At 65.7% G+C, this 115,343-nt stretch carries 102 protein-coding genes, 1 tRNA gene and 2 pseudogenes (1 of these 105 running past the window's edge); 46 read left to right on the top strand and 59 right to left on the bottom strand.

Annotated elements, in window-relative coordinates; genetic code table 11:
- From ACSU1L_RS14830 to ACSU1L_RS14800, 7 genes are all read right to left on the bottom strand, one after another.
- Nucleotides 1-348, bottom strand: the 5' portion of a protein-coding gene (locus ACSU1L_RS14830; RefSeq protein ID WP_439256311.1) for an arsenate reductase ArsC. 54 nt of this gene lie to the left of the window's left edge; 348 of the gene's 402 nt are visible here — the first part of the coding sequence; its start codon is at nt 346-348; its stop codon lies beyond the left edge, outside the window.
- The gene (locus tag ACSU1L_RS14825; protein ID WP_439256310.1) at nt 345-1,346 is read right to left on the bottom strand and encodes a metalloregulator ArsR/SmtB family transcription factor; all 1,002 of its coding nucleotides are present in this window, start codon (nt 1,344-1,346) and stop codon (nt 345-347) included. Before ACSU1L_RS14825 ends, ACSU1L_RS14830 begins: the two co-directional genes overlap by 4 nt.
- Nucleotides 1,343-2,452: an ACR3 family arsenite efflux transporter gene (arsB, locus tag ACSU1L_RS14820; protein WP_439256309.1), complete on the bottom strand. Its 1,110-nt coding sequence runs from the start codon at nt 2,450-2,452 to the stop codon at nt 1,343-1,345. Before arsB ends, ACSU1L_RS14825 begins: the two co-directional genes overlap by 4 nt.
- 115 nt (nt 2,453-2,567) lie before the next feature.
- Nucleotides 2,568-3,863, bottom strand: coding sequence for a Na+/H+ antiporter NhaA (gene nhaA / locus ACSU1L_RS14815; RefSeq protein ID WP_439256308.1), 1,296 nt, complete (start codon nt 3,861-3,863; stop codon nt 2,568-2,570).
- Between the two features lie 97 nt (nt 3,864-3,960).
- Nucleotides 3,961-4,656 (bottom strand): potassium channel family protein, encoded by a 696-nt coding sequence (locus ACSU1L_RS14810; protein WP_438255723.1) that lies wholly within the window; start codon nt 4,654-4,656, stop codon nt 3,961-3,963.
- Between the two features lie 37 nt (nt 4,657-4,693).
- A complete protein-coding gene (locus ACSU1L_RS14805) occupies nt 4,694-6,061 on the bottom strand; it encodes a TrkH family potassium uptake protein (RefSeq protein ID WP_439256307.1) in 1,368 nt (455 codons plus the stop codon).
- Nucleotides 6,062-6,143: 82 nt separating this feature from the next.
- Nucleotides 6,144-7,448, bottom strand: coding sequence for an FAD-dependent oxidoreductase (locus ACSU1L_RS14800; protein ID WP_439256306.1), 1,305 nt, complete (start codon nt 7,446-7,448; stop codon nt 6,144-6,146).
- A gap of 85 nt (nt 7,449-7,533) precedes the next feature.
- On the opposite strand from ACSU1L_RS14800, the gene ACSU1L_RS14795 reads away from it, so the two are divergent.
- The 3 genes from ACSU1L_RS14795 (at nt 7,534) to ACSU1L_RS14785 (ending at nt 9,750) form a co-directional block, all read left to right on the top strand.
- Complete coding sequence (locus ACSU1L_RS14795; RefSeq protein WP_439256305.1) at nt 7,534-7,875, top strand: ArsR/SmtB family transcription factor; 342 nt, start codon at nt 7,534-7,536, stop codon at nt 7,873-7,875.
- A complete protein-coding gene (locus ACSU1L_RS14790; protein ID WP_439256304.1) occupies nt 7,872-9,044 on the top strand; it encodes an MFS transporter in 1,173 nt (390 codons plus the stop codon). The genes ACSU1L_RS14795 and ACSU1L_RS14790 overlap by 4 nt, the downstream gene beginning before the upstream one ends.
- A 151-nt stretch (nt 9,045-9,195) precedes the next feature.
- Nucleotides 9,196-9,750 carry an NADPH-dependent FMN reductase gene (locus ACSU1L_RS14785; RefSeq protein ID WP_439256303.1) on the top strand — a complete coding sequence of 185 codons (555 nt, stop codon included), beginning with the start codon at nt 9,196-9,198 and terminating at the stop codon, nt 9,748-9,750.
- 60 nt (nt 9,751-9,810) lie between these two features.
- Here ACSU1L_RS14785 and ACSU1L_RS14780 read toward each other — a convergent pair.
- Nucleotides 9,811-9,883: transfer RNA gene (locus tag ACSU1L_RS14780), tRNA-Met, on the bottom strand.
- Nucleotides 9,884-10,022: 139 nt separating this feature from the next.
- Here ACSU1L_RS14780 and ACSU1L_RS14775 point away from each other — a divergent pair.
- Nucleotides 10,023-10,346 carry a DUF4229 domain-containing protein gene (locus ACSU1L_RS14775; protein WP_439256302.1) on the top strand — a complete coding sequence of 108 codons (324 nt, stop codon included), beginning with the start codon at nt 10,023-10,025 and terminating at the stop codon, nt 10,344-10,346.
- A gap of 4 nt (nt 10,347-10,350) precedes the next feature.
- On the opposite strand, the gene ACSU1L_RS14770 is transcribed toward ACSU1L_RS14775, so the two are convergent.
- On the bottom strand, nt 10,351-11,319 hold the full coding sequence (locus ACSU1L_RS14770; RefSeq protein WP_439256301.1) for a 1,4-dihydroxy-2-naphthoate polyprenyltransferase: 969 nt from the start codon (nt 11,317-11,319) through the stop codon (nt 10,351-10,353).
- 39 nt (nt 11,320-11,358) lie between these two features.
- Nucleotides 11,359-11,649 carry a DUF4287 domain-containing protein gene (locus tag ACSU1L_RS14765; protein WP_439256300.1) on the bottom strand — a complete coding sequence of 97 codons (291 nt, stop codon included), beginning with the start codon at nt 11,647-11,649 and terminating at the stop codon, nt 11,359-11,361.
- 83 nt (nt 11,650-11,732) lie between these two features.
- Between ACSU1L_RS14765 and ACSU1L_RS14760 the strand changes: the two genes are divergently transcribed.
- Nucleotides 11,733-12,722 (top strand): DUF5937 family protein, encoded by a 990-nt coding sequence (locus ACSU1L_RS14760; RefSeq protein WP_439256299.1) that lies wholly within the window; start codon nt 11,733-11,735, stop codon nt 12,720-12,722.
- On the opposite strand, the gene ACSU1L_RS14755 is transcribed toward ACSU1L_RS14760, so the two are convergent.
- On the bottom strand, nt 12,723-13,919 hold the full coding sequence (locus ACSU1L_RS14755; RefSeq protein WP_438255732.1) for an MFS transporter: 1,197 nt from the start codon (nt 13,917-13,919) through the stop codon (nt 12,723-12,725).
- Nucleotides 13,920-13,963: 44 nt separating this feature from the next.
- A complete protein-coding gene (locus tag ACSU1L_RS14750; protein ID WP_438255733.1) occupies nt 13,964-14,413 on the bottom strand; it encodes an Lrp/AsnC family transcriptional regulator in 450 nt (149 codons plus the stop codon).
- A gap of 72 nt (nt 14,414-14,485) precedes the next feature.
- Between ACSU1L_RS14750 and ACSU1L_RS14745 the strand changes: the two genes are divergently transcribed.
- Nucleotides 14,486-15,928: a DUF6421 family protein gene (locus ACSU1L_RS14745; RefSeq protein ID WP_439256298.1), complete on the top strand. Its 1,443-nt coding sequence runs from the start codon at nt 14,486-14,488 to the stop codon at nt 15,926-15,928.
- 85 nt (nt 15,929-16,013) lie between these two features.
- Nucleotides 16,014-16,661 carry an SDR family oxidoreductase gene (locus tag ACSU1L_RS14740; RefSeq protein WP_439256379.1) on the top strand — a complete coding sequence of 216 codons (648 nt, stop codon included), beginning with the start codon at nt 16,014-16,016 and terminating at the stop codon, nt 16,659-16,661.
- An 80-nt stretch (nt 16,662-16,741) separates the two neighbouring features.
- Here the strand turns inward: ACSU1L_RS14740 and ACSU1L_RS14735 are convergent, their stop codons facing one another.
- The gene (locus tag ACSU1L_RS14735) at nt 16,742-18,166 is read right to left on the bottom strand and encodes an MFS transporter (protein ID WP_439256297.1); all 1,425 of its coding nucleotides are present in this window, start codon (nt 18,164-18,166) and stop codon (nt 16,742-16,744) included.
- A gap of 47 nt (nt 18,167-18,213) precedes the next feature.
- Here ACSU1L_RS14735 and ACSU1L_RS14730 point away from each other — a divergent pair, with 47 nt between their 5' ends.
- Nucleotides 18,214-19,281 carry a threonine aldolase family protein gene (locus tag ACSU1L_RS14730; RefSeq protein WP_438255737.1) on the top strand — a complete coding sequence of 356 codons (1,068 nt, stop codon included), beginning with the start codon at nt 18,214-18,216 and terminating at the stop codon, nt 19,279-19,281.
- 37 nt (nt 19,282-19,318) lie between these two features.
- Here the strand turns inward: ACSU1L_RS14730 and ACSU1L_RS14725 are convergent, their stop codons facing one another.
- The 3 genes from ACSU1L_RS14725 to ACSU1L_RS14715 form a co-directional block, all read right to left on the bottom strand.
- Complete coding sequence (locus tag ACSU1L_RS14725) at nt 19,319-19,729, bottom strand: type II toxin-antitoxin system VapC family toxin (RefSeq protein WP_439256296.1); 411 nt, start codon at nt 19,727-19,729, stop codon at nt 19,319-19,321.
- Nucleotides 19,726-19,956 carry a type II toxin-antitoxin system VapB family antitoxin gene (vapB, locus tag ACSU1L_RS14720; RefSeq protein ID WP_438255739.1) on the bottom strand — a complete coding sequence of 77 codons (231 nt, stop codon included), beginning with the start codon at nt 19,954-19,956 and terminating at the stop codon, nt 19,726-19,728. Before vapB ends, ACSU1L_RS14725 begins: the two co-directional genes overlap by 4 nt.
- Before the next feature lie 70 nt (nt 19,957-20,026).
- Nucleotides 20,027-20,632 (bottom strand): DUF4916 domain-containing protein, encoded by a 606-nt coding sequence (locus tag ACSU1L_RS14715; protein WP_439256295.1) that lies wholly within the window; start codon nt 20,630-20,632, stop codon nt 20,027-20,029.
- A 45-nt stretch (nt 20,633-20,677) separates the two neighbouring features.
- Here ACSU1L_RS14715 and ACSU1L_RS14710 point away from each other — a divergent pair, with 45 nt between their 5' ends.
- Nucleotides 20,678-21,331, top strand: a complete 654-nt coding sequence (locus tag ACSU1L_RS14710; protein ID WP_439256294.1) for an alpha/beta hydrolase — start codon at nt 20,678-20,680, stop codon at nt 21,329-21,331.
- Here ACSU1L_RS14710 and ACSU1L_RS14705 read toward each other — a convergent pair.
- Nucleotides 21,320-21,646 (bottom strand): hypothetical protein, encoded by a 327-nt coding sequence (locus ACSU1L_RS14705; protein ID WP_439256293.1) that lies wholly within the window; start codon nt 21,644-21,646, stop codon nt 21,320-21,322. The genes ACSU1L_RS14710 and ACSU1L_RS14705 overlap by 12 nt on opposite strands.
- A gap of 278 nt (nt 21,647-21,924) precedes the next feature.
- Between ACSU1L_RS14705 and ACSU1L_RS14700 the strand changes: the two genes are divergently transcribed.
- Both ACSU1L_RS14700 and ACSU1L_RS14695 read left to right on the top strand, forming a co-directional pair.
- Entirely contained in the window at nt 21,925-23,619 is a 1,695-nt protein-coding gene (locus tag ACSU1L_RS14700; protein ID WP_439256292.1) for an ABC-F family ATP-binding cassette domain-containing protein, read from the top strand.
- Nucleotides 23,620-23,807: 188 nt separating this feature from the next.
- Entirely contained in the window at nt 23,808-25,919 is a 2,112-nt protein-coding gene (locus tag ACSU1L_RS14695) for a hypothetical protein (RefSeq protein WP_439256291.1), read from the top strand.
- A 74-nt stretch (nt 25,920-25,993) separates the two neighbouring features.
- On the opposite strand, the gene ACSU1L_RS14690 is transcribed toward ACSU1L_RS14695, so the two are convergent.
- Nucleotides 25,994-26,392 carry an SHOCT domain-containing protein gene (locus ACSU1L_RS14690; protein ID WP_438254260.1) on the bottom strand — a complete coding sequence of 133 codons (399 nt, stop codon included), beginning with the start codon at nt 26,390-26,392 and terminating at the stop codon, nt 25,994-25,996.
- A gap of 295 nt (nt 26,393-26,687) precedes the next feature.
- Between ACSU1L_RS14690 and ACSU1L_RS14685 the strand changes: the two genes are divergently transcribed.
- Nucleotides 26,688-29,270 (top strand): LuxR C-terminal-related transcriptional regulator, encoded by a 2,583-nt coding sequence (locus tag ACSU1L_RS14685; protein WP_439256290.1) that lies wholly within the window; start codon nt 26,688-26,690, stop codon nt 29,268-29,270.
- Between the two features lie 10 nt (nt 29,271-29,280).
- Here the strand turns inward: ACSU1L_RS14685 and ACSU1L_RS14680 are convergent, their stop codons facing one another.
- Nucleotides 29,281-30,372: an ATP-binding protein gene (locus ACSU1L_RS14680; RefSeq protein WP_438254257.1), complete on the bottom strand. Its 1,092-nt coding sequence runs from the start codon at nt 30,370-30,372 to the stop codon at nt 29,281-29,283.
- 148 nt (nt 30,373-30,520) lie between these two features.
- On the opposite strand from ACSU1L_RS14680, the gene ACSU1L_RS14675 reads away from it, so the two are divergent.
- Genes ACSU1L_RS14675 through ACSU1L_RS14660 form a run of 4 tightly spaced genes read left to right on the top strand, consistent with a single transcriptional unit; the run spans nt 30,521 to nt 32,921 of the window.
- Nucleotides 30,521-31,468, top strand: coding sequence for a DUF1214 domain-containing protein (locus ACSU1L_RS14675; RefSeq protein ID WP_439256289.1), 948 nt, complete (start codon nt 30,521-30,523; stop codon nt 31,466-31,468).
- On the top strand, nt 31,465-31,926 hold the full coding sequence (locus ACSU1L_RS14670) for a DUF6325 family protein (RefSeq protein WP_438254254.1): 462 nt from the start codon (nt 31,465-31,467) through the stop codon (nt 31,924-31,926). Before ACSU1L_RS14675 ends, ACSU1L_RS14670 begins: the two co-directional genes overlap by 4 nt.
- Before the next feature lies 1 nt (nt 31,927).
- Nucleotides 31,928-32,254, top strand: coding sequence for an SHOCT domain-containing protein (locus tag ACSU1L_RS14665; protein WP_438254253.1), 327 nt, complete (start codon nt 31,928-31,930; stop codon nt 32,252-32,254).
- Nucleotides 32,247-32,921, top strand: coding sequence for a GAP family protein (locus ACSU1L_RS14660; RefSeq protein ID WP_438254251.1), 675 nt, complete (start codon nt 32,247-32,249; stop codon nt 32,919-32,921). Before ACSU1L_RS14665 ends, ACSU1L_RS14660 begins: the two co-directional genes overlap by 8 nt.
- A 14-nt stretch (nt 32,922-32,935) precedes the next feature.
- Here ACSU1L_RS14660 and ACSU1L_RS14655 read toward each other — a convergent pair whose 3' ends face one another.
- Complete coding sequence (locus ACSU1L_RS14655) at nt 32,936-33,397, bottom strand: hypothetical protein (protein ID WP_438254249.1); 462 nt, start codon at nt 33,395-33,397, stop codon at nt 32,936-32,938.
- A gap of 215 nt (nt 33,398-33,612) precedes the next feature.
- Entirely contained in the window at nt 33,613-34,023 is a 411-nt protein-coding gene (locus ACSU1L_RS14650; protein ID WP_439256288.1) for a DUF6157 family protein, read from the bottom strand.
- A gap of 115 nt (nt 34,024-34,138) precedes the next feature.
- On the opposite strand from ACSU1L_RS14650, the gene ACSU1L_RS14645 reads away from it, so the two are divergent.
- From ACSU1L_RS14645 to ACSU1L_RS14630, 4 genes are all read left to right on the top strand, one after another.
- Nucleotides 34,139-38,839 carry an Lhr family ATP-dependent helicase gene (locus ACSU1L_RS14645; RefSeq protein WP_439256287.1) on the top strand — a complete coding sequence of 1,567 codons (4,701 nt, stop codon included), beginning with the start codon at nt 34,139-34,141 and terminating at the stop codon, nt 38,837-38,839.
- 54 nt (nt 38,840-38,893) lie between these two features.
- Nucleotides 38,894-39,736 carry an EI24 domain-containing protein gene (locus tag ACSU1L_RS14640; protein ID WP_439256286.1) on the top strand — a complete coding sequence of 281 codons (843 nt, stop codon included), beginning with the start codon at nt 38,894-38,896 and terminating at the stop codon, nt 39,734-39,736.
- Nucleotides 39,729-40,502: a DNA-formamidopyrimidine glycosylase family protein gene (locus ACSU1L_RS14635; protein ID WP_439256285.1), complete on the top strand. Its 774-nt coding sequence runs from the start codon at nt 39,729-39,731 to the stop codon at nt 40,500-40,502. Before ACSU1L_RS14640 ends, ACSU1L_RS14635 begins: the two co-directional genes overlap by 8 nt.
- An 80-nt stretch (nt 40,503-40,582) precedes the next feature.
- Nucleotides 40,583-40,990, top strand: coding sequence for a transferase (locus ACSU1L_RS14630; RefSeq protein WP_438254240.1), 408 nt, complete (start codon nt 40,583-40,585; stop codon nt 40,988-40,990).
- Nucleotides 40,991-41,072: 82 nt separating this feature from the next.
- Here the strand turns inward: ACSU1L_RS14630 and ACSU1L_RS14625 are convergent, their stop codons facing one another.
- The 3 genes from ACSU1L_RS14625 to phnD are packed head-to-tail and all read right to left on the bottom strand — an operon-like array spanning nt 41,073 to nt 44,791.
- On the bottom strand, nt 41,073-42,908 hold the full coding sequence (locus ACSU1L_RS14625; protein WP_438254238.1) for a PhnE/PtxC family ABC transporter permease: 1,836 nt from the start codon (nt 42,906-42,908) through the stop codon (nt 41,073-41,075).
- Nucleotides 42,905-43,801 (bottom strand): phosphonate ABC transporter ATP-binding protein, encoded by an 897-nt coding sequence (gene phnC, locus ACSU1L_RS14620; protein WP_438254236.1) that lies wholly within the window; start codon nt 43,799-43,801, stop codon nt 42,905-42,907. Before phnC ends, ACSU1L_RS14625 begins: the two co-directional genes overlap by 4 nt.
- A 39-nt stretch (nt 43,802-43,840) precedes the next feature.
- Nucleotides 43,841-44,791, bottom strand: coding sequence for a phosphate/phosphite/phosphonate ABC transporter substrate-binding protein (gene phnD / locus ACSU1L_RS14615; RefSeq protein ID WP_438254234.1), 951 nt, complete (start codon nt 44,789-44,791; stop codon nt 43,841-43,843).
- 162 nt (nt 44,792-44,953) lie between these two features.
- Between phnD and ACSU1L_RS14610 the strand changes: the two genes are divergently transcribed.
- Genes ACSU1L_RS14610 through ACSU1L_RS14600 form a run of 3 tightly spaced genes read left to right on the top strand, consistent with a single transcriptional unit; the run spans nt 44,954 to nt 48,152 of the window.
- Nucleotides 44,954-45,676: a LysR substrate-binding domain-containing protein gene (locus tag ACSU1L_RS14610; protein WP_438254232.1), complete on the top strand. Its 723-nt coding sequence runs from the start codon at nt 44,954-44,956 to the stop codon at nt 45,674-45,676.
- Between the two features lie 20 nt (nt 45,677-45,696).
- On the top strand, nt 45,697-47,436 hold the full coding sequence (locus tag ACSU1L_RS14605) for an alkaline phosphatase family protein (RefSeq protein WP_438254230.1): 1,740 nt from the start codon (nt 45,697-45,699) through the stop codon (nt 47,434-47,436).
- Nucleotides 47,436-48,152, top strand: a complete 717-nt coding sequence (locus ACSU1L_RS14600; protein WP_439256284.1) for a glutamine amidotransferase-related protein — start codon at nt 47,436-47,438, stop codon at nt 48,150-48,152. Before ACSU1L_RS14605 ends, ACSU1L_RS14600 begins: the two co-directional genes overlap by 1 nt.
- A 13-nt stretch (nt 48,153-48,165) precedes the next feature.
- Here the strand turns inward: ACSU1L_RS14600 and ACSU1L_RS14595 are convergent, their stop codons facing one another.
- The 3 genes from ACSU1L_RS14595 to ACSU1L_RS14585 all read right to left on the bottom strand — a co-directional run bounded on the left by ACSU1L_RS14595 (nt 48,166) and on the right by ACSU1L_RS14585 (nt 52,444).
- Entirely contained in the window at nt 48,166-50,706 is a 2,541-nt protein-coding gene (locus tag ACSU1L_RS14595) for an ATP-dependent Clp protease ATP-binding subunit (RefSeq protein ID WP_439256283.1), read from the bottom strand.
- A 74-nt stretch (nt 50,707-50,780) separates the two neighbouring features.
- Entirely contained in the window at nt 50,781-51,239 is a 459-nt protein-coding gene (locus ACSU1L_RS14590; protein WP_439256282.1) for a glutaminase, read from the bottom strand.
- Nucleotides 51,236-52,444 carry a cation:proton antiporter gene (locus ACSU1L_RS14585; protein ID WP_439256281.1) on the bottom strand — a complete coding sequence of 403 codons (1,209 nt, stop codon included), beginning with the start codon at nt 52,442-52,444 and terminating at the stop codon, nt 51,236-51,238. Before ACSU1L_RS14585 ends, ACSU1L_RS14590 begins: the two co-directional genes overlap by 4 nt.
- Nucleotides 52,445-52,539: 95 nt before the next feature.
- Here ACSU1L_RS14585 and purU point away from each other — a divergent pair, with 95 nt between their 5' ends.
- Nucleotides 52,540-53,403, top strand: a complete 864-nt coding sequence (gene purU / locus ACSU1L_RS14580) for a formyltetrahydrofolate deformylase (protein ID WP_439256280.1) — start codon at nt 52,540-52,542, stop codon at nt 53,401-53,403.
- Nucleotides 53,404-53,621: 218 nt separating this feature from the next.
- Here purU and ACSU1L_RS14575 read toward each other — a convergent pair whose 3' ends face one another.
- Genes ACSU1L_RS14575 through ACSU1L_RS14565 form a run of 3 tightly spaced genes read right to left on the bottom strand, consistent with a single transcriptional unit; the run spans nt 53,622 to nt 55,349 of the window.
- The gene (locus ACSU1L_RS14575; RefSeq protein WP_438254222.1) at nt 53,622-54,008 is read right to left on the bottom strand and encodes a type II toxin-antitoxin system VapC family toxin; all 387 of its coding nucleotides are present in this window, start codon (nt 54,006-54,008) and stop codon (nt 53,622-53,624) included.
- Nucleotides 54,005-54,262 (bottom strand): type II toxin-antitoxin system Phd/YefM family antitoxin, encoded by a 258-nt coding sequence (locus ACSU1L_RS14570; protein WP_438254221.1) that lies wholly within the window; start codon nt 54,260-54,262, stop codon nt 54,005-54,007. The genes ACSU1L_RS14575 and ACSU1L_RS14570 overlap by 4 nt, the downstream gene beginning before the upstream one ends.
- A gap of 43 nt (nt 54,263-54,305) precedes the next feature.
- Entirely contained in the window at nt 54,306-55,349 is a 1,044-nt protein-coding gene (locus ACSU1L_RS14565) for an NAD(P)H-dependent flavin oxidoreductase (protein WP_439256279.1), read from the bottom strand.
- A gap of 44 nt (nt 55,350-55,393) precedes the next feature.
- Between ACSU1L_RS14565 and ACSU1L_RS14560 the strand changes: the two genes are divergently transcribed.
- Together ACSU1L_RS14560 and ACSU1L_RS14555 are read left to right on the top strand one after the other, a co-directional pair.
- Nucleotides 55,394-55,681: a DUF6412 domain-containing protein gene (locus ACSU1L_RS14560; RefSeq protein ID WP_439256278.1), complete on the top strand. Its 288-nt coding sequence runs from the start codon at nt 55,394-55,396 to the stop codon at nt 55,679-55,681.
- 65 nt (nt 55,682-55,746) lie between these two features.
- Nucleotides 55,747-56,493: a YidC/Oxa1 family membrane protein insertase gene (locus ACSU1L_RS14555; RefSeq protein WP_439256277.1), complete on the top strand. Its 747-nt coding sequence runs from the start codon at nt 55,747-55,749 to the stop codon at nt 56,491-56,493.
- 13 nt (nt 56,494-56,506) lie between these two features.
- Here the strand turns inward: ACSU1L_RS14555 and ACSU1L_RS14550 are convergent, their stop codons facing one another.
- The 5 genes from ACSU1L_RS14550 to ACSU1L_RS14530 form a co-directional block, all read right to left on the bottom strand.
- Complete coding sequence (locus ACSU1L_RS14550; RefSeq protein ID WP_439256276.1) at nt 56,507-57,520, bottom strand: EamA family transporter; 1,014 nt, start codon at nt 57,518-57,520, stop codon at nt 56,507-56,509.
- 19 nt (nt 57,521-57,539) lie between these two features.
- A complete protein-coding gene (locus tag ACSU1L_RS14545) occupies nt 57,540-58,628 on the bottom strand; it encodes an alcohol dehydrogenase catalytic domain-containing protein (protein ID WP_438254214.1) in 1,089 nt (362 codons plus the stop codon).
- 1 nt (nt 58,629) lies between these two features.
- Nucleotides 58,630-59,364: a phosphonatase-like hydrolase gene (locus ACSU1L_RS14540; RefSeq protein WP_438254212.1), complete on the bottom strand. Its 735-nt coding sequence runs from the start codon at nt 59,362-59,364 to the stop codon at nt 58,630-58,632.
- Entirely contained in the window at nt 59,361-60,494 is a 1,134-nt protein-coding gene (locus ACSU1L_RS14535) for a TIGR03364 family FAD-dependent oxidoreductase (protein ID WP_438254211.1), read from the bottom strand. Before ACSU1L_RS14535 ends, ACSU1L_RS14540 begins: the two co-directional genes overlap by 4 nt.
- 366 nt (nt 60,495-60,860) lie before the next feature.
- The gene (locus ACSU1L_RS14530) at nt 60,861-62,000 is read right to left on the bottom strand and encodes a sensor histidine kinase (RefSeq protein ID WP_438254209.1); all 1,140 of its coding nucleotides are present in this window, start codon (nt 61,998-62,000) and stop codon (nt 60,861-60,863) included.
- Nucleotides 62,001-62,228: 228 nt separating this feature from the next.
- On the opposite strand from ACSU1L_RS14530, the gene ACSU1L_RS14525 reads away from it, so the two are divergent.
- The 7 genes from ACSU1L_RS14525 (at nt 62,229) to ACSU1L_RS14495 (ending at nt 71,890) form a co-directional block, all read left to right on the top strand.
- Nucleotides 62,229-62,885: a response regulator gene (locus ACSU1L_RS14525; RefSeq protein ID WP_438254208.1), complete on the top strand. Its 657-nt coding sequence runs from the start codon at nt 62,229-62,231 to the stop codon at nt 62,883-62,885.
- Nucleotides 62,886-62,916: 31 nt separating this feature from the next.
- Entirely contained in the window at nt 62,917-64,206 is a 1,290-nt protein-coding gene (locus tag ACSU1L_RS14520; protein WP_439256275.1) for a M18 family aminopeptidase, read from the top strand.
- Between the two features lie 331 nt (nt 64,207-64,537).
- A complete protein-coding gene (locus ACSU1L_RS14515; RefSeq protein WP_438254205.1) occupies nt 64,538-65,983 on the top strand; it encodes a purine-cytosine permease family protein in 1,446 nt (481 codons plus the stop codon).
- Entirely contained in the window at nt 65,980-66,606 is a 627-nt protein-coding gene (locus ACSU1L_RS14510) for a cysteine hydrolase family protein (RefSeq protein WP_439256274.1), read from the top strand. The genes ACSU1L_RS14515 and ACSU1L_RS14510 overlap by 4 nt, the downstream gene beginning before the upstream one ends.
- 85 nt (nt 66,607-66,691) lie before the next feature.
- On the top strand, nt 66,692-68,842 hold the full coding sequence (gene betT / locus ACSU1L_RS14505; protein ID WP_439256273.1) for a choline BCCT transporter BetT: 2,151 nt from the start codon (nt 66,692-66,694) through the stop codon (nt 68,840-68,842).
- Complete coding sequence (locus ACSU1L_RS14500) at nt 68,839-70,311, top strand: aldehyde dehydrogenase family protein (RefSeq protein WP_438254202.1); 1,473 nt, start codon at nt 68,839-68,841, stop codon at nt 70,309-70,311. The genes betT and ACSU1L_RS14500 overlap by 4 nt, the downstream gene beginning before the upstream one ends.
- Before the next feature lie 16 nt (nt 70,312-70,327).
- Nucleotides 70,328-71,890, top strand: a complete 1,563-nt coding sequence (locus ACSU1L_RS14495; RefSeq protein WP_439256272.1) for a GMC family oxidoreductase — start codon at nt 70,328-70,330, stop codon at nt 71,888-71,890.
- 103 nt (nt 71,891-71,993) lie between these two features.
- Here ACSU1L_RS14495 and ACSU1L_RS14490 read toward each other — a convergent pair whose 3' ends face one another.
- Nucleotides 71,994-72,701: an MBL fold metallo-hydrolase gene (locus ACSU1L_RS14490; RefSeq protein WP_439256271.1), complete on the bottom strand. Its 708-nt coding sequence runs from the start codon at nt 72,699-72,701 to the stop codon at nt 71,994-71,996.
- A gap of 91 nt (nt 72,702-72,792) precedes the next feature.
- Here ACSU1L_RS14490 and ACSU1L_RS14485 point away from each other — a divergent pair, with 91 nt between their 5' ends.
- The 6 genes from ACSU1L_RS14485 (at nt 72,793) to ACSU1L_RS14460 (ending at nt 78,698) form a co-directional block, all read left to right on the top strand.
- Complete coding sequence (locus ACSU1L_RS14485; RefSeq protein ID WP_439256270.1) at nt 72,793-73,332, top strand: TetR/AcrR family transcriptional regulator; 540 nt, start codon at nt 72,793-72,795, stop codon at nt 73,330-73,332.
- Nucleotides 73,333-73,487: 155 nt separating this feature from the next.
- On the top strand, nt 73,488-74,549 hold the full coding sequence (locus ACSU1L_RS14480) for an alpha/beta hydrolase (protein ID WP_439256269.1): 1,062 nt from the start codon (nt 73,488-73,490) through the stop codon (nt 74,547-74,549).
- A 118-nt stretch (nt 74,550-74,667) separates the two neighbouring features.
- Complete coding sequence (locus ACSU1L_RS14475) at nt 74,668-75,519, top strand: tryptophan 2,3-dioxygenase (protein WP_439256268.1); 852 nt, start codon at nt 74,668-74,670, stop codon at nt 75,517-75,519.
- Nucleotides 75,516-76,469, top strand: a complete 954-nt coding sequence (locus ACSU1L_RS14470) for a hydrolase (RefSeq protein ID WP_439256267.1) — start codon at nt 75,516-75,518, stop codon at nt 76,467-76,469. The genes ACSU1L_RS14475 and ACSU1L_RS14470 overlap by 4 nt, the downstream gene beginning before the upstream one ends.
- A 1-nt stretch (nt 76,470) precedes the next feature.
- Nucleotides 76,471-77,682 carry a kynureninase gene (locus ACSU1L_RS14465; RefSeq protein WP_439256266.1) on the top strand — a complete coding sequence of 404 codons (1,212 nt, stop codon included), beginning with the start codon at nt 76,471-76,473 and terminating at the stop codon, nt 77,680-77,682.
- A gap of 35 nt (nt 77,683-77,717) precedes the next feature.
- Nucleotides 77,718-78,698, top strand: a complete 981-nt coding sequence (locus ACSU1L_RS14460) for a formylglycine-generating enzyme family protein (RefSeq protein ID WP_439256265.1) — start codon at nt 77,718-77,720, stop codon at nt 78,696-78,698.
- A gap of 16 nt (nt 78,699-78,714) precedes the next feature.
- Here the strand turns inward: ACSU1L_RS14460 and ACSU1L_RS14455 are convergent, their stop codons facing one another.
- Genes ACSU1L_RS14455 through ACSU1L_RS14435 form a run of 5 tightly spaced genes read right to left on the bottom strand, consistent with a single transcriptional unit; the run spans nt 78,715 to nt 84,600 of the window.
- Nucleotides 78,715-80,967 (bottom strand): arylsulfatase, encoded by a 2,253-nt coding sequence (locus tag ACSU1L_RS14455; protein WP_439256264.1) that lies wholly within the window; start codon nt 80,965-80,967, stop codon nt 78,715-78,717.
- Between the two features lie 42 nt (nt 80,968-81,009).
- On the bottom strand, nt 81,010-82,071 hold the full coding sequence (locus ACSU1L_RS14450) for an ABC transporter substrate-binding protein (RefSeq protein WP_439256263.1): 1,062 nt from the start codon (nt 82,069-82,071) through the stop codon (nt 81,010-81,012).
- A gap of 50 nt (nt 82,072-82,121) precedes the next feature.
- Nucleotides 82,122-82,910, bottom strand: coding sequence for an ABC transporter ATP-binding protein (locus ACSU1L_RS14445; protein WP_438254188.1), 789 nt, complete (start codon nt 82,908-82,910; stop codon nt 82,122-82,124).
- Between the two features lie 28 nt (nt 82,911-82,938).
- The gene (locus tag ACSU1L_RS14440) at nt 82,939-83,772 is read right to left on the bottom strand and encodes an ABC transporter permease (protein WP_439256261.1); all 834 of its coding nucleotides are present in this window, start codon (nt 83,770-83,772) and stop codon (nt 82,939-82,941) included.
- Nucleotides 83,773-83,781: 9 nt separating this feature from the next.
- Nucleotides 83,782-84,600 (bottom strand): ABC transporter permease, encoded by an 819-nt coding sequence (locus tag ACSU1L_RS14435; protein WP_438254184.1) that lies wholly within the window; start codon nt 84,598-84,600, stop codon nt 83,782-83,784.
- 125 nt (nt 84,601-84,725) lie between these two features.
- Between ACSU1L_RS14435 and ACSU1L_RS14430 the strand changes: the two genes are divergently transcribed.
- Nucleotides 84,726-85,889 (top strand): ROK family transcriptional regulator, encoded by a 1,164-nt coding sequence (locus ACSU1L_RS14430; protein ID WP_438254182.1) that lies wholly within the window; start codon nt 84,726-84,728, stop codon nt 85,887-85,889.
- A gap of 10 nt (nt 85,890-85,899) precedes the next feature.
- On the opposite strand, the gene ACSU1L_RS14425 is transcribed toward ACSU1L_RS14430, so the two are convergent.
- The gene (locus ACSU1L_RS14425; RefSeq protein ID WP_439256260.1) at nt 85,900-86,385 is read right to left on the bottom strand and encodes an FBP domain-containing protein; all 486 of its coding nucleotides are present in this window, start codon (nt 86,383-86,385) and stop codon (nt 85,900-85,902) included.
- Nucleotides 86,386-86,608: 223 nt separating this feature from the next.
- Nucleotides 86,609-90,076 (bottom strand): bifunctional proline dehydrogenase/L-glutamate gamma-semialdehyde dehydrogenase, encoded by a 3,468-nt coding sequence (locus tag ACSU1L_RS14420; protein ID WP_439256259.1) that lies wholly within the window; start codon nt 90,074-90,076, stop codon nt 86,609-86,611.
- Between the two features lie 131 nt (nt 90,077-90,207).
- Here ACSU1L_RS14420 and ACSU1L_RS14415 point away from each other — a divergent pair, with 131 nt between their 5' ends.
- Both ACSU1L_RS14415 and ACSU1L_RS14410 read left to right on the top strand, forming a co-directional pair.
- Complete coding sequence (locus ACSU1L_RS14415) at nt 90,208-91,098, top strand: LysR family transcriptional regulator (RefSeq protein ID WP_439256258.1); 891 nt, start codon at nt 90,208-90,210, stop codon at nt 91,096-91,098.
- 26 nt (nt 91,099-91,124) lie between these two features.
- Nucleotides 91,125-92,498, top strand: a complete 1,374-nt coding sequence (locus ACSU1L_RS14410) for an MFS transporter (protein ID WP_439256257.1) — start codon at nt 91,125-91,127, stop codon at nt 92,496-92,498.
- Here the strand turns inward: ACSU1L_RS14410 and phnN are convergent.
- The 13 genes from phnN to ACSU1L_RS14345 form a co-directional block, all read right to left on the bottom strand.
- Nucleotides 92,449-93,036, bottom strand: a complete 588-nt coding sequence (gene phnN, locus ACSU1L_RS14405) for a phosphonate metabolism protein/1,5-bisphosphokinase (PRPP-forming) PhnN (protein ID WP_439256256.1) — start codon at nt 93,034-93,036, stop codon at nt 92,449-92,451. The two genes, ACSU1L_RS14410 and phnN, sit on opposite strands and share 50 nt — an antisense overlap.
- Nucleotides 93,033-94,232, bottom strand: a complete 1,200-nt coding sequence (locus tag ACSU1L_RS14400) for an alpha-D-ribose 1-methylphosphonate 5-triphosphate diphosphatase (protein WP_439256255.1) — start codon at nt 94,230-94,232, stop codon at nt 93,033-93,035. Before ACSU1L_RS14400 ends, phnN begins: the two co-directional genes overlap by 4 nt.
- Nucleotides 94,229-94,885 carry a DUF1045 domain-containing protein gene (locus tag ACSU1L_RS14395; protein WP_439256254.1) on the bottom strand — a complete coding sequence of 219 codons (657 nt, stop codon included), beginning with the start codon at nt 94,883-94,885 and terminating at the stop codon, nt 94,229-94,231. Before ACSU1L_RS14395 ends, ACSU1L_RS14400 begins: the two co-directional genes overlap by 4 nt.
- Nucleotides 94,882-95,610, bottom strand: a complete 729-nt coding sequence (phnL, locus tag ACSU1L_RS14390; protein ID WP_439256253.1) for a phosphonate C-P lyase system protein PhnL — start codon at nt 95,608-95,610, stop codon at nt 94,882-94,884. The genes ACSU1L_RS14395 and phnL overlap by 4 nt, the downstream gene beginning before the upstream one ends.
- A gap of 2 nt (nt 95,611-95,612) precedes the next feature.
- Nucleotides 95,613-96,425, bottom strand: a complete 813-nt coding sequence (gene phnK / locus ACSU1L_RS14385) for a phosphonate C-P lyase system protein PhnK (RefSeq protein WP_439256252.1) — start codon at nt 96,423-96,425, stop codon at nt 95,613-95,615.
- Complete coding sequence (locus tag ACSU1L_RS14380) at nt 96,422-97,312, bottom strand: alpha-D-ribose 1-methylphosphonate 5-phosphate C-P-lyase PhnJ (RefSeq protein ID WP_439256251.1); 891 nt, start codon at nt 97,310-97,312, stop codon at nt 96,422-96,424. The genes phnK and ACSU1L_RS14380 overlap by 4 nt, the downstream gene beginning before the upstream one ends.
- Nucleotides 97,309-98,397: a carbon-phosphorus lyase complex subunit PhnI gene (locus tag ACSU1L_RS14375; protein WP_439256250.1), complete on the bottom strand. Its 1,089-nt coding sequence runs from the start codon at nt 98,395-98,397 to the stop codon at nt 97,309-97,311. The genes ACSU1L_RS14380 and ACSU1L_RS14375 overlap by 4 nt, the downstream gene beginning before the upstream one ends.
- Nucleotides 98,397-99,020 (bottom strand): phosphonate C-P lyase system protein PhnH, encoded by a 624-nt coding sequence (gene phnH / locus ACSU1L_RS14370; protein ID WP_439256249.1) that lies wholly within the window; start codon nt 99,018-99,020, stop codon nt 98,397-98,399. Before phnH ends, ACSU1L_RS14375 begins: the two co-directional genes overlap by 1 nt.
- Complete coding sequence (phnG, locus tag ACSU1L_RS14365) at nt 99,017-99,514, bottom strand: phosphonate C-P lyase system protein PhnG (protein WP_439256248.1); 498 nt, start codon at nt 99,512-99,514, stop codon at nt 99,017-99,019. Before phnG ends, phnH begins: the two co-directional genes overlap by 4 nt.
- A gap of 90 nt (nt 99,515-99,604) precedes the next feature.
- Entirely contained in the window at nt 99,605-100,300 is a 696-nt protein-coding gene (locus ACSU1L_RS14360) for a GntR family transcriptional regulator (RefSeq protein ID WP_439256247.1), read from the bottom strand.
- A 67-nt stretch (nt 100,301-100,367) separates the two neighbouring features.
- Complete coding sequence (locus ACSU1L_RS14355; protein WP_439256246.1) at nt 100,368-101,324, bottom strand: hypothetical protein; 957 nt, start codon at nt 101,322-101,324, stop codon at nt 100,368-100,370.
- Nucleotides 101,325-101,481: 157 nt separating this feature from the next.
- A complete protein-coding gene (locus tag ACSU1L_RS14350; RefSeq protein ID WP_439256245.1) occupies nt 101,482-101,682 on the bottom strand; it encodes a hypothetical protein in 201 nt (66 codons plus the stop codon).
- A 160-nt stretch (nt 101,683-101,842) separates the two neighbouring features.
- Nucleotides 101,843-102,493 (bottom strand): response regulator, encoded by a 651-nt coding sequence (locus ACSU1L_RS14345; RefSeq protein WP_439256244.1) that lies wholly within the window; start codon nt 102,491-102,493, stop codon nt 101,843-101,845.
- A 243-nt stretch (nt 102,494-102,736) separates the two neighbouring features.
- Between ACSU1L_RS14345 and ACSU1L_RS14340 the strand changes: the two genes are divergently transcribed.
- Nucleotides 102,737-103,969 carry a sensor histidine kinase gene (locus ACSU1L_RS14340; RefSeq protein WP_439256243.1) on the top strand — a complete coding sequence of 411 codons (1,233 nt, stop codon included), beginning with the start codon at nt 102,737-102,739 and terminating at the stop codon, nt 103,967-103,969.
- Between the two features lie 713 nt (nt 103,970-104,682).
- Nucleotides 104,683-105,162, top strand: a complete 480-nt coding sequence (locus tag ACSU1L_RS14335; protein ID WP_439256242.1) for a hypothetical protein — start codon at nt 104,683-104,685, stop codon at nt 105,160-105,162.
- Between the two features lie 4 nt (nt 105,163-105,166).
- Here ACSU1L_RS14335 and ACSU1L_RS14330 read toward each other — a convergent pair whose 3' ends face one another.
- The 3 genes from ACSU1L_RS14330 to ACSU1L_RS14320 all read right to left on the bottom strand — a co-directional run bounded on the left by ACSU1L_RS14330 (nt 105,167) and on the right by ACSU1L_RS14320 (nt 114,739).
- Complete coding sequence (locus ACSU1L_RS14330) at nt 105,167-105,520, bottom strand: LuxR C-terminal-related transcriptional regulator (RefSeq protein WP_439256241.1); 354 nt, start codon at nt 105,518-105,520, stop codon at nt 105,167-105,169.
- A gap of 511 nt (nt 105,521-106,031) precedes the next feature.
- Nucleotides 106,032-112,310 (bottom strand): DUF7507 domain-containing protein, encoded by a 6,279-nt coding sequence (locus tag ACSU1L_RS14325; protein ID WP_439256240.1) that lies wholly within the window; start codon nt 112,308-112,310, stop codon nt 106,032-106,034.
- Nucleotides 112,311-113,047: 737 nt separating this feature from the next.
- A complete protein-coding gene (locus tag ACSU1L_RS14320; RefSeq protein ID WP_439256239.1) occupies nt 113,048-114,739 on the bottom strand; it encodes a LuxR C-terminal-related transcriptional regulator in 1,692 nt (563 codons plus the stop codon).
- A gap of 135 nt (nt 114,740-114,874) precedes the next feature.
- Here ACSU1L_RS14320 and ACSU1L_RS14315 point away from each other — a divergent pair.
- Nucleotides 114,875-115,038, top strand: a pseudogene (locus ACSU1L_RS14315) (transposase); the annotation flags it as partial.
- Nucleotides 115,037-115,252, top strand: a pseudogene (locus ACSU1L_RS14310) (hypothetical protein); the annotation flags it as partial. The pseudogenes ACSU1L_RS14315 and ACSU1L_RS14310, both read left to right, overlap by 2 nt.
- Nucleotides 115,253-115,343 lie beyond the last annotated feature (91 nt).

Below are 115,343 nucleotides of genomic sequence, written 5' to 3'. Positions count from 1 at the left end.
CGGACGCACGGAATCGATGCCCTGGCCTGCCGGGTCCTCGAGTTCCCAGTCCTCGTAGCGCTTGCCAGGGAAGATCGGGCACGCGTCGCCGCAGCCCATCGTGATGACGACGTCGGATGCCTGCACCGCTTCGGCGGTGAGCACCTTCGGGGATTCGGCGGTGATGTCGATCCCAAGTTCGGCCATCGCGTCGACGGCGATCGGGTTGATCTGATCCGCGGGCATGGAGCCGGCCGAACGCACCTCGATGCGGTCGCCGGCGATGTCGCGGAGGAAACCCGCGGCCATCTGGGATCGACCCGCGTTGTGCACGCAGACGAACAGGACGGAAGGCTTGGTGTCGGTCATGGGGTCTCCTCGAGTAGTTCGTTGACAAGGGTGCGAACGCGGGCGGCGATGTCATCGCGGATGGCTTCGACACCTTCGCGGGAGGCGAGGGCGGGGTCGCCGACGGCCCAGTCGTCGTAGCGGATGCCCGGGATGATCGGGCAGACGTCGCCGCAGCCCATGGTGATGACAACATCGGCGGCGCGCACGGCGTCATCGGTCAGAGGCTTCGGGAATCGCTCAGCGGCGCCGTCGCCTTCGATCTCTGCGAGCAGCGAGCGCACGTGCGCGTGGATGCTGTCGGCGGGGCTCGAGCCTGCGGAGCGTGCCACGACCTTGCCGTCGGCGATCTGGTTCACGAGCGCGGCGGCGAGCTGGGAGCGGCCCGCATTGGCGACGCAGACGAACAGCACCTGCGGGACAGCGGAATCACGGTCGCGGGTGAGATCACTCAACCGCTGGCGGGCGAACCTCTCCGTCAGCGGGATCAGCGCCGATGTCACACGGGCCGTGCGGGCCAGCGCGGTGTACGACTCGCGAACGGTGGTCAGCACGACGGCCCGGTCGAGATCGGAGATCTCCGCAGCGAGCTCGTCCGCGAGATGGGTGACACGAGTATCGAGATCGGGATGCCGCGCATCCTCTGCCGAGCCATCTGACCAGGACGCGGCGACTGTGGCCGGCGCGAACGAATCCAACAGGGTCGTGACGGCGCGGCGACGGTTCGGATTGATTGAGTACCAGACCCAGGTACCGCGGCGTTGCGACGTCAGCACATCGACGTCTTTGAGCACCCTGAGGTGATGCGACACCGTCGGCTGTGAGACGTCCGCGAGTTCGGCGAGGTCGCACACGCACGACTCCCCGCGGGGGTCGGAGGCGATCGCGGAGAGCATCCGCAGACGCAGCGGATCGGCGAGCGCTTTGAGGGTGGCGGCCACCGAGGAGGCAGCATCCTGGCCGATCGCGTGCGTGGCCACCGGGCTGCAGGTATCTTCCGTGGTCACAGTGACATTCACGAGGGCATCCTTTCAGCGCTCTGTGTCTCGGAGGTGTACGGATCGGTGTGGAACCAGCGCCGGGCCGCCCAGAGCGAGACATAGACGAGTCCGACCAGCACCGGTACCTCAATGAGCGGCCCCACAACACCGGCGAGCGCCTGGCCGGATGCCGCGCCGAAGGTGCCGATGGCGACGGCGATCGCGAGCTCGAAGTTGTTTCCAGCTGCGGTAAAGGCCAGAGTCGTCGAGCGTGCGTAGCCGAGGCCGAGCGTCTTGCCGGTGAAGAGGCCGATGAACCACATCACCGCGAAGTACGCCAGCAGCGGCAGTGCGATCCGGGCCACATCGAGGGGCCGGGAGGTGACCTGCTCTCCCTGCAATGCGAACAGCAGCACGATCGTGAACAGCAGACCGTACAGCGCCCACGGGCCGATGCGCGGCAGGAACTGCTCCTCGTACCAGTCGCGCCCCTTACGGCGTTCCCCGATGAAGCGGGATGCGAACCCGGCCAGCAGCGGCACACCGAGGAAGATCAGCACGTTGAGCGCGATCGCGCCGACGGAGAAATCCACTCCCTGGGTGTCGAGTCCGAGCCATCCAGGGAGCACGGTGAGGTAGAACCAGCCGAGCAGCGAAAACGCCACGACCTGGAAGATCGAGTTGATCGCGATGATGACGGCTGCGGCTTCCCGGTCGCCGCAGGCGAGATCGTTCCAGATCACGACCATCGCGATGCACCGAGCAAGACCGACGATGATGAGCCCCGTGCGGTACTCGGGCAGATCCGGCAGGAACGCCCAGGCGAGGGCGAACATGAGTGCGGGGCCGATGAGCCAGTTCAGCACCAGCGACGAGATGAGCAGCTTCTTGTCGCCGGCGATGGCGGCGACTTTGTCGTAGCGGACCTTCGCGAGCACTGGATACATCATCACCAGAAGCCCGAGCGCGATCGGGACGGAGATGCCACCGATCTCGAGCTGGGCGAGCAGGGGCGAGACGCCGGGGACGAAGCGCCCGAGCAGGAGTCCCCCCACCATGGCGAGCCCGATCCACAATGGCAACCACCGGTCAAGCGTTGACAGGCGACGCGTCGCCGGAGGCGCCTGGAGGGTTGCGGCACTCATGCGCTGCACACGGACTGTATCGACATGCGTCTATATTGACATCCATCGATATTGCCCGCAACTCGAACGGACGAGAGTTCACCGACTCGTAACCCGCGAGCCAGCGCTATACGAACTAGCCGTCGTTCGCGTTCGCACGCTGTCGATAGCGACGGTTGCGGATGCCGAGCACGATCGACGCAAGCAGGGCGGCGACGACCGATGCGGTCAGGATCGCCACCTTCGCGTGGTCGTGATGTTCACTGCCGCTGGAGAAGCTGAGCTCGGCGACCAGGAGCGACACGGTGAACCCGATACCGGCGAGCAGCCCCACACCCGTGAGGTCGATCCAACGCAGCGACGGATCGAGCGTGACCCGACGGATGCGAGTCACCAGCCATGTCGCCAGAGTGATGCCGATGGGCTTGCCGAGGAGAAGTCCGAGCATGATCCCGATCACCACCGGGTCTTCGAAGGCAGAGATGAATCCGTCGACACCGCCGATGGCGACGCCCGCCGAGAAGAAGGCGAACACCGGCACGGCCACCCCGGCCGAGATCGGCCGGAATCGGTGCTCGAAGACCTCCGCGAGGCCCGGGCCAGCGTCCGCAGCACGGGCCGTCTTCTTGTGCAGAACGGGGATGGTGAACCCGAGGAGCACCCCGGCGATGGTCGCGTGGATGCCGGATGCGTGCAGCAACGCCCAGGCCGCGACTCCGATCGGCAGCAGCACCAGCCAGGCGGCCCCCGCGCGCAGATGGAAGAACCGGCGACCCAACTGGGCGATCACGCCGTAGACGGCGATGGCGACGAGGGCGAACGCCAGCGGGATCAGATCGATCGTCTCGGTGTAGAAGATCGCAATGATGCCGATGGCGATCAGATCATCGACGACCGCCAAGGTGAGCAGAAAGATCCGCAACGCGCTGGGCAGGTGTGAGCCGATGATAGCCAGCACCGCAACCGCGAACGCGATGTCCGTGGCGGTCGGAATCGCCCACCCCTGCACCATGCCTGGCGCGCCCGCGACGACGATGGCGTAGATGACCGCGGGAACCGCGACGCCGCCGATCGCGGCGACGATCGGCACGATCGCCGTACTGGGCTTTCGCAGATCACCGGCGACGAATTCCCGCTTCAATTCCAGTCCGACAAGGAAGAAGAAGATCGCCAGCAGCCCGTCGGCTGCCCAGGCGCCGAGCGAGAGCCGAAGATGCCACGGCTCGTAGCCGACCTCGAAGTCGCGCAGCGCGAAGTAGGAATCCGCCCATGGTGAGTTGGCCCAGACGATGGCGATGGCGGCGAGCGTGACCAGCAGGATGCCGCCGACGGTCTCTTTGCGAAGAATCTCCCCCACGCGCAGCGATTCCGCGCGTGAGGATGAGGGAAAGAGACTACGGACGCGAGCGATGCGGGAGGGCTTGGGCGACATGAGCGCCTTTCGGGTCGACGACAGAATTCGTCGACCAGGCTTCCCGACACTCCAGCATCCAGCTTATCCGAGGATGCCGTGGAGCGCCCCTCCCGCGTCAGCGCAACTGAGCGAATTTCTCGACGCTCGTCGTCGGCCCGACCACGAGCACAGAGTCACCTTCGTGAAGAACGGTATCGGCCTGCGCGTTCCGCCAGTCACCCAGCACCGGACGGTACGCGGCGATGGTGACTCCGTGAGCACTGCGCACTGCACCGTCCGCCAACGTGATCCCATGCAGATACCGCGGAGCAACAGACTTGACGATCGCGTAGCCCTTGTCGATCTCCAGATAGTCAGCCGCTGCGCCGCGCACCAGATGCGCGACGCGGCGCCCCATGTCCTTGTCGGGGTAGATGACCCGGTGCACTCCCAGCTGCTCCAGCACCGCGCCGTGTTGCTCGTCAACAGCCTTGGCCCAGATCACCGGAACATTAAGCTTCAGCAGCAACGAGGCAGTGAGGATGGAAGCCGTGATGTCGCTGCCGATGGCAACGACGACCCGATCGAACTCACCGACTGCCAATTGCTCCAGGACCTCGAGCCTGGTCGAATCGGCGCGGACGACCTGGGTCAGCTCACCGTTCAACGACTGCACACGGGCCTCATCATCGTCGATGCCGAGCACTTCGGTTCCGGAGGCCATCAGTTCCAGAGCGAGCGCCGTTCCGAATCGGCCCAGCCCGATGACGGCGACGGAGTCGGCCTCGGCGATCCGCTTCGCATCCTGGCCGAAAGAGAGGAACTTTCCCATCATGTGTCCTTTCACTGGTTGTCGTGCCCGCATACCATCAGCCGATGACTGGGCGTTCCTTGGGCAACTCGTAAGCCGTCGGTCGCTCTCGCAGGGCGAGGGCGGAGCCGAGGGTGAGCGGTCCGAGACGTCCGAGGAACATGAGCAAGACGAGAATGATCTGCGCTGCCGGCGGAAGACTCGCGGTGATCCCCGTCGACAGCCCGACGGTTCCGAAGGCCGAAACCACCTCGAAGAGCACACGGTCGAGGTCGAAATCGGTCATCGCGAGGATGGCGATGACCGCGGCCATGACGGCGCCGAGGGCGATGATCACGACGGTGATCGCCTGGCGGTGCACGGCGCGCGAAAGGCGCTTGCCGAAGATGTTCACGGCGGCGCCACCGCGCAGCTCCGTCCACATGATGAAGAACAACACCGCGAAAGTGGTGACCTTGATACCGCCGGCTGTACCTGCAGGTCCGCCACCGATGAACATCAGCACGTCGGTGCCCAACCAGGTTTCGTCATTCATGAGCGAAACATCGACCGAGTTGAAACCGGCCGTGCGCGATTGGACCGAGTGCACGAACCCGGCGAGGATGCGTGTCCCGATCGGGAGCTCACCGAACGTGCCGGGGTTGTCCCACTCCATGAACAGCACGAATACGGTTCCTGCAACCAGCAGCACGGCGGTCATCGCGAGCACGATTCGGGTGTTCATCGACCAGTGCAGCGGCCGCTGGAACTCCCGTCGCAATTGACGCAGCACCGGGAACCCCAGTCCGCCCAGAATGATCGCACCGCAAATCGGCAGGCAGATCCAGGGGTCCGAGACGAAGCCCATCAGGCTGTCGGTGTACAGCGCGAAGCCAGCGTTGTTGAAGGCCGACACCGCGTGAAACAGCGCATGCCACGCTGCCCGGCCGACGTCGTAGCCGTACGCCGTGGCGAACCGCGCAAACAGCAGGAGCGCGACCACCACCTCGATCACCAGCGTCGTGATCACGATGCCGGTCGCGACTCGCTTCAAGTCCCCGACGCCGGGAGTCTTCGTCTCGGCGCTGGCGAGCACACGGGACTTCACGCTGAGCTTGCGTGCGAGAACGAGTCCCACCAGAGCGGCGAACAGCATGATGCCCAGACCGCCGAGTTGGATGAGCGCCAGGATCACGATCTTGCCGAAAGGACTCCAGTACACCGCCGTGTCGACGACGACCAAGCCGGTGACGCACACCGCCGATGTCGCAGTGAACAACGCGTCGACGAAGCCCGTCCACCGGCCATCGGCGGACGAGAACGGCAGCATCAACAGTACGGTCCCGGCAAGGATCGCTGCAGTGAATCCGGACACGATGACCTGCGCAGGTGCCAGGCCCCGCCGCTTGGCGAAACCCCCACGTTTGGCTGTGCGGTAAGACGACACGAAGAAGAACACTACTCCTCAGCGTGGGCTTCTCGCACCCCCTGTGCGTGTGCCGTGTCAGCGCCTCGCGCGGAGCTACTTCTCAGCTCACCGCGACCGGGCGGGCTCCGATCTGCAGCACCGCTGGCGCGGCGCAGCAGCTTCCAGCGTCGTCTTCGCCGAAGTCACCGGAACCGCCGCACACCCCCGTGTCAGGCAGGACGAGTTCGTTGCGTGCCGCGGCCTCATGGTCACCGGCGAGGCGTGCGGTGACGCTGCGCACCTGCTCGTAGCCGGTCAACGCAAGGAAGGTCGGTGCACGTCCGTAGGATTTCGCCCCGACGATGAAGAGGTCCTGCTCCGGCTGAGTGAGCTGAGCGGCACCCGTCGCCGAGACGGAACCGCAGGAGTGGATGTTCGGATCGATCTCCGCGGCGATACCGGCGACGGCCTCCAGTGCGGGGTCAAGGTCAATGCGCAGCTCCCGCAGCATCTCGGTATCGGGCCGGAACCCGGTCACGGCGAATACGTGGTCGACGCCGTCGATCTGGCTGCCATTCTCGGCAAAGACGGTGAGCCGATCGCCGACCTCACGGAACTCCGCGATGCGGAACCCGGTCATTAGAGTCACCAGTCCCCGATCGATCGCCGCGCGAGCGCGCGCGCCGAGTGCCGCCCGCTCCGGAAGCTCATCTCCCGCTCCGCCGCCGAAGACATTCGCGGCGCTCCCCCGACGCAGCACCCAGGTCACACGAGTTCCGGGGGAATGGCGCGCCAATTCACTCAGTCGCAGCACGGCGTGGGTCGCGGAATGCCCGGCACCGACGACCACGATGTGCCCGCCGGCGAACCCGGCGACGTCGTCGGGGATTCGATAGGAGATCGATTCCGAAGCGGCGATTTCGCCGAGAGCGGGCAGACCGTCCGCTCCCGCCGGATTCGGTCGTCCCCAGGTGCCGCTGGCATCAATGACCGCACGAGCGTGCAGGCGGGACTCGTTGCCGTCCTGATCGCGCGTGTGCACAACGAACGGCTGGCTCTCCCGCCCACCGTCGACGCTCTTGTCGCGCCCCTGACGCGAGATGCCTGTCACCGTGGTGGCGTACTGCACCCGCTCACCCAGCGCTGCGGCGAGCGGTGCAAGGTACCCGCTCACCCACTCCGCTCCGGTCGGGTAGCCCGACGTCGGCGCGTTCCACTCTGTCGACGCGAGAAGACGACGCGAGGCCGCATCGGTCAGCTCCGGCCACGCCGAGAAGAGCCGCACGTGCCCCCAGTCCGATACCGCGGCGGCGGCACCATCACCGCGCTCGAGGACGACCACCTCGATACCTCGCTCAGCAAGGTGCGCCGCGGCGGCAAGACCCTGCGGCCCCGCTCCGACGACGATGACGGGAAGCTCGGTCATCACAGGTCTCCTCAAATCGACGTTCTTCGATATGAAAACTCTCACGCACCTATCGAAGAATGTCAATACGTGCCAGACTGTGGCTGTGAGCCTGCCGACGACCACCGATGCAACAGCCTGCTGCGTGCCACCCATCACGTCCTCACTCACCGCTGAGGACACCGAACGCATCGCGCGGGTTTTCAAAGCCCTCGGCGACCCCACCCGCGTCAAACTGCTGTCGCTCATCGCTGCCGGCACCGACGGGGAGGCATGCATCTGCGACCTCACCGAACCGGTCGGTCTCTCTCAGGGCACGGTCTCGCATCACATGAAGCTGCTCACCGATGCCGGGCTGGTCTCACGGGAGCAGCGAGGCAAGTGGGCGTACTTCGCACTCAACGACGGCGCGCTCGACGCGGCCGCCGACGCCCTCCGTTCGGTATGACCGCGACGTCCGCCCCGCCTCGCCAGGGCGGACGATTGGCCGCGCTCTCGACGGGGCAGGTCATCAGTTGGGGCATCCTGTTCTACGCCCTCATCGTCGCTTCCCCGGCGATAGCGGACGAGACAGGCTGGCCGATCGCTCTCATCACCCTGTCGTTCTCGTGCGGCCTCATCGCCTCTGCCGGCGCCGGAGTGCTCGTCGGGCACTGGCTCGATGCGCGCGGGCCCCGGCTCATCATGACCGTCGGCAGCGTCCTGGGTCCGGTCGGCCTCGTCATCGTTGCACTCGCTCCCGACCTGTCGGTATTCACGCTCGGATGGGTCATCGCCGGCATCGCGCAATCCGCCGTGCTCTATCAGGCGGCTTTCACGGTCATCGCCCGTCGGTACGGGGCGCGCCGCCGTGGCGCGATGACCATACTGACGCTGGCCGGCGGGCTCGCTTCGACGGTGTTCGCACCGGTCGTGGCGGGGCTGCTGACGGTCACCGACTGGCGCACGACTTTTCTCCTCCTCGCTGGCATTCTGCTGGTCACCACCGCGCCCCTGCACTGGTTCAGCCTCGAACGCGTTTGGACACCCGCGCCTCACGACCCCGATCTACCGGCGCACACGGTCAGCACGGTCGTGCGCACACGTCGATTCTGGATGCTGCTGCTGTCGATGCTCGCGCTGGCGGCAGCCCTGTTCAGCGTCACGCTGTCCGTCATCCCGCTGTTCACGGAGAAGGGGATGAGTTACGAGCTCGCCGCGTGGGCGCTCGGACTTCTCGGGGCAGGACAGGTCATCGGACGACTGCTCTACGTGGCGATCCCGCGCACCGCGGCGCCGTGGATCCCGCTGGCGGCCACAGCCGCGCTCAGCATCGTGTTCCTCGCCCTTCTCGCACTCGTCCCCGGGCCACCGTGGCTGCTGATCTGCATCGGCATCGCCGCGGGAGCTGTGCGAGGCGCACAGACCCTTGTGCAGGGGTCGGCCGTCGCAGATCGCTGGGGCATCCACAGCTACGGCGCCATCAACGGCGTCTTCGCTGCTCCAATAACTCTCGTCGGCGCGATCGGGCCTGCCCTCGGACCACTGCTGGCCACCGCGACCGGCTCCTATTCGGTCATGGCGCTGATCGCCGTCGTGCTGGCCGCGCTCTCACTCGCCCTGTCCCGATTCTCCTGACACCGGCCGATTCCTACTCCTGGCCGTTGTAATGAAATATATTCACGCGCATCGGGAATATCCGAGCCGCGGCAGCCGTTGATCACCGTCGACGCCGCAGTCCGCGAGGACGCGGCGTTTTCCTCGCATCCCAATTTCTCAGGAGTCATTCGTGCCCAATCTCATGGTCATCGTCGCCAGCACCCGCCAGGCCCGCATCGGCCACACCGTCGCTAACTGGGCGATCGACACGGCGAAGGAGCGCGCAGACCTGACCGTCGACGTCGCTGATCTGCAGGAGATCGCTCTGCCGTTCTTCGACGAGGCGCACGCGCCGATGATGGGCAAGTACGAACTGCCGCACACGCTGGCGTGGGCCGAGCGCGTCGCCGCCGCAGACGCCTTCCTCTTCGTCAGCCCCGAGTACAACGGCTCGTACCCCGGTGTGCTGAAGAACGCCGTGGACTACCTGCTCGCTGAGTGGCAGGGCAAGCGCGCCGGCGTTCTCGCCTACGGCGCGTACCCCGAGAGCCGGATGATCGGCCAGCTCGACTTCGTACTGCGCAACCTCGGCCTGGAGCGCACCTCCGCCGATCTGCAGGTGCAGAACCCGTGGACCCTGCTCGACGCCGACGGCAAGCTCACGGCCCCCGCCGAACTCACCGACTCGCTGCAGTCGATCCTCGACGAGCTGTCGCTGGTTCCCGCCGAGGCCGTCTCCGCATAAGGCGAAGAGAAAGCCCCGCCAGCCCTGATATTTCAGGGACTGGCGGGGCTTTTCACGTAGACGCGACGGCGGGATTCGAACCCGCTACACCCCCAGGTATGAGCTGGAGCCCGGGACCACCCGGACCGTCGCGGTGTCTTCGACGTTACCTGTCGGGGATGCTTCTGGCCAGGGTTCGGTCACGATATTGCCGAGTGCGTCCGCCGGTGACGGCAGATTTCACGCGGTGCCCACCTGCCGTTCACCCAGCGGGACGCACTTAGACTGGAACCATGAAGTTGCCGCCGATCCTCGTCTACTCCGTGCTGCGACTGCTCGCGTTCCTCGTACCGCTGGCGATCATGTGGTTCTTCTTCCCGATCATGCGCGAGCTGTGGTGGCTGACGGCGATCTTCGCCGCGCTGATCGGTATGAGCATCTCGATCCTGTTCCTGCGCGCGCCGCTCTCCGGTGCATCCTCGGTGATGTACGAGCGCCGCGAAGCGCGCGAAGCAACTGGCAAGCGCAACGCCGCCGCACAGGATGCTGACGCCGAGGATACCGCGATCGACGATGCGGGCAACGGCTCAGCAGACAGCACGCCGAACCCGAACTAGGTCCTCAGCCGACGAGCGCCCAGTACAGCGCGCCGGCGTAGATGATCGCTGTGAGCGAGGTCAGTCCGAGAGCGACGACCAGCTCGCGCGCCTGCCGGTGCATCCATACGATGACGATCGCCGGGATGCCAGCCAGCAGCGCCATCAGCGTGAGCCACGCGATCGGATACAGCAGCGCGATGAAACTCGACAGCAGGAACGGCACCACCAGGAACACGGTGTAAACGACCTGCGTCGCGCGACGCCCGATCAGCACGGTCAGCGTGCGCTTGCCCACCGCGCGATCCTGATCGATGTCGCGCAGGTTGTTGGCCAGCAGCACGCCGCAGGCGAAGAGTCCGACGGCCACGGCTCCCAGCCATGCCTCCTGCGGCAGCTGGAACGCCTGCACCCAGGTTGTCCCGAGCGTTGCGACCAGTCCGAAGAAGACGAAGACGAAGACTTCGCCGAGGCCGAAGTACCCGTAGGGGCGCTTTCCGCCGGTGTAGAACCACGCTGCGACAATGCAGGCGGCGCCGACTGCCAGCATCCACCACTGGCCGGTGCGGATGACGATCAAAAGGCCCACGAGAGCGGCGAGCGCGAAGAAGATCAGACCGATATTCAGCACCGTTCGCGGGTTGACGCGGCCCGAGGCAGTGAGGCGCGCAGGCCCCACCCGGTGCGCGTCAGTACCGCGGATGCCGTCGCTGTAATCGTTCGTGAAATTCACGCCGATCTGCAGCAGCACCGCGACGGCGAGGCAGGCGAGGGCAATGACCCAGTGCAGATTCTGGTCGACGAGTTGCGCGGCACCCGTGCCGATGATGACCGGCGCGATCGCGAGCGGCAGTGTGCGCAGGCGCGCGGCACCGATCCAGTCGCGCGCCGTGATCGGCGGCGCCTCCACGATCGGGCGCTTGGCCGGGTTTCCGCTGGTGCGCACCGGCTTCCGCTTCGGGGCCGACGACTTGCGTTTTGAGGATGCTGCCACGGAAGGCAAGCCTACTGGCAGCATCCATGAGCCGCTGAGTCACGGGGTCGGGTTACTGACCTTGCCGTCGAGCCAGAGCGTTTCGGTGGCATCCGCATGCGTGCCGCCGGAGCCGACGTGCTTCGTGCTGATCTGCGGACCCTTGGTGATCACGTGCACCATGGCCATGCCGTGGCCGCGCCCGAGGTCGTAGTCGGTCTTCAGCCATTCGAGGATGGGCCCGGCCTTGGTGGTCTCATCGAAGCCCTTCTCGCGGGCGAGGTCGACGAGCTGACGAGGTGTGAGTCCGGTCTTGGTCTCGACGGCGTCGAGGTACGCCTGGAATGACATGGGTGCTCCTTCGGGTGCGGCGGTCAATCGGTGGATATGCACCCACTCTCGACACTTCGCGGCGCGACTCCTAGAGTTTCGATGTGGATCGAAACTTCGTGGACTTCCATCTCAGCCCCGGCGACATCCAGGCCGTGCGCTTCGGCATCTCGCCGGGCCATGAGCTCGCGCATGCGGTGCGCATCCTGCTGCGCCCCGCGCAGCATCCACTGCAATGGGGATGGCTGCGGGATGCTCGCGACCGATTCCCCCGCGAGCCTTTCGCCCTGCTGGCCACCGCGATCGGCATCGACGGCTATCTGCCGGACTTCCTGACCACCGCACCGCGCTGGGATCTGACGCCCACGGCTGAGGCGGCGGCGCTGAGAGATACTCCCCTTGCCCCGATGCGCGTCGACCTCGACAAGATGATCGCGCGATCCTCGGGCGAGCGACAGCAGCGCCTGCGCGAAATGCGCGCGAACCCCGAAGCCGCTCGCACACAAATCGCCGATGCGTGGATGATCATGTGGGATGCCGCGCTCGCGCCGGTGTGGCCGCAGCTGGAGCGCATCCTGCGCGCCGACATCGCCGTGCGCTCGCGCACGATCAGCACCGACGGGCTCGCGAGCATGGCCGCGGGGCTGCACCCGAAGATCAGCTGGGGCGATGGCTCGGTACGGGTCGAGTTGCGCAAGCACCGCGAGCAGGTCGACTGCCGCGGCAGCGGACTCGTACTCGTCCCCTCGGTCATGTCGTCGTGGGGATGCCTGGTGCTCACCGAACCTCCCGCGCAGCCGACGCTGTTCTATCCGGCTCGCGGCGTCACCGCGGAGTGGGCCCGCGATGCCGCATCCACTGCCGCGGCATTACGAGCGTTGCTTGGCCCCGCACGCGCCGAGATCCTCCTCGCGGCCGACATAGCGCGCACGACCTCTCAGGTCGCCGTCGACACCGCGATCGCCGCCTCGACGGCATCGCATCATCTTGCCGTCCTGCGCGCTTCCGGGCTCATCGCCAGCGAACGCTCCGGCAATCGGATGCTGCACTCGCGCACACCGCTCGGCGAGGCGATGATCGGCCAGACGCTGTGACTACGCGACTCGCTCGACGTCGACCTCGGCGCGCAGGCGGCGGCCATAGCCGACGGCGGCCACGGCGGCCACCGCAACAAGAACGAGCGGAATGATCAGCGCGGCGCGCAGACCAAACTCGTCACCGACGAAGCCGAGCGCGGGCGGGCCGACGAGGAACGCGACATAGCCGAGGGTTGCAACCAGCGATACCCGGGCGGCGGAGTCCGAGCCGGAGTCTCCAGCAGCGGAGATCGCCACCGGGAACCCGAGCGATGCGCCCAGACCCCACAGCAGAACTGCCGCCGTCGCTGCCACCTGGCCGTCGACGAAGATGATGACCGCCAGCCCGATCGTGGCGAACACGCCACTCGCGCAGAGCACCGTGGCCCGCCCGAACCGGTTGATGAACCAGCCACCGATGAACCGTCCGGTCGTCATCGCCGCAGCGAAAACTGCGTAGATCGCCGACCCCGATGCCGCGTCGAACCCATGACCGTCAACCATCACCAGCGGCAGCCAGTCGTTCGCCGTCCCCTCGGCGAGCGCCATCGCCAGGATGATCACGCCGATCAGCAGTAGCGTCGGGTCACGCCAGAGATGGGCGTTCGATCGCCGCGGAGTGCCGGATGCTGCGCGCTCGACGCGCCCGGTTCCGGACGGGATCCGCGGCACCGAGAAGATCACCGCGGCAAGCGCGGCCACGCCGACGAAGGTGAGGTGCAGCGAGACGGGGAAAGCGGATGCTGTGGCGAAGATGCCCAGCACCGCGCCAATGACGGTGCCGAGGCTGAAGTATCCGTGCAACTGCGGCAGGAAGGATCGGCCCGTCACTCGTTCGACGTCGGCACCTTCGACGTTGAGGGCAACTTCTCCGCCGCCCATGCCCGCGCCGAACAGGAACAGTCCTGCGGCAGCCACGAAAGGCTCACCCAGACCGGCTCCAACTCCGATCGTCGGCATGCTGATGACAACGCCGATGGCTCCGGCGGCGATCACCGGCCGTGCCCCGAAGCGCGCAACGAGAGGTCCGGATACGAGGATGCCCAGCATCGAGCCGACCGAGAGACCGAACAGCACGAGACCCATCTCGAGTGTCGATGCGCCAAGCAGGTCGCGGATGTCCGGGGTGCGCGTGACCCACGAGGCAATTCCGATGCCGGGAACGAGAAAGAGTGCGGCAAGCGCGAGCTGGCGCAGACGGATGCTGTTAATCATGGTCCTCTCAGAGCATGTACGAGCGTACATGCTCTAAGAGGCCGCTACTCCTCGACGCTGATCGGCCGGTTCTCGTAGTACGTCTGCAGCACCACGGTCGTGCGCGTGCTCACGTTGGCGATCGATCGGATGTCGTTGACCAGCTGCTCCAACGCCCGCGGTGAGGCCACCCGCACGAACAGCATGTAGCTCGCGTTCCCGGCAATCGAATGGCACGCCTCGATCTCGGCGCGCTGCTCGAGAAGTTCCGGCGCATTGTCGGGTTGAGCAGGATCGAGCGGAGTGATCTCGATGAACGCCGACAGCGGTTTGCCGAGAGCTTCCGCGTCGAGGATCGGTCGGTACCCGGCGATGACGCCGCGCGATTCGAGTCGGCGCAGCCGCGACTGCACCGCCGAGCTCGACAGGCCGACAGCATCCGACAGCTGCGCGAGCGTCGCCCGGGCGTCACGAGAGATCTCGGCAATGATCTGACGGTCGACAGCATCTTCCATAGATGGAAGAATATCGGCATAAGTATCAATTCGCCGGATTATTTCCGTCACGTCTCCGGATCGGAGGACTTCATGTCCACCACTCCCCCGCAAACCGACGCCCGGTCCCTGCGCCTGTCGAAGGGCGAGGGCCTCGAGGATGCCTCGCAGGCCGAGTCGAGCGCCGCATGGCGGATGCTGAAGGATGCCGCCATCGCCATTCGTCGACTGCAGGTCAAGGACGGGTCGATCCCGGATGCTGCAGCAGGAGCCGAGGCTGAAGAGCACGTCGCCGCGATCGTGGCGAGCATCCGCGCCCTCACTCCCGCGTTCCCGCACGATGCCGAATACCTCGCAGCATCCATCCGCGACTTCGAACGGTGGGCGGCGGAGGGTTTCGGCATCCCGGACTTCCTGGATTCGCTGGTCGCCTTCCAACCGCAGCAACACCGCGTCGACGGCATCCGGCACCTGGTCGTGTTCCCGATGTACACGCAGAACGGCTCGCCCGATCGGCTCGTGGAAGCGCTCATCGTGGAGACGATCTGGCCAGAGTTCATCGCTGAACTCGAAGCCGGCGACTACGGCAACAAGCTGTTCGTCTCGCTGCGACTGATCGACTTCACCCCCGGCTACGACACGAACTCGGCCGTACTTTTTCCGGAGACCGTCGCGATGCGGGAGATCCCGACGTTCACGTGGGGCGCGATCTTCCAGGACCGCGAAGCTGCCCGCTACCGGCGAGTGGTGCGCGCAGCATCCGAGATCACCAAGCTCGACCTGCCCGAGGCCGCGGCGCGGATGCTGGATGACCAGGACCTCACCGAAACGACGTTCGTGATGTGGGACATCATCCACGACCGTACGCATATGCGCGGTGACCTGCCGTTTGACCCATTCATGATCAAACAGCGGATGCCGTACTTCCTGTACTCGCTCGAAGAGCTGCGCTGCGACCTCACCGCGTTCCGCGAGAGCGTGGCGATCGAGAACGCCCTCACCCTTCGACAGGCTCAGGGGTCGGATGTGCTCTCGGCGAGCGAGCAACAGATGCTCGAGCACGCTTCCCTCGTGCAGTACGCGGTGATCTTCGACCGGATCTTCCGCTTCGCGATCACCGGATCCCGGGTGCGCAACTACGACGGGCTCGGCGGGCAGCTGCTGTTCGCCTGGCTGCACCAGCGCGGCGTGCTGCACTGGACCGACACCCAGCTGACGTTCGACTGGGATGCGGTGCCGGATGCGGTGATCGCGCTCAGCGACGCGGTGAATGAGCTGTACTGGCGCTCTATCGATCGACCGAAGAAGGCGCACTGGCTGGCGGCGTACGAACTTGTTCGTTCCGTGCTGACGCCGAACCCGGCATCCGTCTGGGCTCGTGGGCTGCCGGACGAGGTGCTCGCCGGGACCCCGAAGGGATACACCGATGAGGTGCTCGATGATGAGTTCCCGCTGTCGATGTTCTTCGAGGCACTGGAGAAGAAGATGCGGCCTGTGATCGAGTCGACCGCGGGGATCCGGGCTGGCGATGAGTGAGGGCGCACAACTTTTGAGGCCAGATGCAACTTTGGCGGCCAGAACAGCGGATGCTGGCCGCCAAAGTTCACCGCGGCCGCAGAAGTTGAGGCCCGGTGCTGAGGGCAGGATCGTGGTGCTCGCCGGTGCGACAAGCGCGGCGGGGCTCACGGTTGCGCGTGCTCTGGTCGACGCTGGAGCACGGGTGATCGCGACCGGGCGCTCGGCCGAACGGCTCCAACCGCTCAGCGACGTCGGTGCCCAGGTCGCCGTGGCGGATGCCACTTCGTTCGAGGACATGTCCGCTCTGGCCGCGAAGCTCGGCCCGGTCGACGGTGTACTCTCGCTCGTCGGCGGCTGGCGCGGCGGCGGCGGCCTTGCAGGGCAGTCCGATGAGGACTTCGTTGCGCTCCTGCCTGCACTTCAGGCCGTGCGCGCGACGTCGCGTGCTTTCGCCTCCCTGCTGCAGGCCTCGGATGCCGGCCGCTTCGCGATCGTGTCATCCACGGCCGTCGCGCGCCCTCTTGCCGGCGGGGCGAACTACGCAGCGGTGAAGGCAGCGAGTGAGGCGTGGACCCATGCGATGGCTCAGGGATTTGCGAAGGCCGCGCGGGATGCCGGCGAGCCACTGCGCACGGCATCCGTCGTGTTCCGCACCAAAGCCCTCGACCCCGAGGCGCTCGCACCGGCGATTGTCGGACTCTGGGACGGCGATGCCCCCGCACTCAATGACCGGATGATCGAGCTGGGCTGAACGTCCCGACGTTCGCCCCATCGACCGCGCCCGGCCGCGCACACGTTGCGGATCTCGCAGCCCCAGCTCGTCCGCGGGGCTCACCCAAGCGGACCAGGAGTGGTCGGCGGAATGCCCCGCACGGGAGGTCCGGCATCGGCGACCCCGCTCTCGCGGTCACTCCCGACACCCTCCGCAGCATCATCGATGACCGGCGGCGCCTCCGCATACAGTTCGGTGAGCTTGCGATACGAACGGGTCAGGAACGCGAGCCCCGCCGCGGCCACCATGATCAGCCCCGCGAACAGGCAGATCAACGCGATCCCCCGCGCTTCACCCTCACCCAGCAGCCAACCCCACTGCCGCTGCCCGGCCGAAGAGTCCATGTACGGGATGATCGCGAACTCCGCGATCGGAGCAATGAGGAATGCCGTGACCGGAGCGGCCGCCGCTTCCATCGCCGCGGCAACACCGAACACCCGACCCTGCCGCGTGAACGGCACGACCTTCTGAATCACGGTCTGCTCGGCCGCTTCCACCGGCGGGATGAGCGCCATGTACACCCAGATCCCCAAGGCGTACAAGGGCCACCACTCCCGGATCATGAACACGGCACCGAGCAGCCCCATCACCATCACGACGAGAAGCATCGTGCGCATCGGCTTCTTACCGAGCCCGAACTTCGCCACCAGCGCACCACCGACGATGAACCCGGTCGAGGTGACCCCGAGCACGAGCCCCCACATCTGAACGGAGAACAGCGTCAACCCGTACGGGTCCATCAGCGCCATGTACACCCCGCCGATGAGGTTGTTGAAGGTGGAGAAGATGATGAGCGCGAACAGCCCCGGCGCGAGGCGGATGGCAGTCACACTGCCCCGGAAGTCCAGCGCACTCGAGGCGTTCGGATCGGGCTGCGGCGCCTCTTCCGGAATCCGCACGAACAGCAGGTGCACGAATGTCACGACCATGGCGCCGATCGCGATCACCAGCGTCCACCCCATCCCGAGGAAGCCGATCGACAGCCCGGAGAACACACTGGTCACCATGAACGCGATCCCCTGCACGGTGCCCACAAGGCCGTTCGCATTGGCGCGCTTGTCTTCTTCGACCAGCAGTGTGACCGTCGTCGACAGAGCGATGTTGCGCAGCTGCTCGATCACCCCACCGAACAGGATGATCACCGAGAACAGCCAGAACCACGGCCCGCCGAGATTCAGCAGTTGGGATTCGGGCTGCCAGAGATACAGCAGGCCCGCGATCAGAAATGCCGACGCCGAAAGCAGACTGGAGAGCACCATCACGGTGTGCTTTCGGTTGCGGTCGACGATCGTGCCGAACACCATCGCGAAGAACGCCACGAACAGCATGTAGGCGCCGCCGATGATCCCGGTCGCCAGCACCGACTGCGTCTCGATGTAGACCCAGAAGGTCAGCGCGAACCACAAGAAGCTCGTCGTCACGTTGGCGATGAGTGTGTTCACGAGGACGTTGGCGAAGGCCGTTCGCGCTGCGGTGCGCTGCATGGAAAAATCGTAAACGCTACCGCGGACATTGCACATAGGCTTATCCGGTGAGCACACTGCATGACCCCCAGATCCGGGGATTCGCGTCGGACAACTACTCCGGCATCCACCCCGATGTTCTCCAGGCGATCGCCGCGGCCAATGACGGCCACCAGATCGCCTACGGCGAAGACGAATACACCGAGCGGCTGCATGAGGTCTTCGGCAGCCACCTCGGCGACGACGTCCAGATCTTCCCCGTCTTCAATGGAACCGGAGCGAACGTCGTCGGCCTGCAGTCGATGCTCCCCCGCTGGGGCGCTGTGATCTCGGCATCCACCGCCCATATCAATGTTGATGAGGGCGGCGCACCCGAACGGATCGGCGGCATGAAGCTGCTCACCGTCCCGACCGACAACGGCAAACTGACCCCCGAACTCGTCGACCGCGAAGCGTGGGGCTGGGGTGACGAGCACCGCGCTCAACCGCTGGTTGTCTCGATCACGCAGTCCACCGAGCTCGGCACGCTGTACACCGTCGAGGAGATCCGCGCGCTCGCCGATCACGCGCACGAGCGTGGGATGCACCTGCACATGGACGGCGCCCGCGCCTCCAATGCCGCGGCCGCCCTCGACGTGCCGCTTCGTGCTTTCACCCGCGACGCCGGCGTCGACGTGCTCAGCTTCGGCGGCACGAAGAACGGTGCCATGCTCGGCGAGGCGATCGTGGTGCTGAACCCCGAGGCATCCACCGGTCTCATCTACGGTCGCAAATACAACATGCAGCTGGCATCCAAGATGCGCTTCATCTCGGCGCAGCTGATCGCCCTGCTGGAGGGTGACCTCTGGCTGCAGAACGCACGCCACGCGAACGCGATGGCCGCGCGGCTGCGGGCGGGCGTCGAGGCCGGAATCGCCGACGGCACCATCCGTGGCGTCGAGTTCACCCAGCCCACGCAGGTCAACGGCGTCTTCGCGACACTGCCGGAGGGCATCGCCGATCGTCTGCGCGAATCGTTCCGCTTCTATGACTGGGATGCTGCGCGCCGCGAAGTGCGCTGGATGTGCAGCTTCGACACGCAAGAGTCAGACGTGGACGCCTTCATAGCCGAGATCGCACGCCTGACAACCGCGTAGGGGTGGGCTGCGGGGCTTGGTAGTGCGCCGCCAGAGTTCAGGCGGGGATCGTCCAGTCTTCGACACGCAGACCGGAGACCCGGTCGAACTCATTCACGTTGTGCGTGACCATCGTCAGATCTCGCGACCGCGCGTGCCCGGCGAGAAGGATGTCATACCCACCGATCGGCTCTCCCCGCGCCGCGAGGTCAGCTCTGATATCACCGGAATGATGCCCGGCAGCAGCATCGAAGTCGAGGACGATCAACCGGCTCAGAATCTCTTCCACGGCGATGCGGTTGCGCATGGGGTCGCTCGATCGCGCCGCACCGTAGGAGAGCCCGGCGACTGAGATACTCGACACGTGCAGCGAGCCGGATGCCTCGTTCATCCGCTCTGCGATCACCGGCAGGCTTCGCCGAAGCGCGAACACGAGGATGCTCGTATCGAGCAGATATCCCGCACTCACCAGTCGCGCTCCTGCGCCTCAGGCTGATCCCGAGTGGTGAGGTAATCACCGGTGACGCTTATGCCGTTCGCCCACCAGTCGATCCAGTCCGCGCGCACCGGAATGATGACGCGTGCATCGCCGATAGCGGTGACGGTCACCTCTGTGACCGAATCGGGAAGCGCGACGTCCTTGGACAGACGCACGGCCTGCGTGCGGTTGCTGCGGAACAGCGTGGTCTGAGACATTTGACTCTCCCTGTATATACGCCGCGTATATACAGGGTACTGCGATCCGAACGGAACCGCACTAGGGCAGCTACCGCAGCAGCCCGAGACTGGCGAGGGCGTGGCGCACGAGAGTGCCGCGCCCTCCTTCCATTTCGGCGGCGACGGCGTCGGATGCAGCGGCCTCCGGAGAGAACCACGTCAGCTCCAGGGCATCCTGCCGCGGCTCGCACGTGCCGGTCACCGGCACCACGAATGCCAGCGACACCGCATGCTGACGCTCGTCGTGGTACGCGCTGATCCCCGGAAGCGGGAAGTATTCGGCCACCGTGAACGGCAACGGCTGCGGCGGCAGCAACGGGAATGCCATCGGGCCGAGATCATTCTCGATGTGTCGGAACAGCGCATCGCGCACCGTTTCGCCGTAGCGGACACGGCCCGAGACGATCGTGCGAGTCATCTCACCCAGCGGGGTGGAACGGAGCAGAATTCCGACCTCGGCGACCTGCCCGGAACCGTCCGTGCGCACCGGAATAGCCTCGACGTACAGCATCGGGATGCGTCGCCTCGCCTCAGCGAGCTCGACCTCACTCAGCCACGCAGGATTGTTCGCGTCGCTGGGCAGCTCACTGAACTGCGAGAGGTCATTCTCGGAGCCCTCGGAGTCAGGATCAGGATCAGGGGTGCGCACCGCCATGTCTCATTTCTACCAGTGTCGGAGCCCGCTGGCAGGATAGAGACTGTGAGCCAGAACCTGAAACTCGATGCCGATGCCACGCGCTGGACGACCCACGACCGAACCGGCCTGCCCTTGCTCGTGCTGTTGCACGGGTACGGCGCGGACGAGCATGACCTGTTCGGACTGGTCCCATACCTCCCCGAAGGCATTGCTGTCGCGTCGCTCGCGGCGCCATTGTCTCCACCGTGGCCCTCGCCGGGCCGCTCGTGGTATCCGATCGATGGTCTTGAGAGCAGGGATCCGGATGCCGTGACCCACGCCGCGAAAGCTGTGCTCGAGTGGCTCGACGCTCATGCGGCCGATGCCCCGAAGATTGCCCTGCTCGGGTTCTCGCAGGGTGCGGCTGTTTCCTTGCAGGCGCTGAGATTGGATGCTTCGCGCTTCGGCGCCGTCGTCGCCCTCAGCGGCTATGCCTCGCCGGGTGAGTTGCCCGATGACGAGGAACTGCGCGAATCCCGGCCGCTGGTGTTCTGGGGGCGCGGCACGAATGACGACGTGATCCCTGCCGTCCTGATCGATCACACCGCGCAGTGGTTGCCCGACCACTCCGAGCTGACCGGACGCGTCTACCCGGGGCTCACGCACAGCATCTCAGAAGATGAACTACACGACGTGCGGGTGTTCCTGGAGAAGTGGCGCGACGGCTCAGCGAGCTGAGTCCGGGCCGACCTCATCGTCCAGGTCGGGGTTCTCTGCGGGCTCCTCATCGGATTCTTCTGCGGATTCCCCGGCCAATTCCTCGGCGGATTCCGCTACGGAATCCGCGGCGGAGGGACCGCGCCTACGACGACGACCGATTGAGCCGATCGCAATAGCGAAGACGACCCCGACGGCGATGCCGATCGCGAGGCCGAGCCCCATGTTGTCTAGGGCCGAGCCCATCGCGACTCCGACACCCATGCCGATCGCGATGCCGGCGCCCCAGCTCAGTCGCTGGCGCATCTCGCTGCTGCTCATCTGATGGTCGGCCATAACTTCAACGGTACGGGTTCGCAGGAGCTTCAGCATCCGCCCTGTGGGGGATCTCGACGAGCAATTTCGGTTGCGCGCTGCGACACGCCCGGGTAACATCGATGATTCCTGTCCGCCGTGTTTGGAAGTTCTTTGATCTGAGTCGTCGCCTCCGCGCCCATCTTTCCGCGCGCTGACCCGACGACCCCTCGACAGGCTCAGGGACCGTATCCGCCATCTTCGGCGTCGATCCGGACACCCCCGGTGTCAGTGCTCTCGCACATTTTCCGGAGACACGTATGTCAACACCGACCCCGCACGCCGCGGTCACTCTCGACCGCCTCACCTTCACCTGGCCGGACGGCTCCACCGCACTCGAAACGGTTTCTGGCGCCTTCAGCGCCGGGAGCATCGGTCTCGTCGGCCGCAATGGATCCGGCAAGTCGACGCTGCTGCGCCTGATCGCCGGCGACCTCCAGCCCACATCGGGAGCGGTGCACGCCGCCGGTGAGGTCGCCTACTTACCGCAGCAACTGACGCTCGACGTCGAACGCCGCGTCGCCGAACTCCTCGGCGTCGCACCGGCGCTCGACGCCGTTCGCGCTATCGCGCTCGGCGATGTCGACCCGGCGCACTTCGATGCGGTCGGCGACGACTGGGATATCGAGGCTCGCGCCGAAGCATCCCTCGCCGAAGCAGGTCTGGATCCGTCATTCCTCGACCGCTCGGTCGGCGAGCTGTCCGGCGGAGAGTCCGTACTCGTCGCGATTGCCGGCATCCGTCTCCGGCGCGCGCCGATCACGCTCCTGGACGAGCCGACCAACAATCTCGACCGTGACGCGCGCGCGAAGCTCGCCGCGATGGTGCGGTCGTGGAAAGGCACACTCATCGTCGTCAGTCACGATGTCTCGCTTCTCGAGCTGATGGATGCCACCGCCGAGCTGTACGCGAACACGCTGAGCGTGTTCGGCGGTCCGTACTCCGAGTGGCGGGCATGGCTCGACGCCGAGCAGGAAGCCGCGAAGCAGGACGAACGCGATGCCAAACAGTCACTCAAGAAGGAGAAGCGCCAGCGGATCGAAGCGGAAACGAAACTGGCCGGGCGCGCACAGATGGGGCGCAAGGCATTCATCGAGAAACGCGTGCCGAAGATCGTCGCCAACGGCCGGAAGGCCGCCGCCCAGGTGTCGGCGGGACGGCTGCGCACCGAGGTGGCGGAGAAGGAGTCCGACGCAAGGAACGCGCTTGATGAGACGGGCCGACGCGTTCGGGGCGATGCTTCGATGAAGATCGAGCTGCCCGATCCGGAGGTGTCGGCGTCCCGCCGCATCGCGACGATCGCGGACGGGGAGCGGTCCTGGATCGTTCAGGGGCCGGAGCGCGTGGCGCTGATCGGTCGCAACGGCGTCGGCAAGACGACGCTGCTGCGGCGGTTGGTGGCGAGTGCCGCGCACAACTCCGGAGATTCGCGGCAGAACGGCCTCAATAGTGCTGAAAACGTTCCGAAACCCGAAATCTTCAGGAGTTATGCACCGGGCACGCTCACCGCGACCGCGCACACCGACCGGATCGGGTACCTGCCGCAACGGATCGACGGGCTGGATGACGCGGCATCGGTGGTCGAGAACATTACGGAGGTGGCACCGGCGATACCGGAGAAGGAGCTGCGCAACAGGTTGGCCCGGTTCCTCATCCGTGGCGGCGCTGCCGACAGAGCGGTGTCATCGCTGTCCGGCGGCGAACGCTTCCGCGTCGCGCTGGCGAAGCTGTTGCTCGCGGACCCCGCGCCGCAACTCGTGGTGCTGGATGAGCCGACGAACAACCTCGACCTCGACACGGTCGATCAGCTCGTCGACGCGTTGCGCGCATACCGCGGTGCCGTGCTCGTCGTCAGCCACGACGATGCGTTTCTGAAGAGATTGGAGCTGGACCTGCTGCTGGAGATCGCTGAGGAACGGATGCAGCAGCGCGAAACCAGGCCGGTCACGCAGTAGGGGCGCAGCTGCTCGAGTCGCTGCGTTTGAGTGCAACTAAACGCAACGGAAAGATTTGCTTCCATCCTTTACAAAATGCATAATTCAATGTCTCTCTCTGTGCGCACATCCCAGCGCACCTCGCAGTAGCTTGCCGTCCTCGAAACGATGTTCGCGCTGCGGACCTCTGACGATTAAGGAGAATCGGCGTGCTCAAAAACACACGCATCACCACCGGTCGAACTCGAAGACTGCGTGCAGCCCTGACAGCCATGGCAATTGTTGCCGGCTCGCTTGTCCTCGCTGTTACGAACCCGGCCCCGGCCCATGCAGCCGAGGCACCGGCCACTCCTGCTTCTGCATTCACAGCGGAGCTGTGCGCGGGCGATACGACGTTCGATCCAGCGACGAGCGGAACTGTTAGCGGCTACGAAAACCTCGCCACCGTCAACGGCGACCGTCTGGCGGCGTACAACGCCGGCCAGGTTGTGCCACTGTACGACACGAACGGCCGCGCCGAGGCCGACTCCACCCCCGCCGTGTGCGCCCTGTACTACGACGCCACCGTCGATGGTCCCGTCACCACCTGGATGTTCTGCACCGATGCCGATCTGCACACGTGCGGCGGCCTTGGTGCCGGCGGCGAGCTCGTGCAGATTCGGGATGACACCGGCACCGCCGTGACCATTCCGTTTCCCGAAGACATCGAGACCACCCGGCTGAGCCAGGACCAGATCGACGCGGTCAGCGCGCTCATCGAGTTCGGGTACACCGGCACTGATTTCATGGGTAACGACGTGGTCGGCGCCACCGACATGACGAGCTTCGAGCGGAGCGTCCTGCAGAACATGGTGTGGTGCATCACAAACCCCGACTCCGCCGGCGGCATGAACTGCTTCCTCACGGGGATTGGCGATGAAGAGCGAGCCGAGCTCGTCGCGGCCGGTGCTGCTCTGCGCCCGGCCATGGCAGTCACGCCGGTGTCTTCCCAGATCGAGATCGGCGAAACGTTGCAGTGGGGCGTCACGACCAACGTCGTGAACGCCCCCATCGTCATCGACGCAGACACCGTTGTCACAGTGTGCGCGGGAGACGCCACCATCACCGATGGAATGCTCACCGTGAATGGTGACGCCGGCTCGTCGGTCACAATCTCGCTCTGTGGCGGTCCTGCTTCGGAGGAGGGCGGCTACGAGCTGGCGCTGAGCCGCATCGGCAACGGAAACCGCTTCGTCCAGAGCGACACGGGTGACCTGCTCGACCGCGATTGCCAGGTCTTCGCGCTCTGGGAGACAGAGGGCTTCGACGCTGCGGCGATCATCGATGTCACCGCTGACGCTACGGACGCTGACGCAACCGACGCAACCGACGCCACCGACACTGACGCAACCGACGCAGCCGACGCCACCGACACTGACGCAACCGACGCCACCGACGCAGACGCCACCGACGCCACCGACGCCACCGACGCCACCGACACTGACGCAACCGACGCAGACGCAACCGACGCAACCGACGCAACCGACGCAGACGCCACCGACGCCACCGACGCAACCGACGCAACCGACGCAACCGACGCAACCGACGGAACCGACGCAACGGATGCCGACGCAACGGATGCCGACGCAACTGACGCAGACGCTGCTGACGCCACGGACACTGACGCAACCGACGCCACCGACGCAACCGACGCAACCGACGCTGACGCTACCGACGCAACGGATGCCGACGCAACGGATGCCGACGCAACGGATGCCGACGCAGCTGACGCAGACGCTGCTGACGCCACGGACACTGACGCAACCGACGCAGCCGACGCAGCCGACGCCACCGACACTGACGCAACCGACGCAACCGACGCAACCGACGCAACAGACGCAACCGACGCAACCGACGCTGACGCTACCGACGCAACGGATGCCGACGCAGCTGACGCAGACGCTACCGACGCAACGGATGCCGACGCAGCTGACGCAACCGACGCCACCGACGCCACCGACGCCACCGACGCAACCGACGCCACCGACGCCACCGACGCCACCGACGCCACCGACGCCACCGACGCTGACGCAACCGACGCTGCAGACGCCACCGACGCAACAGACGGCGTCTCTGGTTCTGGCAACCAGGGCATTGGAAACGCCGACAACGATGAGACCAGCACGGATGCCGCAGACGCAACCGAGGCTGGGAACGCAGACGGCACGGACCTTGCAACGACCGGTGCCGACGCACCGATCATTGCCCTGTCCGCGGCTGTAATTCTGCTGTTCCTGGGCGGCAGCTTGGTCCTGTTCCGCCGGCTGCGCACGCGCAGCTAACGGGCCTTTTCGCGACTGACGCCGCGGCTGATTTCCTTCGTGAAGTCAGCCGCGGCGTCTGTCATTTCGCGGGCTCAGACGGAGGAAGAAGCCAGCGCCCGCGCCTTCAACACTGCGAAGTCCTCGGCCGAGATCGCTCCGGAATCAAGCAGTGTCTTCGCCTTCAGAATCTCGTCCGCGGGGCTGATCGCCGCCACGTCGCGGATGTATCCCTCGTTGGCTTCGCGCTGACGACGTGCCTCGTCGTTGATGCGATCGGGCATACCGGCACCACGCGCGATGAGATAGATCAGCGAGGTCAACAGCGGAACGAAGACGAGGAACACAACCCATACGGCCTTCGCCCAGCCGTTGAGCTTCTTGTCACGGAACAGATCGATGACGACCAGAATGAATGCGAAGAGCGCGGCGATGAACACGAACGACCAGAAGAACAGCACGATGATGTCCCACAGGGACTCGAGGATTCCCATGACGGATCCAGCTTTCTTTTCGAATTGGACGAGAAATGGACGAGAATCGGCGCGCGATCGTTCGAGCGTCGATCTCCGGAGCGTATCGGTGCACATCGTCCCGATGGTGTCGTAGTGCACATTCGTCGCGGGAATCGCGATGAAAATCATGCACGATGGATGAGCGCGACTACGGTCGGTCACGCCAGCGGTTCGCGGCCGCAATCGCACCACCTGCGGCATGCAGTCGTGCCGCATGCGCATCGGCGGATCCACCCCTATATGAGACGTCGCCGGATCGCTATCATCTGGAGTTATGGACACTCAGTCGCAAGCGCTCTGGGCGCCTTCGCCGTGGTTCCTGACTTCTCCTCCGCAATCTCCCCGAGGCACGATCCCCCGCGAGCGGCTTCTCACGCGTCTGGACGCGTCCACCAGCGATCACGCGGTGACGCTGATCGCTGCCCCCTCCGGTTACGGTAAGACCGTACTGCTGGCGGAATGGGCGCGACGTCGTGAGGCGACGACTGCCTGGCTGACACTGACTCGCCACGATCACGGCGACGAGGCCCTCGTACTCGCGGGCATCCTCAGCGCACTGCGTCGCTTCACGGAACTGCCATCCGAAACTGCCGTGCGGGTGGCGTTGACCCCAGATGCGGACGCCCGCGCGTTGATCGGGCGCATCGCCGAGATCACTGGCTCGCTCGACGAGATCGTGGTCATCGTGATCGATGACGCGCACCACGCCGGCCCCTCCCTGGCGAGCGGTGTGATCGACGTGCTCACGGCACTCACCGCAGGCCGACTGCGCTTCGCGCTCGCTGGCACGCCGGAGCTGACGTCCTGGTTCTCCCGCGTGATAGCCGGAGAGCACACGGCCGTGCTCACCGCCGCCGATCTCGCTTTGACGGCCGAAGAGATAATGACGGACGGGGTCAGTACACCGACTGCAGACGATCGGGCGTCAGCCGCGGCGCTGCGTGAAGCGACCGACGGATGGCCGATCGCCGTGCACCTTCATCGACTGGCCGGGGGCAACGAACCCTCACTCACCGGCGCAGAAGGACTGCTCACCGATTACATAGCCGGCAACGTGCTGCCCCGGTTGAGTCCAGGGCTCGCGGATTTCGTCCTGGCGACCAGCGTCTGCAGTCGGCTGACGCCCGCGCTCGCCGGTGCGCTCAGCGGCGCGGACAACGCCGAGTCTCTCCTTGAGGACTGCGTTTCACAAGGACTTTTCCTGTATCGGCACGTCGACGAGAACGGCTCGAGGATCTACCGATGGCACGATGAGTTCGCGGCACGCTGTCGCGACATCCTCGGACGAGCCGACAGCTCACGCCGGCGCGCCCTGGATGTCACGGCCGCACGCTGGCTGACACCGCACTTCCCCGCAGAAGCCGTGATGCATGCCATGCGCGCGGATGATGCCGCTCTTGCGATCGGTATCATCCGTTCCTCGTGGATGCGGGTGATCATCGAGGCGGGAGCGAAGTCGCTCAATGTGCAGTGTCTCGCGCTTCCGGCGACGCTCGCTGCACATCCGGAGATCCTGCTGATCCGGGCATGCTGCCTCAACCTCATGGGAGACCGCACCGGAGCCGATCTACTCTCCTCCCAAGCGCACGCAGCCGCGAGCACGGACGCCGATTCCCAAATCACCCATGCCTTCGCATCTCTGTTCCTCGCTGATGCGCACTCAGAGCTCGCGTCGGCGGTCGACAGAGCGAAGACCATGTTGGAACTTGGTGGTACCGCGTCAGGAATGCATGCGCACTGCCTGTTCCTGCTCGGCTGGTCCGAACTGCGGCTGCGCCGCGACCCGCAGTCCGCCGTCCGGTTGCTCGAGTCTGCGTTGCACGAAGCGGAAGCCGCACGTCTCGTGGTGCTCGCTCGCCGCGCCTCGAACAATCTTCTGTTCGCCCTGGGCTACGCGGGAAACCTCACCCGGGCACGTACGCGCATCGACTCGGGGCTCGCGCAGAGCGAGGCCGTGGAGGACTGGCAGCATTACGACGGCGGCATCGAACTTTTCGCGCGCGGGTTCACCGACTACTGGCAGAACCGCATCCCCGAGGCAGAGCAGGTCTTCCTCGCACTCGTCGCGGCAGGTGGGCACGACGCGTCATATACGGCGCTCGCTCGGGTCTACGTGGCACTGTGCGCCGCGATCGACGGGCGGCCGATGGCACTACGCACTGCACGCGCGACGATCGCCGGGGTGAGCAGGCAGGAGGTCCACGGTCTGCCGTGGCACACCTACCAGGCATTCGCGAGCGCAGAACTGTTCGCTGCCGCTGGCGACTTCGATAAAGCGATTGCCGCCATCGAACCAATCCGTGCTCAGTCGAACGTACCGGTCGTGCGCGTCGGTGCTGCAGAGCTCATGCGACGTGCCGGTCGGCTCGGCGAAGCCGGGCACTTGCTCTCCGCACTGTCCAGGGCTGAGCTCTCGATCTCCTACGTCGCCGCCTCCGCTCACGTGACGGCCGCGCTGATCTCTCACGAACGCGGCGATGATCCCCGGGCGCACCGCATCCTCGAACGCGCGCTCGATGTCGCGGTGCCAGAAGGGGTAATCCGTCCGTTTGCCATAGCGGATGAGGGACTGCGCACTTTGCTCGCCGTCCACGCCGGCAGCGGTACGGCGCACGAAGAGTTCATCGCGTCGCGTCTCGCGTCGCACGGGTCGAGCGGTATGAGTGATCTCGACCATGGTGTCGTGCTGTCCGCTCGCGAACGCGAGATCTACGGATTCCTACACACGAGCATGACGGCGACGGAGATCGGTGAAGCGCTCTTCGTGTCTGTGAACACGATCCGTACACACCAGCGCGCAATCTATCGCAAACTGGGTGTCTCCAACCGGCGCGATGCGATCCGTCTGCGTCTGTAGAGGACTTCTGTCACTCAGTTCGGCGCAGCGGCACCTTCACGTCGCCGCCGCCTTCCTCGGTGATCCGCTCGCCCATCTGCACGAACGTCGGCTCAGAGACGAATCCACCGGCGAACAGCGCCTGGCCCTGGAGGAACTCCGCGGAATGCCGAATCGCCTCCTCTGAGGCGAAACCGAACACCTCAGCCAATTCGGCGAGATCCCGCGGCGCATTCACCCTCATCAGTGCAAGGTTGTCGCACTGTGAAAGCACGTTGGGGTGAATCTTCGTCGGACGCTGGGTGGAGAGCAGCAGCCAGAGTCCGAACTTCCGCCCTTCGGCAGCGATCTGCACGAGTTGTTCGGTGAGTGCCCTCTCGACCGCGGTCTGCGGTTGTGGTGAACAGAGGTTGTGCGCTTCATCGATGACGATCAGCACCGGGCGACGCTCCTCGCGCCGCGCCCAGAGCTGTTCGAGCACGGCGAGCGCTGCCACCTTCGGCTCTGCCGGGTGCGTGAAACCGCCGATGTCGAGAACGGTGACGCGCGGACGTTCATCGATGACATCGACGACAGATTCCGCACCGCGAGACCACAGGTCCCATTCCAGAACCTGCAGATTCTCCATGCGGTTCGCCAGTCTGGCTTCGCTGGCGTCTCCCGATGCCCGCAGCCGCATCAGCATCTCGCGTCCGTCAAAGCTCTGCGCATCTTCCTCGGCGTGAAGCAGCACGTTGTACTCTTCAGCATCCGCGATCGGGTCCAGGTGCAATACCGCCGCTTTGGATGCCGCCGACAACTCGGTGTAGCGAACATGCAGACGCTCGCCCGGCGCGCTGCCCGAACGGAACACCCGGATATCGGCGTCCGCGATCCGGGACGCACTCGCGCCATCCGCAGATGGGCGTGTCTCGCGCAGACGCGTGTAATCACCATTCGGGTCAAGGATGAGCATCGGCAGTTCCGTGTTGAGAAGCAACTGCTCCAAGACCACGCCGAGCGCATAGGTCTTGCCGCTGCCGCTCTGGCCGCACCAGAACGTGTGCCGGTTGAAGCGACGCGCGTCCAATTCGACTGCGGCTGCGGGGTCGCCGATGGCGGACCCGATCGTGAGGTTGGTCATCGGTGTGCCTTTCGCTCGTAGTGCCACATCGATTCCATCGTGTCCGCGGCGACTTCACCGCAGGCATCCGGAAAAATCATCCTCGCTTGATGATGTGGCCCCAACGGCGATACCGGAGGATGAGCGCAATCCCTGAGAAAGGCAGTCCATGGCCGACTCCCCTGTCCCTGTCACCTTCGCAGACTTCGCGCGAGTCGAAAGCGCCCGCATGTTCGCTGGTATCGCCGCGTCGGCTGGTGGATCCAACCGTTGGAACCACTACCGGGCGCCGACTCCTGTGGATCAACAGACCGTCATTCGGATGAATCGCGACACGCTGTACAGCGCCGCGATCATCGACGTCTCGCAGGGAGCGAGCATCACCATCCCCGAGGCCGGAGAGCGGTACGTCTCGGTGATGCTGGTGAATGAAGACCATTACATCAATCTCGTGCTGCATTCCGCCGGCACCTATGACCTCACCGCCGACCAGTTGGGAAGCGACTTCGTGCTCGCGGCGGCCCGCGTCCTGGTGGACCCCGAGGATGCGGCCGACGTCGCGGCTGTGAACACGCTGCAGGATCAGTTCGCTCTCTCTTCCGTCGCGGGCAGGCAGTTCGCCATGCAGCCCTACGACGAGGCGTCCTTCGAAACGACACGCGGCGCGATCCTGGAGCTCGCGAAAGGACTCGGCGGCCTGGAGAACTGCTTCGGCGCGAAGGAGGATGTCGACCCGATCCGCCATCTGCTCGGCACCGCGGCCGGCTGGGGCGGCCTGCCCGAGGCTGAGGCGTTCTACATCAACGTCAATCCGGAGCTCCCGGTCGGCGAGTACACGCTGACAGTCCGAGACGTTCCCGTCGACGGATTCTGGTCGATCTCTCTGTACAACTCGGAGGGCTATTTCGCGGAGAACCCCGCGGGCGCATACAGCGTCAACAACATCACCGGCCAGCGGAACGCCGACGGTTCGGTCACTGTCCGGTTCGGCGGGGATCCCAGCGCGCCCAATGCGCTGCCGATCATGGAGGGCTGGAACTACCTCGTTCGGTTGTATCGTCCGCGTCCTGAGGTGCTGGACGGCACTTGGACCTTCCCCACGATCGAGGCATCATGACGAACAACCAGGCTTCCGCCGGGTTCGAGTACGGGCCGATTGATGTCTACGTGGTCGAGTTCGAAGGAGAGGGCCTCGCGCCTACCGTCCTCGATGCGCTTCTCGAGCTGTCGGCGACCGGGACGGTTCGCGTGGTCGACCTTGTCGTGGTCACGCGAATGTCTGACGGCGAGGTGCGGGTCACCGAGCTGCGTGAGGATGCCGCGAACGCTCTGTCCGGAATCGGACTCGACTTGGAGATCGAGGGACTCATCGGCGAAGAAGACATCGCTGAATCCATCGCTGGCGTCGCGCCCGGCTTCGGGGTGGCCCTTGCTGCGATCGAGATGCGCTGGGCGACCGCTTTGGCTTCTCGTCTCGCCGCCGCGCAGGGACGAGTGGTGCGCACGGAACGCGTTCCTGCCCCACTGGTGAACGAACTGGTCGCGGCCTCACTGGCCGCGGATGAAGGAGCCTGACATGCCGATCATGAGAAGGGGCGGTCGCCCCGGTCTGCTGGGAATGGCCGCGCGGACCGCAGTCGTCGCCGGCACGGCGACTGCGGTGAGCGGTGCCGTCGCACAGCGCCAGCACAATCGCGCCGCCGAGCGGCAGGCTCTGCAGGAACAGCAGCAACAGGCGGCATTCGCGCCCGTGACGACTCCCGCGCCGGCGATGCCCGCGGCGCCAGCCACCGATGTTGTCACGCGCCTGCAGCAGCTCGGTGAGCTGCACCAGCAGGGTCTGCTGTCCTCGGAGGAATTCACGCTGGCCAAGCAGCAACTGCTCGGATCCATGAATGCTTGAGATCCTGGGCAGCATCCTTCCCAATGCTGTCGCGGTCGCAATCAGTCCGATCCCGATCATCGCGGTGATCCTCATGCTGATGTCGCCCCGGTCCAAACAGTTGGGGATCGGCTTCCTCATCGGATGGGTTCTCGGAATCCTGGTCGCAACGACCGTGTTCACGCTCCTGGCCGGGGTGATACCGGAGCCGAGTTCCTCCGGCGAATCTCAACCGGTCATCGGAGTGATTCAGCTGGTGATCGGTCTGCTGCTGATCCTGCTCGGCATTCGGCAATGGCGCTCGCGCCCGGCCGTCGGTGTTGAAGCGGAACTTCCGGCGTGGATGTCGAAGATCGATTCACTGCGTGCAATCGCCGCCCTGGGGCTCGGGTTCGCCCTCGCCGCGGTCAATCCGAAGAATCTCCTGGTCGCTGGCGCGGCCGGAACGGTGATCGGGCGGGCCGGCGTCGACCTCGGCAGTTCGATGATCACCATCGCCTGTTTCACCGTCGTTGCCGCCCTCTCCGTTGCCGCGCCCGTGTTGATCACGATCATCACGCCGGACAAGGCTGCACAGGTTCTGGCTCGTGTGCGCACCTGGCTCGCCGCGAACAATGCGACCATCATGACCGTTGTGTTCATTGTGTTGGGCTCCCAGGTGCTCGGAAAGGGCTTCGGTAGCTTCTGAACGCGTGGCGCTGATCACAGCTGCCGCAGCCACGAGTGGCCGGGAAGCGTCCGTTCAAGAGCCTGGCGCAACCAGTCACGACGTGCAACGTCCAGGTACGGCAGGGTGGCGGCGAAGTCGATATCGTCTTTGGGCCGCTGCCCCTTGGCCTTATAGAGGAGTTGGATCTCCGGTTGGAGATAGCGGATGCCATCGCGCATCCACAACGCTTCGGCCATCGGTAACCGGACGGTCTCGTCACGCTTGTAGACCCACTCCTGGATGCTGCCCGGGCTGAGGAGGATGTCGTACTCCCAGCGATGGGCGGTGTTCGGGCGAACCCAGAGTTGCCCGCAGCCGTCCGGAAGAAGATCTTCCGCTGGTGCGTTCGGACGGTCACCATCGATGAGGGGCTTCAATGCACCGGAAAAGGCAGCCCACACGTGCAGGCGTCCGATGAGGTGGTCTCGGAGCAGGGGGAGTTCTGCGCGCAGCACGGACGGATCAATATCCTCGTGGTGCCGGCGAACTCCGGTGAAAGCCTCCAGAGCCCAGCCTCCGGCGATCCACCAGGTACCCGAGTAGCCGTCGAACAGCTGGGCCGCGTCCGCCGGTGTTCAAGGCGCCCAGCTTCCGTAGAGGCTCTCGAACGCGGCGTCATCCATGGACCTCACGTTAGCGCGCGTTGTGCGGGGCCAGCGGCCCGGGGGTCTCAGCGCCGGCTGCTGCGCATCGCGCGCATGTGCGAAAGCTCCGAATCCGCGGCAGACGCCGTGTACTCAGCGGAGTCACGCGGAATCAGGCCGACGCGCCCCTCGGCGTCGTGCAGGATCCCCCAGCCGTAGCGCTTCCCCAACTGCGATGACCGCAAGCACGCCTGCCCTTTGGAGAAGAACTCTTCCCGCGCCGCGGCATCGTCGGCGTCGATACCCTTGCGCAGCGCATACGTCTCGAAGATCACATCGTCCGACGTCAGCTCGAACGGACGCTCCATGATCAGCCGATACTGCAGCGCAGCGATCGACATGTTCTCAGCAATCGGTGGCTCGGTGCCATGATCGATCGGGCAGTCCTCCGAAACCTCGATGAAAGTGCTCTGATAGTTCGTCGTGTGCGCAGCCATGGCTACAGCATGGCCCCGTCTATCGAAATCGTCCAGGGTCGAAACGGCGCAACCGACATCGTCGGCTGCACGTCTGTCAGAGACGAATGTCTGAGGCCTGGGCGATGATTGAAGGATGAGCAGCGTGCTCGACCGTTTCACCCCGGCAACCCAGGACTGGTTCCGGGGCGCCTTCAGCGCGCCGACTCCCGCGCAGACCGGCGCCTGGAAGGCAATCTCAGCGGGCAAGCACACGCTCGTGGTTGCCCCAACCGGGTCGGGTAAGACGCTCTCGGCATTCCTCTGGGCGATCGACAGCGTCTTCCGTGCCCATCAAGTTCACAAGCCAGCGGATGCCCCGGCATCCGGCCCCGCCGACGGCGAAGCCCGCACGCGTATCCTGTACATCTCCCCGTTGAAAGCGCTCGGCGTCGACGTCGAGCGCAACCTGCGCTCGCCCCTGGTCGGGATCGGCCAGTCCGCCCGACGGCTGGGACTCGAAGCTCCGGGAGTGAGCGTGGGCGTCCGTTCCGGCGACACCACCTCCAGCGATCGGCGAAAACTCGTCGCGAATCCGCCAGACATCCTGATCACCACACCCGAGTCGTTGTACCTGATGCTCACCAGCCGCGCTCGTGAAACGCTGCGCGACGTGCACACGGTGATCATCGACGAAGTGCACGCCGTCGCCGCCACCAAACGCGGTGCGCACCTTGCGGTCAGTCTCGAACGCCTCGACTCGCTGCGGCGCTCACATCGACCGGATGCCCCACCGGCACAGCGCATCGGACTTTCGGCGACTGTGCGTCCCATCGACGAGGTCGCCCGATTCCTCGGCGGATCTGAGCCCGTCGAGATCGTGGCGCCGAAGGCATCGAAGACGTTCGAACTCAGCGTCACGGTCCCGATGGACGACATGACGAACCCGCCGCCACCGCCCGGCGCGCCGGCCGCAGGCGATGATCCCGCCGAGTACACGGAGGTCACCGGATCGGTCTGGCCGCACGTCGAAGAGGCCATCGTCGATCGCATCCTCGAGAACAACTCGACAATCGTCTTCTCGAACTCGCGTCGTCTCGCGGAACGACTGACCGGACGACTGAACGAGATCTACGCGGAGCGCATCGGCGCGCCTCTTCCCGAGGCAACGGCACCGCCCGCCGCGATGATGGCACAGGGCGGGTCCACGGCGGGCGCCGATCCCGTGCTCGCCAAGGCACACCACGGCTCGGTATCCAAAGAGCAGCGCGCTCTCGTCGAAGAAGAACTGAAATCCGGCATCCTGCGCTGTGTCGTCGCAACCAGCAGCCTCGAACTCGGCATCGACATGGGCGCGGTCGACCTCGTCATCCAGGTCGAGGCACCACCATCCGCGGCATCCGGTCTGCAGCGCGTCGGACGCGCGGGGCACCAGGTCGGCGAGATCAGCCGCGCCGCGCTCTTCCCGAAGCATCGCGGCGACGTTTTGCACACCGCGATCGTCACCGAACGGATGCTGGCGGGCAAGATCGAGGCGATCGCCGTGCCGCGCAATCCGCTCGACATCCTCGCCCAGCAGACCGTCGCCGCCTGCGCGCTCGACCCGCTCAGCGTCGAGGAGTGGTTCGAGACGGTGCGCCGCAGCGCGCCGTTCCACACGCTGCCGCGCTCGGCGTACGAGGCGACGCTCGATCTGCTCGCCGGCCGGTTCCCCTCCGACGAGTTCGCCGAGCTGCGCCCCCGACTTGTCTGGGACCGAGATGCCGGCACCCTCACCGGCCGCCCTGGCGCACAGCGCATCGCTGTCACCAGCGGCGGCACAATCCCCGACCGCGGCCTGTTCGGTGTCTTCGTCGCAGGCGAAGGAGCCGGACGCCGAGTCGGTGAGCTCGACGAGGAGATGGTCTACGAGTCCCGCGTCGGCGACGTCTTCACCCTCGGCACCACGAGTTGGCGAATCGCCGAGATCACCCACGACCGCGTCAACGTCATCCCGGCCTACGGACAGCCAGGACGCGTGCCGTTCTGGCACGGCGACGGCATTGGCCGCCCCTTCGAACTCGGCGAGGCGCTCGGTGCGTTCTCCCGAGAAGTAGCATCCGCCCCGCCAGAGAAGGCGGCCCAGCGCCTGATCGATGCGGGCCTGGACGAGCAGGCGCGCCGCAACCTGCTCGCGCATCTCAGCGAGCAGCGCGAGGCAACCGGCACCCTCCCCACCGATCGAACTCTGACCGTCGAGCGCGGTCGCGACGAGGTCGGCGACTGGCGTGTCATCCTTCATTCCCCATACGGCATGAAGGTGCACGCGCCGTGGGCGCTGGCGATCAACGCCCGGGTGCGCGAGCGGCTCGGCGTCGATGGCTCTGCTGTTGCCAGCGACGATGGCATCATCGTGCGGATCCCGGATGCTGACGCCGAACCGCCGGGCGCCGAACTGTTCGTGTTCGAACCCGATGAGCTGGAGCACGTCGTCACCGAGGAGGTCGGCGGATCAGCCCTGTTCGCGTCCCGTTTTCGCGAGTGCGCGGCGCGTGCGCTGCTCATGCCGCGCATGAATCCGAATAAGCGCACCCCGCTGTGGCAGCAGCGACAGCGTTCCGCGCAGTTGCTCGAGGTGGCCCGCCGCCATCCGACCTTCCCCGTGATCCTCGAGACGCTGCGCGAAGTTCTGCAAGATGTCTACGACCTCCCCTCGCTGCGCCGACTCGCGACGTCGATTGCCGAGCGACGCGTCCGCCTCATCGAGACCGAGCCCGCCCAGCCCTCCCCGTACGCGCGCGATCTGCTGTTCGGCTACGTCGGCGCATTCATGTACGAGGGCGATTCGCCGCTGGCCGAACGACGGGCAGCGGCGTTGTCGGTCGACCCGGCACTGCTGGGAGAGCTGCTCGGCACGGTCGAACTGCGCGAACTGCTCGACCCGGACGTGCTCGCCCAGTTCGAACGCGAGGCTCAGCGGCTCGACCCGGAACGGCGCGTGCGCGGGCTCGAGGGCGTTGCCGATCTGCTCCGGTTGCTCGGACCTCTCGATGCCACTGAGGTCGCCGAACGACTGCAGCCCGCCGAGGCTGGTTCCGAATCCCAGACGGAGGTACCCGTCGACGGCGTGTCGGACGGGCGACACTCCGACCAGAGCCCCGACCGTCTGGCATCCGGCACACAGGAGGCATCTGCCCACCTCGACGCGTTGATCGCCGCGCGCCGCGCCATCTCCGTCACCATCGCCGGTATCCAGCGCGTCGCCGCGATCGAGGATGCCGGGCGCCTGCGCGACGCGCTCGGGGTGGCGCTGCCCACGGGCATCCCGATCGCCTTCCTCGAGCCGGTCGCCGATCCGCTCGGTGATCTGCTCGCACGCTTCGCCCGCACGCACGGTCCGTTCACAACGGATGCTGCCGCCGCTCGATTCGGTCTCGGTGGTGCCGTCGCACGCCACACTCTGCAACGGCTCGAGCAGGCGGGACGGCTCGCCAGCGGCTATTTTCTGCCGAACGCGGCGGGCACCGGGTCGGAGTCCGAATGGTGCGATGCCGAAGTGCTGCGCCGCCTGCGGATGCGCTCGCTTGCGGCGATCCGCGGCAGCGTCGAGCCGGTCTCCCCCGAGGCCTACGCACGCTTCCTTCCGGCATGGCAGCATCTGGATCGTCCGCTCGAAGGCATCGACGGCGTGCTGAACGTCATCGAGCAGTTCGCCGGGGTGCCGATTCCCGCCAGCGCCTGGGAATCGCTGGTGCTGCCCTCTCGAGTGCGCGACTACACGCCAGCGCTGCTGGATGAGCTGACCGCGAGCGGCGAAGTCGTCTGGTCTGGGCATGGCACGTTGCCAGGGCGTGACGGGTGGGTGTCGCTGCATCCCGCCGACCTTGCCCCATTCACACTGCCCGAGCCAGAGGGCGCGGCGTCGGAGTCGCTCGAAGCCGACCTGCTCGCGGCGCTCAGCGCCGGCGGCGCCTACTTCGCAGCTCAGTTGCGCGACATGACCTCAGCCCCAAACGAGCAGTCCGTGCTCGACGCCCTCTGGAATCTGACCTGGTCGAGCCGCATCACGAACGACACCTTCGCGCCCGTGCGCCAGCTGCTCGCCGGCGGTTCACAGGCGCACAAGGCGGTGCGCCGCGCGCCGCGCACACGCGCCTTCCGGGGTGTCTCTTTCTCCGGCCAGACGCCGCGTCCGACGATCACCGGCGGACGCTGGTCTGCACTGCCTGCAACCACAGGAGCGCAGACCAGTGCGGATGCCGCGCGCCGGGCAACCGTCACCGCGGGGCTGCTGCTCGACCGCTATGGGGTCGTCACCCGAGGCGCCGTGCAGTCCGAGGGCGTGCCCGGCGGCTTCGCCCAGGCGTACCGGATCCTCGCCGGGTTCGAAGAGGCCGGACACTGCCGCCGCGGGTACGTCATCGAGAAGCTGGGCGTCGCGCAGTTCGCAGCATCCGCCACCGTCGACCGCCTGCGTACCTTCGCAGCTCTCGCCGACCCGCCCCCGCTGAAAGCCATCACCCTCGCCGCGACCGACCCGGCCAACCCCTACGGCGCGGCGCTCGGCTGGCCGCGACGAGAGGGCGTCTCCCACCGGCCCGGGCGCAAAGCGGGCGGGCTGGTCGTCCTTGTCGACGGTTCGCTCGTGCTCTACCTCGAACGCGGTGGACGCACCGTGCTCGCATTCGATGATGATCCGGAGGTACTGCGGGCCGCTGCATCCGATCTCGTAGCGACCTCGCGCGCCCGCCGGCTGGAGACACTCACCGTGGAGAAGATCAACGGTGAGGCGATCTATGCGACGCCGTTCGCGCTGGCCCTGCAAGAGGCCGGATTCGTTCCCACCCCACGCGGGTTCACGCTGCGCAAGGCGCTGTGAAGTTACGATGGCCAGTGAGCGACCCATCACAAATCTGCAGGCGAGGTACCCCTATTGATCCGTGAATTCTTCGCCGGGGTTCGCATCCTCCTTCGCGGGTTCAGCATGTGGCGCACGCACCCGAAGTTGCTTGCGCTCGGGCTCATTCCGGCCTTCATCGCCTTCGTCGCGCTGGTGGCCGCGCTCATCCCCCTCGGGTTCACGCTCGGCTCGATCACCGACTGGATCACCCCGTTCGCGGACAGTTGGCTCTCGCCCTGGCGAGAACTGCTGCGGGTCGGCCTCGGCATCGTGATCTTCATTGCCGCGCTCGCCCTTGCCGGGACGGTGTTCACCGCTCTCACCCTGACCATCGGGGATCCGTTCTACCAGCGCATCTGGCGCGGCGTCGAGCGCGAGCTCGGCGGACCCGAGCCCAGCGGCGAGACCGGATTCTGGACCACCGTGGGTGAGGGCATCCGGCTGGTCGTCCTGGGCATCCTGGTCGCGCTGTTGACGCTGCTGCTCGGTTTCATGCCGCTCGTCGGTGGTGTGCTCGCCTCGGTCACTGGTGTCATCCTCTCCGGACGGTTGCTGGCACGAGAGCTCACCGCCCGTGCCTTCGATGCCCGCGGGATCACGACCTACACACGCTCCGAACTGCTCGGCAGCGGACGGGCACGGGTGATCGGTTTCGGCGTCGCCACCCAACTCTGTTTTCTGGTGCCGCTCGGGGCGATCGTCACGATGCCGGCGGCTGTCGCGGGTTCCACGATCCTCGCCCGCAGCCTGCAGGACAGCCGGGAGGTGTCGCAAGTGGCCGCCCCGACGGCTCCGGAGCGCCCCCTTGCGCCACCTCCGGCTGCCATGACGGCGCAGCAGAACGCGCCGAGAGACCCAGAGCACCCGAGTGCCTGAGGGAGACACTGTCTTTCGCGCCGCGCAGCGACTGAACACCGCGCTCGCCGGGCACACCGTCACACGATTCGACCTGCGCGTTCCTGCCTTCGCGACCGCCGATCTCACCGGTGAATCCGTGCACAGCGTAGTTCCCCGCGGCAAGCACCTGCTGATGCGCATCGGTCAGCACACGCTGCATTCTCATCTGCGCATGGATGGCGCCTGGCTCGTGTACAGCGCGGGCGAGAAGTGGCGGCATCCGGCGTTTCGGGTGCGCGCGATCGTCGGCACCGCACGGTGCGAAGCTGTCGGCGTCGACCTCGCCGAGATCGAGCTGGTCTCAACCCGCGACGAGGGACAGCTCGTCGACTATCTGGGCCCTGATCCCCTCGCCGAGGATTGGGATGCTGCAGCGGCGGCGCGGCGCGTGGGCGCGGATGCCCGCAGCATCCATGTCGCCCTGCTCGATCAGCGAAACGTCGCCGGTTTCGGCAACGAGTACGCAGCAGAACTCCTCTTCCTGCGCGGAATCCTGCCCACCACTGCGGCGTCTGATGTCGACGCCCGAGCGCTGATCGATCTGGGCGCGCGCACGATCCAGGCGAACCGGAACCGGCTCGATCGCACCTTCACGGGGGTGAACAGGCGGGGTCAGACGACCTGGGTGTACGGTCGCGCGAACCGTCCCTGCCGCCGCTGCGGCACACTCATCCTGCGCGGCGAACAGGGCGCGGACGCGACCCGCGAACGGGTGACGTTCTGGTGCCCGCGTTGCCAGAGGTAGCCATCATCTCGATTCGGGAATGAATCGGCCCTCGCCGTGGTTGTTGATATATCCGGAGGTGTCCGGACACGGGAGGAATCTTGGGTAAGAACTACATCGACATCGAAGACGACCAGGGCAAGGCGCTGCGTTACCGTAAGCATGTCAATGGCCGAGGACTGGTCGCGCACGGCGCGAAGGTGCATCCGCAGGCTGTGGTTGAAATCGGCGCCTATGTCGAACCCGGCGCGCGCATCGGCGCCGGAGCAATACTCGTGCGTGGAGCGTGGGTTGAACCCGATGCCAGCATCGGCGAAAACGCGTACATCGACGCTCACGCCCACATCGGCGCTGGCGCTGCCGTCGGCGACGGCGCCCACATCGGCGTCCGCACAGAGATCGGCGCGGGCGCACGCATCGCCCGCGGAGCACGCATCGGCGACGACGAGACCGTCGCCGCGGGCCTGCGCATCGCGACCGACCGCAGGGGCCTCTGGCTCGCTGCCTGAGCACCTCACCTGAACCTGCACGAATACCGCGCCGGGACTGCCACCCATCGTGACAGTCCCGGCGCGGTATTACCGTTTCGGGCTACTTCAGCGACCGCCGAATGAGCATCGACACGCTCTCGACCACGACCACCATCGCGATGATGACGAGCACATAGGCCAGCACTTCGTCGAAATGTCGGCCCTGCAGAGCGTTCAGCAGCAGGAAGCCGATACCGCCGGCACCGACGATGCCGAGCAGCGTCGCCGAGCGGATGTTCTGCTCGAGCAGGTACATCAGGTGACTGACCATCGCGGGAACAGACATCGGCATGGTGGAGGAGAAGAACACTTGAGTGCGGGTGCCACCGGCGGCGAACAGCGCCCGCTCGGGGCCGCCTGGCACCTCTTCCATCGAATCGCCGATGAGCTTCGCGAGCAGGCCCACTCCGCCGATACCCAGCGCGAGCGCACCGGCCTGCGGCCCGATGCCGGCGGCGATGATGAACAGGATCGCGATGACCAGGTCCGGGATCGCACGAATGACGAGGGCGATGCCCCGGAACGTATTGCGCACCCAGCTGTTCGGAGCGACGTTGCGGGCGGACAGCGGCCCGACGACAGCCGAGATGATCGTGGCCATCAGGGTTGCTGCGAACGCGATCTGAATGGTCGTGACCACCGCGGCCAGAACGTCGCCCCAGCTGCGGCTGCCGAAGTGCGGCGGCCAGATCGCCCGGTCGCGCTCGGGATTGACCAGTTCGCTCCATGACGGGGCGAACATCTTCGCCACGTCCGGCGCGGCGTAAAGGAATGCTGCAATGACGATGAGGATGCCGGCCCACACCCACACTGTGTTGCCGATGCGGCTCCGATCCCACGGCCGGTGCATGGCCGCTTCGATCCGGGCGTTGCGATCCTGCGTCTTGATCGTGCCCGTGCTCGTGACGCCGGCGGATGCCGACGGCTTGCGCGACACCGCGCGGGCAACCGAGTCACCAACGCCCTTCCCGGTCGGACGGACGTTCAACAGGCGAGCGCGCAGCAGCGACGAGACGATCTCGAAAGCCACACACAGGGCGATGATGATGACCACCAGCGGGATCACTCGACGCATGCCCGCAGGCCCGCCGTGCAGCGCTCCGTTGAGCTCGTAGCCGATGCCAACGACGCCCACGACGCCGAGGATGACCGTCGCACGCAGATTGATGTCGGCGCGGTGCAGCGTCACAGCGACCCAGGCGGGCAGCACCTGCGGCACGACCCCCGACCAGAACTCCTGCGACTTCGAACCGCCAGCCGCGCGGATCGCGAGCCTCGGTCCCTCATCGATCTGCTCAATAGCATCCGCGAACATCTTGGAGATCATGCCCACCGAATGCAGACCGATCGCGACGATCGCGGGGAGTGTTCCGGAGTTGAACCAGAGGAAGGCGAGGACCACGACGAAGACGACGTCAGGAATCGCACGGGCGATCACGCCGATCGCACGGCACAACGCCATCACGGCGGAGTTCGGGGTCGTGTTCCGCGCGGCGCCGTACGCCACCGGAACCGAAAGCACCGCAGCAAGCGCCGTACCCGCGATCACCAGGGAGAGGGTGATGACGATCGTGAGGAACATGTCCCAGATCGGCTCGAACCCGACCCAGGTGGTGACGAACACCGTCGTGCCGTCTGCCTGCCGCTCGCCGGCGACCTCCCAGCCCGGCCACTGCATAGGTGTCGCCATGGTGAGGAATCGGCTGATGTTCCCGGCGGTGACGTCGAGGCTCTTCAACGAGTAATCGAGGCCGATGAACGACCACACACCGAGGGCGAGGATCGCGATGATGGTGCCGTACGAGACGATCGCGGACAGACGCGGAGCCGGCCGCGGCACGGATGCTGCACGCGGGGCGGTCGGTGACTCGATCGTGCGTGGAGCAAGTGCGGTCATGCCGGTTCCTCGTTGGCGAAGTCCTCGGCGAGGCGCTCGCGGGCGGCAGCACGGTACAGCTCGCGGCTGAGCACCTGCTCGCGGGCCTCCGCGAGCTCGTCGTCCAGCGCATGGATCTCGCGGGTAGTGGTGGCAACCCGACCGTAGATCTCCATCACTTCTTCGCGCGTCAGGTCGTCGGTGCTGGTGTCGAGGACGACGGCGCCGTTGCGCAATCCGATGATGCGGTCACCCCAGCTGAGTGCGAGGTCGACCTGGTGCAGGGAGCAGATCACCGTCAGCGAGCGCTCCGCGGCGATCTCGCGGATCAGTGCCATGACCTGGCTGCTGGATTCGGGATCGAGGGATGCCACCGGCTCGTCGGCGAGCAGGATCTCCGGGTCCTGCATGAGCGCGCGCGCAATGGCGACGCGCTGCTGCTGACCACCGGAGAGATTGTCGGCACGCTGGTATGCGAAATCGAGCAGGCCGACCCGCTCCAGGTGTCCGAGTGCCTTCTCACGCATGGAGCGCGGGTAGGTACGGATGCCGACGCGCGGGCCGCGCAGCGTGGACAGGCCACCGGTGAGCACGTTTTCCAGCACAGTCAGGGCACCGACCAGCTCGAACTGCTGGAAGATGAAGGCGATACGCCCGCGCAGCGCCCGAAGCTCGGACCCTCGCAGGGCGGAGATGGTCTGGCCGAGAGACTCGACCGCACCGGTGGTGGGAGTCTCCAGCGCGTTGATGTGACGCAGCAGCGTCGATTTCCCTGAACCGGACAGGCCCAGAAGCACGACGATCTCTCCGGGATCGACGGCCAGCGACACCCCCGACAGAGCTGGTTTTCCGGCTCCGGGATATGTCTTACCCAGATCTGCGATCTGGACGGCGGGGGTGTCGCTGTACGTCATCTGTTTACTCCTGGATTGTCAGTGCGTCGGGAACCGGGATCAGGCGCGGCAGGCCTCGACCTCGTCTGCGATCTCATCGCACAGGGTGCGGATGAGGTCGTAGTACGAGTCGTCCACTGCGCCGAAGCCGAACCAGCCATCGGTGAGGAACTCGTTGAGCTCAACGCCAGAGTCGGTCAGGTCGGACTGGGTGCTGTCGGCAAGCGCGTCGAAGAGCTGGTCCTTGACTTCCTGCGGGAGGCCCGCCTGCAGAACGATCGGCGCAGCCGGAACCTGCACGCTCTCGACCTCGACGAGCTCGCCGGAGTCGATGAGCGGCTGGGCGTCGAGGTCCTGTGCGAAGCCGACCTGGCAGTCGACACCCTCGGCGACCTTCTTCGCGTTGAGGTCGTGAGCCTCACCGAAGACGCGGTCGTTGGCGGGGACGGTGACCCCGACATCCAGCAGGCCGCCCATGGGAACGGCGAAGCCGGAGGTGGAGGTCGGGTTGACGAAGCAGACCGGCTGGTCGGCGAAGTCCGCGAGTGAGGTGATTCCGGATTCCGGGTTCGCGACAGCGACCGAGAAGTATCCGGGCTCAGCGCCATCCTGGGTGATCTGCGCACCGATGGGCTCGATGTCAGCGCCGGCGTTCTGCGACTGGTAGTAGGTGAACGCCGAGATCTGTGCGATGTCGATCTGGTTGGCGGCGAGCCCCTGCACGACGGCGGTGTAGTCGGTCGCCTGGAAGAAGTCGACCTTCTTACCGGTGATCTCAGCGATCCAGTCGGCGATCGGCTGGGCGTCCTGGTCGGCGCCCTCGTGGTCGGGGAGAACAGCGAAAACAAGAGTGTCGGAGTCGCCGGAGGCGAACGTGCCTTCCGCGCTCTCACCGCCGGTTGCTTCTCCGCCGGTTGCGGAATCAGCCGGGTCAGCGGCACAGGCGGCAAGACCGAAGGCGAGGGTGAGACCGGCGGCGATCGCGAGACCGCGCTTCAGAGTTGACTGCATGGGGAACCTTTCGCAGGCGTGGGTGCATGGGTTTTCTCGGCGGGACAGCCGATGTCGAACAGCTAAAGCTCCGCAGGCGACCGCAGCGCGGCGCGCTTCTGACGGCTGCGTGAACGAGTCGTGAATTCCGCGAGCGCGAGCAGCCGCGAGTACGCTGAACCCATGGCACATTCCGGCAGATCACGCTCTCGCGCGTCATTGGGCGGACCCGCTCGATCGACGAAGCGGCAGCCGGCGAAGCATCCGCAGAAAGTCGCGAAGAAGCAGCCCGCACCGCCGCCGCCCCCGGCCCCCGAACCGCGCACGTTCCGCCTCGGAGCGGTTGCGGGTGCGACACCGGGCAAGTGGATCGACACGTGGAAGAAGCGGATGCCCCATGTCACGCTCGAACTCGTCCCGATCGAGGCGGAAACGCAGCGCTCAGCCCTCGATGAGTTGGATGCTGCCCTCATCCGCCTGCCGCTGACCGATGAGAGCCTGCACCTCATTCCTCTTTATGACGAGCTCGCGGTGGTCGTGGCATCCATCGAATCGCACCTTCTGGCAGCCGATGAGCTCACCGCCGCTGACCTCGCCGACGAAGTGCTCATCACGCCGCTGGACGACGTGCTCGGGCCGCTGGATATTCCCGGCATCCAGACCCCGCGCTTCGCGCCGCTTCCCACCACCGGAGAAGCGATCGCGACGGCCGCATCCGGTGTCGGCATCGTCATCGTGCCAATGTCGCTCGCGCGGATGCACCAGCGCAAGGATGCCGATTACCGCCCGCTCGTCGACGGACCGGTTTCCACCGTCGCACTCGCCTGGCCCCGCGAGCGGACGACCGAAGACGTCGAGGCGTTCGTCGGGATCGTGCGCGGACGCACGGCAAACTCCTCCCGCTGACCGGCGATAGATTTATCTGCATGTCCAGCGATCGCAACGGCCCCAAGGATGCTTCCCGGCGGCAGTTCTTCAAGATTGGCGGCGCGGCTGCTCTCGGTGCTGCCGCCGGTGGTGCTGCCGGTGCGGCTATCGGCGCAGCATCCGGATATCGTGCCGGTTTCGCCGCTGGCGACAGCCATTTCGACGCGCTTGAGCCACGATCGGCACCCGGCTTCGACCACATCGTCGTCGTCATGGGCGAGAACCGCTCCTTCGACAACCTGCTCGGCCACCTGTACACCCCCGATGATCTGCCCGAGGGGCAGAGCTTCGACGGGATCGCGTTCGGGGACTACTCGAACGTCGCACCCGACGGCACCGTGATTCCCGCCCACGTGTACGACGGCCCGACGGATGACGTGATGGGCTACCCGAACCCCGACCCGGGCGAGGAGTTCCCGCACGTCAACACCCAGCTCTTCGAGCACGTCGCCCCGGGAGAGAACGAGCACCTGTGGGTCGAGGAGATGTCGTCCCCGTACAACACCCCGCCCCGTGGCGCGAAGCCGACCAACGGCGGATTCGTGCAGGACTACTTCATCAACTATCGCCGGCTCCAAAACGGCAAGAAGCCGAGCACAGATCAGCTGCAGAACATCATGGGCGGCTTCTCCCCGCAGATGCTGCCGGTGCTGTCGACGCTGGCGAAAGAGTTCGCTGTCTTCGACAATTGGTTCGCGGCCGTGCCATCGCAGACGTTCTGCAACAGATCGTTCTTTCATGCCTCGTCCTCGCATGGATTCGTCACCAACAAGCACGGCGGCGGCTACGACAAGTGGATCGATGCCGATGAGATCCCGACGATCTTCAACCGCCTCGAGGATGCCGGTCTCAGCTGGAAGATCTACTACGACGAATTGCAACTCGTCTCATACACCGGCTTTCTGCACGCACCGGCGCTGCAGCGCTTCTGGAAGAGCGAACATTTCGCCACGATGGACCAGTTCTACGCCGACACGGCAAACGGCACCCTGCCGGCGTACGCATTCATCGAACCCCGGATGACGTTCAACCACAACGACTTCCATCCGCCGTTCGGCAAGCTGCGCGGGAGCAAGATCGACGGCGTCGAGGTCGTCGACAGCGCGATCTCGGATGTGCGCGCCGGTGAGGCACTCATCCACGAGATCTACACGGCGGTCAAGAACTCGCGCACGCCGAAGGGTTCGAACGCGGTCAACACGATGCTGCTGATCACCTTCGACGAGCACGGCGGAACCTACGACCATGCCGCACCTCCTGCCGCCCAGCCCCCGTATACGGATCAGGAACCCGGCGAGATGGGCTTCGGATTCGACCGACTCGGATGCCGCGTTCCCGCCATCGCTGTGTCGGCGTACACCCGTCGCGGCACGATCATCAACGACGAGATGCACCACGGCGCTGTCATCAAGACGCTCAGCGAACTGCACGGCCTCGAGCCCCTGACTCACCGCGACGCCGGGGCGAACGATCTGTTGTCGATCGTGAACCTCACCGAACCGCGGCATCCCGATGACTGGCCGGAGACCATGCCGCAGTGGGTGCCCGCCAACCCGCAGGAGGCACCGCCGCATCCTGCCCACGTGCACAAGGACAAGCCGCTCAGCCCGCCCGCGCGCGGACTCATCGGGCTGTTGCAGGCGAGGTTCGGAGATTCGGATGCCCCGGAGCCAGAGACCTACGCCGAGGCGTATGAACTACTGCACAAGCACGGCACCGGAGTGATGGGCCCGAACTGATGGCATCGATCCTCTACGTCTGCGTGCGCCCGGAACGCGGCGCCGCCGACGCCGAGCATGTGTCGTTCCAGCGCGGGCTCGGCGTCGCAGCGCTTGATCAGCTCGACCTCATCTCCGATCCACTCACCGATGAGCTGCTCAGCCGCCACGATGGTTTCGTCATCGGCGGTTCACCGTTCAACGTGACGGATGCTGTGAAGACGCCGTTGCAGCAGCGCGTCGAAGCCGACCTCGAGCGCATCGCCGCTCGCGCGCTGTCCGGAGAGGCCGCCGCGATGTTCACCTGCTACGGCATCGGCGTCGTCACCCGGCTGCTCGGCGGTGCGCTCACGCTCGAGCGGCCCGAATCCACGCGCGCATCCGAGATCCGCACCACCGATGAGGCCGCATCCGACCCGCTCTTCGGACCGAGCGCACCCGCGCTGACCGTCTTCACCGCGCACAAAGAGAGCGCGGTGGCCGTCCCGCCCGGTGCGACGCTTCTGGCGACCAACGCCGCCTGCGCGGTACAGGCGTACCGGGTGGGAACGCAGCTGTATGCGACGCAGTTCCACCCCGAGCCGAGTCCGCAGGACTTCGCGAACCGCATGACGTTCTACCGCAACAACGGCTATTTCGATGCTGCCGAATTCGACGCGGTGAAAGCAGAGATCCTCGCCGCCCAGGATGTGGGCGGCGAGGATCTGCTGCGCAGGTTCGCGCTGACGTTCGGCTGACGACGAGGTTCCGTCACACCTCCTGGAGCACGGCCGTCTTCACGATGAGGCCGTTCTCGTCAGCATCCACATGCACATCGCCACCATCGTCGAGAGCACCGCTGACCAGCAGATCGGCGATGCGATCATCGACTTCCCGCTGGATCAGGCGGCGCAGCGGACGAGCACCGAACTCCGGTTCGTAGCCGTGCTCGCCGAGCCATTCAACCGCGGCATCCGTCACGTGCAGACGCATATCGCGCTCAGCCAGACGGGCCGAGCTCGCGCTGAGAAGCAACCGCACGATGGGCACCAACTCATCGCGAGTCAGCTTCTGGAACAGGACGATCTCGTCGATGCGGTTGAGGAACTCCGGTCGCATCGCCTCACGGAGCTTGCCCATCACGCGATCGCGCAGATCCTTCATCGACGCGAAGCCGTTTGCCGAGGCATCCTGCGATGAGACGAAACCGAGCGCACCTGAGCGCGACGCGAGGAACTCGCTACCGATGTTCGAGGTCATCACGATCACCGTGTTGCGGAAGTCGACGGTGCGGCCCTGACCATCGGTGAGGCGTCCGTCATCGAGCACCTGCAGCAGCAGGTTGAACACGTCGGGGTGCGCCTTCTCGATCTCATCGAACAGCACGATCGAGTACGGATTGCGCCGCACCCGTTCGGTCAGCTGTCCTGCCTCGTCGTAGCCGACGTATCCGGGAGGGGCACCGACAAGCCGCGACACCGTGTGACGTTCACCGAACTCGCTCATGTCGAAGCGGATCACCGCACTCTCGTCGTCGAACAGACGGTCAGCGAGAGCCTTCGCAAGCTCCGTCTTGCCCACACCCGTCGGTCCGAGGAAGAGGAACGAACCGACCGGTCGGCGGGCATCGCCCATGCCGGTGCGGCTGCGCCGAACGGCACGTGCCACGGCGGCGACAGCGTCATCCTGACCGATCACCCGTGCATGCAGGTCGCTCTCCAGGTCGGCGAGACGCTCACGCTCCCCCTCGGTGAGGCGGCTGGCCGGGATACCGGTCGCCCGCGCGATCACCTCGGCGATCTCGCGCTCATCGACGATCGCCGGGCCGTCAGCCGAGTGCCCGGATTCGACCGCGTCGATCCGCGCTTGAGCCTGAACCATCTCATCGCGCAGCCGCGATGCCTCCTCATAGTGCTCGGCCGCAACGGCCGCGTTCTTCTGTGCCTCGAGGTCGGCGAGCTCTGCCATCAGCGCGGAGGTGTCCTCGGGCAGGCCCAGCTTCAGCCGCAGCCGCGCGCCAGCCTGATCGATCAGATCGATCGCCTTGTCCGGCAGAACACGCTCGGGCAGGTAGCGCGCGCTCATCGTCACGGCAGCGCGCAGCGCGGCATCCGTGTAGGTCACGCGGTGGTGATCCTGGTACGCGTCCGCGAGGCCCTCGAGGATGCGCACGGCGTCCTCGATGCTGGGCTCGTCCACCTTCACCGGCTGGAAGCGGCGCTCCAGCGCCGGATCCTTCTCGATCTGGCGGTACTCCTTGAGCGTCGTAGCACCGACCATGTGCAGGTCTCCACGAGCGAGGCGCGGCTTGAGGATGTTTCCCGCATCCATTCCGCCCTCTCCCGATCCGCCCGCGCCGACAACGGTGTGCACCTCGTCGATGAACACGATCACCGCATCCTTGCGGGCGGCGATCTCATCCATCGTCTTGGTCAGACGCTCCTCAAAATCACCGCGGTAGCGGGCTCCGGCGAGCATGCCGGGCAGATCGAGGGAAATCACCCGGCGCCCCTCGAGCTGGGCGGGAACGGTGCCGTCGACGATTGCCTGTGCGATGCCGTCGACGATCGCCGTCTTGCCGACACCGGCCTCGCCGATCAGGACGGGGTTGTTCTTGGTCCGGCGGCTGAGGATCTCAATGGTCTGCTCGATCTCCTCGCTGCGGCCGATCACCGGGTCGAGAGCGCCTTCGCGGGCGCGCGCGGTCAGGTCGATGCCGTACTTGTCGAGCATGGGCGAGTCGGATGCCGCGTCGCCGCTCTGCGCGGCATCGCCGCCCACCGGTGCATCGACGTGCTCACGGACGCCCTCGGTAAGAGCATCCGCCGTCACGCCGATCTGTGCGAGAACCTGACCTGCCGGCACGTCCTGGCCGAGCACGAGCGCGAAGAAGAGGTGCACGGGCTCGATGTATGTCGCGCCGGAAGAGCGGGCCACCTGATACGCGTGGAAGAGCGCACGAGAAGCGCTCGGAGTGATCGTCGCAGCATCCACTCCGGCGCGCTCGGCGGGCGACGGCAACCGGGTCTCGACAGCGTCAATGATCTGCTGCGAAGTCACCCCGATGCGCTCGATCGCCTGCGCGACGGCGGTGTCCTCGACGATCTTGCGCAGGATGTGCAGGGCATCGATCTCGGTCTGTCCGCGTTCCAGAGCAAAACGGCCCGCGCTCTGCAGAATCTGCTGCGTGCGCGCCGTGAGGAACCGGCTGAGGTCGATCGATCGCGTCTGACGGGCTCGATCGCCCGCGAGATAGCGAGCGAGGAACTCATCGAACGAGTCCGCGCCGGTGTCACTGAAGTCGTTGGGCATGTGCGTTCTCCTGAAAGTTGAGTGCAGTTCACTCAAGTTAAACGCGCGGAGGACGCAAGTATTCCCGACGAGTGTCAGAGGCTGCGCATCAGCTCGATGCGTTCGCGGAGATAGGCGTCCAGCGGCATGTACGCACCCGTCGGAGACCATCGCACGTGCGGGATGGCATCCACCGATGCGAGCGGGCCGGATGAGCCGCCGGCATCCACCACATTCACATCAATGACCGACCAGCCGACGTGGACGACCTCCCCCTCGGCGAAACCACCACGCAGCGCCATCTGTCGACGCGCAGCACGCTCGCGCGCAGACTCGGCCGTATAGCCACGACGCCCGGGATCTGCGGCGCGCAGGATCTCGGCGGTAGCGATCACGCGATCATCGGTGACCAGCAGCACGCCGACGTGCCATGCCTCGCCGACGCGAACGATCCGATCCCCGCGCCAGCGGGACGAGCGTTCTTCGCCGAGGCCTTCCTTGGACACATCCGCGAGCGCGGCGCGTGCGGCGGACAGCATCTCCGAAGCGGTCACAATTCTCCCTGCGGCTGGTCCTGCTCAATAGCATCCAACCGCTCGCGGTCACCGCGCAGCGTCATCGCGATCAGCGGGTAGATCAGCACCGACAGCATCCCCGCGCCCACCAGCGCCGCGGCGATCGCCGGGTCCAAGATCTTCTCGTTCACGCCGATCGCAGTCACCGCCACGATGATCGGCAGTCCGGTGGCAGCCAGCATCGCGATCGACATGCGGTCCTTGCCACCGGCGTCCGACGGTGCCGAGAACTGTGCGGCACTGCCCCGGATCACCAACAGCGCGATCAGGAACACCGGTACCAGGACAAGTGCGAGAGGTGAGGCGGTGAGCGATGCGAGATCGAAGGTGACGCCGGTATAGATGAAGAAGACCGGCACGAGGAACCCGAACGCGATCGCCTCGAGTTTGCTCTCGATAGCTTCGGCATCCGGCTTCGGCGCCCTCGCCATGATGATGCGCCAGACAGCGCCGGCGACGAATGCGCCCAGCAGCATGTCCAGATCGAACAGGACGCTGAGCGCGACCAAGGCGGAGATCAGCAGCAGCACGAATCGCACACCGAACTGGTCGGATGTGTGCAGCGTGGCCCGAATGAACTCGTGCAGACGCCCGTGCGGCGCGCGATGGGCGAGCAGCACCACAACCGCGGCGAGAATGACGAAAGCCAGCAGGACCGCGGCGGCGATCGGCGCTCTGCGGGTGCTGAGGAAGATCGAGATCGCGATCAGCGGCAGAAACTCCCCCACCGCGCCGATCGCGGAGATGACCCGACCGAACGGCGTATCCAGCTCACGCGCGTCACGCAGGATCGGCATGAGCGTGCCCAGCGCCGTCGAGCTGAGCGCGATGCCGATCACGACCATGCCCTCATCGGGGGCGATGAGGAATCCGACACCGATGCCGAGCAGCAGGCTGAGTAGCCATCCGAGCGAAGCACGCAGCAGCGGACGACCGGAGACAGCGCGGAAGTCGATCTCGGCGCCTGCCATGAAGAACAGCATCGCGAGGCCGAAGTCGCTGAGCCTGTCGAGCACGACACCCGATTCGACCCAGCCGAGCACTGCGGGCCCGAACAGGATGCCTAGGAGCAGTTCGAACACGATGATGGGCACGCGCAGCGCCGGGCGGATGCCGCGGGCCAGCAAGGGCGCGGCAACCGCCAGCAGCGGTATCAGCACCAGTCCGGCCTCGCTCGCGTTCACTCGCTCAGAGTATCGGCACTGCGGTCGGCGCGCTCGATTCGCCAGCCCCGGATGAACGGGGCAGAATCGACACAGAACTTCTGCAAGGAGCATCCATGTCTCAACCCGATACCGCACGTCTGCTCATCGCCTGTGATGACCAGCCCGGCATCGTCGCCGCCGTCGCCAACGTGTTGGCTGAGCACGGCGCGAACATCATCTCGCTCGATCAGCACTCCACCGATGCCGAGGACGGACGCTTCTTCCAGCGAACGGTGATTCACCTGCCCGGCCTCTCGGCCGCACGCCTCGCGCTCGAAGCCGATCTGGGCATCGTCGGCGAGCGGTTCGGCATGGAGTGGTCGCTGCATGACGTGGCCAAGCGCAAGCGCGTGGCGATCTTCGTGTCGAAGTACGACCACTGCCTGATGGAGCTGCTGTGGCGCACCCAGCGCGGTCAGCTCGACGTCGACATCACGATGGTCATCTCCAACCACCCCGATCTCGCCGAGTCCGTGCGCACTTTCGGTGTGCCGTTCGTGCACATTCCCTCCGGCTCAGGCGCCGAGGCGAAGGCTCTGATGGAGCAGCGTCAGCTCGACCTGCTGCGCGGCAACGTCGACCTGGTCGTGCTTGCGCGGTACATGCAGATCCTCACCGACGACTTCATCGAGCAGGTCGGCGCTCCGGTGATCAACATCCACCACTCGTTCCTGCCGGCGTTCATCGGGGCGAACCCGTACGCACGCGCGAAAGAGCGGGGCGTGAAGCTGATCGGTGCGACCGCGCACTACGCGACGGCCGACCTCGATGAGGGCCCGATCATCGAGCAGGACGTCACACGTGCCACGCACTCCGACTCGGCCGCCGAGCTGCAGAGCCGCGGCGCCGACGTCGAACGGCTGGTGCTCGCGCGCGCTGTGCAGTGGCACGCCGAGGACCGCGTGATTGTGCACGGCCGCTCGACCGTGATTCTGTAGCGCTTCGCGCTACCCGCGCCCACACCGCCCGCTCCGGTCGGTCCCGCGCCGCCCTCGTGGGCCGCGCGGCCCGCGCCGGTCCAGACCCTCACAACCCGTTCCGGTCGCACTTCGTGTCGCTAAAACCCACTTTTAACAGCACCAATTGCGACGGGAACAGGGGGTAGGCGCGCGGGGACGCCACGGCAGGGTGGGTCTGCCTGTCGGTCGGTCGGAGGTCAATTCACGACATCGACCGCGAGGCCATGGGATGCCGCGGCGAGCCTCTTATCGTTAGTCCAGAATTCGTCGCATCCGCTCAGCTGCGCCGCAGCCAGGTGCAGAGCATCCGGAGTCTTGAGCCCGAAATCCGCGCGCAGCTCTGCAGCGCGAATGAATGCCGCGGCGTCGAGGGATATCCGCTCCAGTCGGTCAAAGATCGCCAGGTAGCGGTCCCGGAGCTCAACGTTCTTCTCCCGCAACGGGACCACCAAACATTCGTGCAAAGCGAGATCGCTTGCGCCCACCAGCGACCTGGTCTGACTCAGAGCGGCTCGCACGGCATCCCCGCGCGCACTCCGGTCTTCCAGCGCATAGATGAGGATGCACGAATCCAGGTAGATCATTCCCAGGAATCCCGCGCTGCAGCGATCTGGGCATCCAGTTCTGCGCTCGTCCGAGAGAGTCTCGTTGGCACCGGATTGGACTCGATCCATTCGATCAGTGCGGTGCCACTCCTGATCAGATCGACCGGACCGATCGGGACCAGACGCGCCACTGGGGCGCCCCTTTTCGTGATCACCACATCCTCGCCGGACTGCGACTCCGCGATCAATCGCGAGAGGTTGTTCCGCGCGTCGAGAACATTGTGCTGAGCCATCTAGCCATTATAGCCAAACTTCTAGCCAGGTCGGGAATCTGGTTCAGTGGTCGGGTAGCCCCGCCACCAGCTCAGCGAACACCTTGTCCGCCGCATCCCACCGCGCCAGCGGGGCCCCTTGGCCGAGCCACAGCGACTGCAGCTCCCCCAGATTCTGCTTGCCGGCCTCAGCGCGGAAGCACCCGGTCAACCAGTTCTGCATCGGGAACGGTGCGATCGTGCCGCTGGCCTCGATCGCCCGCACGGTGCGGTTGCGGACGCCGCGGGCCAGGCGTCCGCTCATCGCCTTCGTCAGGACGCTCTCGTCGGCGGCGGTGCGACGAATGGCCGCGCGGTGCGCATCGTTAGCTGCAGATTCGCGCGTCGCCAGGAACGCCGTGCCGACCTGAACACCGGATGCCCCGAGCGCCAGGGCCGCCGCGACACCGCGCCGGTCGGCAACGCCTCCGGCTGCGATGACCGGAATCGACACGGCATCCACCACCTGCGGTACGAGCACGAACGTGCCCACCAGAGATTGCTCCGGCGTGCGCAGGAAAGACACCCGGTGACCTGCCGCTTCGGCGCCGCTGGCGATGACAGCATCCACACCTGCACCCGCGAGCACGACGGCCTCGGCCACCGTCGTCGCCGTGCCAACAACTCGGATGCCACGCCGATGCGCCTCCTCGACGACGTCGCCCGACGGCACCCCGTAGACGACGCTGAGCACGGCGGGAGCGGCATCCCAAATCGCGTCGAGCTGCTCGTCCAGCGGCGGCAGGTAGCGGTCAGGACGCGCGGGAACCTCCACGCCGACGGCCTCGTAGAACGGCTCCAGCGCCTGCGCGAAGACCATGTGCTGCGGACCGGGCGCCACCTCATCTCCGGTCGGAAGCCAGATATTCAGCGCAAACGGTTTGTCGGTTGCGGCGCGCAGCTCGGTAGCGGTGGACCGGATGCGGTCACCGTCGTAGCCGTACAGCCCATAAGCGCCGAGGCCGCCGGCCTCGCTCACGGCCGCGGTCAGCGCGACGGAGGATAGTCCGCCAAAAGCGCCGAGCAGAATTGGATGCTGGATGCCGAGAACCTCATGCAGATCGCCCATACTCCGAGGCTACGCCTCAGGTGCCCACTGGTAATCTCTGTGACATGGCGGACTGGTTCGAGCAGGTGGTGCAGCTGATGCTGTCTGCGCTCGGGCTGCTCGCGATGCCCGATCTGGCAACGCTCGATTTCGCCGCTCTTAGCCTGACACTCGCCCTCGTGGCCGTCGCGACGCTCATCGTCGCCATCACGCTCGGCATCGTCGAGACTGGCCAGGGCTCTTCGCCGCATCCGCTGCGCGCCATCGATCGATCCGTGCTGCTTTCGCAGAGTGATCCGGATGCCGCGGGCCACCCGCGTCCGCGAGCACCGGGAGTCGTGCGCGCCGTGTGATCGTCCGCCAGTGACGGGAGCACGGCATCACGCCGACACTCCCCTCGCTCTGAACGGACTATCTCTTGGACATCTACGCCTTCGGGCCCATCGCGGCGATCCTCGACGCCGCCTACGGCGCTCTCACTTCACTGTCTGCACTGCTGGAACCTCTGGCCGGAACCGCCGCGTCCGCCGCCGCCGTCGTGCTCGTCACGCTGCTCGTGCGTGCGCTGCTCATCCCGGTCGGGATCTCCCAGGCCAAAGCCGAGCAGACCCGCGCCCGGCTCGCGCCACGATTGCGCGAACTGCAGAAGCGGCACAAGAAGAACCCCGAGAAGCTGCAGCGCGAGACGATGCAGCTCTACAAGGACGAGAACACGTCGCCGTTCGCCGGATGTCTGCCTGTGCTCGCGCAGGCGCCGGTGATCGGCATCCTCTACACGCTGTTTCTGCGCACCGACATCGCCGGCCATGCGAACGAACTGCTCACGCATGATCTGTTCGGGGCGTCGCTGGGCACGAGTCTGGTCTCGATGCTGTTCACCGGTCCGTTCTCGCTTCCGACGCTCGTCGTCTCCGGCGTGCTCATCGCGATCATGATCGTCGTCGCCGAGATCACGCGGCGCGTTTTCCGCCCGGTCGCCGTGGACGATTCCCCGATGTCATCGCCCGGGATGCTCGGGATGATGAACGCCCTGCACTATCTGACCGCCGTCTTCGCGGTGTTCGTGCCGCTGGCAGCAGGGCTGTATCTGACGGTGACTGTCGTGTGGACGCTCGTGCAGCGTGTGATCCTGCGGCGTCGCTATCCGCTGCCGACGAGCGTGTAAGCGGGGTGCTGGGTCAGTTCGGGATGATCGGGATCGTCCCGGTGAACACCGCCGGCGGTTCTTCCGGGCCCTTCGTCGCATCCGCGGCGCCTGCGCGATCGGCGCCTGTCGCGTCGGTCGTGCCGCCCGCGCCGTCCGTGTCGCCTGTGCCGCCTGCACCCCGCTGCGCACGGCGCGCGCCCACGGTGATTCCCACGCTCGCGACGACCACCAGCGCGACGGCCGCGAGCCTCAACGGTGTCGCACTCTGGGCGAGCACGAGCCATCCGGCGAGTGTGGCAAAAGCTGGTTCGAGGCTCAGCAGCACACCGAAGACGCGCTGCGGAAGTCGGCGCAGCGCCGCCAGTTCGAAGCTGTAAGGAATCACCGAGGAGAGCACCGCCGTGGCGAGTGCGAGCAGCAGCAGGCTGATGTCGGATGCCGCGGCTATCGTCGTGGGCACACCGATCGGGAGGAGAAGAACGGATGCCACGAGCAGCCCGACCACGAGACCCCCACTGCCGGGGATCGCCTTGCCGACGCTGGCGCTCATGCGGATGTAGAACGCCCAGAACCCCGCTGCGATCAGGGTGAAGAAGACGCCGAGGGGGTCGAGCGGGTCTGCGCCGAGGATGCCGTCCACGCCGAGCAGCGCCATGCCGATCAGGGCGACGGTGACCCAGACGCCGTCGAGGAGGCGTCTGGTGAGAACGGCGGCGAGCACGAGCGGTCCGAGAAACTCGATCGCCACGGCGGGGCCCAGCGGAACGCGCTCGATTCCGGCGTAGAAGAAGCCGTTCATCCCCGTGAGGGAAACACCGAACAGCACCGCGGTGATCCATTGCTGCTTGCTCCAGCCGCGCACGCGCGGGCGGACGATCACCAGCAGCAGAAGTGCGGCGATCCCGATGCGCAGTGAGGTCACTCCCCACGCGCCGAGGGCTGGGAACAGCTGGGTGGCGATGGCGGCGCCGAAAGGCAGCGAGAGGCACGATCCGACGACCAGAGCTACGCCCACGGCGGTGCTCTGCGAGGCTGGTGTGCGCATCACACCAGCCTGCCCGATGTCAGCGCGGATCGATAGCGACTCGCAGCGGCGCTCCGGGCGCGGATGCTGCGCTGAGTGCAGCATCCACATCGCGCAGCGGATGCACCGCGCCGATCACCTCGCTGAACGGATACGCACGTCCGCGACCGGCCAGGAAACCCACTGCCCCGACGAGGTCGTCGGCCGTGTAGTTGTGCACGCCCACCACGCTCACCAGACGCCGCACGATGCTTTCGGCATCCAGCGGCACGGGCGGTGCCGGAAAGACGCTGCCGACCAGAGCCACGCTTCCTCCGACGTCGGCTGCAGCCAGCGCGTCGGCGACAGCGTGGCCGGATGCCTCGATCACGATGTCTGCGGGCTCGACAGCGGCAGCGAGTCCCACTCCCCCGAATCGCTCCGCGAAACTGCGGCGCGCAGGTGAAGGGTCGACGATGCTGACCTGAGCTCCGGCATCCGCTGCAATTGCCGCGGCCGACAGCCCGACCAGACCCGCGCCGTAGACGAGAACACGCAGCCCTTCCAAGCTCCGACCGGCCGCTGCGCGTGCGACCGCCGCCCAGGCCGTGGCCGTCGCGCACGAGGCCGGCGCGAACACCGCGGCCGGCAGCGCCTCCGGCACCCGCACGATTGCCGTTCCCACGCGCAGATGCGCATGCGTGGCGAATCCTCCGGTCAGCTCCCAGCGCGGTTCAATGCGCTCGTGCCCATATTTGGCGAGCACCGCGCACTTCTGCGTGTGCCCGGCTTGGCATCGTTCACAGGTTCCGCAGGACACCGTCACCGACCACACCACGCGGTCGCCGATGCGCAACTCGCTGCCGTCGGCAGCCAGCACACCCGCCTCACCGATGGCGATCACCCGCCCGACGCTCTCGTGTCCGAGCACAAGCGGAATGGGAGCCGATCGGTGACCCTGCACCGTGTGCACGTCCGAGCCGCAGATGGTCGACAGCTCGATCGCGACCAGCACATCCTTCAGGCCCAGGGCGACCCCGGGCACAGCAATCGTCTCATGTGCTTGGCTGGGGCCGACCCAGACCATCGCCGTCGCCGCTGGTCTCAGCGCGACGTCGTGCCGCTCATCCTGCGGCAGCAGTACGCGCACGTCACAGCGCCTGAGCGAGGGTGGTGCCGACGGCCGCGTCGCGACCAGCACCGAGGAGTCCGCGTTCGCGCAGCGCCGCGGGCACAGCGGTGATGTCGTCGAGCACCGCATCGGCACCGGCATCCGCCAGCACATCATGAGCGTGAGCGCCGCTGAGGACGCCGGCGACGAAGCCCGCACCCGCGCGACGACCGGAGCGCACGTCGCTGCTGGTGTCTCCAGCAACGGCGACCGCCTGCACAGACGAGGTCCCGGTGCGCAGCAGCGCGGTGAGGATGAGGTCCGGCGCAGGGCGTCCGCGACCAGCATCCACCGGCGACAGCGCGATGTCGATCAGATCATGCCAGCCGAGGGCATCGATCAGTGCGTCGCGAGTGACGGGGGCGAAGCCCGTGGTGAGTGCGACCGTGAGTCCGGCGTCGCGCAGCGCTGCGATCGTGGCCGCAGCGCCGGGAATCTCCGTCACACCCTGCTCGGCGACGATCTCGGAGTACGCCGTTTCGAACTGAGCGGTGGCGGCAACAGCCGCGTCCGTGTCGCCACCGGAAAGGTGGGTGAACACGTCGATCTTCGACATGCCCATCGTGTCGCGGACGTATTGCAGGGCGTCATCCCACGGCATCCGATCGGCGACTCCGGTTCGCTCGGCAGCGCGCGCGAAGGCCTGCTCGACGACGCCGTCGTCTCGGACGGTCGTTCCGGCCATGTCGAAGACGACGAGTTCGATGGCGGTCATGGGGTTCCTCCCTGTGCGGGCTGCGATGCCCGGTCAAATGCGGTCTGAAGTGTGTGTTCGGCGAGCCCCAGACCCGTCGTCATGCCGATGCCGGTCGTTGCCGCGATCACGTGCAGGCCTGGCTCCGGCTCCTCGATGAGGAACTCGCCCGGCCCGGAGGCGTAGACGCCCTGCCAACGTTCGATGACGCGGAACCTCTCGGCGGCGAACAGCGTTCGCGCCTCGGCAAGGAATGCGTCAAACGCCGCCTCGGGCTGGAAGGGACCCGGCTGCATGCCGCGCACGTGCGAGTCACCGAAGATGAGCGTGCCATCCGGCAGCTGCGTATACATCTGGTTGAGATCGAGGGCCGCGAGCTGTGGATGCTCGGCGTGCAGTCGCTCGCGCAGCCGATCCGCCGCGGCGGAGGCGAAGCGCCCGTAGCGCAGCAGCGACCATCCGGTCAGCAGCGGCGCATCAAGAGTGCGTGGCAGGTTGGCGGCGACGCGCATCATGTCGAGTGCGCAGCGGACGACGCCGGCACGTTCGGCGATCTCCGGCAGCAACTGGTCGATGTCGTGATTCACCGCGACGACGACCCGGCCCGCGTCGATCTGTCCGCGCGTTGTGTGCACAGCGGATGCCGAGACCGCCGTCACCGCGGTGCGGAAGCGGAACTCGACGCCGAGGCGGGAGAGGTGAGTGACGATAGCGCCCGCGGCTTCGCGAGGATTCGTCTGCAGATCGGGTGTGATGAGCGCTCCGCCGATAATCGAGTCGGGACGAAGCGGGGCGCGCTCGAGCAGTTCAGCAGCATCCAGCATCCGCAGGTCTGCACCTGCCGCGTGCTCGAGCACGGCGAGCTCGTCACTGTCGCGGGCGGCGATCAGCGTGCCGGACTCGCGCACCCAGAAGCCGGCGTCAGTCGCCAAACGCAGCCAGATCTCGCGCGAGGTATCGGCGAACTCGCGTGCGATCCCCGTCTGGGCACCGATGCACACGTGCCCGAAGTTGCGGATCGTCGCCCCGACGGGCTCAGCCGTCCGGTCCACGACGATCACTCGCAGGCCGCGACGAACGGCGGCGTAGGCAGCGCCGAGACCGACGATCCCGGATCCGACGACCACCAAATCGGCAGTGGATACGGTCATGACGGCCTTTCGATGCTGAGGGGTGTTCAGCACCTACTGTGACACCGCAGCGCCCGGTGAATACGCCGTTCGAGTGAACGTTCGGCTGGCGTTCACCAGCCCTTCGTTCGGGTAAACAGCAGGCAAACTCACGTGCCACCCGGACCGGCAGTTCCCCACGCGGATCGCCCCGAATCACCGTAAAAACAGACGATCGCGAGCGCATGGACTCTAGTACCAAGTCCGCGCCCGCGATCAGACGCTGGGGACGTCTATTTCTGGGGTGCCACTCACGCTACTGACCGATGAAAGCCACGAGAAGTGCCGAAGGTCGCAAGCGCATTGGACTTTCGTCCAATGATCTCTCAGAGGATGCCGTGGCCCCTGTCACCGGATCGGCAGCCGAGCCGCAACCGCCCACCGCCCATCGACCACGCCCGCGCTGAACTCACCGCTGCCTCCGACCACGCGCTCAGCCATGCGGTTCAGACCAGTGCTGCTGGAGGGCAGATCGCGCCGGGGCGTCGCCGGAAGCGGGCTGCAGATCTCCAAAGCCGCTGAGTCATCGTCGACGATCAGCCGGACGCTCACGTTTCCGGGTCCCGCATGCTTCAGAATGTTCGTAGCCGACTCGCGCACAATCCGGCTCAGGATGATCTCCGCGACACGAGGCAGTCGCTCATCCTGCGGGTTTCCCTCGCTGCACACCGGATAGCCCGCGGACTCGATTTCACCCCGGGCCTCGTCGATAGCCGCGGCCAGATCACCCGAGTGAGCTGCGGACGAACGCGGCCCATCATCCGCAAGTTCGATGACGAAACGGAGGTCAGCCATGGCCTTCTTCGCCGCGCCACGGATCGCGTCCTGAGACTCTTTGCGCTTGTCTGAGGCATCCAGCATCTGCACATGCAGTGCGACGACGGTCAGGTGGTGCGCGATGCTGTCGTGTAATTCGCCGGCGATCCACCGCCGCTCAGCGAGCACCGCTTCTTTCTCACGCTCGGCACGCTCGGCCAGTTCTTGCTCGAGGCGATGCCCTCGATCAAAAGCCACCCGGAGAGCGAAACCGGTCGCGCCTGCCACCGTCGCAATGATCAGGTAGATCCCGACGGTGACGGGAATAGCCGTGCCCGTGAATGCGATCATGGCGACTGCGACGAGAAAGCCGCCGGCGTAAGACAGGATCAGCACGGTTCGCCCCAGCCGCATGACCAGGCCTGCCGCGATCGCGGCGGCGAGAATCACTTCTGATCCGGTGCCGGTGATGAACGAGAGCGCGAACACCACGCCGAGCGCACAGGTTGCCACCCACGGCTTCCAGAGGTAGAGCGCGAAAGCGGCTGTGGTCGCGATGCTGACCACCGCTGTCAGGGGATTGGCACCGAATATGACGATGCCGACGATGTCAACGACAATGAGCCCGCCGACGACCACCAGAGTGGCGACGCGTTCGAGAGGGCTCAGCCGTCCGCCCTGCGTCAATCGGATGGCGCCAGGTTCATTCCGCAGCGACCGACCGAAAGCCATAGTTGCAGTATCCCCTATTCGCCAGGTGCGCTAGCGTCAGAGACCGAAAGCCTTTGCAAGCATCTGCCAAAAAGACATAGTGTTCACCACCCCGAGCTAGTCGTTTGTCGGATAACTGCCCCCATCTTCTCGACAACCAACACCCTGCACATCAGACCACCGGTCAGACCTTGCTAGCCAAAGGTCTAGGCCCGCGGTGACGTACCGCTTCGCCGTTAGGCTTCCCCCATGCCAGAAATCCGTGTTCTCGTCGTCGATGACGACCCTCTGGTTCGCACAGCACTGTCACACTTCGTGTCCCGCGATCCGGAGATCCAGGTCATCGGTGAAGCCACCACTGGTGCTGAAGCGATCACCTTCGTCGAGGCGGACCGCCCGGACGTCATCATGATGGACGTGCAGATGCCGGAGATGAACGGCATTGAGGCGACCGCGATCATCGCCGAACGCTGGCCTGAGGTGCGCATCCTTGCGGTGACGACACTCGCCGGCCGGGACACCGTCCTTCCCATGCTGAGCGCCGGCGCCGCGGGATACATGCTCAAGGATTCCAGTGCGGAGAGCATCCTCGCCGCTGTTCGAGAGGTCTACAGCGGCGCGAGCTCGCTGTCGCCGATCATCGCGTCGCTGCTCATCGATCACGTACGTGACACCAAGCCCACAGCATCCAGCACACCCGAACTCGAACCTCTCACCGAGCGCGAGACCGATGTGCTGCACCGGCTCACCCAGGGGATGTCGAACGCCGAGATCGCCCGCGTGCTGATCGTCTCCGAGGGCACCGTGAAAGCGCATCTCGGCAGCATCATGTCGAAATGGCATGTGCGCGACCGCGTGCAGATCATCGTCACGGCAGCGCGCGCCGGCCTCGTGGACTTCGGCTGACCTCATAACCGGCGCGGCTACGATCGAAGGCATGTCCGTCACGCCTTCTGCCCTCGCGCACGCCGAGGACCTCGCCGACTTCGTCGCCGCGTCCCCCTCCAGCTATCACGCCGCCGAAGAGGTGGCCCGCCGCCTCGAGGAAGTCGGATTCGTTCGGCTCGAAGAGGAAGATGAGTGGCCAACGCAGGCCGGTGGCCGGTTCGTCGTCGTCCGCGATGGCGCCGCAATCGCGTGGGCGGTGCCTGCGGATGCTTCACCCACCACGCCCTCGCAGATCTTCGGAGCGCACACCGACTCCCCCGGTTTCAAACTCAAGCCGAAGCCGACCACCGGATCCCGCGGGTGGCTGCAGGCCGGAGTCGAGGTCTACGGCGGTCCGCTGCTGAACTCGTGGCTCGACCGCGAACTGCGCCTGGCCGGGCGCCTCGCTCTGGCCGATGGCCGCGTCGTGCTCGCCGACACCGGAGCACTGCTGCGCCTGCCGCAGCTCGCCGTTCACCTGGACCGCGAAGCGAACAGCGGCCTGGCGCTGGACAAGCAGTTCCAGACCCAGCCGGTGTGGGGCCTGGGCGACCCGACCGCCGAAGATCTGCTGGGCGAACTCGCCGCCTCCGCCGGAGTGAACGCCGCTGACATCCGCGGCTTCGACGCCGTCGTTGCCGATTCCGCTCGCGGAGCCGTGTTCGGCAAGGACAACGCCTTCTTCGCCTCGGGCCGCCTGGACGACCTCGCCTCGGTGCATGCCGGAGTCGTCGCTCTCACCTCGCTCGCCGCAGACACCTTCGAGGGACCGGGCATCGCGATCCTCGCCGCCTTCGACCACGAAGAGCTCGGATCCGCATCGCGCTCCGGCGCCGCCGGGCCCTTCCTCGAAGACATCCTGGCCCGGCTCTACGCCGGCCTCGGCGCCGATGCCACCGAGCAGCGCCGCGCGTTCTCGGCATCCTGGCACCTCTCCAGCGATGTCGGACACTCGGTGCATCCGAACTATGCGCACAAGCACGACCCGGTCGTGCAGCCGCTACTTGGCTCGGGCCCGATTCTGAAGATCAACGCCAACCAGCGCTATGCGACCGATGCTCTGGGCGCTGCCGCCTGGGCGAAGTGGTGCGAGGCCGCTGGAGCGCAGTCGCAGGAGTTCGTCTCGAACAACGCTGTGCCGTGCGGGTCGACGATTGGCCCGATCACGGCCACTCGTCTCGGCATCCGCACAGTCGACGTCGGCATCCCGATCCTTTCAATGCACTCCGCTCGCGAGCTGGCTGGTGTCGCCGACCTCGACGCCTTGACTCGCGTCGCGGAGGCCTTCTTCGCCGCCTGACGCTCCCGGGCGGGCCCGGCCAGGAGTCGCAGGTGTCGCGAATGGCCGCCGCGACCACCGCGTAGCGACCCTTTGCGACCCCTCCCGCTGGCGCCCGATTCAGCAGGTGTCGCGAAGGGCCGCTCGACGTGCGCGCATGCGGCAAAACGCGACCCCTCCCCCGACCGGGGACCGGCGCACGCCCCGACCGGGGACCGGCGCACGCCCCGACCTGGGACCGGCGCACGCCCCGACCGGCGACCGGGGACCGGCGCCATCGACACCCGCTGCGTGATTCATCAGCATCCGGCATCTGATTCCATCGGCACGGCAGTGGTGCCAAGATGATGGCATGTCAGAGAAGATTGCCGCGGCACCAGGACTGATTGAGCGCGCCGGAATCGAGGTCATCCCCGAGTCCGACCGCACTGCTAAGCCGCGCGACCTGTTCTGGCCGTGGTTCGCAGCCAACGTCTCCGTGTTCGGGATGTCCTACGGCTCGTTCGTCCTGGGCTTCGGCATCTCGTTCTGGCAGGCGACGATCGTCTCCGTCATCGGCATCGTGGTGTCGTTCCTGCTCTGCGGCCTCATCGCGATCGCCGGCAAGCGCGGCTCCGCGCCGACGATGGTGCTCTCCCGCGCTGCGTTCGGCGTGCACGGGCAGAAGGTTCCCGGCATCGTCTCGTGGCTGACCTCGATCGGCTGGGAGACGTTCCTGGCGATCATGGCCGTGCTCGCCACCGCAACCGTGATCACGCAGCTCGGCGGCGACGGCGACAGCGTCGCCCTGAAGATCATCGCCACCGTGATCGTCGCCGCGCTCATCGTCGCGGCATCCGTTCTCGGGTATCACACGATCATGAAGCTGCAATCGGTGCTCACCTGGATCACCGGTGCCGTCACGATCCTCTATGTGATCCTCGCTTTCTCGCACATCGATTTCGCCGCCGTGATGGCACTCCCCAGCGGCAGCCTCGCACAAACAATCGGCGCACTGGTGATGGTGATGACTGGTTTCGGACTCGGCTGGATCAACATCGCCGCCGACTGGTCGCGCTATCAGAAGCGCACCGCATCCGATGGCGCGATCGTCGCATGGAACACGATCGGCGGGTCCATCGCACCGGTGGTCCTGGTGATCTTCGGTCTGCTGCTGGCGGGTTCTGACGAAGACCTCTTCAACGCTGTGCAGGCGGATCCGATCGGTGCGCTGGCGGCGATCCTTCCGATCTGGGTACTCATCCCCTTCCTGCTGACCGCTGTTCTCGCTCTCGTCTCCGGCGCTGTGCTCGGAATCTACTCTTCGGGGCTGACATTGATCAGTCTCGGCATCCGCATTCCACGCCCCTCCGCCGCGGCGATCGACGGTGTCATCCTCACCATCGGCACGATCATCGTGGTGTTCTTCGCCACGGACTTCCTCGGCCCCTTCCAGTCGTTCCTCATCACCCTCGGTGTGCCGCTGGCCTCGTGGGCTGGCATCCTCATCGCTGACATTCTGCGCCGCAAGAAGGCTTACGACGATGACGCGCTCTTCGACGCCAACGGCCGCTATGGCGCCTGGGACTGGACCTCGATCATCACCATGGTCGTCACCAGCGTCATCGGCTGGGGCCTGGTCATCAATCAGTTCTCGGATGCCGCGTGGAATGACTGGCAGGGATACTTCCTCGATCTGTTCGGGTTGCGGGATGACTGGGGCTACGCGAACCTCGGCGTCTTCTTCGCACTCGTCGTCTCGTTCGTTGTGACGTACTTCGCTCGCGCCGGAAAGATCCGGCGGCAGGAGGAGAGATGAGCGTTTCGGCTGCTGAGCCCGCTTCGGCTGCTGAGCCCGCTTCGGTCGCTGAGCCCGTCGAAGCGTCAACGAGTGGGCAGACGTGGCTCGTCGTCATCGATCCGCAGAACATCTTCGCCGCGACCGATTCGGAGTGGGGCTCGCCCTTCTTCGCCGAAGCGATGCCGCGCATTCGCGCGTTGGCGGATGCTTTCGGCGACCGCGTGCTCGTGACGAGATGGATGCCGACGGCCGACCGTTCCACATCGTGGGGTGCGTACTTCGCGGCGTGGCCGTTCGCCGATCAGCCGCCGACGGATACGCTGTTCGACCTCGTTCCCGCGGCCCGCGATTTGTCCCCGCATCCGCCCCTTGACCTACCCAGTTTCGGCAAGTGGGGGCCGGAGATCGAGGCGATCGTCGGCCGCGGCGCGCACGTCGTCCTCGCCGGAGTCTCGACGGACTGCTGCGTGATCTCCACCGCCCTGGCGGCAGCGGATGCCGGCGCGCACATCACCGTCGCCGCCGACGCCTGCGCAGGCTCGACGGCCGAGAACCATGCCGCGGCGGTCCACGTGATGGGGCTCTATCCGCCGCAGATCACGATCAGCAGCACTGCAGAGGTGCTCGCGAATATCACCTAAACGAGCGTCCAGCGCTTTGCTATCGTCAATGCAACACGTAACTGACAGACACTTTTACTGAGCGACACCCGACGAAACTGATGTGATGACTGAAGATACCTCGCCGCCCACGCCCGCCAGCACACGAACCGCCGTTCCGCCGCCCCGCTGGCCGGTGCTGATCGGCTCGGCGGCGGCGATTCTGGCTATCGCGCTGTGGGCGATCTTCGCCCCGGTGCAGGCCGGCGAAGTGATCGGCGTCATGGTCGGGTGGATCGCGACCAACTTCGGCTGGTATTTCGTCCTCACCGCAGCGATCGTCGTGGTATTTGTGCTGATTCTGGCGTTCTCCTCGGTGGGGCGCACCAAACTCGGCCCCGATCACTCCAAGCCGCAGTTCAGTATGTTCACGTGGGCCTCGATGCTGTTCGCTGCAGGCATCGGCATCGACCTGATGTTCTTCGCCGTCTCCGAACCCGCTGCGCAGTACATGAACCCGCCGACGGGCGAAGGCGAGACCATTGCCGCCGCACGACAGGCGATCGTGTGGACGTTCTTCCACTACGGCCCGGTCGGCTGGGCGATGTACGCACTGATGGGCGCAGCCTTCGCCTACTTTGCTTACCGTCTCAACAAGCCGCTGACAATCCGGTCGGTGCTCTCGCCGATCTTCGGCAGGTTCACCAACGGCTGGGTGGGGCACAGCGTCGACATCTTCACCGTGCTCGGCACCGTCTTCGGCATCGCCACCACGCTCGGCATCGGCGTCGTGCAGCTCAGTTACGGAATGCACGTGCTGTTCGGCACTCCGGATGGGGTGTCGATGCAGATCGCACTGATCGTGCTCGCTGTCGCGATGGCGACCGTGTCCACCGTGAGCGGTGTGGAGAAGGGCATCCGCCGACTCTCCGAAGCGAACGTCATCCTCGCCATCGTGCTGCTCGTCTGGATCACGATCACCGGCCAGACACGTCGCATCATGGACGGCCTCGTGATGAACATCGGCGATTTCGTCGCCACGTTCCCCAGTCTCCTGATGGAGACATTCGCGTGGAGCCGTCCCGATGACTGGATGCAGGGATGGACGCTGTTCTTCTGGGCATGGTGGATCGCGTGGGCGCCGTTCGTCGGTTTGTTCCTGGCGCGCATCTCCCGTGGCCGGACGCTGCGCCAGTTCATCGTCGGCGTGCTGGTAATCCCGTTCGCGTTCATTGCAATCTTCGTATCGATCTTCGGCAACTCCGCGCTCGAGATCATCCTCGGAGGCGACGCCGCCTTCGCCGAGTCGGCCGTAAACACCCCGGAACGGGCGTTCTTCGACCTATTGCAGCAGTATCCAGCGGCCCCGGTCGTGCTCGGAGTCGCGCTGTTGACCGGCCTGCTGTTCTATGTGACCTCCGCCGACTCCGGCGCCCTGGTACTGGCGAACCTGACCTCGAAGATGGAAGACCCCAAGCAGGATGCGGGAAAGCTCCTGCGCGTCTTCTGGGCGCTGGCGACCGGCCTGCTGACCCTCGGAATGCTGTTGGTCGGGGGCGTGCCGACCTTGCAGGCAGCGACGCTGATCATCGGCCTGCCGGTGTCGCTGCTGCTGTATCTGGTGATGATCTCGCTGTACCGCTCACTGGGAGCTGAAAAGCAACGTCGTGCGGGATATCTCGCGACGATCCCTGGGCGCTTCGGTCCAACCCAAACCAACTGGCGTCAGCGGCTAAAGCGCTCCACGACCTATCCTCAGCGCGCGCAGGTGATCACGTATCTGGAAAAGACTGTTGCGCCCGCACTCAAGGAGGTCAGCGACGAACTGCAGGCAGCCGGAGTGCCGGCGACCCTGGAACGTATCGACATCGAGTCGCTGGATGCGCCCTCGATGGTGCTCACCGTGCATTACGACGGCAGCGAGGACTTCACCTACCAGGTGTATCCGGTCAGTCACGAGCTCCCGACTTTCGCTTACCGAAGCGTCAGTGAGTCCGGCCAGTACTTCCGGCTCGAAGTGTTCTCCGCCACCGGCTCGCGCGGCTACGACGTGTACGGCTACACGACCGACCAGCTGATCACCGATGTGTTGAGCGGCTACGAGTCCCACCTGGAGTATCTGCGCATCACGGTCGACGTTGCGGAGCCCGTCTTCACAGAGGCACTCCCGGTAGTCACCGACTGGCAGGACGACTTCCAGGATCCGGCATCCGACACGAACGGTGCCGACGACTCAGCGAACACCTCCGCAGAGAACACAACCAAGGAGACCCCATGACCGCGACACTGTTCATCGATGGCACCTGGACCTCGGCGATCGATGGCGGCACCAGAGAGATCCACTGCCCGGCAGACGGGTCACTCGTCGGCGTCGTCGACGAGGCTTCAGCGGCTGACACGATCGCGGCGATCCGCGCCGCACGTCGCGCGTTCGACGGCGGCGAGTGGAGTTCGACTCCTGCGCCGACACGCGGCGATTTCCTGCTGCAGGTGGCCGAGCGATTGCGGGAGCGCAAAGAAGAGTTCGCGCTGGCCGAATCTCGTGACACCGGCAAGCGCCTGGTCGAATCGCGCATCGACATGGACGACATCGCGGCCTGCTTCGACTACTTCGGAAAGCTCGCAGCCCAGGATGCCGGGCGGATTGTGGATGCCGGCGACGCAGATGTCCTCAGCCGCATCGAGCATGAACCCGTCGGAGTGTGCGCGCTGATCACCCCGTGGAACTACCCGCTATTGCAGGCCGCGTGGAAGATCGCCCCGGCGCTGGCCGCCGGAAACACATTCGTCCTGAAGCCCGCTGAGCTGAGCCCGCACACGGCGATCCTGATGATGGACGTGCTCGACGAGCTCGGTCTGCCAGCGGGCGTCGCCAACCTCGTGCTCGGCGCTGGTGCCACCGCTGGCGGGCCGCTGTCCACGCACGAAGACGTCGACATGGTCTCGTTCACGGGCGGGTTGGTCACCGGCCGGATGCTGGCGGCGAATGCCGCGGCGACCGTGAAGAAGGTCGCCTTGGAGCTCGGCGGCAAGAACCCCAATGTGATCTTCGCGGATGCCGATTTCGATGCTGCGGTCGACAACGCGCTGAACGCGGCGTTCGTGCACTCCGGGCAGGTCTGCTCAGCAGGGGCACGTCTGGTCGTGGAAGAGTCGATCGCCGAGCGCTTCGTCGATGAGCTGGTGCGAAGGGCAGAGGCCATCCGCCTCGGCGGACCGTTCGACGACGAGGCTGAGACTGGTCCGCTGATCTCTGCTGAGCACCGTGAAAAGGTCGATGCCTACGTGCAGGCCGGCGTCGCCGAAGGTGCGCGACTGCGTACCGGCGGGCGGGCACCGGACGGCGATCTGGCGGACGGGTTCTACTACCTTCCGACCGTGCTCGATCAGGTCAAGCGCGGCATGTCCGTGGTGCGCGACGAGGCCTTCGGACCTGTCGTCACCGTCGAGACATTCACGACCGAAGATGAGGCTGTCGAGATCGCGAACGACACGATCTATGGTCTCGCCGGCGCCGTGTGGACGCAGGATGCCGGACGCGCCCAGCGCATCGCCCGACGCCTCCGCCACGGCACCATCTGGATCAACGACTTCCACCCCTACCTGCCGCAGGCCGAGTGGGGCGGGTTCAAGCAGTCCGGCTTCGGACGGGAGCTCGGCCCGACCGGGCTTGCCGAGTACCAGGAAGCAAAGCACATCTACCAGAACCTCACCCCCGCGGTGACCGGCTGGTTCCCCGAGCACTGATCAGGAGTTGGTCACGATGAAGACGACGCACACTTTCGACTACGTGGTCGTCGGCGGCGGGTCCGCCGGCGCTGCAGTCGCCGCCCGACTGAGTGAGGACCCGTCCGTGACGGTGGGTCTGCTGGAGGCGGGTCCCTCGGATACCGACGAGCAGGTCGTGCTGCAGCTGAACCGTTGGATGGAGTTGCTCGAATCGGGCTTCGACTGGGACTACCCGATCGAGCCGCAGGAGAACGGCAACTCCTTCATGCGCCATGCGCGCGCCAAGGTGCTGGGCGGATGCTCCTCACACAACTCGTGCATCGCCTTCTGGGCGCCGCGCGAAGACCTCGATGAGTGGGCGTCGGTGCACGGCGCGACTGGTTGGGAGTCGGAGAAGACCTTCCCGCTCTACAAGAAGCTCGAGACAAACGAGCTGCAGGGCGAGCTTCACGGCCACGACGGCCCGGTGCATCTGATGAATGTGCCCGCGGTCGACCCGTGCGGCATCGCGCTGCTGGATGCCTGCGAGCAGGCCGGCATCCCGCGTGTGCAGTTCAACACCGGCGAGACGGTCATCAACGGCGCGAACTTCTTCCAGGTGAACCGTCAAGCCGACGGCACTCGCGCATCTTCTTCGGTGTCGTACCTGCATCCGATCCTCGACCGCGAGAACCTGACGATCCTCACCGGACAGCATGTCAAGGAGCTCACCTTCGATCACGCTGGCGCCTGCACCGGCGTGATCAGCGTTGACAATCCCTTCGCACGCCCATCGCACATCGCGGCCACCCGCGAAGTGATCGTCTCGGCAGGTGCGATCAACACCCCACAACTGCTCATGCTCTCCGGAATCGGCCCGGCAGACCACCTGCGCGAGGTCGGGATCGAGGTGCGCGTGGATTCCCCCGGCGTCGGTTCGAATCTCGCCGATCACCCCGAGGGCGTCGTGCAGTGGGAATCGAAGAAGCAAATGCCTCGTGAGTCGACGCAGTGGTGGGAGATCGGGATCTTCACGCCCACCGAGGAGGGCCTTGACCGCCCCGATCTGATGATGCACTACGGCTCAGTCCCCTTCGACATGCACACCTATCGCGCTGGCTATCCCACGGCCGAAGAGATGATCTGTCTGACTCCGAACGTGACGCATGCTCGCTCGCGCGGCACGGTGCGGCTGCGATCGATCGACTACCGCGACAAGCCGAAGGTGGATCCGCGCTACTTCACCGACCCCGAGGGCCACGACATGCGGGTGATGATCGACGGCATCCGCAAGGCACGCCAGATCGTCGCGCAGCCGGCGATGGCCGAATGGGCAGGGCGAGAGCTGGCGCCTGGTGCGGATGCTGTCACGGACGAGGACCTGGCCGCATACATCCGCGCCACGCACAACACGGTCTACCACCCGGTGGGCACCGTTCGGATGGGGCCGGTCGAGGACGAGATGTCACCCCTGGACCCGCAGCTGCGCGTCAAGGGCGTGACCGGACTACGCGTGGTGGATGCCTCGGCGATGCCGGAGATCACTACGGTCAACCCCAATATCACGGTGATGATGATGGGCGAGAAGTGCGCGGAGATGATTCGCTCCGGCAGCTGAGGCGCTGTTGCCCCCGTCCCGTTACGGATGTCGGAGCCTGTTACGCCTGTCGGAGGTTCTGCTGATTTTCCTCCGACATGTGTAACACCCTCCGACGCGCGTGTCAGGCGCTGCGCACGGCGGCGGCAAGCTCCGCAGGTGCGCCGCGGAAGGGCGCGCCATGGCCGGGCAGGATCCAGGATGCCGAAACCTGCGCCAGAGCGTCGAGAGACGCCAGCGCCTGTGCCGGATCATCCGTGAACGGCGCCGGCCGCGGTCCCTGCTGGCCGGTCAGCACGTGCCGGGTAGTGAGTGCGTCGCCCACGAAGACGGCATCCACCGCCGGAATGTGGACGGCGATGCTCCCGGGCGAATGCCCCGGCATCCCGACCACGACCGGGGAGCCTGGCAGGTCGAGCACGGCGCCGTCGGCGATCTCCGTCACCTCCTGCACGTACCGCGTTCGCATTGCGTTCTTGCGTACCCCGTAGGCCAGGAAGCCCAGCATCGGCCCCAGGCGCGCGGGCCCCATCGGCGTCTTCGGCTTCTCGCCCGTGCGAGCGCGAACGGCATCCGCCGCGTGCACGTAGACCGGCACGCCTACCTCGCTGCGCAGTCGCTCGGCAAAACCGATGTGGTCGCTGTCGCCATGGGTGAGGATGAGCCCGCGGATGTCGGAGAGCGGCCGGCCGATCGCCTGGAGTTCTTCCTGCAGATCATGCCAGTGCCCCGGCAAGCCGGCGTCGATGAGAGTGATCCCCTCCGGCACATCGATCAGGTACGAGGCGACGATGTCATTGCCCAGACGGTGCAGGTGCGGTGCGAGCTTCATGGTCGCGTCCTTTCTCCGCCATCCGTGTGGCGCTTGTCATGGCTACAGTACGTAGCTATGATGGCTAATGTCAATAGCCATGGAGGTTCGGATGCCGGCACCGGAACGCACGTCCTATCCAGCGATCGTCGCAGCGGGTCGAGAGATCCTCGAAGAGAGCGGCCTGGCCGGCCTGACGATGCAGGCCGTCGCCACGCGCGTCGGGGTGCGCGCACCGTCGCTCTACAAGCGGGTGAAGGATCGTGATGCATTGGTCACCGCGGTCGCGGAGGCCGTGGTGGACGAGCTCACCGTACGCCTAGAGAATGCGGGCGATGACCTCGCATCCCTCGCGCTGGTCTATCGCGCGCACGCCTACGCCTTTCCGGAGGGGTTCCGCCTGATGTTCACGGCATCCGCCCCGCTGGCCTCACTCGATCGGGCTGCCGCCCCTGTCATCCGCGCCGCATCCGCCCTCGTCGGCGAGGCTGAAGCCCTCGATGCCGCCCGTCTCTTCACCGCCTGGGCCACCGGCTTCCTGCAGATGGAGCTGTCCGGAGCGTTCCGCCTCGGTGGCGACGTGAATCAGGCATTCGACTATGGCCTGCGCAGCATCATCGCGGGCCTACGGCGCCCGTCCGGGGCATCCTGACCGTCACGCCTGTCGGAGGTTGTTACACCTGACGGAGGTTTCTGCCGAATTCCTCCTGCATCTGAAACAACCTCCGACGATTGCAACGCGCGGAAACCAGCCGTCGTCGACTGCCGAGCCCGTTTCCTGCCACACTGATCCGTGGAAGGGGTTCCATGACCACGCTCACGCACGCCGAGGCAGACGACGCCGCCAACTCGAAGAAGCCGCATCGACGGTGGTGGAAGACGAGGATCACTCTCGGAATCATCGTCGCCATCGCAGTGGTGGTGGCGATCGTCGGGGCGATCACTCCCTGGCCGTCCGCCATGGTCATCCGTGCTGTCTTCACGCAGGGCGGCGACGCCACCGCTGCCGAGATGGAAAAATACGTCCCGGACACGAAGCTCACGGAGACTCTCGACGTCTCCTACGGCACGGACGGCGTCGATACGACGATGGACGTCTTCACACCGGCATCCGCCACCGGCCCCCTGCCGACCATCGTCTGGATCCACGGCGGCGCCTGGATTTCCGGGTCCAAGGAGAACGTCGCCCCGTACATGCGCATCCTCGCCGCCGAGGGGTACACGACCATCGCCGTGAACTACACGCTCGGGCCCGAGGGTGTCTATCCGACGGCCGTGCACCAGGTGAACGAGGCTCTCGGATACATCAACGACCACGCCGATGAGCTGAACGTCGATGCATCCCAGATCGTCCTCGCTGGCGACTCCGCGGGCAGCCAACTGGCCAGCCAGATGGCGACGCTCGTCACGAGCGAGGACTATGCCGAGATCATGGGCATCACCCCCGCACTGAAGGCCAATCAGGTCGTCGCGACCGTGTTGAACTGCGGGGTCTACGACCTCGCAGCCCTCGCCGCCCTCGACGGCGTCGTCGGCTGGGGGCTGAAGTCCTCGATGTGGGCGTACGCCGGCAAGAAGACCTGGGCAGAGGGATCCACCGGGGCGACGATGTCGACCGTGAACTGGGTCACCGAGGACTTCCCGACCACCTACATCTCCGGCGGTAACGGCGATGCGCTCACCTGGCTGCAGTCGATTCCGATGGCGCAGCGCCTGGATGAGCTCGGGGTCAACGTGACGACCCTGTTCTGGCCAGCACCCCACGAGCCCGCTCTTCCGCACGAGTACCAGTTCCACCTGGACATGCCCGACGCCCAAACCGCCCTCCAAAAAACCCTCGCCTTCCTGGCTGCCCACACCACCCCCTAACCCCCTAATCCCGCTTGCGAGTGGCCAATTGTGGCTCGATTTTCGCGAAATTCGGAGCCACAACTGAACACTCGGAAGATGGGAGGATGGGAGGAATTGGCGTAACGTTCAAAGCATCATGGGCAATGAAAACGAACGGGCGTTGGAAGACAGCATCGTCACAGACCTGAGCGGACGGATGACCTACGGGTCATATCTGGGGTTGGACACGCTGCTCGCCGCGCAGCAACCGGTCAGCAGACCTGAGCACCACGACGAGATGCTGTTCATCATTCAGCATCAGACGACCGAGCTGTGGCTGAAGCAGCTGCTGCACGAGCTGTCCTCCGCGCGCGATCTACTGGCCAGCGATGATCTGCGCGAGGCGCTCAAACGGGTCGCGCGCGTCAAGCGCATCCAGGACGTCATGACCCAGCAGTGGTCGGTGCTGGCCACCCTCACCCCCACCGAGTACGCGCAGTTCCGCGGCGCGCTGGGAAACTCGTCCGGCTTCCAGTCGGTGCAGTACCGCGCGGTCGAGTTCGCCCTCGGCAACAAGAACGAGCGGATGCTGCAGGTCTTCCGCGACCATCCGGCCAACCTGGCAATGCTGACGACCGAGTTCGAACGGCCGACGCTGTACGACGAGTTTCTGCGTTACGCCTCCCGCCGGGGCATCCCGATCCCCGTCGAGATCCTCGAGCGCGATGTGCGCGATCCGTACCGTCCGCACGAGTCGCTCGTGCCCGCCATCCGGGAGATCTATGAGAACCCGCAGACGCACTGGGACCTCTACGAAGCGTGCGAAGATCTCGTCGATCTGGAGGACAACTTCCAGTTCTGGCGTTTCCGCCATCTGAAGACGGTCACCCGCACGATCGGGATGAAGCCCGGCACGGGCGGGTCGAGCGGGGTCGGATTCCTGCAGCGCGCCCTGGAGCTGACCTTCTTCCCCGAGCTGTACACGGTGCGCACCACGATCGGCGCGTGATGAAGGCGGTCAGGTACTTCGACGGGCAGGCCCTGCGCGAAGGAACGCTGACGATGGATGCCGGGAACATCACTCTGCACCCCGCCGCCGCACTGCCCGGCACACCGCGACTCGACGGCATCATCACGGGCCGGTTCACCGATCATCACGTGCATCTGCAGCTCATCGATCCGCGCCCACTCGCTTCGAGCAGGCTAGGCCGAGTCATCGACCTGGGCGCGAACATCGACGTCGTGCGCGAGCTGTCCAGCGGACCCGACCTCCACGGCGTGCAGTGCGCATACGCCGGGCCTTTCCTCACCGCGGTCGGCGGCTATCCGGCCGATCGGGACTGGGCTCCGGAGGGTGCGGTTCACCAGGTGCAGGATGCCACGGATGCCGCCGCCGTGATCGGCGCACTGGCCACAGCGGGCGCGAGCTGGATCAAGGTCGTCGGCAACAGCGACGCGGGTCCGGTGCTGGATGATGAGCTGTTCCGCGCAGTGGTTCACGAAGCCGCCGCGCACAACCTTCCTGTTGTGGCGCATGCCGAGGGCGCCGGTCAGGCGCAGCGCGTCGCACGCCTGGGCGCATCCCGCCTCGCGCACGCGCCGTTCTCCGAGCGGCTCACCGATGCAGAGATCGCCACGCAGGCGGCATCCGTCTCGTGGATCTCGACGATGGCGATCCACTCCGACTCGGCATACGCCGACGTCGTCGACAACGTCCGTCGATTCGCCGCGGCTGGTGGCGAGATCATCTACGGCAGCGATATGGGCAACGGCCCCACTCCCGTCGATCTGCGGGATGCCGAGATCGAGGCTCTGCACGAAGCGGGTGTCGACGGACTTGCCCTGCTGACAGCGCTCGCACCGCTCGACCCATTCGCTGACGCCCCTCTCCTGCTTCTGCCGGCGAACGCCGATCCGCGTCTCGCCCGCCCGCTCACCTCAGCCGACCTGGAGGCTTGATATGACCGATCTCCTCGCCGAAGCCCGGGATCTTGACGCCCGCGATCCGCTCACGCGTCATCTCGACGCATTCATCGAAGCACCCGGTGTCACGGCATATTTGGATGGCAATTCGCTCGGCCGGCCGTTGCGCGAGACGCCCGAGCGCATCGCGCGGTTCATCCGTGACGACTGGGGCACGCGGCTCATCCGGTCCTGGGACGAGCAGTGGATGGACCTTCCCACCGAACTCGGCGACCGAATCGGCCGGATCTGCCTCGGCGCCGCGGCCGACCAGACCGTCGTCGCCGATTCGACCACGGTGCTGCTGTACAAGCTCATGCGGGCAGGGGTCGCAGCACGCCCCGATCGCGGTGAGATCCTGATCGAAGAGGGCAACTTTCCCACCGACCGTTTCATCGCCGAGGGGGTTGCCGCGGAGCGCGGGCTTACGCTGCGCTGGCTGGCAGTCGACCCCGTGCACGGGGTGCAGGTCGCGGATGTCGCCGCAGCGGTCACCGATCAGACCGCGCTGGTCGTGCTCAGCCATGTCGATTACCGCTCCGGTGCGCTGGCCGACATGGCGGCGATCACGGATGCCGTGCACGCAGCGGGCGCGCTGATGCTGTGGGATCTGTGCCACTCGGTCGGAGCCGTCGAGGTCGATCTCGATGCCTGCGATGTCGACCTGGCGGTCGGTTGCACCTACAAGTATCTGAACGGCGGTCCGGGCTCTCCCGCCTTCGCCTATGTCAACGCACGCCATCACGGCACGCTGCGCCAGCCCATCCAGGGGTGGATGGGCGCGGGTGACGTCTTCGCGATGGGATCCGCGTATGCGCCGGCTGCCGGCATCCGTCAGTTCATCAGCGGCACGCCTCCCGTGCTCGGGATGCTGGCCATGCAGGGAATGCTCGATCTGATCGAGGAGGCGGGGATGGATGCTGTCCGCATGAAGTCCGTCTCACTCACTGACCTCGCCGTTCGCGCTGTCGATGAGGAGCTCGCTCCCCTCGGCGTGCGGCTGCTGAGCCCGCGGGATGCCGCACTGCGCGGTGGACATGTGACGATCGGGCATGAGCGGTCGGCCGAGGTGACCCAGGCGCTGTGGGCCGACGGGGTCATCCCCGACTTCCGGTTCCCCGATGGCATCCGGCTCGGACTGTCACCGCTGAGCACCTCGCACGTCGAAACGGTGACCGGCGTGCTGGCGGTGCGCGACCAGCTGCTGTGACCGGGTGACGACGCCCGCGATCTAAGCTGGGAGCGATGACTACCGACGACGCCTCCGGCAGCTGCGGCCCCGGCTGCACCTGCGGCGCCCCTGCCCGTGACCAGTTTTTGACGCTTGGGGCGACGGTGTCGGCATCCGCGGCCACGCACTCGGGCGGACAGCATCCGATCGAGCAAGTCGCCATCCCCGCAGGCACGTTCCTGATGGGCGATTCCTCCGGCGACCGTAACCCGGGTGATGGGGAGACGCCGCTACATGAGGTGACGCTCCCGGCTTTCTCGATCGACGCGACCACGGTCACCAATGACGCCTTCGCGGCGTTCGTCGAATCGACCGGCTATCTGACCGAAGCTGAGACTTTCGGTTTCTCAGCGGTGTTCCACCTGGCTCTGGCGGCGCAGCCGGACGATGTCCTCGGACAGCCTCCCGGAACGCCGTGGTGGCTGGGCGTGCGCGGCGCCGACTGGGCGCATCCGGGTGGGGCTGACTCGAACATCGACGGACTCGGCGATCACCCGGTCGTGCACGTGAGCTGGAACGACGCGGTCGCTTACTGCGAGTGGGCAGGACGACGTCTGCCCACCGAAGCCGAGTGGGAATATGCCTCGCGCGGCGGGCTGGCTGCGAAGAAGTATCCCTGGGGCGACGATGAGGTGGATGCCGGCGGCTGGCGCGCGAACATCTTCCAGGGCTCGTTCCCCCGAGAGAACACCCTCGAGGACGGATTCCTCACCACGGCTCCGGTGCGTACCTTCGAGCCGAATGGCTACGGCGTCTGGCAGACCGTGGGCAACGTGTGGGAGTGGTGTTCGGACTGGTACGACCCGGGCTTCTACGCCGCGTCACCGGCGTCGTCTCCCACCGGTCCCGCGGCGGGGCAGCAGCGTCTCCTGCGCGGCGGCAGCTACCTGTGCCACATCTCGTACTGCAACCGCTACCGCAACTCCGCCCGCTCGCAGAACACCCCGGACTCATCGATGGGGAACGCGGGCTTTCGAACCGTGGCGCTCGGCTGAGCGCCACGGTTTCGGCTCATTCTGCCGCGATCAAGCGCTGCCAGTCCTGGGCCGACAGTCCTGTCGGCACTTCAGAGAACTCGATCACGGCATCCACCATCGACCCGGTGTAGCGCGCGGGGCGCTCATACAGCGAGGAGACCGGCGATGGATAGTTGTAGCCGACCTGCACCGACAAGCACCCGAGTCCTGCCGGCATCAGAGCCGGGAACACCGCCGATGCCACTTCGACACCGTCGCCGCTGATCGTCGCACGTGCCCCGTCGTCGCTTCTGGTGAGAGCGATCGAGACCTCGGCCGTGCCTGGCGCCAGCGCGTACGGTGTCCGGAGCAGGCTGTGATCTCCGGCCCTGTTCAGATCGAACACCAGGTGCCCATCCTCCATGAAGAATGAGAAGCCCGCGGCGCGGCGTCCATAGCTCACCAGTACGCCACTCTCGGTTCCAGCGAAGCCGTCCAGACGCACAGTGATGCTGAACTCCCGATCGCCGAATCCTGGCGCGGCCGATCCGTTGGGCAGCCTGCTGCCCGGAAGCAGCCGGTACCGTGCGCGTTCCCGGCCGGTGTCACGCGAAAGCACCCGTGTCTGCATCCGATCATCGAGCGGAAGCACACGATTTCGCTCCGCCTCCGACCACCAGACTTCCTCGAGTTCGCGGACAAGCGCCGGATGCTCGGCAGCGACGTCGACGGTCTCGTTGAAGTCGCTCTCCAGTGCGTACAGTTCCCAGCGATCGCCGTCGTAATCGTCGCCGGGTTCATGGACGGCGACGGCCTTGAAACCGTCCTTCACAATGCCCCGGTATCCCGCGGTCTCGAAGTACTGCGTCGCGCGTTTGCCGACCGCATCCGATTCGGCGAGCGCATAGCCGAGCGAGATGCCATCGAAAGGCTCCACGCGCGCACCACGGTGATACTGCGGAGCATCCACGCCGACGGCCTGGAGGATCGTCGGAACGAGATCTGTAACGTGGTGGAACTGGCGTCGCACCTGATCGGAGTCAGCGACATTGCCCGGCCAGTGCACGATGAGCGGCGCCCTGACACCCCCACCATAGGTGTATTTCTTGTACATCTTCAGCGGAGTGTTTCCCGCTTGCGCCCAGCCGGACGGGTAATGGTTGTGCGTCAGCGGGCTACCGAGCTCATCGATTCTGGCCAGGGTGTCCTCGAATCGGTCTTCGAGTCCAAGGAAATAGCGGTACTCGTTCGCCGAGCCGTGTGTACCGCCCTCGCCGCTTGCGCCATTGTCAGACAGCAGCACGATGAGCGTGTTCTCATGAACGCCCTGTTCCCGAAGGAAGTCGATGAGCCGTCCGATCTGCTCATCGGTGTACTCCATGAACGCGGCGAACACCTCCTGCATACGGGCATACAGACGCTTCTCATCAGCGGTCAGTACATCCCAGCGGCGAACGCCGGGGTTCGCTTCGGGCAACTCTGTGCCCGCTGGCACGATCCCTCGTTCGATCTGCTTCTGCAGGATGCGCGCGCGTTCCTCATCCCACCCGTGATCGAACGCGCCGCGGTAACGCTCGATGTACTCCGCGGGCGCCTGATGCGGGGCATGACCTGCTCCGAACGCCAGATGCAGATAGAAGGGACGCTCGGGGGCGGCGCTGATGTGATCGGCGAGATACCGCTGCGACCGGTTTACCAGGTCAGCGCTCACGTGATAGTCCGGGTCGTCGGGCAGAGGTGCGTAGTGCTGGTCTTCCCACATCTCCGGGGCCCATTGGTCCTCTTCCCCGCCGAGGAAACCGTAGTACCGGTCGAAGCCGCGCCCGGTCGGCCACTGCTCGAAGGGACCCGCCTGGGTGAGCTGCGAGGGCGGAGTCAGATGCCATTTCCCGACCGCGTAGGTGGCATACCCTTCCTCGCGGAGGATCTCCGGCAGCATCGGTACCTCTCGATCGACGGCGCCCCGATAGCCCGGAAAACCGCTGTCGAAATCGGCAAGGAACCCCACGCCGACGGCATGATGGTTGCGTCCGGTGAGCAGTGACGCCCGCGTCGGCGAGCAGAGGGCCGCGACGTGGAAATTCGCGAAGCGTGCCCCCTGCTCGGCAAGAGAGTCAATGCTCGGAGTCGCGATCGATGACCCGTAACAGCCCAGCTGACCGAACCCCACGTCGTCGAGCACGATCGTGATCACATTCGGCGAGCCCGTTCGTGCAGCTCGCGGCTGCTCCCACGCGGGAGTCGACTCCGCGACCGTGCGTCCGATACTGCCGCGGAATCTTGACGTGGCACTGGGGGGAATGGTCATTGCTGGTAGGTTCCTGTCTTTGGTATCGGATCGCGTGTTCGCTCAGTCGGCTGCGGTCGCGCCGTCGCGCGCCGACTTCAGCAGAGTGAGCCCCTGCTCCAGGAGCTCATCGACCGGCGGGGCCTGTGGATATACACCGGCGTTCACGAAGAACTCCGCACTGTCGTTGAGCGCCTTGCTCGTCTCCCCCGACTCGATCGATTCGATCGCGTCGTCCAGGCCGTACCAGGTGCGCGCAGTGACTTCCCATTCCGCCTGCTCCTCGCTACCGGTGATGGCGTAGGTCTCGTAGTAGTCGAGCATGTACGAAACCGCCTCTTCATGATTCGCCATGATGAAGTCGCTGGCCCGGGTGGTGGCGCGAAGGAAGGCGGCAGCAGCCTCCGGCTGCTCTTCGAGGAACTTCGGCGTAACAACCATCGGCGCGGTCACCGCGACGCCGGCGTCCTCCGCATTGCACACCTGCACGTACGTGTCAGGATCTTCGAGGAGTGGCCAGGCGGGTGTCACCCAGCTGTTCGCGACCTCAACCTGACCTGAGGCAATGGCCTGAACCACAGCTCCGCCGTCGAGCGGAACCATCTCGACGTCAGCCGCATCGACGCCGAGCCACTCCGCACACCCACGCATGACCTGCTCTGCGAGTGAGTTCTGGGAGGTTGCCACGGGATGGGTGCGAAGCACCTCTTCGGGTGAGGACCCCTCCAACACGTCGGCGGTCATCAGCATCATGTGGTTGGTGTCTTCGCGGATCATGAGCCCGGCGGGGATGAGTCCGAACGTGTTCGCCCCGGTCAGCGCGGGCGGTGCGCCCAGCCAGCCTGCCTGCCATTCGTTCGCTGCTCCGGCAGCGAGCGAAGCCGGTCCGCTGGCATAGTTCTCGACGGTGACGGCGAGCCCTTCGTCCTCGAAGAAGCCTTCCTGCTCGGCGATGAAGAACGGCAGACCCGCGCCGTTCGGCTGCGAGGTCAAGGTGATCTCGGTCGGTCCTCCATCACCATCGCCATCAGCGTTGGAGGCCGGAGAGCATCCGGTCAGTGCGAGCAGCGCGACGGTGGTCGCGCCGAGTGCCACAGCAGCCGGGCGGGAAAAGTGCGACGACATGTTCATTCTCCTTCGAATTGGGATTTCAGGGACGGCGGTGCCGGTGTTGCTCAGTTGCCGTGCAGGTGTTGCCAGATGCGTTCACGGAGCTCGTTGAACTCCGGATCGCTCATCGCGCTCTCGATCGAACGCGACTTCCATGGGCTGGCCGGATCGACGCGATATTCGTGAGCGATTCGCCCGGGCCGCGCCGACATGACGATGATTCGATCACCGAGGTAGATCGCTTCCTCCACGCTGTGCGTGACGAAGAGGATGGTGGAGCTGATGCGGGCGCGCAACTTCGCCATCTCGTCCTGCATGCGTGTGCGCGTCTGTGCGTCAAGCGCTCCGAACGGCTCGTCCATGAAGAGCAAGGGCGGGTCGAGAACGAGCGCGCGAGCGATCGCCACGCGCTGCTGCATGCCGCCCGAGAGCTCGCTGGGGTAGGCGGATTCGAAGCCGCCCAGCTTCATATTCTCAATCTGCTCGGCGACCGGGGCTGAGCGATCGGCCTTCGGCACACCGCGACATTTCAGTCCGAAGCCGATGTTCTGCTCGACGGTCATGTTCGGGAACAGCGCGAACTGCTGGAAAACGACGCTGCGATCGGGTCCTGGCTCTCCCGCGGGTCGGCCATCGACGCGAATGTCGCCATCTGTCGGCGTCTCCAGGCCGCTTGCGATCATCAGTAGCGTGGACTTCCCACACCCGGATGGTCCGACGATCGTGACGAACTCGCCCTCGAGGACATCGAGATCCGTTGGCGACAACGCCTCGATCTCGCCGCGTTTGGTGCGGAACCGCTTGGCGACGGCGCGCAGTGAGAGCTTCGCTTCTTCTGTCGGTCGTTCGGTCATCGTCGTACCGTTCCTCTCCTGGCTCCGGTCATTGCTGCTCGTCATTGCTCTTCCTCCAAGGTGTTGCGCGGCGGCTGATGACGTTTACGATCCAATCGATCAGCGAACCGGTGATGCCGATGGCGATCATGCCGGCCATAACGACCTGCACATCTCCGTTCTCTTGCCCCTGAATGATCAGGAAGCCGACACCCTGCGTGCCGCCGATCATCTCGGCGGCGACGACCGCCATCCAGCCATTGCTGACGGCGACGCGGATGCCGGTGAACACCGATGGCAGAGCGACGGGGCTGAGAACCTGCGTGATCAGTCGGAAGCGTCCGGCACCGAGGTTGATGCCGGCGCGGGGCAGCCTCGGGTCGACGTTCACGATGCCGACTTGAGTGCTGATGACGACCGCAGGAAACGCTGCGACGAAGACGATGAACGAAGCGCTCGTCTGGCCCGACCCCATCCACAGGATCGCGAGAGGGATCCACGCGAACGGCGGGATGTAGCGCAGGAATTCGAACATCGGGGCGAAGGCTTCACGGACCCAGCGGATTGCGCCGAAGGCGATTCCCACCGGAACTCCGATGAGCACAGCGAACAGGAATCCTGAACCCCACCGCGTCAGCGAAGAGAGCACATGCCCTGGCAACGTGAGGCCGGCAAGCGGATCGACCGTCAGCAGAACGATGGTCTGCACGACGGCGATCGGACCGGGAACGATTGCGGGGCCTGTGATGAGGCTGGCAACGTGCCAGATCACAACGAAGAGCGCGAGCGAGATGGCCACCCATATCGGGGGCACCGCCGTGCTGGATCGATTCGGTTTGGTGAGTGGATTCAGAATCGCACGCGTTGTCGTCAGAGCGGTCATGTCACACCTTCAGTTCTTCGCCCACGGGGCGATGATCTTCGACAGTCGAATCATCAGCAACGAGAACAGGATGCCCAAGGCACCGATCACAGCCATCGACGCCAGCATGGTCGGGGTGTCCAGCGCCCGCGAGGAGTTCAGCGCAAGGAAACCGAGTCCAGAGGTCGCAGCGAGCAGCTCAGCTGCTATCAGAGCTGTCCAGGCATTGCCCAGCGCGATCCGCGCTCCGGCCAGCAGCGTCGGCAGACCTGCAGGAAGCACGACGCTGGTCAGTGTGCGTCGCCGGGCACCCAGTGTGCGGGCCGCCCGCAGTAGCAGCGGATCGATCGAACGCACGGCGTCCATCGAGTTCACGGTCCAGGGGACGACCGCGGCGATGAAGACGATGAAGATGCGCGCGCTGTCGTCGATCCCCAGCCACACGAGCGCAATCGGGATCCACGCGATCGGTGAGATTGAGCGCAGCGCCTGGAAGACGGGGAACGTCAGGTTGCGGATGATGGGCGACCAGCTGATGCCCACACCGAGGACGACGCCGATGAGCCCGGCAAGGAGCCAGCCGCCGAGCACGATCTGAACACTTGACCAGGCATGGCCCCAGATCGTCGCACCGAGGTAGGGCGTCGAGCTGAGCGTGACGATCCGGCTGAACACTGTCTCGGGGCTGGGCAGGGACAGCGGCGAAATCAGCTTCAGCTGCGTCGTGGCCATATGCCAGATGAGAATCGCGATCACGACCGCGATCCCGCCGATCAGCACGCGTCGCGCCATGCTGTTCGGCTGAGACAGCGCGCCCATGTGCTTCGCGCCAGTGCTTCTGTTGACCATCGCTGCTCCTTCCGTCTTCGTCGATTCGGATGACATTGACGATGAAACCACACATAACTTGCCGTCGGCAAGTTATTCTTGAGAAAATCTCGGAACAGAGTGTGGAGCACGACATAATGACGGCTATGAACTTCGCATCGCAAACAGGCATCCGACACTCGGACCGCGTGGTGCGGCCTGCCGAGATGCGTGCCGTGAACGCATCCACGATCATGCGCCTCCTGATCGAGGGCGGACCGCTCTCCCGGGCTGAGATCGCAGCGACGCTCAGGCTGTCCCAGGGCGCGGTAACCCGCATCGTCGCAGATCTCACCGATCAGGGACTCCTCGTCGATGGCGAGCCGGTGAGCACCTCGGCTCGTGGCCGACCGCGTGTTCCGGTCGGTATCGTGCCGGACTCACGCGTCAGCATCGGCGTGCACATCGGCGTGCAGTTCGTACACGCCGCGCTCACCGACCTCCTCGGAAGGGCTGTCGTCAGTCGACGTGTGGCGCACGACGGCACAGTCGACGACGTCGTCGACCTCTGCGCTGTGCTGATCAACGAACTGCGCAGCCTCGCTACGGCCCCACTCCTGGGCGTCGGCGTGATCTCTGGCGGTTGGGTCGAACCGTCAACCGGCATCCTGCACAGGCACGAACTTCTGGGCTGGAGCGACGTGCCGTTGCGCACGCGCCTGGAACAGCGCACCGAAACGAGTATCCTCGTCGAGACCAGCACCCGAGCCCACGCGATGGCTGACATTCTCCATGGCAACGCCAACGGACACGCGGACTTCGCCCACGTGTTCGTCGGGCACGTGGTCGAAGCCTCGTTCGCGGTCGGCGGGCGAGTACATTCGGGCCCGCGCGGCCTCGGCGGCGCACTCGGCAATTGGACCCTCGAAGACAGCAATGGCAACGCGCGCAGCGCAGTCGATCTTGTCGGCGATGGAGCGGTGATCGCTCAGACGCTCAAGGCGGGACTTGTCCCGCCAGGGGCCACGTTCGACGACGTACTTGCTGTGGCCGGCGGAACGACGAAAAACGCCGCGCCGGTCACGGCAATCCTGCATGAACGCGCCCGCCGAGTCGGCACGCTCACTGCGGCACTGAGCGATCTCGTCGGTGTAAGCCTGGTGATCTTCAGCAGCGGTGTGGCCTCGTTGCCGTCGTCGATCGATCACATCCGAGCAGGCCTGCGCGATGCCCATCCCGATCAGCCGATGCCAGAGATCCGTACGGAAACGAACCAGGCGGAAACGCTCACGCGAGCAGCATCCACCCTCGTCCTCACGACTGTGCTCTAGCCGCCCTGCGTCAGCCGACTACAGCGCGCAGGAACGCCCGCACGTTTTCGCCGAGCTTCACGATCCGGGCGTCTCGCGCCCCCTCGCGGTCGAAGCCCTCGTACGCGAGCGACGGCAACAGGCGCACATTGTGCGAGCACCCGAACTCGGCGCAGACCAGCGTGCCGACGGCATCGCCCTTACGGCCGGCTGCGCCCGCCTTGCGAGCGGAGTACAGCTGCACGTCGTTGCGGAGCATCACGTCCTCGCACCACGAGCACTGAGTACGAGCGATCACACGCTGCTCGGCCCGCTGCAGCAGGGCACCGGTGAGCACGCCGTCGACCTCGGTGACGACATAGGCGCGTCGAACGAACTTCGCATCGGACCAGCCGAGGAAGTCGAGTCGGTCGAAGTCGATCTGCTCGAAGGATGGCGGCAGCGTGAGGGATGAGACCTCTTTGCGAGAGGCGTTAATGAAGGATGCGCGGATCTCGCGCTCGTCGATGGGACGCATGAGTGGAGGTGCTTTCTGAGGTGGGTTTCGGCCGGCATCCGTTCGATGGATGCCGCGTATGACGAATCACCGGCGACGGGAGTTCCGTCTCCGGCTGATGGTCAGCCCCTGCCGCCGGCGCGCAACGCGCCTGCGACCACCTTCCGCGCCCGCGGGGCGCTCACTGTGAACAGCACCCGGCGAGTTTACTCTTCGTTCCGGGTGCTGTCACTGCCCTGAGCACTCAGCGAACGAGCGGCGCGATCTCGTAGCGGTGCGGCGTACCGAAACGGTGCGCCGAGATCGACACGGCCTGTTCCCGCAGGAACGGCAGCAGTTCGATCCGCCCAGCCGACAGAACCGGCCCGGTGTACACCGCAACTGCGGGCGAGCCACCGGTGTGAGCTGTAACGGATGCCGCAGCCGCTCCCACGAGCCTGATGCGCCCGCCGTCCGCAGCCAGACGTGCGGCACGCGCACCCCAGGATGCCTCGTCCTCAACAGCAACGCCGACGCTGGACTTCGACAGCCACGAAGCGACAGTTGCCGGAAGCGCCACCGCCGTGCTGACGCTCAGGCGCGACCCTGTGCGGATACCGGCGGCGATCACACGAATCGCTTCGGCGGCATTGGCCTGCTCGAGACGGATCGTGACCGGCACGACGTCGTAGCGCAGCGCGTTGTGCTCGGTGACCAGGCCGGTCGCGTCGCGCACGGCGCCGAACTCGTCGCGCCAGGCGGCAACATCGGTCGATAGCGCCCCCTGCAGCCAGGCGGCATCGGCGTCAGCATCCGCAGCCTTCAGCGCCGCGAGCGCAGCACGCGAGAGAGCATCCGTCGGAGCGTCCGCCGCCACCGGGGCATCCTCCCAATCAGACAGTCCGATCAGGTAGCTCGGGCCACCGGCCTTGGTTCCCGCGCCGACGGCGGCCTTCTTCCACCCACCGAACGGCTGACGCTGCACGATCGCACCTGTGATGCCCCGGTTCACGTACAGGTTTCCTGCCTGCACGGATGCAAGCCACTGTGCGACCTCATCCTCGTCGAGCGAGTGCAGCCCCGAGGTGAGCCCGTAGTCGATCGCGTTGACCATCGCCGTGGCCTCATCAAGGGTCTTGGCGGTCATGATGCCCAGCACCGGGCCGAAGTACTCGGTCAGGTGGAAGGGCGAGCCCGCGACGACACCCTCACGGATGCCCGGACGCCACATCTTGCCATCCTGATCAAGCTTCTCGGGCTCGATGACCCACTTCTCACCCGGCTCGAGCGTGGTGAGCGCGTGCAGCAGCTTTCCTTCTGCCGGGCCGATGAGCGGTCCGATGCGGCTGGGCCCCTCCCACGGCTGACCGACCTGGTACGAGCCGACCGCGTCGATCAGCTGGCGGCGGAACCGCTCACTGCGCGCGACCGATCCGACCAGGATCACCAGCGATGCAGCCGAGCACTTCTGCCCGGCGTGACCGAATGCGGAGTACGCGACATCCTTGGCCGCGAGGTCGAGATCCGCGTGCGGAGTCACGATGATCGCGTTCTTCCCGCTCGTCTCGGCGAGCAGCGGCAGGTCGGGGCGGAAACTGCGGAACAGCTCGGCCGTCTCGTAACCACCGGTCAGGATCACGCGCTCCACGGCGGGGGCGCTGATCAACTGCTGGCCGAGCTCCCGACCGTCCAACTGCACGTACTGCAGCGCATCGCGCGGAACACCCGCCTCCCACAGCGCCTCGATCATGACCGCACCGGAACGGCGAGCCTGACGGGCCGGCTTGATGATCACCGGGGAACCGGCGGCGAGCGCTGCCATGGTCGAGCCGGCGGGAATCGCGACCGGGAAGTTCCACGGCGGTGTGACCACCGCGAGGCCGACCGGCTTGTGCGTCGCGCCTTCGATGCTCGCGGCACGCTTGGCGCTCTCCGCGTAGTAGTGGGCGAAGTCGATGGCCTCGGAGACCTCGGGATCCCCCTGTTCGAGCACCTTGCCGCACTCGGATCCCATAACTTCGAGCAGGTCGCCACGACGAGCTTCGAGGATGTCACCCGCGCGGTGCAGAATCTCGGCGCGGCCGGCGGCACCGAGCGCGCGCCAGGCTTCGCCGGCCGCGGTCGCGGTGGCGATCACCTGATCGAGCGATGCGGAATCCGACAGTGTGTGCGTGCGCACCGTCTCGTTACCGAGTTCGGACGCTTCCATGCGCGAGCGGATGCTGTCACCCCAGGCGCGGTTCGCCGCCAGGCTCGGGTCGGTGTCCGGGGCGTTCGTGAACCCTTCGACCGCTGAAGGTACGGCGTCGGCACCCCGGTTCTGCGTGCGGTTCGGTGCTGGCACCTCTTCGGGCATCGAGGCGATCGAGGCGAGGAATCGGTCGCGCTCTCGGGCGAACAGCGCCGGCTCGTCGTCGAGCTCAAACACGGCCGACATGAAGTTCTCGGTGGATGCCCCCTCCTCCAGACGCCGGATCAGATAGGCGATCGCCACATCGAACTCGGTCGGGTGCACGACCGGCGTGTACAGCAGCAGCGATCCGACGGTGCGTCGAACGACCGTCGCCTGCGCGGTCGCCATGCCCAGCAGCATCTCGAACTCGATGCCATCGGCAGCCTTGCGCTGATTCGCCAGCAGCCAGGCCAGGGCGATGTCGAACAGGTTGTGTCCGGCGATGCCGATGCGCACGTTCTTTACATGCTCCGGACGCAGTGCGTAATCGAGCACGGCCTTGTACGAGGCATCCGATGCCTCTTTGCTGTGCCAGGTCGCCAGCGGCCAGCCGTGGGTTTCAGCATCCACCTGCTCCATCGGCAGGTTCGCGCCCTTCACGACGCGCACCTTGATGGGAGCACCGCCGGCGGCCACGCGAGCAGCCGACCACTCCTGCAGGCGGATCATCGCGCCCAGGGCATCGGGCAGGTAGGCCTGCAGGACGATGCCGGCCTCGAGCGAGCGGAATTCTTCCCGATCGAGGATCGCGGTGAACACGGCGATCGTGAGATCGAGGTCCTTGTACTCCTCCATGTCGAGGTTGATGAACTTCTTCGAACGCGTCGAGCCGGTACCGGTCGCACCGTTGGCGAGGCGGAACAGCGGCACAAGCGCGTCGGCGGCGTGCGCCACAGCCTCATCGAACGCCCACGGCGTGTGCGGGGCGACGGTGGAGGACACCTTGATCGACACGTAGTCGACGTCATCGCGCCGCAGCAGGCGCTCGGTTCCGGCGAGACGGCGGTCGGCCTCCTCTTCGCCGAGGATCGCCTCCCCGAGCAGGTTGATGTTCAGGTGCACGCCCTCGTCGGCGCGGATGCGACTGATCGCCTTGCCGAGTTTGGCGTCGGTGGCGTCGACGATGAGGTGGCGGACCATGCCGCGCAGCACCCGACGACTGATCGGCACGACGATGCCGGGGAATGCCGGAGCCAGCGCCCCACCCAGGCGGATGAGACCGCGCAGCGGCAGCGGGAGGAAGCGGGGCGTGAGCGGCACGATCTCGCGCAGATTGTGGGCGGCGACCGTGAGGTCCTCGGGGCGCACGACACCGTCGACGAATCCGACGGTGAAGTCGAGGCCGTTCGGGTCGCTGAGCACACCGGCGAGCCGCTGGGCGGCCGTGTCGCTGGGGACTTCCCGGCTCTCGATGAGCCACTGCTGCACGAGCGCGACGGCGTCGTCGGCGAGAGCGGCGAGATCGTTGGTTTCGGCCAGTGCCGGAGACGACTGGGGCATCAGATTTCCTCACTCGAGAGCGGCAGCGCCGCAGTTTCCTCGTTTCAGTGTGCGGCCACACCACCTCTCGAGAAAAGCGCACGTTTACGATAGTGATTGTTCGCTTTTATCGAATGATTGCGAGGCCCTCTGTGTTTGAACTGCGACGACTGCGTCTGTTGCACGAGCTTGCCCTGCGCGGCACCATCTCCGACGTGGCCACGGCGCTGGCCTACAGCCCATCGACGGTGTCGCAGCAGCTTGCCCAACTCGAGCGCGAGGCGGGAGTATCACTGCTCGAACCCGACGGTAGGCGTCTGCGGCTCACGGCGCAAGGGCGTCTGCTCGCAGCACACGCTGCCCGCGCACTCGAGATGGACGAATCCGCTCGCGCGGAACTGTCATCGTCGGAGAACTTCCCCCAGCGGGTGCGGATCGCCGTGATGCCCACTGCTGCCGAGGCCCTCGTGCCGCCCGCACTGACGCTGCTCGCCGAGCGGATGCCAGAACTGCGGGTGTCGATGGTGGAGATGGCGCCGGAGGAAGGACTGTTCGAGCTGCAGGCGCGCACCTTCGACCTGGTCGTCGCCGAACAGTACTCCGGGTACACGCGTGAGCTGCGGGACGGAGTCGATCGCACACTGCTCGGCACGGACCCGGTGCGGCTGGCGGTGCCGCCAGGCTCCTCGGCTACCTCGCTGTCAGAGCTGAGCGAGCATGCCTGGGCCATGGAACCGCACGGTGCGGCAGTACGCCAGTGGGCCGTGCAGCAGTGCCGCACGGCCGGGTTCGAACCCGACGTCCGCTTCGAAGCGACTGATCTCATCGCCCATGCGCGGCTGGTTGCCGCCGGCCATGCCGCCGCAATGCTGCCGGATCTGGTGTGGACGGGCGATCGCGCATCGGTGCGGCTGCTGGATCTTCCCGGATTACCCGTGCGCGAGATCTTCGCAGCGACCCGGTCCTCTTCACGCGACAATGCCGCAGTGTCCGCGGTGCTGGCGGCGCTGGCCGAGGCACTTGCCGCTCACACTCCCGTGTGAGCGGCAAGCAGGCGTAGGCTCACAGCGTGCCGACATTCTCCGCACTTCAGCGTCTCGTCATCACGATCGCCGTGCTGGCATCCTTCGTGACGTTCCTCGACGGCACGGTCGTCACCGTCGCGCTCCCGGCGATCAGCGATGAGCTCGGCGGCGGAATCACGACGCAACAGTGGGTCGTGGATGCTTACCTCATCACCCTCAGCGCACTGATTCTGCTGGCGGGTTCGTTGTCCGACGCCTACGGTCGCGTGCGCATCATGCGCATCGGTCTCATCGCGTTCGGCATCGCCTCCATCGCCGTTGCCGCAGCACCCGAACCTCTCACGCTCATCATCGCCCGCGCCCTGCAGGGGGCCGCCGGCGCGCTGCTCGTGCCCAGCTCACTCGCCCTGATCATGGCGACCATGCGCGGCGAGCTGCAATCGCGCGCGATCGGAGTGTGGACCGCGTTCACCACCGGCGCCCAGCTCGCCGGCCCGCTGCTCGGCGGCCTGTTCGTCGATCTGCTCTCCTGGCGTTTCGTCTTCCTCATCAACGTCATCCCGATCGGCATCACGCTCGTCCTGCTCGCCCGCCTGCAGCTGCCCGATCATCCGCGCGATATCCGCGTGGACTGGTGGAGCGGGATGCTGTGTGCGGTCGGCCTCGGCGCCGTGGTGTTCGCGCTCATCGAGCAACCCAACCTCGGGTGGGCGTCACCGGCGATCTGGATTCCCGGAGCCGTCGGGGTCGTCCTGTTCGCCGTGTTCCTCCTGCGTCAACGCCGCTCCGCGGCTCCGCTGATGCCGCTGACGCTGTTCCGGGCCCGCAACTTCGCCTGGGGTAACCTCGCCACCCTGTTCATCTATGCCGCGCTCTCGCTCAACGGCTTCGTAGTCGGCGTCTACCTGCAGGAGGGCGCTGGGCTCAGCGCGACAGCCGCGGGTCTGGCCAGCCTGCCGATCACAATCCTGATGATCCTGCTCAGCTCGCAGGCCGGAGCCTGGGCGGGAAAGCTCGGACCCCGGCTGTTCATGACGATCGGCCCGCTGCTGATGGCTGCTGGAGCACTGCTTCTGCTCACCGTCACTGAGGACTTCAGCTACTGGTGGCAGGTGCTGCCCGCCATGATCGTCATGGGTCTCGGACTCTCCTTGACTGTCGCTCCGCTGACCTCTGCGGTGCTCGGAGCGATCGATGAGCACCACTCCGGAATAGCATCCGCCGTCAACAACGCCATCTCCCGTGTCGCCGGGCTCATCGTGGTCGCGATGCTCTCCACGATCGTCGGCGGAGCACTGGATCTGGGCGGATTCCACAACGCGGCCTGGGTGACGGCCGCGCTGATGACCGCCGGCGGGATGCTGTCATTCATCGGTATTCGCCGAGCACCAGCCGTTCCCTTGGAGCCGACGGCGTAAGAACCTCGTCCAGAAAGGCGATGAGAGCGGCACCGGCATCCATCAGCGGCCCGTCGTTGACGATCTCGAGATCGACCGGCTCACCAGGTGCCGGATCGGCACGGTTGAGCCGAGCAAGCGCTTCGGCCGAGTTCTCCCGGCCCCGCGCGAGAATCCGCGCGCGGCGCACCTCATCCGGAACCGTCACGCGCACGGCGCGAACGTGCGGAAACTTCGCCGTGAGTTCGGCCAGCGCCGTTCGCGAAATGTTGACGACGGCGGTGGCGCCTGCGTGCACCGCCTGCGAAACGGATGCCGGGATGCCATAGCGCAGCCCATGCGCCTCCCACCGCAGCACGAAAGCACCCGCACGCTCCAGCGCTGCGAACTCATCCGCGGAGACCGGCGCGTGATCCTCGCCTTCACCGGCGGGCCGCGTGATGACCCGCTGCGGAAAGATCACCGCGCCCTCGCCGGCGAAGTGGTCACGGGCGCAGTCGATCACCGCATCCTTGCCGGCGCCGCTGGGTCCGACCACCGCGACGAACACTCCGGTCATGCCACTCGCATCCCTTCACGCCAGACCCCGCGCACAACCGGCACCGGCGCCCCGGAGGGGTGGTGCGGGGTCTGCGCGATTTCGTGCACGCGAACCCGGACGAGATCCGCACGCCGACCCACCTCGATGACGCCGCGGTCGTTCAAGCCGATCGCGCGCGCCGGGTTCGCACTCACCAGCGCGGACCCCTGCGGCACAGTCACCTCTCCGCTCGCGACCAGCGCGAACACCGCCTGCAGCGGGCTCGACGGCACATAATCGCTGGAGAGGATGTCGAGCAGTCCGTGACGCAGTAGCTCGGCGGCCGCGACATTGCCGGAGTGCGAACCGCCGCGCACGATGTTCGGCGCCCCCATCACGACGAGCTGGCCCGCTTCTCGCGCCGCCCGGGCCGCTTCGACCGTCGTCGGAAACTCGGAGATCCGCACGCCGAGATCGGATGACTCGGCGACATGAGCCAGCGTCGCATCATCGTGCGCTGCCATCGTGATGCCGCGCGCCCTCGCCCGACGCGCCATCTCGCCCCGGTGCGTGTCCGCGTAGGCGGCGCTGCGCTCATGCAGAGTCGCGACGTGCGCGGTGAACTGCTCGTCCGAGAAGCTGTGCTTGCCGACCATGTAGGTGCGGAACGATTCGACATCGGCATACTGACGCTGGCCCGGCGTGTGATCCATGAGCGACACGAGCCGCACCCGGTCGTCGTTGCCGATCCGCTCGAAGACGTCGACGACATCTGGCGTCGAGACCTCGCATCGCAGGTGCACCAGGTGATCCGCGCGCAGGAGCCCGGCATCGGCCGCGTGCACGATGGCGGCGACCAGGGTGTCGGCCTGGGCCGCCAGACCGGATTCATCCGGCCCCGCGCCGATGCGCAGCGCATCGAGCACCGTCGTCATTCCGGATGCCGCCATCTGAGCGTCATGCGCGATCACCGCCGGGATCGGATCCCAGAACCGCTTCGGTCGCGGCTGGAAGTGCCCCTCCACCTGGTCGGTGTGCAACTCGACCAGCCCGGGCATTAGGTAGTCGCCGTCCATGTCTTCACCGGGTCCGTCGGTGCCTGTGAGGGCTCCATCCAGCGAGCTGTCGACGGGCACGATGTCGACGATTATGCCGTCGATCATTCGTACGGATCCGTGGATGACGTCGTCTTCGAGGACGATTCTCGCGTTGCGGAGAATGGTGTCGTTGGTCATGCGATCTCCTGGAAGGGGTGGATCGAGTGGATGCCGAATGGCGCTCCACGGTCAGGTTCGATGAACACGGCGAGCGCCGTGAGCGGGATGTCAGCACCGGCGAACGCGGCGAAGTGTCCGGCGATCGCGTGATCGACGGCGGCCGCATCGGCCGCATCCAGCGCATCGGTCAGGGTCAGATGAACACGGAACTCGTCGAGGGCGAACGGATAGCCGACCTCCTCGAGGATCTCGCACTGCCGCGGAGTCAGCCGCTCCGGTCGGCGCCGGGCGATGTCATCCGCCGTGAGCGGTGCCCGGTACGGTTCGAATGCTCGCACGATGTCCTGGGCCAGAGCATCCACCTCTGCGGTGTCGCCGGTCGGTACGAGCGCGCGGAACGACCCGATCGTCAGAGGCTGCACGGCCGGCAGCACCACGGGGTGCCGGCCGGCAGCGAACGCCGACACCGCGTCCTCAAGGTCAGCGATCGCGACACCGTCAGCGAGCGCGAAGGGCGCTTTGAAGGTGGCGTGGAAGCCGTAGCGGCGGGCATCCGCGGTGATTTCCGGATGCTGCGCATACCAGTCTTCGACGGCTGCTCGCAGCTGCACGGCAACGGTCGGCGCCCCAGGGTCAAGCCCGGGGACGCCGTACACCGCGTACCGTGTCACGCGGCGACCAGCTCGCGCACGGGGGTGAAAGCCGCGACATCGACGATCTCGTTCGCGACGGCATCGCGCACATCATGATCGTGGAAGATCGCGAGGATCCCGGTTCCGGCGGCCAACCGCTCGCGGATCATCTCGATCACGACGGCGCGGTTGCGAGCATCGAGCGATGCCGTGGGCTCATCGAGCAGCATGAGCCCCCGGGTGGTGGCGAACCCGCGCGCGATGTTCACCCGCTGCTGCTCGCCGCCGGAGAAAGTGGCCGGCGGCAGCTCCCACAGCCGCCGCGGGATGCTGAGCCGTTCCAGCAGCTCGCCGGCGCGCTCCCGTGCGGCATCCCGCGATAGGCCACTCTCCATGAGCGGCTCGGCGACGACGTCGAGGGCGGCTACCCGCGGCACGGCACGAAGGAACTGGCTCACGTATCCCATCGATTCACGGCGTACCGCGATGACCTCGCGCGGCGCTGCGGTCGCCAGGTCCACCTGGCCATCACGATGGCGGACAAGAATTCGGCCGCTGTCTGCGGCGTAGCTGCCGTAGACCATCTTCATGATGGTGCTCTTGCCTGCCCCGGATTCACCACCCAGCACGACGCACTGCCCGATCGGGACCTCGAAAGAGACGTTGTGCAGCACGGGCACCTGGGAGTCCTGCAGGTGCAGGGTGAAGGTCTTGGCGACCGTCTCCAAGCGGAGGACGGTGCCTGTGGCAGAGGTGTCAGTCATGGTCATCCTTGCAAAATCGACGAGACGAGCAGCTGGGTGTAGGCGGCCTGGGGGTCATCGAGAACCCGGTCGGTGAGACCTGATTCGATGACGCCGCCGTCCTTCATCACGAGCGTGCGGTGGGAGATGAGGCGTGCGACGGCCAGGTCGTGCGTGACGATCACCACGGCAAGGCCCAGATCGGCAACGAGTGACCGGATGAGATCAAGCAGTCGGGCCTGCACCGATACGTCCAGCCCGCTGGTGGGCTCATCCATGAAGACGAGCTTCGGTCCGAACACCAGGTTTCGGGCGATCTGCACCCGCTGGCGCATGCCACCGGAGAATGTCGCCGGCGTCTCATCCATGCGCTCGCTGGGGATCTCGACGCGCTCCAGCCATTCGGCGGCCTGCGCGCGGATCGTGCCGTAGTGGCGTTCACCAGCGGCCATCAACGGCTCGCCGACGTTGCCGCCGGCTGAGACATGCATGCGCAGTCCGTCCGCAGCGTTCTGATGCACGAAACCCCACTCCGTGCGCCAGAGCCGGCGCACCTCGCTCTCCGACAGCGAGGAGAGTTCGACGAGGTCGTTGCCTGTGCTTGTGGCTGTGCTTGTGCTGGCGGCTGTGCTTGTGCGGTAGCGGATGGAGCCTTCATCGATGCTGAGGCGCTGTGACAGCATCCCGAGCAGTGTCGATTTTCCGGAGCCGGATTCGCCGACGACGGCGAGCACCTCCCCCGGCCACAGGTCGAAGTCGATGTCGCGGCATCCGAATCGGTCACCGTAGCGGTGACCGGCGCCGGTGACGCTGAGCAGGGGCTGTTCGGCGTTCATACCGAGATCTCTTCCTTCTGGGTCGCCTGTTCGGCTGGGGCATCCGCGAGTATGGCGGCGGTGCGCTCGCAATAGTCGGTGTCACTGCAGACGAACATCGCGCCACCCTCGTCGTCGATGATCACCTCGTCGAGATAGACGCCCTCGGAACCGCAGATCTCGCAGGGATCCGAGAAGCGCTGCGGCTCGAAGGGGAAGTCCTCGAAGCCGAGCGATTCGACGTCGGTATACGGCGGGATCGCATATATGCGCTTCTCCCGTCCCGCGCCGAACAGCTGCAGGGCGGGGCTCTGGTGCATCTTCGGGTTGTCGAAGCTCGGCGTCGGGGACGGCGCCATCACGTAGCGGCCGTTCACCATGACCGGGTAGTCGTAGGTCTTGGCGATGTGGCCGAAGCGGGCGATGTCTTCGTAGAGCTTGACGTACATCAGGCCGTACTCCTCGAGCGCGTGCAGGCGCCGCGTCTCGGTCTCGCGCGGTTCGAGGAAGCGCAGCGGCTCGGGAATCGGCACCTGGTAAACGAGGATCTGTCCGTCTACGAGCGGCGTCTCCGGTATCCGGTGACGCGTCTGGATGATCGTGGCTTCATCGGTGCGCGTGGTTGCCCGGGCTCCGGCGACCTTCTCGAAGAACTGCCGGATCGACACCGCGTTGGTCGTGTCATCCGCGCCCTGATCGATGACCTTGAGCGTGTCGGGTTTTCCGATCACGGCGGCGGTGACCTGCACGCCGCCGGTTCCCCAGCCGCGTGGCATCGGCACCTCACGCGAAGCGAATGGCACCTGGAACCCGGGGATGGCGACGCCCTTCAACAGCGCCCTGCGCACGACGCGCTTGGTGTGCTCGTCGAGGTAGCCCTCGTTGTAGACGATGCGCGGTGCGCTCATGATGCGTCCTTTCCGGCGGCGTTGCGGCGTTGGTCGAACTCGTCGTTCAGGCGGCGGATGAGTCCGAGCTCAGCCTGGAAATCGACGTAGTGCGGCAGCTTCAGGTGCTCGACGAATCCGGTGGCCTGCACGTTATCGCTGTGCGCGATCACGAACTCCTCATCCTGCGCCGGAGAGACCTCTCGTTCGCCGAATTCGTCCTTACGGAGGGCGCGGTCCACGAGTGACATCGACATGGCTTTGCGCTCGGCTCGTCCGAAGACGAGGCCGTAGCCGCGGGTGAACTGCGGTGGCTGCTCGGCCGATCCCACGAACTGGTTCACCATCTGGCATTCGGTGACCTCGATACGCCCGATCGGTACGTCGTGGCCGATCTCGGGGGCATCGAACGACACCTCGACCTCGCCCACGCGCACCTCGCCGACGAAGGGATGCGTGTTGCCGAAGCCGCGCTGTGTGGAATAGCCCAGCGACAGCAGGAAGCCCTCGTCGCCGCGGCTCAGCGCCTGAAGACGCTCGGCGCGAGACATCGGGAAGGTCGTGGGTTCGCGGGTGAGGTCGGCCGGCTCCGGATCTGTCCACCCGACGGCTGGGCGATCGGGTTCGATGAGCGCGCTCTTGCCGAGCAGGTCGGTGACGCGCGGCATCGAGATGTCAATGTCGACGTCGGGCTCGGGGATGGCTGGCGCCTCAAGATCGTCGGCGAGCAGGCGGTGGGTGTAGTCGAACGTCGCCCCCAGTTGCTGACCGCCCGGGATGTCTTTGAACGTCGCCGAGACGCGTCGCTCTGGCGGGAGCGATGCGGTGTCCACGGCGACCGTGGTGCCGAAGCGCGGGAGCGTCGTGCGGTAGGAGCGGATCAGCGTGACCGCCTCGAGCACATCGCCCTGCGCCTGCAGCAGGGCCTTCGCTGCCAGCTCGGGGTCGTAGAGCGACCCTTCAGCCATGACACGGGAGATGAGCACTCCGAGCTGGTCCTGCACCTGGGTGTAGTCGATGCGCTCGGTCGTTCCCGCGCCGCGCTGTGCCAGCAGGGCGTGGGCGTTGGCGATCGCTTTCTCGCCGCCTTTGACTGCTACGTACATCAGCTCATCTCCTTCTGGACGTTGGAAGTCAGTGCGGTGGTGCGGGGAAGGCCGGTCACCTGGTCGACGCCCGCGAGAATCAGATCGACGCCGCGCGGGTATCGGCGTGTGTTGGCGGTCCAGATTTCGAGGAAATCGGATGCTGGCAGGCCCCGGCCGTCCCAGGAGATCTGCCCGTTCACCCCGGGCCCGTCGACGAGGAACGAGCCGATCGGCTTCGCGTCGGAGGCATCGATGATGACGGTCGCGGATAGGTGCGGCTCTTCGTCGCTGCCCTGCGCCAGATCATCGATCGGCGGCACGGTCGACGGGCTGGACGCGACGCAGAACAGTGCCTCGCTCGCATCGTCCACGAGGCGTGCACCGGTGTGGAATCGGATCCACGCTTCGACGTCGCTGTTCTGCCGCAGCGCGTCATCGAGCCAGAGCGGAGTCTGCTCGTCGCAGAGGGCGAGTACCAGCGCTGCGGCCGTGGCGCTGAGTGGGGCCGGCGGCTGGACCGCGGCCCGCACGTGCTGCGCGATGGTGGGCCGGGCGAGCGCCTCGAGCGTGGCGCGGAACACCTGCTGTGCGTCGTTCACCGGATCGGCGAATCCGGGGGCGTAGATGGCTGTGGTGTTCATTCGTCGTCCTCGTCGTCGTCGGCACCGAAGCCGTCGTTCTCCCGAGCGACGGTGAAGAAGTCCACGACGGTGGCACGGGCATTCTTCTGCGCCTGGTGATCGCGCAGCGCCTGTTCGCGTTCGAGGGGTTCGATGACCTCGGTCATTACGCGGTCGCGGGCAGCGGAATCCAGCATCCCGTCGAAGATCGCGGCGAGCGCCGCGTGTTCGGGGTGGCTGCCGAGCACGTAGGCGGTGCCCACGGTTTCGCTGCGGCCGTCGCGGACGGCAACCGTGGCACGCGTCACGGTGGCTTCGCCGAGGTTGAACCGGTCGCCGGTGCCGCCGGTGCGCCCCTGAACCATGACGAGGCCCGACTCGGGGCCGCGCAGATACTCGATGGCAGGTCGGTCGGTCCAGGTGCGCCAGAGGTCCGCGAGCTGGGCTTCAGTGGAACCGACGAGCACGCGCGCTGTGCGGCGCCGCTCCTCGGGAACCCGTGCTGTGTTGTTCATGTCTCCACGCTCTAGCGCAGACATAGACCGGGCGAGATGGCAGGTTTACCAGCAGGTGAACCGTTGGGTAAACGAATGGTGACTTGTTCGTCAGTTGGGTTCAAACTCGATGACGACGCTGATGCGGTCCTGTCGCATCCAGGATCTGCTGAACATCAGGGGCGCACCGGGGGTGCCGTCCGTGGTGAGCGTCTCCAGGCGCCAGACCGGGGTCGGTGCGTGCAGCTCCAGTCGCTGCGCTGCCGCATCAGGCGGGAACTCTGTCGATGCTCGCGACCACGCGCGCATCGGATTGCGGCCTGCGCCGCGCAGCACTTCGGTGAGCGATTCGATTGCGCGCAGGCTCACGTCGACGTGATCGAGGATGCCGGGGAGGATCCATTCCTCCCCGTACATGGAGGGCTGGTCGTCGATATACCCCACCCGAACCAGACGTGTGCACGGCTCGCCTGCAGGGATGCCGAGCCGGTCGGCGATGTCTTTCGGAACGTCGCGGGTGCCAGCATCCAGCAGAAAAGTGCGCGGCACCGCCCCGGCCTTCTCGACCGTGTCGTGCAGGGACGGGGCAAGGCTCGGCGCAAGCAGATAGTCGATCCGCCGGTTCACGAACGTTCCTGCCCCGTGCACACGGCGCACCAGAAAGCGCGCCTCGAGATGTTCGAGTGCGCGGCGTACCGTGCTGCGAGTGGCGCCGAAACGGCGCATCAACTCGTGCTCGCTCGGCAGCCGCGCGCCGGCCGGCAGATCTTCGATCTCGTCCTGCAGAACTGTGGCGATGTCGAGCATGCCGACCACGCTACGAATGCCGGGTGAACGCGAGGTGACGTGACGGGTTGCGGGGTGCAGGGTGCAGTCAGACCGCGGGTGGTGCGGGTGGGGCTGGCGGGGCCGCGGGAGTTGCCGGAGTCGCGGTTGCCGGGGCCGCCGGAGTCGCGGCGGGCGCTGCGCTCGTCGCATTCTGCGGAAGCACACACACGATCGCGGCCACGAGAATCACGATCGAGAAGATCGCCAGCATCACAGCGCCGGCACCGACGGATGCGCCAGAGATCGAGCTGACGCTGATCATCGTGCCGAATCCGTCGACAGCGCCGACGATGCCGGCGATCATGCCGAGCACGGCCGCGGTGATCCGCGCCCACTTCACGCGAAGGATGATGGCTGTCACCGAGGCGGCGATCACCAGCAGCATCAGCACCAGCAGGATGGCGCCCTCGCCGCCGGCGTACTCGGAGAAGTAGTTGAACGACAGACCGAAGCCCGAGGCGATCGGCAGGAACAGGGCGATCATCGCAAGGAAAGCTGCGACCGGCAGGGCGAAGGGCGCCCAGCTCATCCAGCCCTTCGGCCCGTTCTGCGGTGCGCTGCGCTGCTCTTGCACGGCAGACTGCACCGATCGAGCCGCTTCCTGGGCTGCCGGGGCGACGTGCGTCGTGAAGAAGTCTTTGGCGCCGGCAGCCATCTGCTTCGCGCCGGCGGCGATCTGCTCGGCGGAGGGGTCGCGGGGCTTGCGCTCCGCCGCGATCTGGCCGATGCGCACGGCCTCCTGATACTCGTTCATGGTCGGCTCGCGGTGATTCGTCTGCTGGAATCGCGCGGACCACTCCTCGGCGGTCACGGCAGAAGGCGTTTGCGCAGCACTCAGCTGCGGCCTGATCCAGGCGGCGAGTTCTGCGGAGCAGTTGGGGTGAACGATGATCCATGGCCACAGGTCGTGGCGCTCCTGCGCCAGCTGCGTCAGTGTCTGCAGCCCTACGCTCGGATCTGCCAGCTCGGCTGCGGTGTAGCTCGATGACGCGCGATCAGTCACGGTGTTCTCTCCTCTTCGCGCTCAGAGGTCTGTCCGGCGCGATTCGATTATCCCCCGATTCACCGCTGCGAGTGGGCAACCGTGGCTGCGTTCCGGGCAGAAACTGCGCCACAGCTGCCCGCTCGAAAGCCGGACGCGGGACGCTGGACGCAGCTCGTCAGAGCCGGATCACGCGCTTCTCCGCTCGTCGCTGATGCTGGGCGAAGAGTGCACAGGACAGAGCCGTAAGGAAGCTGATCAGCGCCAGCCCCCACGCGAAGACTGCGAACTGCGTGGGGAGAAGCATCGACGCCACAAGAAGCACGACACCGACGAGCGGAAGGGCAACGGTCAGTCGTTGCGCAAGGGTCTCGTGCATCATCGTCTCTCTGCTCGGGCCGGAGCGATCGCGGCCGGGCTTGTGGTGAAGGCCAAAACCATGGTGTCGTTCGATGCATTGAACGATCAAGGGTTTGGACGGTTCGGTAGCCCCAGGGCTACAGATCCACTCGGCGCGTGTCGTGATCAGCGGTCGTTGATTAGAGGCTTATGATCCCGATCTCGGTGGCCCGGAGAACGATCTGCAGGCGATTGTCGACGCCCCACAGCTGGTTGATGCGGCGGATGTCGGCCTTCACCGTGCTCTCGGCATAATGGAGCGCCTCAGCGATCTCAGCGTTGGAGAGACCCTTCGCAATCAGCTCGATGATCTGGCGCTCTCGATCGCTCAGTGCGGGCGTATCGGGGGCTCGACCGTCGCCTGCTTCGATGGCCGCGCGCACGAACCGCTCCTGTACTTCCGGCGAGACCACGCGGTCGCCGGAGTGGGCAGCGACGATGGCGTCGATGATCTGTTCGGGCGTGGAGTTCTTCACCAGGTAGCCACAGGCGCCCGCTCGCAGAACCTCGAGCGCGCGCCACTCAGTGGTGAAGGTTGTGAGTGCCACAACGCGGCAGCGGGGGTCCCATTCCAGAACGCGCCGCGTCGCTTCGACACCACCGACATCGCGCATCTTGATGTCCATCAGTACCACGTCGGGTTTCGACGCTCTACAGGCCTCGACGACCTCAGAGCCGTCGGCGGCCTCCCCTACCAGAGCGACGCGGTCGTCATCGGAGATAAATGCACGCAGGGCATGACGAACCAACGCCTCATCATCGACGACGAGAACGCGGACGGCTTCACTCACCCACTCACGGTACCGCGAGCCTGCTCAGGAATCTCTAGCCCTGGGGTCATGAATCCGTGACCGCGGGCGTACGACTCATAGGGTGGGAATGAGGCATCCATGGTGCAGGTCGATCTCGAGCTGCCCGAGTGAAGGAGACCAGCATGGGAATGCTCAGCATGTACGGTATCGGATCGTTCGTTCGAGTGATCACCTGGTCGAATGCGGACCTGGGCGACTGGCTCTGCAAGATGCTCGGCATCTGTGCCTGAAGCTCCGCTGATCTCCGCGCGCGACGAGGAGCCGGGCCTCACTGCGCGGTCCTCCATCATGCGGATGCTGCGCTCTCGCATGTTCTGGGAACAGCGTTCTCTTCATCCGGTCGCACGCCTTCTGCTGGTTCTGACCGTCGGCGTGCTCCTGTGCATCGCGATCGGCTTCACGATCGCGGGGGGAGGGTTCACGCGGTACGACCTGCTGGCGGTGGCGCTCTATGTGGGGTTGGCCGGCTTCGCCTGGCATCCGATGACTGCCGCGTTCATCGTGATGCTCATCTGCAGCGTAGGTGTCGTCTTCACCGGCAGCGGTGGAGACCTCCTCGAACTGTCGATGACGCTCAGCCTGGTGGCCGCGACGTGCGGACCGTGGGTGATTGGCACGCACCTGGTGCTGCTCGCAGCGCTCACTACGTACATGACTCTCAGCGGGCCGACACTGGCAGCGGGAGGCATCTACGGCATCGCGGGCATCGCTGTGATCGCGTTCCTGGCGGGCGTCGCGTTCAGACTCGTGGCGGCACGCGAGACGGTTCTCGTTGCCGAGCGAACCCGCATCGTGAGAGACCTCGAGGCGATCGCACGGGACGAGCGGGAGCGCATCGCGGATGAGCTCCACGACGGCATCGCGCACGACCTGACGCTCGTCCTGTTTCACGCTCGGGCTCTTCCGCGTCAACCGGATGAAGACGCACGGCAGGTCTCACTGAAGACCATCGAGGATTCCGCCGAGCAGGCGCTGCAGAGCATCCAGTCTCTGCTCTCGTTGATGCGGGACACACTGACCGAGGGACCGCCGACACGCTCGATCCGCTCCGCAGAAAACGTCGCGGAGACCGCGTCATCATTGGCGGCACTTCTGAAGGATGCAGGCATCCCCACGAGCGTTACAACACCGCGTGTTCCGCTCCAGCTCGCGCCGACTGCCGAGCGTGTTCTCACAGAGACGGCCATCGAGTCGGTGATGAACATCATCAAACACGCGCCCACGTCGCAGTCGGCGAGCATCGAGATCCACGACCGGCCTGATGCCATCGAGGTCGTCGTGACGAACTCCGCCTCCGCGGATCTCAGCGGAAACGGCCGCGCGATGGGCGGTCGAGGCCTGCGCCGGGCGGCGCAGCGGCTCAAGCAGATCGGTGGCGAGCTGGATCACGGATGGACCGCCAACGGATGGGTTCTGCGGGCGACGGTTCCGGCATCCGGCGACGACGCACCGTGATTGGCAGATGACGAAGGCCCCAACTTCCCAGTGTTTTCTAGGAGAGTCGGGGCCTTCGTGGCGGCGGTGACGGTGGGATTTGAACCCGATGAGGGACTCTCCCGTCTCGCTCAGATTCGATCAGAGGCCTCGGAATCACCCGCAATCACTTGAATACGAATCCGGCTTCAGCCTGTCTCAATAGGTTTCAATTTGCCGCGAGTGTGGGCAAAATGTGGGCACGGATTCTGGCTCTCGCACTGCCACGACGGCAACATTCTGTGTTCCAGACCAGTCTCTCGCACCCCAACTGGTACCACTAGAGGTGAAGCCGCTCGAACACACCACCCTGCAAGGGCCTCAATCAAGTCTGCGGCGAGCGCCGCTTGGACAGGGACACCGACGCTTGCTCCGCCTGCCCCGCCACGGCCGACCCAGCGCTTCTGGCCCGCGGCGAAGAGGTCTGCCAGTGCGGTGAGTGCGCCTACGGCGACATCGTGGCTCACACCCTCGCGAAGGATGGGACCGATACTCCCGACGGGGACTGCTGCACGGATAGGAGACGCACGTCGAGTCGAGTCGAGTCGAGTCGAGTCGAAGCTTCAGCCTGCAGAGACCGGTAGAGCGCCCACCGTCCCGCGAGTGGCCTCCAGGTGGCCATACTGGGACCTGTGCCCACTCGACTACTCCTTCAACTCGCCGCGTTCGCCGGCCTTCAGTGCATCCTTGGATTGATGACGAGCGCGCCCAACACGGCGATCGCTCTGATCAATCCACTGCTGTATGCCGTGACCGGCTCTATCTGGATGCTCATCCCGATGACCGCACGCCTGTGGAGTGGCGCCCCCGGGTCTGCAGCGGCGGTCGGCATCATCGCCGGGCTCCTGCTTATGCCGTTCAACGCATTGGGTTTTCTGCTGCCACTCTCACTCGCCGGGCAGGGGTTACTTTTCGACCTCGTCATCTGGCGTTCACGGCGAGCATCCCCTCTTCGACTCGCCGGCGCAGCGACGATCACCGGCGCAGCGATGGGCGCGTTATCACTGCCCGTCATCGATCCGTCATGGTTCTCACCCTGGTTCTTCGTCGGGATACTCGTCCTGCGCATACTGTCAACCGTGGCCTTGGCGTTCGCCGCTTCGTCCCTCAGCCGAGAACTCGTGCGGCGCGGTGTCCGACCGATACCGCTTCAACGACGGATCAGGTCGCACTGACGACTCAAAGTAGGCCACGACGGCGGGCAGTGGCGACCGCGCTCGCCCTGTCGGAGACACCGAGCTTGCGGTAGAGAGAACCGAATTGGTTCTTCACGGTCTCCACCGCCACAGATAGTGTTTCAGCGATCTCGGCGACACTTATTCCGCCAGCCAGTTGATTGAGCACGACTTGCTCACGTTTGGTGTGCCTCAACGCTTCACCCGGTTCGTCGAACACTTCCACCTGCCGCTCGACCAGATCCCGCAGAGTGGGATCCGGATCCGTCAGCACTAGAAGATCCGTCCGCGGCATCATGGCGAACGGCGTGCGCAGCCCTACCTCGCGTTCCGCCGCCGATGCGGCGATGAGTAGCACCTAAACGCCGTCCTCGCTTCGCCGATCCGCCGAGGTGGCCACTCGATGCGCGGACTAGCGCTGATTCGAAGTAGGGAAATGGATCTCGGTTAGCATAACCGCGAGAACGAACCGGTCCGCTGGACTTTGTTGCGTATCAGAATGCTTTCCCCTACGTGTTGTCTAGCGCAATGTCATCCCACCCCAGCTCACACCAACACATGCGGCGATCACGGCGGAATCCGGAGCGACATCAAGCAAGACTCTAAGAACTACCCCGACGAATAGGGCGTACAAACCGCGGGTCGCGGGAGCTCACTGATGGGGACCGCGTGCCCAGGAAGGCCTGGATCTCTGATCGGAGCACTTCTGATGTGATCTCATGAGCGCTTCTCTCGCAGGCCAGAGACCTGGCTGCGCATGAACTTCTCGAGCTGATTGGAAGGAACCACATCGGTCGCCCGTCCTCCAAAACAACATCGTCCTGCTTGCCGCCCTGGGGAGGTAACGGCAAGCAGGACGATGAAGGGGGTTACTCTGCTACTACTTCTGCCGCGGTGCGGCGGCGCATGTACAGCAGTAGTCCACCGGCCATCATGAGCAGCAGGGCTGCACCGATGGTTCCGATCGCGATCTCACCACCGGTGGTCGCGAGCGGCGGGGGAACATCCTTCGGCCACTCGGGCACCTCGCAGGCGGTCGCGTCATCCGTCAGGTCGTTGTGGTCAACGCCCGCCGTATTGGCGAAACCTCCGCGGTCGTTCGAACCCGGTGCCGGGCACTTCAGCGTGGTGCTGTCTGCCTTGCTCGTATCGAGTCTGGCCTCTACCCTCACCTGGTAGGTGTGGGTAGAACCTGCTGCCAGGGCCACGTCCGTCGCGATGACGTTCTGCTCCGCGCCGGTCTCTCCCAAGCCCGTCCACGTTGCCGCGGGCGTAATGCCCTCGGGGGCCGAAACCACGGTCGCATCAAGTACTTCGATGCCGGCACCGTAGCGGAGCTCGTCGGTCACGGTGTACGCGCCGGTCGCTGCGCCGTCGTTCTGCACGGTGATCGTGTAGTTGACAGTCCAGCCCCCGTTCGCACCCTTGACCGGTGCACCATCCATGGCCTTCACGATGTCGATCGATGGCACTGGCGCGCAATCGGTGTCGACACTCTTTCCGCCGGCCTCGTCGGTCAGGGTGGCTGCGTTGTTCAGCCCCTGCTCGATGCGGTTGTTACCGCCAGGAACCGTGCAGGCCGGTGATGCGGTGCCGTCGTCACCCACGACGTCACCCTCGAACTGCAACGGCACATTCGCGACCACGGTCACGGTGTAGACGTGCGGCGTGTAGCCGTCGTCATCCAGACCGATGATGGCTACGTCCGTCGCGATGCGCTGGTCGCCATCACCGTCGAACCCACCGTTGATCTCCACTCCCTCCGGACCGGTTGCCGTGATGGTGTCCACCGTGATCTGCGGCGCGAACAGTAGTTCGTCGTCGAGATCGTAGGTGGTTGCCTCGTTGCCGGTGTTGCCGACGGTGAGGTCGTAGACGACTTCCCACTGGCCGTTACCGATCGGCGTCGCCGAGACGAGCGCCTTGTCGAGCGTGGGCTTGCCAGGACGGATGCACTCGTCATCCGCGTTATCCAGACCGTTCCAGTCGACCGTGGCGGTGTTGTTCAGCGTGCCCGGAAGCGGCGCGCCCTCCGCCGTCGTGCAAACATCACCAGCAGGAACCTCGATACCCGCCAGATCCGCCGCATACCGCACGGTCACCGTGTAGGTGTGCACGACGGGTGCATCCGCACCACTCGCGATGGGCTGATCGGTGACGATCCGCAGATCGTCGATGCCGTTGAAGCCACCGTTGATTGCGACCGGCTCCGCAGCGTCAGAAGTGACGCCCTGGATGCCGACCACGGACACGCCGTCACCGGGTGCGAGCTGGTCGTCGAGGTTGTAGACCCCGGCGCCCGCACCGCTGTTGGCGACAGTGAGCTCGTAGGTCGCGTCATACACGCCGTCCTCACCATCGACCGGTGTCACCGCGCCCGAGAGCGACTTGGTGATTTCGATCAGTGGCGCAGACACACACGCGTCAGCATCCTGGTCTTCACCATTGTGCGTGAGCCCTGCGGTGTTGGCGAACCCGCCCGCATCCGAGCCCGGCGCGGGGCAGATGAGGTCACCAGGGGTGACCACTGCACGGTCCATCGAGGCGATGACCTCGACACGGTAGGTGTGAACCTCCCCAGCGTCGAGAGCGATCCCGGTGACGATGACGTTCTCATCCGCACCCTTGGCGCCCTGCCCAGTCCACTCAGCGTTGGTCTCGATACCTTCCGGACCAGAGACAACAGCCGCGGACTGAACCTCGATGCCAGAGCCATAGCGGAGCCGGTCGCTGAGGTCGTAATCGCCCGTAGTCTGTCCCTCGTTAGTGGCGGTGACGTCGTAAGCGATCGTCCACGTGCCGTCACCGTTCTCGACGGGACTGCCCTCGACGGTCTGCTTGTCCAACTCGATGAGCGGAAGCGTCGGGCAGACCTCGTCCTGACCGGTGAGACCGTTGCTGGTCAGCGTGGTCGAGTTGCCCAGACCCCCAGCTTCACCGGTGCCCGGTGCAAAGCACTGCAGCTTGGTCGGGTCGATCGTAGCCTCGTCCATCTGGACGGTGACCTCGACCTGGTACAGGTGCGACTCGCCCACGGGAAGGGTCACGCCCTCGGCGACGAGGTTCTCCGAATCGGAGTCCTCAGCGCCCAGACCCGTCCAGTCCGCGTTCGTGTCCACACCATCCGGTGCGGTGGTAACCGCCGCGTCAACGATCTCGATGCCCTCACCGAAGTGCAGACGGTCGGTCACGTCGTAGTCCGCATCCGCCGCGCCCACGTGGGTGGCGAGGATGTCATATACGACCGTCCAGGTGCCGTCCCCGTTCGGGGTCGGACCTGAAGAGACCGACTTGTCGACCGTGACGGTGCCCACCGTGATGCAGGCGGACGCGTCATCGGTGAGGTCGTTGTGCTCGATCTCAGCTGTATTGGACAGACCACCACTCTCACCCGGCTCCGCAGCGCACTCGGTGATCACCGGCGCACCTACCGCGCCTTCGGCGAGACCGATGACGACCTCCACCTGATAGGTGTGAACACCACCAGCAGTCAACGTCACCTCCGTGGCGATGACGTTCTCTTCAGCGCCCTCGGCACCAAGACCCGTCCACGTCGCCGACGGCGTTACACCTTCGGGAGCAGAGGCAACGGAGCCTGAGACAACCTCAAGGTCACCATCAGCCGTCATCCGGTCAGAGATATCGTAGACACCCTCAGCGCCACCATCGTTCCTGGCAACCACGTCATACGTCACCGTCCAGGTACCGTCATCGTTCGGGGTCGGTCCCTCAGAAACAGACTTGGTGATGTCGATCGCCGGCGGGGTTGCGCACGCCTGGTCCGGCTCGATGTCACCGCCCGGCAGCGTCAGCGCCGAGGTGTTATTGAACGCCGTGTCGGGGTCCTCACCCTCCGCAGGACACGCCGCCGCAGGCAGGTCACCGCCCGGTGCGAACTGCAGCGGCACATCAGCCACCACGGTCAGCAGGTAGCTGTGCGAGACATAGCCTTCATCATCATTGCCGAGCAGCGGAACGTTGGTTGCAACGTCCAGGTTGCCCTGACCATCCCACGCGGGATCAGCCAGCGTCACACCATCAGGCGAACCGCTGACCACCGCCGAGACGACCTCCACCTGGTCGGTGAAGTGCAGCTCATCCGCCAGCGAGTATGACGTCTTCGCGGTCGATACGTTCGTCACCTCGAGGCCATAGACGATCTCCCACTGGCCGCCACCGATCGGGGCAGCAGACACGATGGACTTGGTGTGCGTCGGCTCGCCCTCGATCTCGAATCCTGCGGGGTCGCAGTTGATCGTCGGCGCAACATCCGAGTCAACCGGGATGTCAGCCGCAGCACATGCCGTGTTCACGACTCCCTCACCAACCGAAGCGTCAGCGATGATCTCGTAGTCGCGTTCCTCACTGTCGCCGGGAGCAAGCTCGTCAATGACGAACGAACCCAACTCGGGCTGCTTGTCATCGGAGGTCTTGATCCCCGTCAACGTTCCCTGACCGGTGTTCTCCACGACGATCCGGTAGCGGATGGTATCGCCCACGAAGAACGACGGGTAGTCCTCGACGGTGTTCGCGTCGCGCCACTCGCCATCCGCGTCCTGCACGTACTTCTTCAACTGCGCAGAGTAGTAATTCGCGATCGTGATCGGAGCCGACGTGCGCATCACCAGTTCGGTGTGCTCCGCGATCGCCTGCGCCCGGTTCACGAGGGCGTCGCCACCGACAGCACCATCGGTTGCGATCTCGAGAGTGAATGCTTGCGTGGCACCGGGAGCGAGCTCCGGACCGATCACACGTACGGCGGTGGGGTTCGCCGGCATGGTCGTCGACCAGCCCGCACTGTTCCCCGTCACATCTCCCGGGGCACCATTCGTTGGCTCCGCCGGGTTGTCACTAAGCCTCGTCGGGTCGGCATCCGTGTAGTACACGGTCGCACCCGCGACTGCGTTGACACCGGTCAACTCGTAGCTGCCGCTGTACGAGGTGCCACGGTCATCGCCGATATACGGAAGCACGTCGATCGTGTCCGTGAACGTCTGCGGCAGCGGGTCGAACGACCGCAGCGTCACCGTCCAGGACCCCGCGCCGACTCCGTCACCATTCAGGTTGGGAATGAACGGGGTGTCCGCGGTCTTCCCAATCGATGTGTAACCAGCATTGTTGACGGTCACCTGCGCGCGATCGCTCCCTGTCTGCCCGCCATAGGCGGCCGTCACGTTGTTGGTAAGCACACTCCCTGCCACCACATCCCCGGCGACCGCCTGGTAGGTCAACGGGACCTGTGTGTTCGTCGGCACTCCGTCCAGCGTCCAGGAAAGGACCTGCTGGCCGGCACCATTCGTAGTGACAGTCGGTACCGGTGTCGCCGATCCAGCCACATAGGTCAAGCCGACGGGAAGAGTATCGGTGATCTGGAATCCATCCACCGTCTCTGGGATTGCGCCCGCGCCCACGGCGGAGTAAGTCAGCGTGTAGTTTGCCGGAACACCGGGTGTCACAATGCCTCGATCAACCGACTTTTCAATCTGGGGAGTCGCGGTGATGATTCGGAGAATGTCTCGGTACACGTTGGTGTAGAGGTACCGAGCGTCGGGAGTAACCGTGTTGGGGGTAGCAGCAGTTGGACTCGTCCATGCGCCGGCTCCACGCAGGACCTGACCCCAGGTCCATACGTCCTGGCCTACCGGAACATTATCGTTGATCCGGACCTTTGCGTTGATTATTTCACGATACGGATTGTGATCCGCTTCGGACTTCGGGTATGTAAGGCGGAGTGCTTTCACAGTCGACAGGTCTTCGGGGGCCGTGGTGACCCATCCGCCGCCGCCGGTGCTTGCGTTGCCTCCTGTTCCACAATCGAACGCGTTGGGGTCGTAGGAAGGACTGTTCGGGTCAACCACCGGAGCAGTGCCGACGTAGTACTGCAGCGGGTACAGAGCCGGGCGAACACCCGAGGGAGTGGCTTCGGTTAGGGTCGCGTATCGCGTATCGATGATCGTGCAGACGCCGAACACGGACGTTGGTTCGGCGCCAGTCTGCGGGCTAGTATCCAGGCTCACGCCTTGCTGGACTGTCATGCCAGCCGAAACACGGTAGCTGTCATCCCACACATCGCCTCCAGCGCCAGTGCCTGCGCGGTAGAAGTTGTTGCCCGCACCGCCGACAAAGCTGATCGCCTTGCTCGAGGTGTTGTTCGACGCATCATCGATTACGGTCGCTCCGCTACCGGGCGCAGTGTATGTGGGTGCGTTGGAAGTGAGTCCAACACCGGTGTTGGTGGCCGTTGCGATGCGGAAGGTGACCTGTCCGCTGGCCACAGCGCTCCAACCGGCGGGCAGGGGACTCCCCGTCGAGTCCGTCGTCGGATCCTGTGCCAAGGAGTAGTCAATGCCGGTGAGTGTCAGTGTGAACTGACCAGGCGTTCCGGACGGCGTTAATGTGCATGTGCCGGCGAACGGAGCGGTCTGCTCGGCCGGATTGCTGCCACCGGACCACGGGTGACCGCCAGCCGCACCCGTGGTGAAGGGTGAGCAAGCCGTAGGTGCTGCCGTGATGGCTGAGGCATTGTCTGCGGCGACTGTGATCGTGTAGGACACCGAGTCGGGGCCAACTTCAGAGCCGGCTTTGAGGTTCAAGGTCCACTGATAGCTCACTTCGTTGATGCCCTCGCTGATAAACGTGGAACCGGCTACGGGGTTTCCCCAGGCCATGTCGAGGGCGAACTCGTTGGTGATCTCAACTGCGGGCACATCTGCAGTGGTGCCGTCGATCGTCGCGGCGCCTGTGAGCTGTGCGCCTGTCGGGCCCTCGACGAGGATGCCGGGGTTGACCACGTGTGCAGTGCCTTGGTCTTTGGTGCCGAGGTTGCAGATGAGGGTCTTGCCGTCAGCGGAGATGCTCGAGGCTGGCGTGACGCCGTCAACCAGACAGGTGTCGGGGAGGCTCTGTAAAGTGCCGCTCTCGATCGTGAATATGAAGTTCACGTTGTCGACGGGCTCGTTCGAGGGTGCCGCCGCGCCGTCGTTGACGTTCACGCGGATCTCAGCGGTCACGACGTCACCACTCGCGACAGTGGTCGGGGTACCGTCGGCCCAGACGGCCGCGATCTCGTACTCGGTCGCGGCGAATGCCGGTGTCGCAACGACAAGTGCGCTGCTCCCGAGGACCAACGCGACCGCGCCCGAAAGCACACCACGAAGACCTCGGTATCTCAGAGACCCCGAAGGCCTCTTTCGGCCCCGGTGTCGAATTGGACGACCCTCCATGGATGCGCGCACAGTTCCCCCTCATGCAAAACTTTGAGCGCCCGGATTCGAGTGCTCGAGTTATACGCTATTGAGGCTCGCTCGGCCGTGACAGGAATTCACCCCGCATTCACCCTGCGCTGCGGCTCGGGTATCACGCCGAAAAATCGGGCTCGACAAGTGCACGCACGAAATCGATTGCACGAAAGCTGACTGGATCGCGCCCCGGCACAGAGACGATTCCGCGTCAGACGATGAATTCGGCCCGCTGCCGGAGATCCCACCCCGTCAACGCACCGATCATCTCGCTGGTGAGCTCGCCCTCACGTTCGATCCGTGAGCGGATGGATCCCGCGGAAATGCCCATGACATGAGCCACTGCCAGGGGCGAGTAGCAGCCTCCACAAGCGCATCCACGAAAATGCGTGTCGTGCGGGACACCCTTCGGCGCGTGATCCCGCCCACGGCCCTCTCCTGAGCTTGGCACGCTCTCAGTAGATCCTCGAGGGCGCGAGGCAAGCGGATGATCGCTCGGGTGGCAGGGGGGTATACGCGTGGTCACCGGTCGCCGTGCCACTCAGGCTCGTGGACGGTGCAACTCAGCACCGCTCGTACGGTGCACCAACTTGACCCCGGCTAGCGAGATCTCACCCCTGGTCACCCCCGACGCCCGACGTTCGGCCTCACAGTGCGGCGTCAGGATCCGGGCCAGTGACGAGGTGCCGGTCAAGAGCGACAGCGACCGCCTCATCTCTGCTGGAGACGCCGAGTTTGCGGTAGATGCTCTTGAGCTGGGTCTTCACGGTGTTCACGGACACAACCAGCTCGGCCGCGATCATTGCCGTCGATGGCGTGAGCAGCAACTCCCGCAAGACGGCACGTTCCCGATCGCTGAGCAGCGTGGCAACCTCGGGAGCAGGGAAGAACGATGTCGTGGGCAGGTCAGCGACCACGGCATCGTGCCCGGCCTCGGCAAGGGCGGAACGCAGCTGCTGAAAATCAGAATCTGGAACGAGTAGCACTGGCAGTCGTTGCGCGGTGTTTGCGAGGATGTTGCCCAGGTGATCGATGACGCCTCGCGATCGTGCACGGGAAGAGAAACGCAAGAGCACGGCAGCCTCAATGGTTGCCAGCTCCGCGGCAAGTCGGTGCGACAGCTGGGAACCAGCGAGACTGCGCACGTGCTGGAGGGCGGCGCCGTGATGGTCGCGTGCGAGCTCGACCCGCGCGAGCCCGACGCTCCTGATCGGGCTCGGTTCGGCATCGCGCCGCAGGATCGCGAGAGCATCATCTGGGTTACCCAACGCGAGTTGCAACAGCGCCCTAGTAGGAGCGAGCTCAGCCCGCGTTACGGCGGTGCGCCCCTCCCTTCGACGGAGCGCGGCAAAAGCATCCAATCCTGCCAGCGCGGCACCCGGTCGACCGGCGGCGAGTTGGACCCCGGCCTCAGTGATGGCGATGGGTATCCAATGCTCAATTGTGCGACGGTCATGCACCATCGCCGCGAGATGATTCCAGGCGACGGGTGCGTCGAACCGCTCGAGTGCGACGATGGCTTCAGCCAGCCGGTAGAACGTGCCCGAGTACGCCAAGCGCGCCGTATCCGTCCAAGATCCGTCACGGGCGAGTTCGAGGTAATCCTCGGCCTCGGGGAGATCCCCATGCAGAGCGTGGATGCCCGCGAGCATCGACAGGTTCGTGAACCCTTGCCGGTCCCCTTCCGTCGGGACCGCGGCAAGGCCGTGTTCGAAGGTGTCCAGTGCATCAGCGACCCGCCCGCCGTAATACAGGGTGGTGCCTAGCTGCGAGTAGAGCACCGAAAGTGTGCTTACGCGGTCCCGCTTCTCCTCGGACATCCGATGCAGAATCTGCAACGCGCGGCCAGCGGCTTGCAACCCCTGTTTCGGCTGGCCGATCAACCGGTAGGAGACGCTGGCTGCGGTCAGAATGAGTGCGCGATCGATCTCGTCAACGCCGCGCCTCTCGGAGCTGGCAGCTCGGATGGCGACGAGGAACAAGCGCAGACCCCGTATCCGGTAATGAGGCACGGAGTAATAGGTGGTCCCGGCCAGCATTGCGAGTAGCGGCGAATCCCGAATGACGCTGGTCGGGAACTTTTCCAGCGCACCACGCACCGTCGGCCGATCAGCAACGAGGAGATCGAGCCAGCCGTCGCGAACGGTCTCAAGGACCCGTGCAACGTCGCCCTCTTCAGCGGCAGCCATGAAGTCACTCAGAGAGCAACCGTCCATACCGGGCAGCTGCGCCCGCAGCTGCGGGTCACCATTCAAACCGAGGGGATCCTGATACCCCCGCACCGGTCCTTCCTCGAGATGCCCTGCGGATAGGATCGACTGTTGGCCGTGCTCACTCATGCTGCTCCAGCAGAAAGGGATGTGGGGACTGCTGCACGATTAGGTGACAGCTTCTAATCACACCGCCAGTGCGACGGTCGTGTTCATGATGGCCTCGAATTCCACGGGCGTCAAACACCCCAGAGCGGCCCGCCGGCCTGTTTCGCCGACCCGAAGAGTCCTTGGCAGCGCGGCAACAACGAGCACCTCAACGGGCTCCTACGCCAACACTTCTCCAAGGGCACAGATCTCTCCCAGTGGAGACGGCGGAGATCGCCGCCGTCGCGGACGCGATCAACAACCGACCAAGAGGGATCCTCGATGGGCAGAGTGGGCGCGTGCACGGATAGTGCAGCGATGGAAAGCTCCTTCAGCCTTCTGCAGAAGAACGTCCTCTACAGGCACCCCTGGGCCAGCAGGCTCCAACTACGCCTCGCGGTCGTGCAATGGATCGAGGGCATTTATCACCGCAAACGCCGGCAACGCCGACTCGGGAAACTTACGTGTCGGCGGCGCTTGAAAACTGGACAGTAGCGGCGCTTGAAAAGTGAACACTCAACTATTGGAGAGTGATCACTTTGGAAGATTGGGCATTGATTCGGAGGCTGGCCGCGGAGGGCGAGCC

The organism is Microbacterium sp. A94 (genome assembly GCF_051842855.1).
GTDB lineage: Bacteria > Actinomycetota > Actinomycetes > Actinomycetales > Microbacteriaceae > Microbacterium.
This window is presented reverse-complemented; position numbering and strand designations above follow the sequence as displayed.

Excerpts from the sequence above, each read along its gene's own strand:
- arsB (WP_439256309.1), bottom strand. The coding sequence starts at position 2,452 with ATGAGTGCCGCAACCCTCCAGGCGCCTCCGGCGACGCGTCGCCTGTCA.
- nhaA (WP_439256308.1), bottom strand. The coding sequence starts at position 3,863 with ATGTCGCCCAAGCCCTCCCGCATCGCTCGCGTCCGTAGTCTCTTTCCC.
- ACSU1L_RS14810 (WP_438255723.1), bottom strand. The coding sequence starts at position 4,656 with ATGGGAAAGTTCCTCTCTTTCGGCCAGGATGCGAAGCGGATCGCCGAG.
- ACSU1L_RS14800 (WP_439256306.1), bottom strand. The coding sequence starts at position 7,448 with ATGACCGAGCTTCCCGTCATCGTCGTCGGAGCGGGGCCGCAGGGTCTT.
- ACSU1L_RS14790 (WP_439256304.1), top strand. The coding sequence starts at position 7,872 with ATGACCGCGACGTCCGCCCCGCCTCGCCAGGGCGGACGATTGGCCGCG.
- ACSU1L_RS14775 (WP_439256302.1), top strand. The coding sequence starts at position 10,023 with ATGAAGTTGCCGCCGATCCTCGTCTACTCCGTGCTGCGACTGCTCGCG.
- ACSU1L_RS14765 (WP_439256300.1), bottom strand. The coding sequence starts at position 11,649 with ATGTCATTCCAGGCGTACCTCGACGCCGTCGAGACCAAGACCGGACTC.
- ACSU1L_RS14755 (WP_438255732.1), bottom strand. The coding sequence starts at position 13,919 with ATGATTAACAGCATCCGTCTGCGCCAGCTCGCGCTTGCCGCACTCTTT.
- ACSU1L_RS14750 (WP_438255733.1), bottom strand. The coding sequence starts at position 14,413 with ATGGAAGATGCTGTCGACCGTCAGATCATTGCCGAGATCTCTCGTGAC.
- ACSU1L_RS14745 (WP_439256298.1), top strand. The coding sequence starts at position 14,486 with ATGTCCACCACTCCCCCGCAAACCGACGCCCGGTCCCTGCGCCTGTCG.
- ACSU1L_RS14735 (WP_439256297.1), bottom strand. The coding sequence starts at position 18,166 with ATGCAGCGCACCGCAGCGCGAACGGCCTTCGCCAACGTCCTCGTGAAC.
- vapB (WP_438255739.1), bottom strand. The coding sequence starts at position 19,956 with ATGTCTCAGACCACGCTGTTCCGCAGCAACCGCACGCAGGCCGTGCGT.
- ACSU1L_RS14715 (WP_439256295.1), bottom strand. The coding sequence starts at position 20,632 with ATGGCGGTGCGCACCCCTGATCCTGATCCTGACTCCGAGGGCTCCGAG.
- ACSU1L_RS14705 (WP_439256293.1), bottom strand. The coding sequence starts at position 21,646 with ATGGCCGACCATCAGATGAGCAGCAGCGAGATGCGCCAGCGACTGAGC.
- ACSU1L_RS14700 (WP_439256292.1), top strand. The coding sequence starts at position 21,925 with ATGTCAACACCGACCCCGCACGCCGCGGTCACTCTCGACCGCCTCACC.
- ACSU1L_RS14690 (WP_438254260.1), bottom strand. The coding sequence starts at position 26,392 with ATGGGAATCCTCGAGTCCCTGTGGGACATCATCGTGCTGTTCTTCTGG.
- ACSU1L_RS14685 (WP_439256290.1), top strand. The coding sequence starts at position 26,688 with ATGGACACTCAGTCGCAAGCGCTCTGGGCGCCTTCGCCGTGGTTCCTG.
- ACSU1L_RS14680 (WP_438254257.1), bottom strand. The coding sequence starts at position 30,372 with ATGACCAACCTCACGATCGGGTCCGCCATCGGCGACCCCGCAGCCGCA.
- ACSU1L_RS14675 (WP_439256289.1), top strand. The coding sequence starts at position 30,521 with ATGGCCGACTCCCCTGTCCCTGTCACCTTCGCAGACTTCGCGCGAGTC.
- ACSU1L_RS14670 (WP_438254254.1), top strand. The coding sequence starts at position 31,465 with ATGACGAACAACCAGGCTTCCGCCGGGTTCGAGTACGGGCCGATTGAT.
- ACSU1L_RS14665 (WP_438254253.1), top strand. The coding sequence starts at position 31,928 with ATGCCGATCATGAGAAGGGGCGGTCGCCCCGGTCTGCTGGGAATGGCC.
- ACSU1L_RS14660 (WP_438254251.1), top strand. The coding sequence starts at position 32,247 with ATGCTTGAGATCCTGGGCAGCATCCTTCCCAATGCTGTCGCGGTCGCA.
- ACSU1L_RS14650 (WP_439256288.1), bottom strand. The coding sequence starts at position 34,023 with ATGGCTGCGCACACGACGAACTATCAGAGCACTTTCATCGAGGTTTCG.
- ACSU1L_RS14645 (WP_439256287.1), top strand. The coding sequence starts at position 34,139 with ATGAGCAGCGTGCTCGACCGTTTCACCCCGGCAACCCAGGACTGGTTC.
- ACSU1L_RS14625 (WP_438254238.1), bottom strand. The coding sequence starts at position 42,908 with ATGACCGCACTTGCTCCACGCACGATCGAGTCACCGACCGCCCCGCGT.
- phnC (WP_438254236.1), bottom strand. The coding sequence starts at position 43,801 with ATGACGTACAGCGACACCCCCGCCGTCCAGATCGCAGATCTGGGTAAG.
- phnD (WP_438254234.1), bottom strand. The coding sequence starts at position 44,791 with ATGCAGTCAACTCTGAAGCGCGGTCTCGCGATCGCCGCCGGTCTCACC.
- ACSU1L_RS14610 (WP_438254232.1), top strand. The coding sequence starts at position 44,954 with ATGGCACATTCCGGCAGATCACGCTCTCGCGCGTCATTGGGCGGACCC.
- ACSU1L_RS14605 (WP_438254230.1), top strand. The coding sequence starts at position 45,697 with ATGTCCAGCGATCGCAACGGCCCCAAGGATGCTTCCCGGCGGCAGTTC.
- ACSU1L_RS14600 (WP_439256284.1), top strand. The coding sequence starts at position 47,436 with ATGGCATCGATCCTCTACGTCTGCGTGCGCCCGGAACGCGGCGCCGCC.
- ACSU1L_RS14595 (WP_439256283.1), bottom strand. The coding sequence starts at position 50,706 with ATGCCCAACGACTTCAGTGACACCGGCGCGGACTCGTTCGATGAGTTC.
- purU (WP_439256280.1), top strand. The coding sequence starts at position 52,540 with ATGTCTCAACCCGATACCGCACGTCTGCTCATCGCCTGTGATGACCAG.
- ACSU1L_RS14575 (WP_438254222.1), bottom strand. The coding sequence starts at position 54,008 with ATGATCTACCTGGATTCGTGCATCCTCATCTATGCGCTGGAAGACCGG.
- ACSU1L_RS14570 (WP_438254221.1), bottom strand. The coding sequence starts at position 54,262 with ATGGCTCAGCACAATGTTCTCGACGCGCGGAACAACCTCTCGCGATTG.
- ACSU1L_RS14565 (WP_439256279.1), bottom strand. The coding sequence starts at position 55,349 with ATGGGCGATCTGCATGAGGTTCTCGGCATCCAGCATCCAATTCTGCTC.
- ACSU1L_RS14560 (WP_439256278.1), top strand. The coding sequence starts at position 55,394 with ATGGCGGACTGGTTCGAGCAGGTGGTGCAGCTGATGCTGTCTGCGCTC.
- ACSU1L_RS14550 (WP_439256276.1), bottom strand. The coding sequence starts at position 57,520 with ATGCGCACACCAGCCTCGCAGAGCACCGCCGTGGGCGTAGCTCTGGTC.
- ACSU1L_RS14540 (WP_438254212.1), bottom strand. The coding sequence starts at position 59,364 with ATGACCGCCATCGAACTCGTCGTCTTCGACATGGCCGGAACGACCGTC.
- ACSU1L_RS14535 (WP_438254211.1), bottom strand. The coding sequence starts at position 60,494 with ATGACCGTATCCACTGCCGATTTGGTGGTCGTCGGATCCGGGATCGTC.
- ACSU1L_RS14530 (WP_438254209.1), bottom strand. The coding sequence starts at position 62,000 with ATGGCTTTCGGTCGGTCGCTGCGGAATGAACCTGGCGCCATCCGATTG.
- ACSU1L_RS14525 (WP_438254208.1), top strand. The coding sequence starts at position 62,229 with ATGCCAGAAATCCGTGTTCTCGTCGTCGATGACGACCCTCTGGTTCGC.
- ACSU1L_RS14520 (WP_439256275.1), top strand. The coding sequence starts at position 62,917 with ATGTCCGTCACGCCTTCTGCCCTCGCGCACGCCGAGGACCTCGCCGAC.
- ACSU1L_RS14515 (WP_438254205.1), top strand. The coding sequence starts at position 64,538 with ATGTCAGAGAAGATTGCCGCGGCACCAGGACTGATTGAGCGCGCCGGA.
- ACSU1L_RS14510 (WP_439256274.1), top strand. The coding sequence starts at position 65,980 with ATGAGCGTTTCGGCTGCTGAGCCCGCTTCGGCTGCTGAGCCCGCTTCG.
- betT (WP_439256273.1), top strand. The coding sequence starts at position 66,692 with ATGACTGAAGATACCTCGCCGCCCACGCCCGCCAGCACACGAACCGCC.
- ACSU1L_RS14500 (WP_438254202.1), top strand. The coding sequence starts at position 68,839 with ATGACCGCGACACTGTTCATCGATGGCACCTGGACCTCGGCGATCGAT.
- ACSU1L_RS14495 (WP_439256272.1), top strand. The coding sequence starts at position 70,328 with ATGAAGACGACGCACACTTTCGACTACGTGGTCGTCGGCGGCGGGTCC.
- ACSU1L_RS14490 (WP_439256271.1), bottom strand. The coding sequence starts at position 72,701 with ATGAAGCTCGCACCGCACCTGCACCGTCTGGGCAATGACATCGTCGCC.
- ACSU1L_RS14485 (WP_439256270.1), top strand. The coding sequence starts at position 72,793 with ATGCCGGCACCGGAACGCACGTCCTATCCAGCGATCGTCGCAGCGGGT.
- ACSU1L_RS14480 (WP_439256269.1), top strand. The coding sequence starts at position 73,488 with ATGACCACGCTCACGCACGCCGAGGCAGACGACGCCGCCAACTCGAAG.
- ACSU1L_RS14475 (WP_439256268.1), top strand. The coding sequence starts at position 74,668 with ATGGGCAATGAAAACGAACGGGCGTTGGAAGACAGCATCGTCACAGAC.
- ACSU1L_RS14465 (WP_439256266.1), top strand. The coding sequence starts at position 76,471 with ATGACCGATCTCCTCGCCGAAGCCCGGGATCTTGACGCCCGCGATCCG.
- ACSU1L_RS14460 (WP_439256265.1), top strand. The coding sequence starts at position 77,718 with ATGACTACCGACGACGCCTCCGGCAGCTGCGGCCCCGGCTGCACCTGC.
- ACSU1L_RS14455 (WP_439256264.1), bottom strand. The coding sequence starts at position 80,967 with ATGACCATTCCCCCCAGTGCCACGTCAAGATTCCGCGGCAGTATCGGA.
- ACSU1L_RS14450 (WP_439256263.1), bottom strand. The coding sequence starts at position 82,071 with ATGTCGTCGCACTTTTCCCGCCCGGCTGCTGTGGCACTCGGCGCGACC.
- ACSU1L_RS14445 (WP_438254188.1), bottom strand. The coding sequence starts at position 82,910 with ATGACCGAACGACCGACAGAAGAAGCGAAGCTCTCACTGCGCGCCGTC.
- ACSU1L_RS14440 (WP_439256261.1), bottom strand. The coding sequence starts at position 83,772 with ATGACCGCTCTGACGACAACGCGTGCGATTCTGAATCCACTCACCAAA.
- ACSU1L_RS14435 (WP_438254184.1), bottom strand. The coding sequence starts at position 84,600 with ATGGTCAACAGAAGCACTGGCGCGAAGCACATGGGCGCGCTGTCTCAG.
- ACSU1L_RS14430 (WP_438254182.1), top strand. The coding sequence starts at position 84,726 with ATGAACTTCGCATCGCAAACAGGCATCCGACACTCGGACCGCGTGGTG.
- ACSU1L_RS14425 (WP_439256260.1), bottom strand. The coding sequence starts at position 86,385 with ATGCGTCCCATCGACGAGCGCGAGATCCGCGCATCCTTCATTAACGCC.
- ACSU1L_RS14420 (WP_439256259.1), bottom strand. The coding sequence starts at position 90,076 with ATGCCCCAGTCGTCTCCGGCACTGGCCGAAACCAACGATCTCGCCGCT.
- phnN (WP_439256256.1), bottom strand. The coding sequence starts at position 93,036 with ATGACCGGAGTGTTCGTCGCGGTGGTCGGACCCAGCGGCGCCGGCAAG.
- ACSU1L_RS14400 (WP_439256255.1), bottom strand. The coding sequence starts at position 94,232 with ATGACCAACGACACCATTCTCCGCAACGCGAGAATCGTCCTCGAAGAC.
- phnL (WP_439256253.1), bottom strand. The coding sequence starts at position 95,610 with ATGACTGACACCTCTGCCACAGGCACCGTCCTCCGCTTGGAGACGGTC.
- phnK (WP_439256252.1), bottom strand. The coding sequence starts at position 96,425 with ATGAACGCCGAACAGCCCCTGCTCAGCGTCACCGGCGCCGGTCACCGC.
- ACSU1L_RS14380 (WP_439256251.1), bottom strand. The coding sequence starts at position 97,312 with ATGAGCGCACCGCGCATCGTCTACAACGAGGGCTACCTCGACGAGCAC.
- ACSU1L_RS14375 (WP_439256250.1), bottom strand. The coding sequence starts at position 98,397 with ATGTACGTAGCAGTCAAAGGCGGCGAGAAAGCGATCGCCAACGCCCAC.
- phnH (WP_439256249.1), bottom strand. The coding sequence starts at position 99,020 with ATGAACACCACAGCCATCTACGCCCCCGGATTCGCCGATCCGGTGAAC.
- phnG (WP_439256248.1), bottom strand. The coding sequence starts at position 99,514 with ATGAACAACACAGCACGGGTTCCCGAGGAGCGGCGCCGCACAGCGCGC.
- ACSU1L_RS14360 (WP_439256247.1), bottom strand. The coding sequence starts at position 100,300 with ATGCTCGACATCGCCACAGTTCTGCAGGACGAGATCGAAGATCTGCCG.
- ACSU1L_RS14350 (WP_439256245.1), bottom strand. The coding sequence starts at position 101,682 with ATGCACGAGACCCTTGCGCAACGACTGACCGTTGCCCTTCCGCTCGTC.
- ACSU1L_RS14335 (WP_439256242.1), top strand. The coding sequence starts at position 104,683 with ATGACGAGCGCGCCCAACACGGCGATCGCTCTGATCAATCCACTGCTG.
- ACSU1L_RS14320 (WP_439256239.1), bottom strand. The coding sequence starts at position 114,739 with ATGAGTGAGCACGGCCAACAGTCGATCCTATCCGCAGGGCATCTCGAG.